116 protein-coding genes, 1 tRNA gene, 3 pseudogenes and 1 riboswitch are annotated in these 115,343 nt (G+C 34.6%); of the genes and pseudogenes, 98 read left to right on the forward strand and 22 right to left on the reverse strand.

Going from position 1 to position 115,343, the window contains the following annotated elements; genetic code table 11:
• Window positions 1-117 precede the first annotated feature (117 nt).
• Window positions 118-1,236, forward strand: a complete 1,119-nt coding sequence (locus JR050_RS06010; protein ID WP_204201818.1) for an IS110 family RNA-guided transposase — start codon at window positions 118-120, stop codon at window positions 1,234-1,236.
• Window positions 1,237-1,879: 643 nt separating this feature from the next.
• On the opposite strand, the gene JR050_RS06015 is transcribed toward JR050_RS06010, so the two are convergent.
• On the reverse strand, window positions 1,880-2,449 hold the full coding sequence (locus tag JR050_RS06015) for a hypothetical protein (protein WP_204202611.1): 570 nt from the start codon (window positions 2,447-2,449) through the stop codon (window positions 1,880-1,882).
• A gap of 392 nt (window positions 2,450-2,841) precedes the next feature.
• Here JR050_RS06015 and JR050_RS20790 point away from each other — a divergent pair, with 392 nt between their 5' ends.
• Entirely contained in the window at window positions 2,842-3,273 is a 432-nt protein-coding gene (locus tag JR050_RS20790; RefSeq protein WP_430392865.1) for a DUF308 domain-containing protein, read from the forward strand.
• A 27-nt stretch (window positions 3,274-3,300) separates the two neighbouring features.
• Here the strand turns inward: JR050_RS20790 and ispG are convergent, their stop codons facing one another.
• Both ispG and JR050_RS06030 read right to left on the reverse strand, forming a co-directional pair.
• The gene (ispG, locus tag JR050_RS06025) at window positions 3,301-4,383 is read right to left on the reverse strand and encodes a flavodoxin-dependent (E)-4-hydroxy-3-methylbut-2-enyl-diphosphate synthase (RefSeq protein ID WP_204202798.1); all 1,083 of its coding nucleotides are present in this window, start codon (window positions 4,381-4,383) and stop codon (window positions 3,301-3,303) included.
• Window positions 4,384-4,578: 195 nt separating this feature from the next.
• Window positions 4,579-4,908, reverse strand: a complete 330-nt coding sequence (locus JR050_RS06030) for a LysM peptidoglycan-binding domain-containing protein (RefSeq protein WP_204202612.1) — start codon at window positions 4,906-4,908, stop codon at window positions 4,579-4,581.
• Between the two features lie 143 nt (window positions 4,909-5,051).
• On the opposite strand from JR050_RS06030, the gene JR050_RS06035 reads away from it, so the two are divergent.
• The gene (locus JR050_RS06035; protein ID WP_204202613.1) at window positions 5,052-5,684 is read left to right on the forward strand and encodes an NfeD family protein; all 633 of its coding nucleotides are present in this window, start codon (window positions 5,052-5,054) and stop codon (window positions 5,682-5,684) included.
• Window positions 5,685-5,705: 21 nt separating this feature from the next.
• On the opposite strand, the gene JR050_RS06040 is transcribed toward JR050_RS06035, so the two are convergent.
• A complete protein-coding gene (locus JR050_RS06040) occupies window positions 5,706-6,470 on the reverse strand; it encodes a DUF1189 domain-containing protein (protein ID WP_204202614.1) in 765 nt (254 codons plus the stop codon).
• A gap of 77 nt (window positions 6,471-6,547) precedes the next feature.
• Between JR050_RS06040 and JR050_RS06045 the strand changes: the two genes are divergently transcribed.
• From JR050_RS06045 to phoU, 11 genes are all read left to right on the forward strand, one after another.
• Window positions 6,548-7,030: a DUF456 domain-containing protein gene (locus tag JR050_RS06045; RefSeq protein WP_204202615.1), complete on the forward strand. Its 483-nt coding sequence runs from the start codon at window positions 6,548-6,550 to the stop codon at window positions 7,028-7,030.
• Between the two features lie 196 nt (window positions 7,031-7,226).
• Window positions 7,227-8,006, forward strand: coding sequence for an SGNH/GDSL hydrolase family protein (locus tag JR050_RS06050; RefSeq protein WP_204202616.1), 780 nt, complete (start codon window positions 7,227-7,229; stop codon window positions 8,004-8,006).
• A gap of 13 nt (window positions 8,007-8,019) precedes the next feature.
• Window positions 8,020-8,931 carry an ATP-binding cassette domain-containing protein gene (locus tag JR050_RS06055; RefSeq protein ID WP_204202617.1) on the forward strand — a complete coding sequence of 304 codons (912 nt, stop codon included), beginning with the start codon at window positions 8,020-8,022 and terminating at the stop codon, window positions 8,929-8,931.
• Window positions 8,924-9,904 carry an ABC transporter permease gene (locus JR050_RS06060; protein WP_204202618.1) on the forward strand — a complete coding sequence of 327 codons (981 nt, stop codon included), beginning with the start codon at window positions 8,924-8,926 and terminating at the stop codon, window positions 9,902-9,904. Before JR050_RS06055 ends, JR050_RS06060 begins: the two co-directional genes overlap by 8 nt.
• A gap of 128 nt (window positions 9,905-10,032) precedes the next feature.
• Window positions 10,033-10,644, forward strand: a complete 612-nt coding sequence (gene sodA, locus JR050_RS06065; RefSeq protein WP_204202619.1) for a superoxide dismutase SodA — start codon at window positions 10,033-10,035, stop codon at window positions 10,642-10,644.
• 121 nt (window positions 10,645-10,765) lie between these two features.
• Window positions 10,766-12,055, forward strand: a complete 1,290-nt coding sequence (locus JR050_RS06070; protein WP_204202620.1) for an MFS transporter — start codon at window positions 10,766-10,768, stop codon at window positions 12,053-12,055.
• Window positions 12,056-12,271: 216 nt separating this feature from the next.
• Window positions 12,272-13,219 (forward strand): PstS family phosphate ABC transporter substrate-binding protein, encoded by a 948-nt coding sequence (locus JR050_RS06075; RefSeq protein WP_204202621.1) that lies wholly within the window; start codon window positions 12,272-12,274, stop codon window positions 13,217-13,219.
• Window positions 13,220-13,357: 138 nt separating this feature from the next.
• Entirely contained in the window at window positions 13,358-14,314 is a 957-nt protein-coding gene (gene pstC, locus JR050_RS06080) for a phosphate ABC transporter permease subunit PstC (protein WP_204202622.1), read from the forward strand.
• 2 nt (window positions 14,315-14,316) lie between these two features.
• Window positions 14,317-15,201: a phosphate ABC transporter permease PstA gene (pstA, locus tag JR050_RS06085; protein ID WP_204202623.1), complete on the forward strand. Its 885-nt coding sequence runs from the start codon at window positions 14,317-14,319 to the stop codon at window positions 15,199-15,201.
• Between the two features lie 22 nt (window positions 15,202-15,223).
• Complete coding sequence (pstB, locus tag JR050_RS06090) at window positions 15,224-16,057, forward strand: phosphate ABC transporter ATP-binding protein PstB (RefSeq protein WP_204202624.1); 834 nt, start codon at window positions 15,224-15,226, stop codon at window positions 16,055-16,057.
• Between the two features lie 33 nt (window positions 16,058-16,090).
• Window positions 16,091-16,750 carry a phosphate signaling complex protein PhoU gene (phoU, locus tag JR050_RS06095; protein WP_204202625.1) on the forward strand — a complete coding sequence of 220 codons (660 nt, stop codon included), beginning with the start codon at window positions 16,091-16,093 and terminating at the stop codon, window positions 16,748-16,750.
• Window positions 16,751-16,974: 224 nt separating this feature from the next.
• Here phoU and JR050_RS06100 read toward each other — a convergent pair whose 3' ends face one another.
• Window positions 16,975-17,475 (reverse strand): hypothetical protein, encoded by a 501-nt coding sequence (locus JR050_RS06100; protein WP_204202626.1) that lies wholly within the window; start codon window positions 17,473-17,475, stop codon window positions 16,975-16,977.
• A 19-nt stretch (window positions 17,476-17,494) separates the two neighbouring features.
• Complete coding sequence (locus JR050_RS06105; protein WP_204202627.1) at window positions 17,495-17,710, reverse strand: hypothetical protein; 216 nt, start codon at window positions 17,708-17,710, stop codon at window positions 17,495-17,497.
• A 184-nt stretch (window positions 17,711-17,894) separates the two neighbouring features.
• Between JR050_RS06105 and JR050_RS06110 the strand changes: the two genes are divergently transcribed.
• From JR050_RS06110 to rpmG, 4 genes are all read left to right on the forward strand, one after another.
• Window positions 17,895-18,101, forward strand: coding sequence for a hypothetical protein (locus JR050_RS06110; protein WP_204202628.1), 207 nt, complete (start codon window positions 17,895-17,897; stop codon window positions 18,099-18,101).
• Window positions 18,102-18,376: 275 nt separating this feature from the next.
• Window positions 18,377-19,027 (forward strand): DUF4912 domain-containing protein, encoded by a 651-nt coding sequence (locus JR050_RS06115; RefSeq protein WP_204202629.1) that lies wholly within the window; start codon window positions 18,377-18,379, stop codon window positions 19,025-19,027.
• Between the two features lie 21 nt (window positions 19,028-19,048).
• On the forward strand, window positions 19,049-21,829 hold the full coding sequence (locus JR050_RS06120; protein ID WP_204202630.1) for a 1,4-alpha-glucan branching protein domain-containing protein: 2,781 nt from the start codon (window positions 19,049-19,051) through the stop codon (window positions 21,827-21,829).
• A gap of 108 nt (window positions 21,830-21,937) precedes the next feature.
• Window positions 21,938-22,087 (forward strand): 50S ribosomal protein L33, encoded by a 150-nt coding sequence (gene rpmG / locus JR050_RS06125; protein ID WP_149218494.1) that lies wholly within the window; start codon window positions 21,938-21,940, stop codon window positions 22,085-22,087.
• A 54-nt stretch (window positions 22,088-22,141) separates the two neighbouring features.
• Here the strand turns inward: rpmG and JR050_RS06130 are convergent, their stop codons facing one another.
• A complete protein-coding gene (locus tag JR050_RS06130) occupies window positions 22,142-23,332 on the reverse strand; it encodes a chromate transporter (RefSeq protein ID WP_204202631.1) in 1,191 nt (396 codons plus the stop codon).
• A 147-nt stretch (window positions 23,333-23,479) separates the two neighbouring features.
• Between JR050_RS06130 and JR050_RS06135 the strand changes: the two genes are divergently transcribed.
• Genes JR050_RS06135 through JR050_RS06155 form a run of 5 tightly spaced genes read left to right on the forward strand, consistent with a single transcriptional unit; the run spans window position 23,480 to window position 26,241 of the window.
• Window positions 23,480-23,905 (forward strand): hypothetical protein, encoded by a 426-nt coding sequence (locus JR050_RS06135; RefSeq protein ID WP_204202632.1) that lies wholly within the window; start codon window positions 23,480-23,482, stop codon window positions 23,903-23,905.
• Window positions 23,906-23,924: 19 nt separating this feature from the next.
• A complete protein-coding gene (locus JR050_RS06140; RefSeq protein WP_204202633.1) occupies window positions 23,925-24,494 on the forward strand; it encodes a 5-formyltetrahydrofolate cyclo-ligase in 570 nt (189 codons plus the stop codon).
• Window positions 24,487-25,263, forward strand: coding sequence for a DUF92 domain-containing protein (locus JR050_RS06145; protein WP_204202634.1), 777 nt, complete (start codon window positions 24,487-24,489; stop codon window positions 25,261-25,263). Before JR050_RS06140 ends, JR050_RS06145 begins: the two co-directional genes overlap by 8 nt.
• 49 nt (window positions 25,264-25,312) lie before the next feature.
• On the forward strand, window positions 25,313-25,489 hold the full coding sequence (locus JR050_RS06150) for a hypothetical protein (RefSeq protein WP_204202635.1): 177 nt from the start codon (window positions 25,313-25,315) through the stop codon (window positions 25,487-25,489).
• A 59-nt stretch (window positions 25,490-25,548) separates the two neighbouring features.
• Complete coding sequence (locus JR050_RS06155; protein WP_204202636.1) at window positions 25,549-26,241, forward strand: HAD family hydrolase; 693 nt, start codon at window positions 25,549-25,551, stop codon at window positions 26,239-26,241.
• Window position 26,242: 1 nt separating this feature from the next.
• Here JR050_RS06155 and JR050_RS06160 read toward each other — a convergent pair whose 3' ends face one another.
• Window positions 26,243-27,112 carry a hypothetical protein gene (locus JR050_RS06160; protein ID WP_204202637.1) on the reverse strand — a complete coding sequence of 290 codons (870 nt, stop codon included), beginning with the start codon at window positions 27,110-27,112 and terminating at the stop codon, window positions 26,243-26,245.
• A 274-nt stretch (window positions 27,113-27,386) separates the two neighbouring features.
• On the opposite strand from JR050_RS06160, the gene JR050_RS06165 reads away from it, so the two are divergent.
• The 7 genes from JR050_RS06165 (at window position 27,387) to JR050_RS06195 (ending at window position 35,571) form a co-directional block, all read left to right on the forward strand.
• Window positions 27,387-28,844, forward strand: a complete 1,458-nt coding sequence (locus JR050_RS06165) for a spore germination protein (protein ID WP_204202638.1) — start codon at window positions 27,387-27,389, stop codon at window positions 28,842-28,844.
• Between the two features lie 130 nt (window positions 28,845-28,974).
• Window positions 28,975-29,187: a YqgQ family protein gene (locus JR050_RS06170; RefSeq protein ID WP_204202639.1), complete on the forward strand. Its 213-nt coding sequence runs from the start codon at window positions 28,975-28,977 to the stop codon at window positions 29,185-29,187.
• A gap of 1 nt (window position 29,188) precedes the next feature.
• Entirely contained in the window at window positions 29,189-30,154 is a 966-nt protein-coding gene (locus JR050_RS06175; protein WP_204202640.1) for an ROK family glucokinase, read from the forward strand.
• Window positions 30,155-30,618: 464 nt separating this feature from the next.
• The gene (locus JR050_RS06180; protein ID WP_204202641.1) at window positions 30,619-32,517 is read left to right on the forward strand and encodes an LTA synthase family protein; all 1,899 of its coding nucleotides are present in this window, start codon (window positions 30,619-30,621) and stop codon (window positions 32,515-32,517) included.
• Window positions 32,518-32,812: 295 nt separating this feature from the next.
• On the forward strand, window positions 32,813-34,006 hold the full coding sequence (locus JR050_RS06185; RefSeq protein WP_204202642.1) for a M14 family metallopeptidase: 1,194 nt from the start codon (window positions 32,813-32,815) through the stop codon (window positions 34,004-34,006).
• 132 nt (window positions 34,007-34,138) lie between these two features.
• Window positions 34,139-35,242: a YqgU-like beta propeller domain-containing protein gene (locus JR050_RS06190; RefSeq protein ID WP_204202643.1), complete on the forward strand. Its 1,104-nt coding sequence runs from the start codon at window positions 34,139-34,141 to the stop codon at window positions 35,240-35,242.
• A 14-nt stretch (window positions 35,243-35,256) separates the two neighbouring features.
• On the forward strand, window positions 35,257-35,571 hold the full coding sequence (locus tag JR050_RS06195; RefSeq protein WP_204202644.1) for an MTH1187 family thiamine-binding protein: 315 nt from the start codon (window positions 35,257-35,259) through the stop codon (window positions 35,569-35,571).
• Window positions 35,572-35,633: 62 nt separating this feature from the next.
• Here JR050_RS06195 and JR050_RS06200 read toward each other — a convergent pair whose 3' ends face one another.
• Entirely contained in the window at window positions 35,634-35,807 is a 174-nt protein-coding gene (locus tag JR050_RS06200; protein ID WP_204202645.1) for a DUF2759 domain-containing protein, read from the reverse strand.
• Window positions 35,808-36,008: 201 nt separating this feature from the next.
• Entirely contained in the window at window positions 36,009-36,473 is a 465-nt protein-coding gene (locus JR050_RS06205) for a hypothetical protein (protein WP_204202646.1), read from the reverse strand.
• Between the two features lie 87 nt (window positions 36,474-36,560).
• Here JR050_RS06205 and JR050_RS06210 point away from each other — a divergent pair, with 87 nt between their 5' ends.
• Both JR050_RS06210 and JR050_RS06215 read left to right on the forward strand, forming a co-directional pair.
• Complete coding sequence (locus tag JR050_RS06210; RefSeq protein WP_204202647.1) at window positions 36,561-37,196, forward strand: MBL fold metallo-hydrolase; 636 nt, start codon at window positions 36,561-36,563, stop codon at window positions 37,194-37,196.
• A gap of 6 nt (window positions 37,197-37,202) precedes the next feature.
• Window positions 37,203-38,318 carry a class I SAM-dependent methyltransferase gene (locus JR050_RS06215; protein ID WP_204202648.1) on the forward strand — a complete coding sequence of 372 codons (1,116 nt, stop codon included), beginning with the start codon at window positions 37,203-37,205 and terminating at the stop codon, window positions 38,316-38,318.
• 36 nt (window positions 38,319-38,354) lie between these two features.
• Here JR050_RS06215 and JR050_RS06220 read toward each other — a convergent pair whose 3' ends face one another.
• Window positions 38,355-38,600, reverse strand: a complete 246-nt coding sequence (locus JR050_RS06220) for a DUF2626 domain-containing protein (RefSeq protein WP_204202649.1) — start codon at window positions 38,598-38,600, stop codon at window positions 38,355-38,357.
• 287 nt (window positions 38,601-38,887) lie between these two features.
• Between JR050_RS06220 and JR050_RS06225 the strand changes: the two genes are divergently transcribed.
• Window positions 38,888-39,265 carry a Spx/MgsR family RNA polymerase-binding regulatory protein gene (locus tag JR050_RS06225; protein WP_204202650.1) on the forward strand — a complete coding sequence of 126 codons (378 nt, stop codon included), beginning with the start codon at window positions 38,888-38,890 and terminating at the stop codon, window positions 39,263-39,265.
• Window positions 39,266-39,466: 201 nt separating this feature from the next.
• Here JR050_RS06225 and JR050_RS06230 read toward each other — a convergent pair.
• Window positions 39,467-39,538: transfer RNA gene (locus tag JR050_RS06230), tRNA-Gln, on the reverse strand.
• 135 nt (window positions 39,539-39,673) lie between these two features.
• Between JR050_RS06230 and JR050_RS06235 the strand changes: the two genes are divergently transcribed.
• The 8 genes and pseudogenes from JR050_RS06235 (at window position 39,674) to JR050_RS06270 (ending at window position 47,297) form a co-directional block, all read left to right on the forward strand.
• Window positions 39,674-41,224: a hypothetical protein gene (locus tag JR050_RS06235; RefSeq protein ID WP_204202651.1), complete on the forward strand. Its 1,551-nt coding sequence runs from the start codon at window positions 39,674-39,676 to the stop codon at window positions 41,222-41,224.
• A gap of 170 nt (window positions 41,225-41,394) precedes the next feature.
• Window positions 41,395-42,153: pseudogene (comGA, locus tag JR050_RS06240) on the forward strand (competence type IV pilus ATPase ComGA); the annotation flags it as partial.
• A 337-nt stretch (window positions 42,154-42,490) separates the two neighbouring features.
• Complete coding sequence (locus JR050_RS06245; protein WP_204202653.1) at window positions 42,491-42,865, forward strand: hypothetical protein; 375 nt, start codon at window positions 42,491-42,493, stop codon at window positions 42,863-42,865.
• Window positions 42,866-43,052: 187 nt separating this feature from the next.
• Window positions 43,053-43,646 (forward strand): deaminase domain-containing protein, encoded by a 594-nt coding sequence (locus JR050_RS06250; protein ID WP_204202654.1) that lies wholly within the window; start codon window positions 43,053-43,055, stop codon window positions 43,644-43,646.
• Between the two features lie 11 nt (window positions 43,647-43,657).
• Window positions 43,658-44,068: a hypothetical protein gene (locus tag JR050_RS06255; RefSeq protein WP_204202655.1), complete on the forward strand. Its 411-nt coding sequence runs from the start codon at window positions 43,658-43,660 to the stop codon at window positions 44,066-44,068.
• Window positions 44,069-44,245: 177 nt separating this feature from the next.
• Window positions 44,246-44,500 (forward strand): hypothetical protein, encoded by a 255-nt coding sequence (locus tag JR050_RS06260; RefSeq protein WP_204202656.1) that lies wholly within the window; start codon window positions 44,246-44,248, stop codon window positions 44,498-44,500.
• Between the two features lie 92 nt (window positions 44,501-44,592).
• Window positions 44,593-45,645: a nucleoid-associated protein gene (locus JR050_RS06265; protein WP_204202657.1), complete on the forward strand. Its 1,053-nt coding sequence runs from the start codon at window positions 44,593-44,595 to the stop codon at window positions 45,643-45,645.
• Between the two features lie 11 nt (window positions 45,646-45,656).
• On the forward strand, window positions 45,657-47,297 hold the full coding sequence (locus JR050_RS06270; RefSeq protein WP_204202658.1) for a hypothetical protein: 1,641 nt from the start codon (window positions 45,657-45,659) through the stop codon (window positions 47,295-47,297).
• Window positions 47,298-47,412: 115 nt separating this feature from the next.
• Here the strand turns inward: JR050_RS06270 and JR050_RS06275 are convergent, their stop codons facing one another.
• Complete coding sequence (locus JR050_RS06275; protein WP_204202659.1) at window positions 47,413-47,925, reverse strand: hypothetical protein; 513 nt, start codon at window positions 47,923-47,925, stop codon at window positions 47,413-47,415.
• A 194-nt stretch (window positions 47,926-48,119) separates the two neighbouring features.
• Between JR050_RS06275 and JR050_RS06280 the strand changes: the two genes are divergently transcribed.
• Window positions 48,120-48,578, forward strand: coding sequence for a hypothetical protein (locus JR050_RS06280; protein ID WP_204202660.1), 459 nt, complete (start codon window positions 48,120-48,122; stop codon window positions 48,576-48,578).
• 371 nt (window positions 48,579-48,949) lie between these two features.
• Window positions 48,950-49,465: a putative periplasmic lipoprotein gene (locus JR050_RS06285; RefSeq protein ID WP_204202661.1), complete on the forward strand. Its 516-nt coding sequence runs from the start codon at window positions 48,950-48,952 to the stop codon at window positions 49,463-49,465.
• 288 nt (window positions 49,466-49,753) lie between these two features.
• On the opposite strand, the gene JR050_RS06290 is transcribed toward JR050_RS06285, so the two are convergent.
• Complete coding sequence (locus JR050_RS06290) at window positions 49,754-50,269, reverse strand: hypothetical protein (protein WP_204202662.1); 516 nt, start codon at window positions 50,267-50,269, stop codon at window positions 49,754-49,756.
• Window positions 50,270-50,650: 381 nt separating this feature from the next.
• Window positions 50,651-51,634 (reverse strand): hypothetical protein, encoded by a 984-nt coding sequence (locus JR050_RS06295; protein WP_204202663.1) that lies wholly within the window; start codon window positions 51,632-51,634, stop codon window positions 50,651-50,653.
• A 242-nt stretch (window positions 51,635-51,876) separates the two neighbouring features.
• Here JR050_RS06295 and JR050_RS06300 point away from each other — a divergent pair, with 242 nt between their 5' ends.
• A complete protein-coding gene (locus JR050_RS06300; protein WP_204202664.1) occupies window positions 51,877-52,254 on the forward strand; it encodes a hypothetical protein in 378 nt (125 codons plus the stop codon).
• Window positions 52,255-53,275: 1,021 nt separating this feature from the next.
• Here the strand turns inward: JR050_RS06300 and JR050_RS06305 are convergent.
• Complete coding sequence (locus tag JR050_RS06305) at window positions 53,276-53,629, reverse strand: helix-turn-helix domain-containing protein (protein ID WP_204202665.1); 354 nt, start codon at window positions 53,627-53,629, stop codon at window positions 53,276-53,278.
• Window positions 53,630-53,753: 124 nt separating this feature from the next.
• Here JR050_RS06305 and recJ point away from each other — a divergent pair, with 124 nt between their 5' ends.
• From recJ to JR050_RS06410, 21 genes are all read left to right on the forward strand, one after another.
• The gene (gene recJ / locus JR050_RS06310; protein ID WP_204202666.1) at window positions 53,754-55,415 is read left to right on the forward strand and encodes a single-stranded-DNA-specific exonuclease RecJ; all 1,662 of its coding nucleotides are present in this window, start codon (window positions 53,754-53,756) and stop codon (window positions 55,413-55,415) included.
• 30 nt (window positions 55,416-55,445) lie between these two features.
• On the forward strand, window positions 55,446-57,326 hold the full coding sequence (locus JR050_RS06315; protein WP_204202667.1) for a TniQ family protein: 1,881 nt from the start codon (window positions 55,446-55,448) through the stop codon (window positions 57,324-57,326).
• Between the two features lie 134 nt (window positions 57,327-57,460).
• Complete coding sequence (locus tag JR050_RS06320; RefSeq protein WP_204202668.1) at window positions 57,461-58,426, forward strand: TniB family NTP-binding protein; 966 nt, start codon at window positions 57,461-57,463, stop codon at window positions 58,424-58,426.
• A gap of 282 nt (window positions 58,427-58,708) precedes the next feature.
• Window positions 58,709-59,965 (forward strand): Mu transposase C-terminal domain-containing protein, encoded by a 1,257-nt coding sequence (locus tag JR050_RS06325; RefSeq protein WP_204202669.1) that lies wholly within the window; start codon window positions 58,709-58,711, stop codon window positions 59,963-59,965.
• A gap of 110 nt (window positions 59,966-60,075) precedes the next feature.
• The gene (locus JR050_RS06330; protein ID WP_204202799.1) at window positions 60,076-60,471 is read left to right on the forward strand and encodes an AAA family ATPase; all 396 of its coding nucleotides are present in this window, start codon (window positions 60,076-60,078) and stop codon (window positions 60,469-60,471) included.
• A gap of 190 nt (window positions 60,472-60,661) precedes the next feature.
• Window positions 60,662-62,704: a Mu transposase C-terminal domain-containing protein gene (locus JR050_RS06335; RefSeq protein WP_346726718.1), complete on the forward strand. Its 2,043-nt coding sequence runs from the start codon at window positions 60,662-60,664 to the stop codon at window positions 62,702-62,704.
• Window positions 62,705-62,786: 82 nt separating this feature from the next.
• Window positions 62,787-64,625, forward strand: coding sequence for a TniQ family protein (locus tag JR050_RS06340; protein WP_204202671.1), 1,839 nt, complete (start codon window positions 62,787-62,789; stop codon window positions 64,623-64,625).
• Window positions 64,626-64,866: 241 nt separating this feature from the next.
• Complete coding sequence (locus tag JR050_RS06345) at window positions 64,867-67,647, forward strand: KAP family P-loop NTPase fold protein (RefSeq protein ID WP_204202672.1); 2,781 nt, start codon at window positions 64,867-64,869, stop codon at window positions 67,645-67,647.
• A 249-nt stretch (window positions 67,648-67,896) separates the two neighbouring features.
• Window positions 67,897-69,897, forward strand: coding sequence for an ATP-dependent nuclease (locus tag JR050_RS06350; RefSeq protein WP_204202673.1), 2,001 nt, complete (start codon window positions 67,897-67,899; stop codon window positions 69,895-69,897).
• 1 nt (window position 69,898) lies between these two features.
• Window positions 69,899-71,719, forward strand: a complete 1,821-nt coding sequence (locus tag JR050_RS06355) for an ATP-dependent helicase (RefSeq protein ID WP_204202674.1) — start codon at window positions 69,899-69,901, stop codon at window positions 71,717-71,719.
• 117 nt (window positions 71,720-71,836) lie between these two features.
• Window positions 71,837-72,811, forward strand: a complete 975-nt coding sequence (locus JR050_RS06360) for a hypothetical protein (protein ID WP_204202675.1) — start codon at window positions 71,837-71,839, stop codon at window positions 72,809-72,811.
• Between the two features lie 62 nt (window positions 72,812-72,873).
• On the forward strand, window positions 72,874-73,479 hold the full coding sequence (locus JR050_RS06365; RefSeq protein WP_204202676.1) for a zinc metallopeptidase: 606 nt from the start codon (window positions 72,874-72,876) through the stop codon (window positions 73,477-73,479).
• 1,031 nt (window positions 73,480-74,510) lie between these two features.
• The gene (locus tag JR050_RS06370) at window positions 74,511-74,795 is read left to right on the forward strand and encodes a hypothetical protein (protein ID WP_204202677.1); all 285 of its coding nucleotides are present in this window, start codon (window positions 74,511-74,513) and stop codon (window positions 74,793-74,795) included.
• Window positions 74,783-75,826 carry a competence type IV pilus assembly protein ComGB gene (gene comGB, locus JR050_RS06375; protein WP_346726714.1) on the forward strand — a complete coding sequence of 348 codons (1,044 nt, stop codon included), beginning with the start codon at window positions 74,783-74,785 and terminating at the stop codon, window positions 75,824-75,826. The genes JR050_RS06370 and comGB overlap by 13 nt, the downstream gene beginning before the upstream one ends.
• Before the next feature lie 12 nt (window positions 75,827-75,838).
• Entirely contained in the window at window positions 75,839-76,138 is a 300-nt protein-coding gene (gene comGC / locus JR050_RS06380) for a competence type IV pilus major pilin ComGC (protein WP_204202679.1), read from the forward strand.
• Entirely contained in the window at window positions 76,128-76,568 is a 441-nt protein-coding gene (gene comGD, locus JR050_RS06385) for a competence type IV pilus minor pilin ComGD (protein WP_204202680.1), read from the forward strand. The genes comGC and comGD overlap by 11 nt, the downstream gene beginning before the upstream one ends.
• Window positions 76,552-76,893 (forward strand): prepilin-type N-terminal cleavage/methylation domain-containing protein, encoded by a 342-nt coding sequence (locus JR050_RS06390; RefSeq protein ID WP_204202681.1) that lies wholly within the window; start codon window positions 76,552-76,554, stop codon window positions 76,891-76,893. Before comGD ends, JR050_RS06390 begins: the two co-directional genes overlap by 17 nt.
• Window positions 76,842-77,312: a competence type IV pilus minor pilin ComGF gene (comGF, locus tag JR050_RS06395; RefSeq protein WP_204202682.1), complete on the forward strand. Its 471-nt coding sequence runs from the start codon at window positions 76,842-76,844 to the stop codon at window positions 77,310-77,312. The genes JR050_RS06390 and comGF overlap by 52 nt, the downstream gene beginning before the upstream one ends.
• Complete coding sequence (comGG, locus tag JR050_RS06400; protein ID WP_204202683.1) at window positions 77,272-77,679, forward strand: competence type IV pilus minor pilin ComGG; 408 nt, start codon at window positions 77,272-77,274, stop codon at window positions 77,677-77,679. Before comGF ends, comGG begins: the two co-directional genes overlap by 41 nt.
• Window positions 77,680-77,728: 49 nt before the next feature.
• Window positions 77,729-78,229 carry a shikimate kinase gene (locus JR050_RS06405; protein ID WP_204202684.1) on the forward strand — a complete coding sequence of 167 codons (501 nt, stop codon included), beginning with the start codon at window positions 77,729-77,731 and terminating at the stop codon, window positions 78,227-78,229.
• Window positions 78,230-78,270: 41 nt separating this feature from the next.
• Window positions 78,271-78,480, forward strand: a complete 210-nt coding sequence (locus JR050_RS06410) for a YqzE family protein (protein ID WP_204202685.1) — start codon at window positions 78,271-78,273, stop codon at window positions 78,478-78,480.
• A 13-nt stretch (window positions 78,481-78,493) separates the two neighbouring features.
• Here the strand turns inward: JR050_RS06410 and JR050_RS06415 are convergent, their stop codons facing one another.
• Complete coding sequence (locus tag JR050_RS06415; protein ID WP_204202686.1) at window positions 78,494-79,303, reverse strand: YqhG family protein; 810 nt, start codon at window positions 79,301-79,303, stop codon at window positions 78,494-78,496.
• Window positions 79,290-80,969: a DEAD/DEAH box helicase gene (locus tag JR050_RS06420; protein ID WP_204202687.1), complete on the reverse strand. Its 1,680-nt coding sequence runs from the start codon at window positions 80,967-80,969 to the stop codon at window positions 79,290-79,292. The genes JR050_RS06415 and JR050_RS06420 overlap by 14 nt, the downstream gene beginning before the upstream one ends.
• A gap of 209 nt (window positions 80,970-81,178) precedes the next feature.
• Window positions 81,179-81,280, forward strand: a riboswitch (glycine riboswitch).
• 189 nt (window positions 81,281-81,469) lie between these two features.
• Between JR050_RS06420 and gcvT the strand changes: the two genes are divergently transcribed.
• The 3 genes from gcvT to gcvPB are packed head-to-tail and all read left to right on the forward strand — an operon-like array spanning window position 81,470 to window position 85,389.
• The gene (gene gcvT, locus JR050_RS06425) at window positions 81,470-82,573 is read left to right on the forward strand and encodes a glycine cleavage system aminomethyltransferase GcvT (RefSeq protein WP_204202688.1); all 1,104 of its coding nucleotides are present in this window, start codon (window positions 81,470-81,472) and stop codon (window positions 82,571-82,573) included.
• Between the two features lie 16 nt (window positions 82,574-82,589).
• Window positions 82,590-83,936: an aminomethyl-transferring glycine dehydrogenase subunit GcvPA gene (gene gcvPA, locus JR050_RS06430; RefSeq protein ID WP_204202689.1), complete on the forward strand. Its 1,347-nt coding sequence runs from the start codon at window positions 82,590-82,592 to the stop codon at window positions 83,934-83,936.
• Window positions 83,929-85,389, forward strand: a complete 1,461-nt coding sequence (gene gcvPB, locus JR050_RS06435; RefSeq protein ID WP_204202690.1) for an aminomethyl-transferring glycine dehydrogenase subunit GcvPB — start codon at window positions 83,929-83,931, stop codon at window positions 85,387-85,389. Before gcvPA ends, gcvPB begins: the two co-directional genes overlap by 8 nt.
• Before the next feature lie 142 nt (window positions 85,390-85,531).
• Here gcvPB and JR050_RS06440 read toward each other — a convergent pair whose 3' ends face one another.
• Window positions 85,532-85,909: a rhodanese-like domain-containing protein gene (locus JR050_RS06440; protein ID WP_239454164.1), complete on the reverse strand. Its 378-nt coding sequence runs from the start codon at window positions 85,907-85,909 to the stop codon at window positions 85,532-85,534.
• Between the two features lie 149 nt (window positions 85,910-86,058).
• Between JR050_RS06440 and JR050_RS06445 the strand changes: the two genes are divergently transcribed.
• From JR050_RS06445 to JR050_RS06475, 7 genes and pseudogenes are all read left to right on the forward strand, one after another.
• Window positions 86,059-86,895: a lipoate--protein ligase family protein gene (locus JR050_RS06445; RefSeq protein WP_204202691.1), complete on the forward strand. Its 837-nt coding sequence runs from the start codon at window positions 86,059-86,061 to the stop codon at window positions 86,893-86,895.
• Between the two features lie 144 nt (window positions 86,896-87,039).
• Complete coding sequence (locus tag JR050_RS06450) at window positions 87,040-88,311, forward strand: M24 family metallopeptidase (protein WP_204202692.1); 1,272 nt, start codon at window positions 87,040-87,042, stop codon at window positions 88,309-88,311.
• 607 nt (window positions 88,312-88,918) lie between these two features.
• A pseudogene (locus JR050_RS06455) lies at window positions 88,919-89,713 on the forward strand (ribonucleotide reductase N-terminal alpha domain-containing protein); the annotation flags it as partial.
• Window positions 89,714-90,035: 322 nt separating this feature from the next.
• Window positions 90,036-91,802 (forward strand): annotated as a pseudogene (locus JR050_RS06460) (vitamin B12-dependent ribonucleotide reductase); the annotation flags it as partial.
• Window positions 91,803-91,897: 95 nt separating this feature from the next.
• The gene (gene splB / locus JR050_RS06465; protein ID WP_204202695.1) at window positions 91,898-92,923 is read left to right on the forward strand and encodes a spore photoproduct lyase; all 1,026 of its coding nucleotides are present in this window, start codon (window positions 91,898-91,900) and stop codon (window positions 92,921-92,923) included.
• Window positions 92,924-93,005: 82 nt separating this feature from the next.
• Window positions 93,006-93,428, forward strand: coding sequence for a transcriptional regulator MntR (gene mntR / locus JR050_RS06470; RefSeq protein ID WP_204202696.1), 423 nt, complete (start codon window positions 93,006-93,008; stop codon window positions 93,426-93,428).
• A 96-nt stretch (window positions 93,429-93,524) separates the two neighbouring features.
• Window positions 93,525-94,409 (forward strand): patatin-like phospholipase family protein, encoded by an 885-nt coding sequence (locus tag JR050_RS06475; protein WP_204202697.1) that lies wholly within the window; start codon window positions 93,525-93,527, stop codon window positions 94,407-94,409.
• Window positions 94,410-94,429: 20 nt separating this feature from the next.
• On the opposite strand, the gene JR050_RS20795 is transcribed toward JR050_RS06475, so the two are convergent.
• Window positions 94,430-94,780: an SA1362 family protein gene (locus tag JR050_RS20795; RefSeq protein WP_204202807.1), complete on the reverse strand. Its 351-nt coding sequence runs from the start codon at window positions 94,778-94,780 to the stop codon at window positions 94,430-94,432.
• A 78-nt stretch (window positions 94,781-94,858) separates the two neighbouring features.
• On the reverse strand, window positions 94,859-95,794 hold the full coding sequence (locus tag JR050_RS06485) for a DUF1385 domain-containing protein (RefSeq protein WP_204202698.1): 936 nt from the start codon (window positions 95,792-95,794) through the stop codon (window positions 94,859-94,861).
• 194 nt (window positions 95,795-95,988) lie between these two features.
• Here JR050_RS06485 and JR050_RS06490 point away from each other — a divergent pair, with 194 nt between their 5' ends.
• The 13 genes from JR050_RS06490 to JR050_RS06550 all read left to right on the forward strand — a co-directional run bounded on the left by JR050_RS06490 (window position 95,989) and on the right by JR050_RS06550 (window position 104,474).
• Window positions 95,989-96,513 (forward strand): YqhR family membrane protein, encoded by a 525-nt coding sequence (locus JR050_RS06490; protein WP_204202699.1) that lies wholly within the window; start codon window positions 95,989-95,991, stop codon window positions 96,511-96,513.
• A gap of 90 nt (window positions 96,514-96,603) precedes the next feature.
• Complete coding sequence (aroQ, locus tag JR050_RS06495) at window positions 96,604-97,062, forward strand: type II 3-dehydroquinate dehydratase (protein WP_204202700.1); 459 nt, start codon at window positions 96,604-96,606, stop codon at window positions 97,060-97,062.
• Window positions 97,049-98,110 (forward strand): M24 family metallopeptidase, encoded by a 1,062-nt coding sequence (locus JR050_RS06500; RefSeq protein ID WP_204202701.1) that lies wholly within the window; start codon window positions 97,049-97,051, stop codon window positions 98,108-98,110. Before aroQ ends, JR050_RS06500 begins: the two co-directional genes overlap by 14 nt.
• A 63-nt stretch (window positions 98,111-98,173) precedes the next feature.
• Window positions 98,174-98,731 carry an elongation factor P gene (gene efp / locus JR050_RS06505; protein ID WP_204202702.1) on the forward strand — a complete coding sequence of 186 codons (558 nt, stop codon included), beginning with the start codon at window positions 98,174-98,176 and terminating at the stop codon, window positions 98,729-98,731.
• A gap of 210 nt (window positions 98,732-98,941) precedes the next feature.
• Window positions 98,942-99,223, forward strand: coding sequence for a YqhV family protein (locus tag JR050_RS06510; protein ID WP_204202703.1), 282 nt, complete (start codon window positions 98,942-98,944; stop codon window positions 99,221-99,223).
• Between the two features lie 73 nt (window positions 99,224-99,296).
• A complete protein-coding gene (gene spoIIIAA, locus JR050_RS06515) occupies window positions 99,297-100,220 on the forward strand; it encodes a stage III sporulation protein AA (RefSeq protein WP_204202704.1) in 924 nt (307 codons plus the stop codon).
• Between the two features lie 15 nt (window positions 100,221-100,235).
• Window positions 100,236-100,751, forward strand: coding sequence for a stage III sporulation protein SpoIIIAB (spoIIIAB, locus tag JR050_RS06520; RefSeq protein WP_204202705.1), 516 nt, complete (start codon window positions 100,236-100,238; stop codon window positions 100,749-100,751).
• Between the two features lie 21 nt (window positions 100,752-100,772).
• A complete protein-coding gene (gene spoIIIAC / locus JR050_RS06525) occupies window positions 100,773-100,979 on the forward strand; it encodes a stage III sporulation protein AC (protein ID WP_204202706.1) in 207 nt (68 codons plus the stop codon).
• Window positions 100,980-100,991: 12 nt separating this feature from the next.
• On the forward strand, window positions 100,992-101,381 hold the full coding sequence (gene spoIIIAD, locus JR050_RS06530; RefSeq protein ID WP_346726719.1) for a stage III sporulation protein AD: 390 nt from the start codon (window positions 100,992-100,994) through the stop codon (window positions 101,379-101,381).
• A gap of 21 nt (window positions 101,382-101,402) precedes the next feature.
• Window positions 101,403-102,575: a stage III sporulation protein AE gene (spoIIIAE, locus tag JR050_RS06535; RefSeq protein ID WP_204202707.1), complete on the forward strand. Its 1,173-nt coding sequence runs from the start codon at window positions 101,403-101,405 to the stop codon at window positions 102,573-102,575.
• A gap of 12 nt (window positions 102,576-102,587) precedes the next feature.
• Window positions 102,588-103,217, forward strand: a complete 630-nt coding sequence (gene spoIIIAF / locus JR050_RS06540; protein ID WP_204202708.1) for a stage III sporulation protein AF — start codon at window positions 102,588-102,590, stop codon at window positions 103,215-103,217.
• The gene (spoIIIAG, locus tag JR050_RS06545) at window positions 103,218-103,895 is read left to right on the forward strand and encodes a stage III sporulation protein AG (protein WP_204202709.1); all 678 of its coding nucleotides are present in this window, start codon (window positions 103,218-103,220) and stop codon (window positions 103,893-103,895) included.
• Between the two features lie 3 nt (window positions 103,896-103,898).
• The gene (locus JR050_RS06550) at window positions 103,899-104,474 is read left to right on the forward strand and encodes a SpoIIIAH-like family protein (RefSeq protein ID WP_204202710.1); all 576 of its coding nucleotides are present in this window, start codon (window positions 103,899-103,901) and stop codon (window positions 104,472-104,474) included.
• Between the two features lie 33 nt (window positions 104,475-104,507).
• On the opposite strand, the gene JR050_RS06555 is transcribed toward JR050_RS06550, so the two are convergent.
• Window positions 104,508-105,734 carry a methyl-accepting chemotaxis protein gene (locus tag JR050_RS06555; protein ID WP_430392866.1) on the reverse strand — a complete coding sequence of 409 codons (1,227 nt, stop codon included), beginning with the start codon at window positions 105,732-105,734 and terminating at the stop codon, window positions 104,508-104,510.
• A gap of 693 nt (window positions 105,735-106,427) precedes the next feature.
• Between JR050_RS06555 and accB the strand changes: the two genes are divergently transcribed.
• The 10 genes from accB to ahrC all read left to right on the forward strand — a co-directional run bounded on the left by accB (window position 106,428) and on the right by ahrC (window position 115,343).
• Window positions 106,428-106,928, forward strand: a complete 501-nt coding sequence (gene accB / locus JR050_RS06560; protein WP_204202712.1) for an acetyl-CoA carboxylase biotin carboxyl carrier protein — start codon at window positions 106,428-106,430, stop codon at window positions 106,926-106,928.
• Between the two features lie 12 nt (window positions 106,929-106,940).
• A complete protein-coding gene (gene accC, locus JR050_RS06565) occupies window positions 106,941-108,290 on the forward strand; it encodes an acetyl-CoA carboxylase biotin carboxylase subunit (protein WP_204202713.1) in 1,350 nt (449 codons plus the stop codon).
• A 25-nt stretch (window positions 108,291-108,315) separates the two neighbouring features.
• On the forward strand, window positions 108,316-108,723 hold the full coding sequence (locus tag JR050_RS06570) for an Asp23/Gls24 family envelope stress response protein (protein ID WP_204202714.1): 408 nt from the start codon (window positions 108,316-108,318) through the stop codon (window positions 108,721-108,723).
• Between the two features lie 257 nt (window positions 108,724-108,980).
• Complete coding sequence (nusB, locus tag JR050_RS06575) at window positions 108,981-109,370, forward strand: transcription antitermination factor NusB (RefSeq protein WP_204202715.1); 390 nt, start codon at window positions 108,981-108,983, stop codon at window positions 109,368-109,370.
• Between the two features lie 30 nt (window positions 109,371-109,400).
• Window positions 109,401-110,750, forward strand: a complete 1,350-nt coding sequence (xseA, locus tag JR050_RS06580; RefSeq protein WP_204202716.1) for an exodeoxyribonuclease VII large subunit — start codon at window positions 109,401-109,403, stop codon at window positions 110,748-110,750.
• Window position 110,751: 1 nt separating this feature from the next.
• The gene (locus tag JR050_RS06585; RefSeq protein ID WP_346726715.1) at window positions 110,752-110,985 is read left to right on the forward strand and encodes an exodeoxyribonuclease VII small subunit; all 234 of its coding nucleotides are present in this window, start codon (window positions 110,752-110,754) and stop codon (window positions 110,983-110,985) included.
• 3 nt (window positions 110,986-110,988) lie between these two features.
• Complete coding sequence (locus JR050_RS06590) at window positions 110,989-111,882, forward strand: polyprenyl synthetase family protein (protein WP_346726716.1); 894 nt, start codon at window positions 110,989-110,991, stop codon at window positions 111,880-111,882.
• Window positions 111,883-111,977: 95 nt separating this feature from the next.
• Window positions 111,978-113,870 carry a 1-deoxy-D-xylulose-5-phosphate synthase gene (gene dxs, locus JR050_RS06595; protein ID WP_204202718.1) on the forward strand — a complete coding sequence of 631 codons (1,893 nt, stop codon included), beginning with the start codon at window positions 111,978-111,980 and terminating at the stop codon, window positions 113,868-113,870.
• Between the two features lie 6 nt (window positions 113,871-113,876).
• Window positions 113,877-114,716, forward strand: coding sequence for a TlyA family RNA methyltransferase (locus JR050_RS06600; RefSeq protein ID WP_204202719.1), 840 nt, complete (start codon window positions 113,877-113,879; stop codon window positions 114,714-114,716).
• 177 nt (window positions 114,717-114,893) lie between these two features.
• Window positions 114,894-115,343, forward strand: coding sequence for a transcriptional regulator AhrC/ArgR (ahrC, locus tag JR050_RS06605; RefSeq protein WP_204202720.1), 450 nt, complete (start codon window positions 114,894-114,896; stop codon window positions 115,341-115,343).

Here is a 115,343-nt window from a genome sequence, read left to right on the forward strand (position 1 = left end):
GAGTTATCATGAACGAAACTAGCTCCTTACTCGTAACATCGTAGGTTAATTTGGTTAGAATGTTTACTGGTAAAAACAAACCAAATCAGAGCTACATTACGGAAGGAGCTAGTTATTATGAAGGATACCATAAAATATGTAGGTTTAGACGTATCAAAAGAAAAAATTGCAGTTGCGATCGCGGATGAGGGGCGAGAAGAGCCGAGATACTGGGGAGTAATTCCTCACACACCAGAAGCAGTTAGGAAATTAATAAATAAACTTGGAAACACCGAGACTCTTCGAGTCTGTTATGAAGCCGGTCCAACTGGATACCCACTATATAGATTATTACTTTCCCTAGGTGTTCATTGTGATGTGATAGCCCCATCTCTCATACCTAAAAGACCAGGTGAACGTATTAAGACAGATCGTAGAGACTCTATTCGACTGGCTCAGTTATATCGAGCAGGAGAATTAACTAACATCTATGTTCCAAACGAAGAGGATGAAGCTCTCCGTGATCTTGTAAGATGTCGTGAAGATGCAAAAGAAGATGAACTTAGGGCAAGGCACCGTTTGAGTAAATTTTTGCTTCGTAATAACATTAAGCCACCGTCAGGTGTGAACAAATGGACGGTCAAATATCGTAGATGGCTGGATGCATTAAAATTTGAAAGCTCCAAACTACGTGTGGTCTTTCAAGAATATTATCATCAATTGAAAGAGCTAGAACAACGAATTTTAAGACTAGAGGAAGAAATTAGAGTTCAGGCAACGGAGGGCGTACACGCCCCAACCATTCAAGCCTTACAATCACTAAGAGGTGTAGCTCTTATTACTGCGACTAGTCTTGTAGCGGAGATAGGTTCTTTCAAACGTTTCTCATCACCAACACAATTAATGGCCTATATTGGTTTAATACCAAGTGAATACTCAAGTGGTGAAAGAAGAATACAAGGGAGCATCACAAAAACAGGGAATCGTCATGTACGACGCTTATTAGTAGAAGCTGCATGGAGTTATCGTTATCAACCGTCAGTTAAAGGAGAATTGATGAGACGACAAAATGGACAGTCCCCCACTATTCAAGCGATATCCTGGAAAGCACAAAACCGACTTCATAAAAAGTATTACCGATTATTATCAAGAGGAAAAGAAAGTGGAAAAGCAATTACTGCAGTTGCCAGAGAATTAGCTGGTTTTATTTGGGCTATTACACAAGAGGTAGAAGAAGTAAAAAACGCTAGTTTTTGATCTTACAAGTTGTCATGTTACGGTGATATAGGTATTATTGATCCATTTTTTATGTATGGCTTTAATTTCACACGAATAATTTACGAAGAAAGATAGATGATTGAGAACAGGGCTCGAAGGCAAAGAAAAAAACCGGAAAGGAAAACCCACGTGGCCTCCTCTGTGCTATATCTAAATAGATTAACGCACGTGCCGAGTTAGTGGATTAGTCCTTTATACGGAAAGATAAAATGTGAAAACCCACGGATATCAGAGCGTAAACCGCAGTAGAGATTTTTGCCTTCGTGCCGTGTTCTTAACTTCTATTCAAGTCAAAAAAAGGAGAAAGGAACAGATTCCTTCTATAGCTTAATGGAGTCTCTCACTTCTTTGTATGACAGTCAAGGAGACCACTTGACAGACATACAAAGAAGTGAGAAGTGGTCAGTAAGCTAAAGAAGGAGCTATTCTAGCCAGAATGGCTTGCTAACTAACAAAATCAAGAAAAGAAGCCGTAAATAGCTTCTCTTCTTAGAGTTGGTCAAAAGACAATCCAAACCTGGTGAAGAGTGGGAGCCTTGACAGTTTCGTTCATATCAGGAGGCTCACCGCCCCCCGCGGAAAGGGAGTGCTTCACGCGGAAATCAACATATTGTTAACAAAGTCATTTTATAAAATAATTATCCACCCATTTTCTAGCTTCCTTCCAGTCATTTACACGAATGACCTTTGAAGGCACAGGGTCTTGGTTATATGGAGTATTAAATAACAAAACAGGAATATCACATTCTTCACTAATATCACATGCATTGTCATGCTTATCTTCAAAGAACACTTCTACACCGTGATGTTTTACGGCATCTAGCTTATCGTGTTTTCCAATTAACTCAATGTGATGGTAAGGAACATTATTCTTTTTGAACCATTCATTTGTTACTTCTAGGTAGTCGATAGGTCTTGCACTTATATAAATTAACTGATGCTGCTTTTCCCAATCAGAGAGAGTTGAAATCGCATGACTCACTAATGGAGCATCTTTATAAATCGTTGGTTCATGCTCCTTCATCCATGTATAAAACTCTTCATTTGTTATTCCAAGAACGGTTGCAAGGTTATATACCTTAATATCATCCATCGTTAAATTTTTATTAAAGGTTTTGTTTAGATAGGGAATAAAGGTATTGGGATTCGTTATCGTCCCGTCGATATCAATGCCAAGTTTTCTATTTGTCATAGCTGAATTTACTCCTTATTTTGCATAATAATTAAATTGTAACATATTTGAGTACTACCTATAGATGAAATAAATAGTATGAAAATATTAACACCTATAATTTAGTGAAACAGTCCCATACTAATAAATGCTCCTTAACCAAAGGAAAGCGAGGGATTCTTATGCCAAATCAATTTGATAACAATGATTCATCCAAGAATAAGTATGAACTCAATAAAAATGCCACGTCTTCATATTCAAATAATGAATATGAGACGGAATTTGCATCCGAAAATGCTGACTTCAGTTCTAGCAATGGTGTGAATATCGCAAGTGGAGCATCTATTTCAAAAAGTAATTCTTCATCTTCATCATTGTCGAATGAAGAGTATGCTTCTGAAATTGCACCACAGATTGTTGATTTCAATCGAAAAGAGAAAACCGCCTCAAATAATGTAAATTCAACGGTAGCAAATAGTAGTACTCAAAGTACTTCGGATTTCGCTAATGAAGAATATGCAGCAGAGGTAGCACCAAAAATCATTGATTTCAATCGACGCGATAATGGTAATGCAGATGCAGAGAACACTAATGCAAACTCAACTAATACTATGAGTAACAACGATGGTATGGTTGATAATGTAACAAGTGGTAAAGGAATTGGTGGACTAGCCTTAGCCTTGTCAATCCTTTCATTATTTGTACTGCCTATTGTATTAGGAGCTGCTGGGATTATCATTGGTTTCATTGCAAGAAGACGAGGAGCAACAAGATTAGGTGCTTGGGCAATTGGTATAGGAGCAATTTCAATCATTGTTGGTATGTTTGTGTTACCGTTCTTTTAGAGGATAGTACAAAAAAAAGCATGGCACTTATTGTGCCATGCTTTTTAACTTTTCTTCTGCAATTTTGTCAATTTCTTTCTTTAACTCTTCAACCATTGTTTCTTCAGGAACTTTACGAACAATCTCTCCGTGACGGAATAACAATCCTTCGCCTCTAGCACCTGCAATTCCAATATCAGCTTCTCTAGCTTCTCCAGGACCATTTACAGCACATCCAAGAACAGCAACCTTTATTGGTGCTTTAATGGAAGAAATATATTCTTCTACCTCATTTGCAATTTTGATTAAATCGATTTCGATACGCCCACAAGTCGGACATGAAATGAGTGTTGCTGCATTTGAAATTAATCCAAATGATTTCAAAAGCTCTCTTGCAACTTTTATTTCTTCAACTGGATCTGCACTTAAGCTTACACGTAAAGTGTTTCCAATCCCTTTGCTAATGATAGCACCGAGACCCGCTGCACTTTTTACTGTTCCTGCAAAGAGTGTCCCAGATTCTGTTATTCCTAAGTGAAGAGGATAATCAAAAGCTTTAGCTGCTTTTTCATAAGCTTCAATGGCAAGATTTACATCAGATGCTTTCATCGATACAATAATGTCATAGAAGTCAAGATCTTCTAGAATTTTAATGTGATGAAGAGCACTTTCTACCATCCCGTCAGCAGTAGGATAGCCATACTTCTCGATAATTTTTCTTTCAAGAGAACCAGCGTTAACACCAATACGAATCGGAATTCCCTTTGCTTTAGCAGCATTTACAACTGCCTCCACTTTTTCGCGACGTCCAATATTACCAGGATTTATTCTGATCTTATCAGCTCCACCCTCAATTGCTTTTAACGCAAGCTTATAGTCGAAATGAATATCTACTACAAGAGGGATATTTATTCTCTTCTTAATTTCACTGATTGCATTTGCTGCACGTTCATCAGGACAAGCAACACGAACAACTTGACACCCTGCTTCTTCAAGTCGTTTAATTTCAGCAACTGTTGCTTCAACATCATGTGTCTTTGTTGTTGTCATACTTTGTATAATTAACTGATCACTGCCGCCTATCGTTAGGTTACCAACTTTGACAGGACGTGTTTTCGTACGGTGTACAATTTCGCCCACTAACTATTCGCTCCTTTTGATTATGTAGTTCATAATCATTTTTAGACTACAAAAATTATAAAAGTCCTTCTTATTGTATCAATGGATATGAAATCATGACAAGTAGTTTGACCACTTACACATATTTGTACGTCGAAGTCTTTGGCCATGATAAAGTAATGTATTAATTATACTAATTGTCGATTGTTATTGGTACATAGGAATCTTATATTTCTTTCCTATTTGTATTTTCTCAGGCTCAACCTTATTCAAGTCTACGAAATCTTTTACGACTGTTGTAATGGATACAGGCAAATCTCCCTTCAGATTTTTTTCAAGAATGGACAGGACAGTATCTCCTGGCTTAACTGTCACTTCTATATATGTAGTATTATTCTTTTTCTCTTGTTTATCACTTTTTATTTCCTTCTCCTGAGCAGAAGCTACTTGTGATAACGGTAATGTTCCGGATTGTAAATCAACGTAAATACAATATATGACAAGTACTGAGATTAGTAGAATAAGTAATTTTTTCATAAAGCACCTGCTTTCATAAAAGTTACATTTTATACACAGTATGCTTGTCCTATGAAAATATTCCATAAAAATTTTTACCTGAATGAAACTTTTATTGTTGTGATTCGTAAAAATTAATAATGAACATAAAGGAGAGTGACGTGATGGATTTATTAATGATACCATCTGTAGGTTTTTTCGTTTTACTTCTTGCAACTCTTTTTTTAGTCGGTGAAATGCTAGTGAAGACAAGAGGTCTATTTGGAGTATTAGGCTTAGCACTCATTACTTCATATTTTATTTTTCATAATACTGGAGAGCATCTAATTTGGATTGTTGGGTTATATGTAGGCGGATTACTACTCGTCTTTTTAGATGGGAAATTCATCAATGATGGAACAGTTGCTATCATTGGTGTCATTATGATGGTAGCAGCAGTTGTGATTCCAGCTCCTTCTATCGTTTACGGCATTTTATCAGGTGCAGGTTTAATAATCGGTGGTTTACTGTCACCATTGTTCTTAAAGGTGTTTCGTAGTAGGGAGATGTGGTCAAAAGTTGCCTTAAAGGACCGGTTAACATCTGAGGAAGGGTACAATTCTATAAATTCTTCTTATGATTCATTAGTAGGTAGAACGGGAAAGACTATAACACCCTTTAGACCTGTTGGAACGATTGAAATTGATGGCAAGCTTTATAGTGCAGTAAGTGATGGAGAGTGGATTGAAACTGGTGTGGAGGTAGTTGTAGATAAAGTCGACGGAACAAAAATACTAATAAAAAGGGTTGAGGAATAAATCTCAACCCTAAAAAATTTATTATTGTTTTGCAGGTATTTCTCGAAGTGAAAGATAGAGCATCGTTAACGATACAAACCAATAAACGAAGTATGAATACACGACTGTAATATTGAGAAGGTGCATCAGCGTCAGGAATGTTACAGAAAGTGTAATTGCATATGCACTTAATAACCAAAGTTTTCTATACGGTAAATTTTTATTTAATAATCGTGTAAATGTAAGTCCAAACAATGCGATGATCGATATTTCGATAAACTTAATCCCAGCAGAGAAAATGTAAGATGCAATAATAATTAGTGCAATTAATAAAGGCAATATCGATATCATCTTATCAACGAAGTTTACGAAATCATCTTTGGATGAGATCATGCCATTTAACGTCGTGTATGGTAGCGTTTGTATAGTACCACCAATATTATAGGCGAATTCTTTCTGAAGTAGTCCTATGCTTTGGTCATATTGATTTAATTCAGAAGCATCCCATTCACCAGTCGAATCAATTAAAATATACGTATTATTATGTACAACCGTTGTTGGCGTTGAAATGTCTGTATTTAGTTTTCCATCTACAATTTCAAATTCTGGAATGCTAGTCTTTACAATTTCATCAAACTCATTGGCTACTTCAACTACATCTTGGCTAGAATAGATTGAAGCTGGAATAATTGAGAACAGTGAAAGAAGAAATACATATAGAATAGTCTTACCTATTTTATCAAATCGTTTTATCGCAATATCTTTCGGAGAATATAAGCTCTTCCACCAACTTTGAATAATTGTCAAATTGTTTTACCTCCTTATACATACGTCTATATTTTATCTTAACAGAGTGAAGCATAACAAGAGAAAAGGAGCACTATATGGAAATACTTTATTGGTTAGTCATTATTATTTTATTTGCACTTTCTTTTATTGGATTAGTATATCCAATTATCCCAGGTCTTTTATTTTTAGTACTTGGTTATATTGCATACGGGATATTCTTTACATTCGATTCCTTATCTATTTTCTTTTGGGTTATCCAAGGATTGTTTATCGTATTGCTATTAGTCGCGGACTACTTAGGAAATATATTAGGAGTAAAAAAGTTCGGTGGCTCGAAAGTAGCAGAGTGGGGTAGCACGATTGGTCTAATCATAGGTCCATTTGTCATCCCATTCGCTGGTATCATTCTTGGTCCATTTTTAGGAGCGATATTGGCTGAATTAATCATTAAAAGGAAACCAATAAAAGAAGCTTTTAAAGTAGGCGTTGGATCAGTATTAGGTTTTTTAAGTAGTACAATTGTGAAATTAATTATTCAAATTATCATGATTATACATTTCTTTATAATAATCTTCTAAAAGCTGCACTTGCAGCTTTTTTTTTCACTGAACAACACTTTACCACTTTAAAGGAATGGGGGCCTGTCCCCCATTCCTTTAAAGTGGTAAAGTGTTTATGGGTTTTATCGTCAAGTTATCTTGGTTGTTGGTATTTGGTAATACTTTCTTATAAAATAAAGAAATATACTTACAGCTTGGCCAGAGGAGTGATGAAATGAAAAATTATATTCTTCCAGTATCGATTGTTATTTCTATATTTTCCTTTTTCTTTTTACTTATTGGATTTGGGTGGACACTTAATACCCATTTCTTCGGACAAAAACAAGAGATTGCTGTAAATACACCTGATCGAGTAGAAACAGAGAATGAGAATGAAGAGAAAGACATTGTAGCACTTGGCGACTCATTAACGAGAGGTACTGGGGACGCTGATGGAAAAGGCTATATTGGATATTTAGTTGAACAATTACAGGAAAAGACAAACGAAGAAATCACAATTCATAACCTTGGTATAACGGGTTATCGTTCGAATCAACTTTTAGATTTAGTTAAAAAGCAAGAAGTCCAAAGACAAGTTGGACAAGCTGATATTGTCGTCATTACGATCGGTGGAAATGACCTTTTCCAAAGTGGTCAAACTTTGTTGAGCTTAGATTTGGAGAAGGTAGACCAAATTCGAATAGAGTATCTTCAAAACCTTGAACAAATAATCACTAATCTTCGTGAAACAAATGAAAACGCGACAATTTACTTAGTCGGACTTTACAATCCATTTATTGATTTAGCTGATGCAGAAGTTACGACAGATGTGGTAAGGCAATGGAATTTTGATACGAGCAAACTTCTAGATCAATATCCAAACACAGTGTTCGTACCGACGTTTGATTTATTTCAACTAAAAGTGAATGACTATTTATATTCAGATAAGTTTCATCCTAATACTGAGGGATACAGACTAATAGCTGAACGCGTTGCGTCTTTAATTACGTGGTAAGGGAGTGAGTGAAGTGGAACAGACGACTCTTTCTGTAAAGGGCTTGAAAAAGATAATTGGTAAGAAGGAAATCATTAAGGGTTTAGATTTTGAGTTAAAAAAAGGAGAAGTATTTGGTTTTCTCGGTCCAAATGGCGCGGGAAAAACAACAACCATTCGTATGCTTGTTGGACTTATAAAACCGACCTCGGGAACGATTGAGATAGGTGGGAAAAATGTAAAGACTCATTTTTCGGAAGCGATGAGTCAATTAGGATGCATCGTTGAAAATCCGGAGCTTTATTCCTATTTAACTGGTTATGAAAATCTTATGCATTTTGCAAGAATGTTACCAAATGTAGACCAACAATACATTCAGAAGATCATTGAATTGGTTAGGCTTGAAGAAAGAATTCATGAACCTGTTAAAAACTACTCACTTGGTATGAGACAACGACTTGGAATTGCACAAGCGTTATTAGGTAAGCCTAAATTATTGATTTTAGATGAACCAACAAATGGGCTTGATCCAATGGGAATCCGAGAAATGAGAAGCTTCATTCGTTATTTAGCAGAAGAAGAAGGATTAACAGTATTAGTTTCAAGTCATCTTTTAAGTGAGATCCAATTAATGTGTGACCGGGTTGCCATCATTTTAAAGGGAGAAATTATTAAGGTAGATTCCGTCTCCAATCTGTTAACATTGCAAGAACAATTAGTTTGGAAGGTAGAACCTCATGAAAAAGCAAAAGAAATACTGAAGAGCTTTACCTCTGTTGTGGAAGGGGAAGATAAAGAACTCATTACTACATATGATAAGGTTCAAGCTTCTTTAATGAGCAAAAAGCTAGTGGAAAGTGGGATTAATATATATGAAATGAAACGGAAAATGCCAACACTAGAAGACTTATTTCTTGAATTTACAGGTGGTGAGTCTCATGATTAGCTTAATTCAAAATGAAATGTTAAAGATTGTTAGGCGCAAAAAGATAGTAATTGTTGCGCTAATTATCGCGGTACTCGTTTCATTATTTACATATGCTCAATATAAGGAACAAAAAAGGTTATTAGAGCAATTTGGGAGCGATGACTGGAGAACTACACTTCAACAACAAATCATTGATATCCAAAATCGTTTAGCAAGTAGTCGAATTTCCGATGAATGGCGAAGTCAGTTACAGCTAAGAGTTCAGCAACAACAGTATTATCTAGATCAAAACATTAATCCGTTAGAGCCAGGAGCACCCTCGTTTATGAGGTTATTCGGAGAAAACTCAATAAATTTGTTAATTCCACTCTTAGTCATGATTATTGCGGCAGACCTAGTCTCGTCTGAACGTAGCGCAGGAACGATAAAGCTGCTGTTAACACGGCCGGTAAAAAGGTGGAAGGTTTTATTAAGTAAATATTTTGCTTTACTTATTACCGTATCATTTGTGATTGTAATTTTCGCTCTTTTATCCTACATAATTTCGGGTGCTGTTTTCGGTTATAAAGGGTGGAATGCACCGGTAATTATCGGATTTTCTGCAGAGGAAGGTGCGTTAAATACGAATGCAGCCCAAATGATTCCCCAATGGCACTATTTATTTATGGAATATAGTCTCATCTGGTTTGTTGCCATTGTGATTTCAACGCTAATGTTTATGTTATCGACGTTAATCAAAAATACACCAACTGGAATGGGAGTCATGCTAGCAGCCTTAATTTCGGGGATGATTTTAAGTAATATGGTAACATCATGGGAATCGGCGAAATATTTATTCATGATTAATTTAAATTTAACGAGTTATCTATCTGGCAATGCACCGCCTATAGAAGGTATGACATTAGGGTTTTCTTTAATTATACTAACTGTGTGGGCATTAATAGGTTTATTCATTTCATTTATTACTTTTATGAGACAGGATATTTATTAAGGAAATTCCAAACGTGTATAAAGCTAATTAATTGAAAGTGTAGCTATAATTTGGTAATGTTAAATTAATTATTGGATATTATAACAATGTCCATAAAATACTTTTATACATATTAGGAGGAATTCCACATGGCTAAGTATCAATTACCTGAATTACCATACGCATACGATGCGTTAGAACCACACATTGACAAAGAAACAATGAACATCCATCACACAAAGCACCATAACACGTACATTACAAATGTAAATAACGCGTTAGAAGGTCACGATGAGCTTGCTAGCAAGTCTGTTGAAGAACTTGTAGCTAACTTAGATGCTGTCCCTGAAAACATCCGCACTGCTGTAAGAAACAACGGTGGTGGTCATGCAAACCACAGCTTATTCTGGACAATTCTTTCTCCAAACGGTGGCGGTGAGCCAACTGGTGACCTTGCTTCAGCAATCAACGCTAAGTTTGGTAGTCTTGATGCATTTAAGGAGCAATTTGCTGCTGCTGCAACAACTCGTTTTGGTTCTGGTTGGGCTTGGTTAGTTGTGAATAACGGTGAACTTGAAGTGACAAGCACACCAAACCAAGATTCTCCTTTAATGGAAGGTAAGACTCCAGTTCTTGGTTTAGACGTTTGGGAGCATGCTTACTACTTAAACTACCAAAACCGTCGTCCTGACTACATCTCTTCTTTCTGGAATGTAGTTAACTGGGATGAAGTATCAAAGAGATACACTGCTGCAAAGTAATATATAAGTTGAACGAAAGCGACGATAATTAATCGTCGCTTTTTTTATGTGGTAAAATTTTGTTTTTTTACATATCTCCCCTCTTTACGGAGAAAATAGTCAAGACAAAGGGGAGACAGTCATGCAACTAAAAAAAATAATTGGTGATGTTGAAATTAACAAAAATTTAATTTTGTTATTGTCCATCGGTGCACTTTACTCATTAAGTATTGCCCTATCCAATACTTTTGTGAACGTGTATTTATGGAAACAATCCGGACAATTTATGGACATCGGCTTGTATAATCTTGCAATTGTCGTATTGCAGCCCTTGGCCTTTATCTTAGCCGGTAGGTGGGCTAAGAAAATAGACCGGGTTATGGTACTGAGATTAGGTGTTATCTTCTTAGCGATCTTCTTTGTTTCGGTTTTAATGATCGGAGACAAAGCTTCCCAATATTTACTTCTACTAGGTTCTATTCTAGGAATCGGATACGGATTTTATTGGTTAGCCTTTAATGTTTTAACCTTTGAAATAACTGAGCCTGAAACAAGAGACTTTTTTAACGGATTTCTAGGATTATTAAGTTCGTTCTCCGGTATGGTAGGACCTATACTCTCTGGTTTCATCATTTCTAACATGGAGAGGTTTACAGGGTATAAGGTGATCTTTACAATCTCGTTAATTCTGTTTTCAGGTGCCGTCATCTTAAGTATGTTCCTTCACCGCAGGCCATGTGACGGTAGCTTTGATTTCGTTCGAATTGTTAAGGAACGAAAGAATAATTTTAATTGGAAAATGATAACAAGTGCTCATTTCTTTCAAGGGTTAAGAGAAGGTACGTTTATTTTTATCATTTCAGTGTTCGTCTTTATTACGACAAATAGTGAATTAGCATTAGGGAAGTATAGCCTTGTTAATTCACTTGTTTCTTTTATTGCGTATTACACCGTTACAAGGTTTATAAAAGAAAAGCATCGGAAAAAGGCGATCTTAATAGGTGGATTGATCTTGTACTTAGCGATTTTTTTAATTGTTATTGACTTAACATACATGAGATTGATTATGTATGCCGTCATTATTGCCATTGCATATCCTTTATTGCTGGTTCCATATATGTCAATGACCTATGATGTAATTGGACAGGGGTGGAACGCAGCCGAAATGAGAATTGAGTATATCGTCGTAAGAGAACTGTACTTGAATCTTGGGAGAGTCGTTTCAATTATATTATTTCTCGGTACTATCTTTTTCTTTGACGAGAAGACTGGTATTCCAATTCTCTTATGTATAGTAGGAGCTGGACACTCTCTTATTTACTTCTTTATTCGAAAAGTGGAAGTTAATAAAAATGATCGTGATAAAAAAGCATATAAGTCGACGATTTCTCAACGTAAACCAGCTGATGGTGAAGGTGGTTCTACTGTATAAAAGGAATATGACTATGTCATTTATTTTTTTGGATTGATAAATTAATTAGTAAATACTCATACTAAAGTTAAGGATTGAAAAAAATAGAAAGTAAGTTATACAAGCTTTTTTATGAATTTACAAAAGCTTTACAATTCATTAAAACGGAATTAACACTAAAGCTTTATTGTATTACTTGTAGGACAACACATAAATGCTCTTAGGGGGAATTAAGGAATGAAAAGCTTAAAAAGCCTACTATTACTTTTAGTAATGGGAACACTAGTTGCAGTATTTGCTGCATGTGGAAATGATGAAAAAGCTGGTTCAGAAGGATTAGAAGGTAGTGTTGTAATTGATGGATCTGGTACTGTTTATCCATTAATGGCTAGATTAGCTGATGATTATATGACTAACGAGCAAGAAAATGTTTCAGTAGAAGTAAGTCGTGCAGGTACAAGTGCTGGTTTTAAAAAATTCTTAGTTGAAGACGGAACAGATTTCAATGATGCATCTCGTCAAATTAAAGAAGAAGAATTAGCAACTGCAGAAGAACTTGGCTTAGACGTTAAAGAAATTAAAGTAGCACTAGATGGTTTAACATTTGTTATCAATAAAGATAATGACTGGGCTACTGAATTAACTGCTGAAGAAATTAAAAGCATTTTCTTAGCTAGTGGAAACATGAAGAAATGGTCAGATGTCCGTTCCGATTTCCCAGATGAAGAAATTAAAACTTACGGTCCTAACGAAAATCACGGAACTTATGAATTCTTCTTTGAAAACATTCTTGAAGAAAAAGATTTAGTTGAGGGAGTTAACTTACAACAAGATTACTCTACTTTAGTAGATTTAGTTTCTAAGGATAAAAATGCAATTGGTTTCTTCGGATATGGTTATTATGAAAATAACACTGATAAATTAACTGCTGTAAAAGTTGACTTCGGTAATGGTGGTGTTGAGCCAACGCTTGACACAATTAAAGAGGACGGAGACTACGCTCCATTTACTCGCCCAGTATTCACATATTTAAATGTTGGTATGGCAAAAGAAAAGCCACAAGTATTAGACTTTGCTAAATATGTATTAAAAGAGGCAGGTAATGTTGCTGGAGAGACTGGTTTTGCTCCGCTTCCTGAAGAAGAATTAAAGAACACACTTAGCGAATTAGAAGAAATTAAATAACAATAAGCATTTTATTGGCTTAAAGATGAGAGGGTACTCAGCTTCTCATCTTTTTGGCTATTTTCTTGATGTTTATAAGTAATGATAGATAGTATTTTTCTCCTTAGAAGATAAGGTGAAAGGGGTATTTCAAAGACAATGGTAAAGAAAAACTCAAACGAGACAAATAATGCTTCAAATATTAGAGAAATGATTAAGGAAAACAAAAGCAAAAACAATATTAATTCTGTGATGGAAAAATTCATTCCGAAGTTTTTACTTGGAATTGCGATTATATCAATCCTCACAACTGTCGGAATTATATTTACACTTTTATTTGAGACAATTGAATTCTTTAAACAAGTATCATTTATTGAGTTTTTCACAGGTACCGTATTAAAACCACTTGGTGAAAATGCTCAATTTGGAGTTCTTCCGTTATTAATGGGAACGTTAATGTCGTCTGCTATAGCAATGCTTGTTGCAATTCCTATCGGTTTAATGACCGCTATATTCTTAAGTGAGTATGCTTCTGATAAGGTGAGAAGAACACTTAAACCAATTCTAGAAATACTAGCCGGTATTCCGACAATTGTTTATGGTTTCTTCGCCTTCACATTTGTAACTCCTATTCTTATGGCAATTGTTCCAGGATTAGAACCAACCAATATATTAAGCCCAGGTATCGTAATGGGTATTATGATCATTCCTATGGTTGCTTCATTATCTGAGGATGCAATGAGTTCGGTACCGAATTCAATGAGAGAAGGTGCATTAGCACTAGGTTCAACTAAGTTAGAAGTAACATGGAAAGTAGTTGTACCAGCTGCCATCTCCGGTATTATTGCTTCGTTCGTACTTGGTATTTCTCGTGCGATCGGTGAAACAATGATTGTTACGATTGCAAGTGGAAGTTCCAAAAACTTTACATTCGACATTACCCAATCTATGCAAACGATGACAGCATATATAGTCGAAGTTACAGGTGGAGATGCACCAGCAGGATCAACACTCTACTATAGTTTGTATGCTGTTGCTATGACGTTATTTGTGTTCACACTTATCATGAACTTTATAGCTGGATACGTCTCTCGCAAGTATAGGGAGGAATATTAAAAATGAAATATGTAGATCAAGAACTCGTAGAAAAGAAGATGAATTCAAGGTTGTTCACAAACCAACTAGCTAAGATTTTATTCCTATTGGCAACACTGTTTGGAATTGTGGTATTAGTCATATTATTTTATCGCGTCATAATACAAGGTGCTGGATGGATTGACTTTCAGTTTCTAACAAATAAACTTTCAACCAATCCTGAAAGAGCAGGGATTTTAGGAGCTATCTTCGGTACACTATGGCTAATGGTAGTTGTTGCACCTGTAACCATGTTTTTAGGTATCGGTACAGCTATATATTTAGAAGAATATGCAAAAAAAGGACGCTTACAGTCTTTTATACAGACAAACATTTCTAATCTTGCAGGTGTACCATCGATTGTGTTCGGTATTCTAGGTTTAACAGTCTTCGTTAGAACATTGGACTTAGATGCAGTTATTTTAGCCGGTGGATTAACGATGTCTTTACTTGTTCTTCCAGTAGTTGTTGTGGCTAGCCAAGAAGCAATCAGGGCAGTACCACAGTTTTTGCGAGAAGCGTCGTATGGAATGGGTGCGACCAAATGGCAAACAATTAAGAATGTTGTATTACCAGCAGCACTTCCTGGTATCTTAACAGGATTAATTTTAGCTCTTTCAAGAGCCATTGGAGAGACGGCACCACTTGTTGTATTAGGTATACCAGCTTTATTAATTCCTTTACCTGATGGTATTTTAGATAAGTTTACTGTATTACCTATGCAAATCTATTATTGGACGTTAGATTCTCCACTTAATGAAGAGTATGCAAATTTAGCTGCTGCTACGATATTGGTCCTGCTAGTCGTGCTTTTTGTGATGAATTCAATTGCAGTAGCAATCAGAAACAAATTTCAGAAGAGATATTAATAATGGTCGGGGGTAATGAGTAATGGCTGTAATAACAAGTACTGAAAATCAAGTAAATAAAGGACTGAAGGAAGACGATACAGTGAATTCCGGTAGTCAGACAACCATTGTATATGATACAAAAGACTTAAACTTATGGTATGGAAATGATCAAGCGTTAAAAAATATTAATCTTTCTGTTTATGAGAATGAAGTTACGGCAATTATTGGTCCCTCAGGTTGCGGTAAATCTACTTACATTAAGACGTTAAATAGAATGGTCGAATTAGTGCCAACTGTTCGTGTATCGGGTGAGATCCTGTATAGAGGTCGAAATATTTTAGACAGATCATATAAAGTAGAAGAGCTTAGAACAAATGTAGGAATGGTGTTTCAAAAGCCTAATCCTTTTCCAAAATCCATTTATGAGAATATCGTATATGGTCCTAAGATTCATGGAATTCGTGATAAAAAAGTACTAGATGAAATCGTAGAGAAAAGTCTTCGCGGTGCAGCGATTTGGGATGATATAAAGGACCGTCTTCACGAGAATGCATACGGATTATCGGGTGGACAGCAACAACGTTTATGTATTGCACGCTGTTTAGCAATAGAGCCTGATGTTATTCTAATGGATGAGCCAACTTCTGCATTAGACCCAATTTCAACCTTGAAAATTGAAGAATTAATGCAAGAACTTAAGAAAAACTATAGTATTATTATTGTGACACACAATATGCAGCAAGCAGCTCGTATTTCAGATAAAACTGCATTCTTTTTAAATGGAGAAGTTGTTGAATTCGGCAAAACAGATGACATCTTCTCAAATCCTAGAGATAAGAGAACAGAGGATTATATTACTGGTCGATTTGGATGATGTGCCGAAAATAATAGAAGCGGGTGATAATATATGGTGGTTCGTGAGAAGTTCGAAATAGAATTAAACAAACTAAGAGAAATGCTGTTAGAATTAGGGAGAATGACAAAAGATTCTTTAGTTATTGCTATGGAATCTCTTGTTGAGCAAGATATAGAAAAAGCATTATCAGTTATTGAAGATGATTCCAAAATTGATAAACTTGAATTAGAGCTTAATGACTTTGCCATTCTTTTAATTGCTAAGCAATCACCTGTTGCGGTTGATCTTAGAAGAATTATCGTTTCATTGAAGATCGCGGCTGATATTGAGCGCATGGCAGACCATGCAGTAAATATTGCTAAATCAACAATCCGTATTGGATCTGAATCATTAATTAAACCATTGGATGATCTTCCGAAGATGCACAAACTCTCAATAGAAATGCTTGAAGAGTCATTAAGAGCTTATAATGAGGAAGACTTAGTACTTGCAAAGAGAATTTCAGAAATCGATGATCGAGTTGACGAAATGTACGGTGTCATTACGAAAGAGTTACTTTCAATGATGCCAAAGTATCCAGACCATATCGCTCAAATTACACAATTGGCTTTTGTTGCCAGATATATTGAACGAACGGCAGATCATGCAACAAATATTGGGGAAAACATCTTCTACCAAGTAAAAGGCCAACACTATGATTTAAATGCATAGGTAAAGAGACGGTTTTTAAATGAAGACTTTTAGAGTCAACTCTGAATAAAATGGATATGTTGTTGAGGAGAATTAATTATATTTTAAGGTAATCTACTATCTACTACTTAGTGTAATAGAACGGACGTTATTTTAAAATTAACAATTCATTAATATTAGAAAATAAAACAAGGCTGCCCAAAAGTCATCTTTTAATTACTTTTGGGTAGCCTCATTTTTATCATTTATTGTTTTGTAATAATTCGAGCAATCTCATCTAGCGACATTTTACTGTTTACCTCAAATGTTCCGATTTGGATTTTACCTTCCCAATCCTTTTCTTGGAGGTAGTTGTCTAAATCAGCAGCATTATTTATAACTTTTACTTCAGCTAACTTTTTGCTGATTTCCGTACTGGCCATACCTGATTGAATTTCTAATACATAAGTTATCGGAGCATCCTGTTCTGTTGAACTCTCGTCTTGTGCTGGCGTAGCTTCCTCAGCTTCTTCAGCTGGTTTGGTAGCCAGTTGCTGTTCAATTTGTTTTAACCGATTAATCTCCTCAGTACTTATGGCTACTTGCCCTTTTTCTTTTAGTGCAGCACTGATTGATTGTTCAGTTAAGGGAGTTTCCTTTGTTACTAACGATTCATTATCTTTACGAAAAGGATTATCTATGAAAAAGACAAGTAAACAAGTTAAAATAATTCCAAGTGAAAATCCTCGCATAAAACCTTTGGTCATAACCTACCTCACATTGTTCTTATTTCTTTAACGTTTTGTGCAGATCATCGTCATGAAAGAGAAGTTCTTCTTCTAGAATTTTTAATCTCTTCTTCATTTGGTAGTTCTCCTGCATCACCGTTAATGATAATTGCTCTAGTTGATCTTCTATATCGTTTACCTTATCACGTTTAAAGAACGATAAGACAAGAAGAAGAACGGCAAAGGAGAGCAATCCAATTAAGATATATTCCATTGTTTCACCTCAAACATTCTTTTACATAATTCGCTATGTTTATTTATACCATAGTTAGTTATAAAACTAAACATGTGTAGTTTCACCGTTTTCTTTATTTTTTACAAAAATATGTATAGTTATCCAATTGACGAATAGAATGTCTCAATCCTCCTAAAGATAAAGAGATAAAGGAGGAATTCAGTTGAATGACATAAACAAAGTTACAGAAACAAATAATAAAATTACACAAAAAGGAAAAGTTCATTCAGAGAGCAATAATTTTGATAGTGAGGCGAACGCAGCAAATTCAAAAATTAATGATGCTTTCTATCATAATGAAAGGGAGAATCCTGGAATTTCCCCTGCCTTGATCTTGAATAATGTTCCTTTAATTGAAACTGATAAATAACCAAAAGTATGAAAAGTAGAGTCGACTTTTAGCAATACATAAAAAGTCGACTTTTTTTATGTAATACTTTGTCACTTTATTTTCATTTTTTTGTCGTAAACCATATTGAAATCGCTTTCTGAAATTTAATAATCATCTGTAGGCTAGACTCCATCTATATTCGCATAATACGACAATTTGCGTTTATTGTAGGGGAAACAATAGGGTGTTAAGATGGTGAGAAGATGCATAATTACTGTTCGTATTACATAAATTAATAAGTTGGGGTGAATAGAGTGATACAGGATATTTTGAGATTTAGAGATCAGGGTTTGAGCTTTCGCGAGATTGCTAGAGAGCTAAACTCGACAGTTGGGAAAGTGCATTATAGTTGGTCTAAGTACACGAAGGACCATGAAGTTAAGGAACATGAGCCCAAATCACAAATTATATTACAATTACCTCAATCATTACCTACTGAATATAACTTGGAACGTTTATGCTTAATGGTGCAAAATTCGACTTCTATTTATTTATATTGGGACTTGTCCAAAACAAAGGTTCAATGGGTAGAAACGAACTTTCAAAGAAGCTTCAGCTCAATGACAAAGTATTTAAAAATCTATCATATTACTTCAATTATGTTTAATGGGCATAATGCACACGGAGAATTTGAACTTCCATTACCTGAAATGACGAATAATTGGTTTATACGTGACTTGGAGCCAAATCAAACATATATTGCGGAACTTGGTGTAAAAACAGATCAAGGTCATTTCTTTACATTATTAAGGTCAAATCCAATTGATACACCTAGAAATGATGTAAACCAAGCAGGGCTCTTTACAGAAAGTGTTCATGAGTGGAAGCAGGGTCAGTCGTCTAGTCCTGCATGGCTAGAAAACTTTTCGACCTACTCTTATTATGAAAAACTACTTCGAAAATAAAAGGAATAGAGGGTGAAGGTAATGGGCTTTATGTATGTAAATTTTGTTCTCCATGCACATTTACCATATGTAAGACACCGCGAGGCAAATAGATTAGAAGAACGTTGGTTATATGAGGCAATGACTGAATGTTATATTCCGTTATTATGGCAGCTGGAAAAAGATGATCATTTACAAAAGTGGACAATCTCTTTTTCTCCGCCGTTAATGGAAATGCTGGCAGATCCATTAGTGCAACGAAGATATTTACTATATCTAGAACAAACAGAATCATTGCTGCGAAAAGAAAAAGAACTGGCAACCTCATTAGAGGAACAAAGTGTTGTCAGCTTTTACGAAGCGCGATACGAAAAAATTCGTACTACGTTCTTAAAATGGAATCAAAATATATTAGAAGGATTTAAGTATCATTATAATGGGGGGAAGATAGAGTGTATCACTTCCTCTGCTACTCATACGTTCCTGCCATACCTCCAAACAAAGCAAGGAGTACATATGCAAGTTAAACATGGCATTACTTGCTTTGAGAAACATTTTGGAAAGAGACCGAATGGAATGTGGTTACCAGAATGTGCGTATACCCCTGGTATAGATGCCATTTTACATCGTGAAGGAATTCGCTTTGCATTTGTCGATGAACATGCAATGAACTTTGCAGATCCCACACCTTCAAAAGGAGCAGGTGCTCCGGTGTATTCTCCGCATGGAGTTGCATTATTTGCCAGAAATCATGATATTTCAAATCGTATTTGGAGTTCATCCTACGGTTATCCCGGAGATCACCATTATCGTGAGTTTTATCGAGACATTGCCTATGATCGTGATTGGGACTATATCGCGCCTTACGTTCATCCTGATGGAATTAGAATCGATACAGGAATTAAAATGCACCGTATTACAGGTAATACGGAATATAAAGAAATCTATAATCATGAAGTAGCCCGTCAAAAAGTAAAAGAACATGCAAATCATTTTGCTTCAGTTTTACAAGAGCACCGAACTAAATATGGGGACCAAAGCTTTCCACCTCACATCGTTACATTGCCTTTTGACGCAGAATTATTTGGACATTGGTGGTTTGAAGGACCAGAATTCTTCCATGAAGTTATTTCCAATCAACTAGATGATATTGAGTATATTACTCCGACTGATTACATTAACCGTCATTATCGTGATTTAGAGACGAGTCACTTTACATTCTCAACATGGGGAAGAGAAGGGTATGGAGATGTATGGCTAAACGAAAAGAACGAGTGGATGTACAGACATTTACATACAATGGAAACAAACCTTGTGGAAGCAGTATCTAGTATGGATTTGTCTCAACCACTTATCGTAATGGCAATGAAGCAGCTATGCAGAGAATGGATGCTAGCAACGAGCAGTGATTGGGCATTTATTGTTGATAATGAGAGTGCAAGCCAATATGCAACCAATCGATGCAAGGAACATATAAAAAGGTTCCATACTATTATGAAAGAACTGGAGCATGGAAGGCTATCAGAACAATTCATCAACTCACTAGAAGCTGATTATCCATTTATGAAAGAGATTGATCTGTCAATCCTGCAATCCCCACATGATGAATTTGTAAAAAATGAGCAAACACCTTCAGCTGCAAAAAAGGTATTACTATTGTCTTGGGAGTTTCCGCCGAGAATGATCGGAGGACTTGCGAGGCACGTATATGAATTATCGAAATCTCTCGTACAATTAGGTCAAGAGGTTTATGTGATTACAGCCAAAGAGGGAGATAGTCCTGAATATGAACTAGTTGATGGCATTCATGTATATCGTGTAAAAGGATATCAGCCGCATTCAGAAGATTTCCTCCATTGGATTGGCGGCCTCAATTTAAGTATGGTTGAGCGAGTGTTGGAATTGAGCAAGAGGATTAACTTTGATGTGATTCATGCACACGATTGGTTAGTCGAAAGCTCTGCTATTACATTAAAAAAGGCTCTTAACATTCCGTTAGTGGCAACTATTCACGCGACAGAACATGGACGTAATGGAGGAATTCACACACCACTGCAGACCGCCATTTCAGAAAAAGAACGTCTTCTCATTCAAAAGGCAGATACGATTATTGTATGCAGTGATTATATGAAGCAAGAGGTTAGCAGCATCGAACGTGAAGCACTCGCAAAAATTGAAGTTATTCCAAACGGAGTAGACAGATCCTTTTTTACGGAAAAACCTGTGGAAGGCAAAAACTACATATGGGAAAATTTTATTCATGATCAGCTTGTTGTGTTTTCGATGGGTAGATTAGTTCCAGAGAAGGGTTTTCAGACGATTATTGATGCAGCACCTCAAATCATTGATAAAGTACCGAATGTTACGTTCATTATAGCTGGGACTGGTCCTTTAGAGAAAAGGTATCATGACGAAATCGTAGAGAAGAATCTACAAGACTATGTACATATGATTGGGTTTGTTGAGGATGATGAAAGAAATGCATTACTCCGTACGTGTGATGTTTCGGTATTCCCGAGTTTATATGAGCCATTTGGCATTGCTGCACTAGAAGCAATGATTGCAAAGAAGCCGGTCGTTGTGTCTAGAACAGGAGGACTTATTAGCTTTGTGAAAAATGGTGTAACGGGCATATCTGTTACTCCTGGTTCAAGTGAAGAATTAACGAAGGCGATTCACGTTCTATTAACGAATAAGAAGCTTTCTGAAAAGCTTGCTGAAAATGGACAAAAAACGGCTTATCTACAATATAACTGGGATCGCATTGGAGAAAGAACGGTTACGCAATATCAAAATTTAATCGGAATATATGAGACTGTTTAGAATGGAAGTTATAGTTATTTATGTTTTGTTAAATTGGACTGGCATTTATTCGCGAACAATGGTATCATAGTGAAGTCTGATTTAATTGTAATGTTTGGAGGGATATACATGCGCGTTACTGTTACTCTAGCTTGTACAGAAACTGGCGATCGTAACTATATTACGAAGAAAAATAAGCGTAACAATCCAGAACGTATTGAGCTTAAAAAATACAGCCCAAGACTAAAGAGAGTTACTCTACACAGAGAAACAAAATAATGAAACAAAAAATAGTCGTAGACCTTTTATAGGTTTACGACTATTTTGCTTTCATTATAGTAAATATGCGAGGAATCCTAGAACTGAGCCTGTAACTACAACGACCCACGGCGATAGTTTCCAATAAGACAACATACTGAACAAAATGGCTGCAATGACAAAATCAATTTCGTTCATTATTGAACTTATCCAAATTGGTTGGTAAAAAGCTGAAATCAATATTCCGACTACAGCTGCATTTACACCCATCCAAGCACCATAAATGCTACGATTGTTTCGTAAAGTATTCCAAAAAGGTAAAAAGCCAAACACAAGTAAAAATGCAGGTAAGAAGATCGCAATAGTAGCGAGCAATCCCCCCTGCCATCCGCTAATAACTGTTCCTAAATAAGCAGCAAATGTAAATAATGGGCCAGGAACAGCTTGTGTCATGCCGTATCCAGTTAGAAACGCCTCACTACTAATAAAACCTTGAGGCACTAATTCACGTTCCAGTAACGGTAGGACAACATGTCCGCCACCAAAAACTAATGCACCAGATCGATAAAAGCTATCAAATAGAGCGATTGAAGAATGATCAATGACATTTCTTAGGATTGGTAAAAGTACGAGTAACCCGAAGAATAAACTAATACAAATGATGGCGAATGATTTTGAAATGGGAATATGTAAGGGTACGTGTTCTTCTTCTTTATTGTTTTTATAAAGAAAATAGCCTATTAAAGCCGCAATAAGGATGACAGTTACTTGAGAAAAAGCAGTTTGCCATAATAATGTGATAAGTAAGGCAAACAAAGCTATAGTCTTCCGTTTTGTATCTGGTGTAAGCTTTTGAGCCATTCCAACAATCGCATGTGCAACGATCGCTACTGCCACGATCTTTAAACCATGAATCCATCCAGAAGTACTAATATCGAAAGATGCAAGTATATATGCAAAAATCATAAGAACCAAAACAGATGGGAACGTGAAGCCAATAAACGAAACAATTCCGCCTAATACACCACCTCTCGTGACACCTATTCCAATTCCTACTTGACTACTAGCTGGGCCAGGTAAGAACTGACACAGAGCAACTAAATCTGCATAGCTTTTTTCATCGATCCATTTTCTTCTTCTAACATATTCATCATGAAAATAACCTAAATGGGCAATGGGACCACCAAATGATGTAAGTCCTAGCTTAGAGGAAGTTAGAAAGATTTCCCATAAAATACTCATAGAAGATTGATTTCTAGTTTTCATGTTAAAATCCTTTCTCTCATTATTTCTTCACTATATTATAACATTTATATATTAATATTAACGCATCTGCATGAAACAACCTTTGATTAAGTAATCACATTGTCTATATAATGAAATCATACAGATACAAGATAAGGGGGAAAGAGAATGAAGTTTGTAAAATGGATTGGGATTCCTCTCGTAATGATTGTGATCATCGCACTAATTGCTTACAAAGTAGGTACAGCCTATGTTTCCGATCAAGTAGCAAAACAAGTTTATGATAGTTTAGAGGAAAATGGGGAGCTTCATTCAATTATGGATGAAGTAAAAAGAAACCCAAAACTTGAAGAATTACTATCAGAAGTGGAAACCGTGGATGATTCCACACTACCTTTTTCTACAAAAGAAGAAGCGACGAAAGTGTTAATGAAGCGATTCACAGTGGACGAAATCTTGAATATACAATCAAGAGTTTCGGATGGAATAAGTATTGAAGATGAGGAAGAATTAGTAAGGACTTTTGAAGAAAAGCTTACTGAAGAAGAATTATTAGCCTTAAAAGTGATTGCACTTAAGGAATATCAAAAATGATGAAACTGAGGTGCACAAGATGAACGAAGAAAAAAAAGAGCTTCGAAAACTTGTAAAGCAACATTTAAATCATTTGAACAAAGAACAATTTACGATATATTCAAGTCAAATTCAACATACTCTTTTCGGGCAAAAGAAATGGACAGAAGCAAATGTAATTGGAATTACCATTTCAAGAGGAACAGAAATTGAAACAAAAGGAATCATTGAGAAAGCATGGGAACAAGGTAAGAAAGTCGCTATACCGAAATGTTTTCCAGAAGATAAAAGTATGACTTTCTATATCTTCTCAGATTTTTCTCAGTTAGAGGAAGTATATTTTGGGTTGCAGGAACCTATACCTAGTGAAACGATAGCAGTTAACTCAACTGATATTGATTTATTAATTGTACCTGGTGTCGCATTTACTGAAAATGGCTACCGTATCGGATATGGTGGTGGCTATTATGATCGCTTTTTGAGTCACTATGGAGGAACCACTTTTTCTTTATTACTTGAGTGTCAGCTTGTTCCTGCGCTACCTATAGAGGATCATGATATTCCTGTTCAGCAATTAATTACTGAAAGAAGGATTTTACATTGTGAGTAGTTTGTTGTTTATTCTTTTTGTAATAGCAGTGGCTAAAGTGGGTTATATGTTAAAAGCGTTATCGCTGAGTGGTGCCATTGCAGCGAGCTTTGTAGGAAGCTGTATTGTAATCGGACTAAATGGTGAAGGACTCGTTCTATTAGGATTATTCTTTGGGACGTCGAGCCTATTGAGTAAGAATAAGTCGAGATTAAAGACATCAACCCTGCAAATCGTAGAAAAGGGAGACACTCGTGACTTTGGTCAAGTATTAGCGAACGGTCTCATTCCTGCATTAAGTTGCCTGCTTTTTGCATACACAGATAATGATTTATGGATCTATACATATGCTGTTTCACTTGCAGCAGCAAACGCAGATACGTGGGCATCAGAAATTGGTACGTTGTCTAAAAGAAAACCTGTTCATATCTTAACATTCAAACGAGTGGCTCATGGTACATCAGGTGCAGTTTCATTACTTGGCCTCATTGCTACGTTAGTAGGAGCATTTATCATAGGTGCTGGTTCTTATCTATTATTTGACTCGGTAACAATTACACATTGTCTTTACATTGTTCTTTTTGGAGCATTTGGTTCAATTGTTGATACAATTCTTGGTGCAACCATTCAAGCGAAATTCCAGTGTGAGCATTGCGAGATCCTAACTGAGAAAAGGGTACACTGTTGCGATAGAACGAACCTGAAATCGGGTATTGCTTGGATGAACAATGATGCCATCAACTTTTCTTCTATTATAATTACCGTAATACTTGCTGTGATTTTTGTATAATTGGATAAAATTAACCTTCCTGTGCAAATTAGTAGTAGGAGGGATGATGATGAGAAATTCAATTATAGCTGCTGCTCTTCTATTTGTGGTATATACGCTATTTAAAGGACGATATCGCATGTTAAATACAATACTAGGTAACGCCTTTATAAGAAAGTTACTAGTGCAGGTTGCGATGCAAATGCCATTTATTAGAGAGCAATTCATGAGGAAAGCATTTAGGTAGTAAACCTGTTGAGACGTTCAACAGGTTTTTCTATTTTAATACATAAAGGGTGATAAATAATGAGATGGGAAGCGATATGTTTTGATATTGATAATACGTTATTCGATTATGAAGTGGCATTTCAAAAGGGAATGATCGCTTCTTGTGAGAATCTTATGAGTGGTATTAACTCTATTGAGTGGTTCAAACTTTTTAAAAAGTATTGCGATGAGTTTTGGGGATTTTATGAAAAGAAGGAATGGACACAGCAAGAATATCGATTTAAACGTTTGTATCATTCGTTAATGCCTTTTAACATTTTTATTTCCCAAGAATTTTCAGAGCATTTCCATTATGAATTTGAACATACTGTGCATTTATATGCAAAGCCTTACCCAGATGTCCTTCAGACACTTTCTGCCCTCAAAGAACTTGGTTTTACTCTTGGAATTATCTCAAATGGTAAAAAGGATACGCAAATCCTTAAGCTTAAAAGCCTAGGAGTTCTTTCACTATTTGGAGGAAATATTTTTATCTCGGAAGAAATTCAATATGAAAAACCTAATCAACAAATTTTTCATTATGCAAGAGAAGAATTAGGATGTGTGCAGAAACCGATTTATGTAGGAGATAGTTTTAAACAAGACGTAGTAGGGGCAATGGAGGCGAACTGGGATGTCATTTATTTTCAAATAGAGAAACGGAAAAAAATTAGAGAAAACATCCCAGTTTGTTCTACCTTTCAAGAGATATATGAATTTGTTACAAAGTAGCTCACAGTTGTTGAAGAAGCTTTACTTTTTCACCGTCTTTTCCTTCGGTAATGATCTGTAAGTGAGTACGATCTTTACTAATTAAAATTAGTGGCATTTTACTTCCGATAGGGGAGATACTTTCACTTTCAGAAAGTCGGATACCTAGTACATAATTTTTATACAAGCCTTCCCATAATCGACCAATCACAGTTTGGGTTTCTTCTAATGATAGGCCAGGAATAGCCTTCGAATTAAATGCCTCTAATTCCATTAATGTATACGTGTCATAGTTATTCGGATTTATTGAAAAATGCTGAATTACATTTTGCCAGCTAGTTCGTAAATCTTGTGTTCGAACGTGGTCAATTATCTTTTTCCACTCTTCTTGTTCTTTATTCGAAGGTGAATGAAAAGCATGTAAAGGACTAAAGGAAGAGTCAATAACGTACAATTTATCCTTTGTCATCTTTTGAGAACTCTTTATGTTGTTTTCATTTTCGTGTATTTCTGCATGATGGAAGGAAATTGATTCATACAAAGTACTATCCTGTCCTTGTATTTCCTTTTCCTGCTCTAGAGTTGCTTTATTCTGTTTCCATTCAAAAGTCGTGTCTACTAGTAATCCATCTCTATATAATAAGGAAACATCTTGTCTTAAATAAACTTCTTTATCGGTTTCAGATTTGACATTCCATTTTACGTTATAGGGGTCATTGCTATCACCCTCTATCTCAAGATTAGTTTCCGAAGTTAAAAACGTTAAATTTGGATCGATTGGGAAATATGTTATGCTTTCCTTCACAAAGTTGGGTAAAACAGTGCTCACCAAAATATAAGAAATAGCAATGATAAAGGATAAAACGATCGTTATTTTTGTACGCTTTCTCATATAAAACCTCCTATATTGTTGGTGAATAGTTAAGCATAGTTTGAGAAATCATCCATTAGCGAAAGCACTACACCCTCTAACTTCTAACAGATAGAACCTCATTTAGTTGGACAGACACCTTCTACTACCTTATGAAGCAGAAATCTATATCATTCCAGTATTAAACAAGCTAAATAAAAACTTATGAAATTCGTAAGTATGTTTCATGTTTTATAAGTTAATGATGGAAAGTGAAGTTTACTTTTTTGTTTTGACATGAAGTGAGGGAAGGATAGTGGATAAGATTAAGAAACAAGTTTCAACAAATATACAGGAAAATATAGAGTATTTAGAGAGAGAGCTAGGAGTCAAAAAAAGCTTTGATGTCATTCATCTTGCTCAAGAATATGCGGGTAAGAAGATGTCATTCTTTTTAATAGATGGATTCGCCAAGGATGATATTCTCCATTATTTAATGAAATTACTTTCATCCCTTGATCCTTCTCAGCTCGAACCGGATCCGCTTGAAAAACTCTTAAAAACTCATATTCCTTATATCGAGCTTGATAAAGTTGAAGATTTAGATGCAGTAGTAGATACTGTCTTAGCTGGGCCAACTGCATTAATTGTGGAAGGGCTTCAATATGCTATCATCATTGATGCGAGAACCTATCCAGTAAGAGGACCTCAAGAACCTGATATTGAAAGGGTCGTTAGAGGAGCTAGAGATGGTTATGTTGAGACAATCGTTTTTAATACAGCATTAACGAGACGTCGTGTTAGAGATCGTACATTACGAATGGAATATATGCAGATTGGTAGAAGAAGTAAAACCGATATTTGTCTATGCTACATAGAAGATATTGCAGAGGAAAAGCAAGTTCAAGCAGTGAAGGATTCGATAAGTAAAATTGATACAGATGGATTACCTATGGGGGAAAAAACGATTGAGGAGTTCATATCGGGTAGACATTTTAACCCATACCCTGTTGTGCGTTACACAGAAAGACCAGATACAGCAGCTGCCCATTTGTATGAAGGTCACGTACTCATCATCGTAGACGGTAGTCCTAGTGTAATGATTACACCTTCTACATTTTGGCACCACTTGCAGCATGCTGAAGAATATCGAAATAAACCTGTAGTCGGTGCTTATCTTCGTTTAGTTCGATATTTAGCTGTGTTTGCTTCTATTTTTCTATTACCGTTATGGTACTTGTTTGCGGCAGAGCCTCAGTTATTACCTAGTGCGTTAGATTATATAGGTCCGAACAAGGAAGGGCAAATTCCACTCATTGCTCAGTTTCTAATGATTGAAGTCGGGCTGGATATGCTGCGCATGGCCGCCATCCATACTCCAAGTTCGTTGGCCACTGCACTAGGTTTAGTAGCTGCATTAATGATTGGACAAGTATCGGTTGAAGTCGGTTTGTTCTCGAATGAAGTCATTCTTTACTTTGCTATAGCTGCAATAGGAAGCTTTGCGACACCAAGCTATGAATTAAGCTTAGCAAACCGTTTAGTCCGGATTGTTTTACTCATTCTCACAGCCATTGGAGGGGTAGTGGGATTAGTCATTGGAGTAACATTATGGATTGTCATGTTAGCTCGGATGAGATCCTTTAACTTACCTTATTTATGGCCGTTTATTCCTTTCTCATTTAGAGGTATGAAAGAAGTATTACTTCGTTCACCAATTCCAATGAAAAGCAGAAGACCAACTGCTCTACATCCGAAAGATCCAGACCGTTAATAACTAGGTGATTGAAGAGTGTCAATTTTATGGCACTCTTTTTTTTGCTGTTGACCTTGACCAGGCTAGAAAATATCTATACTCTTATAATGGATTATTTCAATAGATAATATGTGTAGTAGGTGGGAAATTGAAGAATTTATACGATGTACAAAAACTTTTATTAAAATACGGTACAGTCATATACATAGGTGACAGATTATCGGATTTAGAATTGATGGAAGAAGAAATTAGAGAACTCTTCCATTCACATTTATTAGATGCACAAGATTTTAAAATGGCACAATTAATTGTGAGACAAGCGATGCAACTAGAAATAGAAAAAAGGAAAAGGAATGAGTAACATGGAACAAAAATGGTTCGTAGGAATTGATTTAGGTGGTACAACGATCAAAATGGCCTTTGTTACGACAGAAGGTGAAATACAGCATAAATGGGAAATTCCAACAGATATTAGTCAAAATGGGGAATTAATCACACCACATATCGCAAGTTCACTTAAGCAAAAACTTCAACAATTAGGTGTATCAAAAGATAAATTAATAGGTATTGGGATGGGGGCACCAGGACCTGTTGATATGGAAAACGGGATCATTTATGAAGCAATCAATTTAGGATGGAAAGACTATCCGCTGAAAGACAAGTTAGAAAAGGCAACTGGTTTAAAAGCAGTGATTGATAATGATGCGAATTTAGCTGCTATTGGTGAAATGTGGAAGGGTGCAGGAGAAGGAGCAAAAAACCTCATCGCAATAACTTTAGGTACAGGTGTTGGTGGTGGAATTATTGCAAATGGCGATATTATACATGGTGTAAATGGTGCAGCGGGAGAAATCGGTCATTATACCTCTATTCCTGAAGGTGGTTCACCGTGTAACTGTGGGAAAAGTGGCTGTCTAGAAACAATTGCCTCTGCAACTGGAATTGTTCGTCAAGCAATGGAACAGTTAAAAGAAACATCAAATTCTAGTTTAGATGGTTTAGTAAAGCAGAAAAATAAACTTACTGCAAAAGACGTATTAGATGCTGCAAGAGTTGGTGATAAATTAGCTTCTACTGTTATTGATCAAACTTGTTTCCATCTAGGACTAGCTGTAGCTAATTTATCTAATGGAGTAAATCCTGAGAAAATCGTTATAGGTGGAGGAGTGTCTAGAGCTGGTGATATTCTCCTACCTCGTGTGAAGGAATACTTCCAAAAGTATGCGTTCCCTCGTGTAGCAATGGGGGCAGATATTGCAATAGCTACATTAGGAAATGATGCAGGTGTTATTGGCGCTGCTTGGTTAGTAAAAACAAAGATAGGATAAAAGTTGTGTTTTTTTATTTTAATATAATAAAAATAAGGCCATTTCTAGGAAATGTGGCCTTTTTTTAATGTCCAAAATAACAATTTATAAATATTATGAAACTTTTTATAGTCTTCATTCGTCTTAATAGACGAGTCTAAAAAAATCAATAAGCACGTATTATTTTATTATAAAAATCTGATGTAAAATAATCATTGATTTTTTGTAAAAAAGACATTAAGATAGACTATGTTTACTCTATTAAAAAACCAATAAATGTAAAAAAAACCTTTATTTTCTGACAGATTACTAGAAAATGACACTTCTATCTTGGGGGACTTCTTCTCCATTGATTTAGAAGGTCTCACTGGCACTTATTTCAAACATAAACCTTTCTGATTCTCTTGCGTTTTGGAGTGGGAATATTAGCGCCAGTTGGAACATGTTAAATATAAACGATTGTTGATTGAAGGAGGTTCTTCATTATGAAAAAACCCACATGGTTTAAAATGTGGCCACTGTTTTTAACTATATTCATGCTTTGGATAAAAACATATATTGTCTATAAAACTAGCTTTGATATAAAAATTGAAAACTGGAAACAGGAGTTAATCCTGTTTATCAATCCTTTAAGTTTCTTATTGTTCTTCTTTGGTGTCACACTTAGTGTGAAGGAAAAGAGAAGAATTCCTTTAATGTATACACTTACCTTTATTGCAAGCTTTATTCTATTCGCCAACGTTGTATATTACCGTTTCTTCAATGATTTTTTAACTATCCCAGTATTGTTTCAAACAAGTAATATGGGTGATTTAGGAAACAGTATTACTGAATTAATTACATTCGGTGATCTTTTGATTTTTAGCGACTTGCTTATTCTTTGGATAGCTTTAAAGATTGCTAGAAGGAAAGAGGTTATTCCAACTGGGATAACGATTTTAAAAAGAGATAAAATGGCTTATATTTTATTAGCTGTTACGATTACAATTGTTAATTTAGGACTTGCAGAATCAGAACGTCCAGAATTATTAACAAGAACATTTGACCGTGAAATTTTAGTGAAGAATATTGGAACATATAATTTCCATATTTATGATGCAGTCTTACAATCTAAGTCTTCCGCTCAAAGAGCATTAGCAGATGGAAGTGAATTAATTGAAATCGAGAACTACCTAAAAGCAAATCATCGTAATCCGAGTGAAGAACTTTTTGGAGTGGCGACAGGAAAAAACGTAATTGTCGTTTCAATGGAATCACTACAAAACTTTGTAATTGGTGAAACGATTGATGGTCAAGAAATTACCCCATTTCTTAATGACTTTATCGGGGAAAGCTACTACTTTGATAACTTCTATCACCAAACAGGGCAAGGTAAAACATCAGATTCTGAATTTTTATTAGATAACTCATTATATCCATTAGGTAGAGGTGCAGTATTCTTTACTCACGGAACAAACGAATATAAATCAACACCCGAAATAATTAAAGAGCATGGCTATTACTCATCCGTACTACATGCCAACAATAAGAGCTTCTGGAATCGCGATATTATGTATCAATCTCTAGGCTATGATCATTTCTTCGAAGTGAATGATTACATTGTAAATGATGAAAACTCTGTTGGGTGGGGATTAAAGGATAAAGACTTCTTTCAACAATCTGTATCCCATTTAAAAGCATTACCTGAGCCGTACTATGCTAAATTCATTACCTTAACGAACCATTTTCCATTTGAACTTGGTGAAGAGGATAAAATGATTAATGAATATACGTCAAATAGTAGAACGTTAAATCGCTATTTTCCTACAGTTCGTTATATGGATGATGCGATAAAGGATTTTGTACAACGTCTCAAGGATGAAGGAATGTACGATAACTCGATCATCATTTTATATGGAGATCATTATGGGATTTCTGAAAATCACAATAAGGCAATGGCTCAGTTTTTAGGAAAAGACGAGATTACACCTTTTGATAGTGTTCAACTGCAGCGCGTACCATTAATTATTCATATCCCAGGACACGAAGGGAAAACAATCTCTACAACGTCTGCGCAAATTGACTTGAAGCCAACAATCCTTCACTTAATGGGAATTGATACGCACAATGATGTACATTTCGGTGCTGATTTATTTTCAAAAGATAAACTTCCATTCACTGTTCTTCGTGACGGTAGCTTCATCACGGACAAATATGTCTACACAAATAATGAGTGTTACGATAAGTCAACAGGTGAAGTAATTGATGGGAGTGCTTGTGAGCCTTATATGGATAAGGCAAAGCGAGAACTAGAGTACTCGGATAAAATTGTTTACGGAGATTTACTTCGTTTCTATAACGGCAATAACTTTCAAAATGATATAAAAGGTGTTAATAATCCATAAAGTCCTGAATTTTCAGGGCTTTTTTTCTGTTGGTTAAATATTGAGCAATAGTTGATTGGAATGGAAGGTGCAAGACATCAGGAGAGCGGCGGGACAAGTGAGAAACGACAGGCACAAGTTCGATGTACCTCACCTTACGTCACGTAAAAAGTAAACATCCTGTAGAAGAATTCCAATATGATTTAACAAATCATTCTTTAAAATGTTTTATTTACACAACGGACAACATATCTCGACTACTATTTCCACTTCTTCACTCATACATTAAATCAGTATGGTGTAAGGAGGGGAATACATGGAGGTAAGTGTTAGATTAGGTGATTCACTCTGGTATTACAGTCAATTGTTTGAGTTACCACTACCTTTAATCATGGACTCAAATCCAATTGAATTTCAGTCAAACTTACGGGTTGCGGAGACCGTTAATATTCCTGGGTATGAATTAGAATCATATGTAATTCAACAAGGAGATACGTTCTGGAAATTATCAAATGAATATAACATACCTATTGATGCAATAACATTAGTTAATCCTTCCTATAATCCTTTAAATTTACCGATAGGAGGAGAAATAGCTTTACCTAGACGGATTAAAACAAGGCTCGTAAACGGTAAAAAGGAATATCACTACGAACATCTTATTGAAGATCTTTGTAAGCTCAAGAAAACATATCCTTTTATTAAATTATTTAAGGTAGGAGAATCTGTTTTAGGTCAAGATTTGTATGAAATCAAAATAGGTAATGGGCCAAAGCGTGTACACATCAATGGTTCTTTCCATGCAAATGAATGGATAACAAGTGGGATAATCATGCATTTTCTAAATGATTATCTACATGCTTTAGCGACAAACACACCTCTTCGTGGTTTTTATATGTATCCGTTTTATCATGAAGTTACATTATCTATCGTACCTATGGTTAATCCCGATGGTGTTGATCTTGTGTTAAAGGGACCACCAGAGTCAGAACCTTATCGATCCAATGTTTTAACTATAAATAACGGGAGTTTAGATTTTTCAAACTGGAAAGCGAATATTCGTGGTGTAGATTTAAATAACCAATATCCTGCATATTGGGAAATTGAAAAGGAAAGAAAGGAACCGAAAGAGCCATCTCCAAGAGATTATCCTGGTGATTTGCCTTTATCTGAACCAGAGGCAATTGCAATGGCAGGGTTGACGGAAAGAAGTGACTTTTCAAGAATACTAGCTTTTCATACTCAGGGTAAAGAAATGTACTGGGGATACATGAATTTAGAACCGCCAGAGGCAGCACGTATCGCAAGTGAGTTTGAACGAGTAAGCGGTTATAAAGCAATTCAAGTTATTGATAGTCATGCTGGATTTAGAGATTGGTATATTTATAAGTGGAAACGACCAGGTTTTACAATCGAGCTAGGAGAAGGCGTTAATCCATTACCATTATCACAATTTGAAGAGATATATGATAATAGCTTAGGAATCTTCCTTGCTAGTCTATATATGTAAAAAGCAGTCATTTTAGTGGCTGCTTTTTTGAAACCTTTTTATTGTTAACAGTTAAATATTTGCAAAATTAGTGAAACTTTTTTGTAGTTTAAATCGTATTAATTATATAGTCATTTTTATGAGGTGAATTCTTTGGATCGAATTGCGATGCTATTTGTACTGGTTAGTGTTCTCCTGTGTGGCTGCAGTTCTTTCCAAGCTGAAGGAATGAAGCCTGCTAGTAGTAGAGAAAGTTTTTTGGCTAATAAGATGCAACCTGATGTGGTAAATGAACGGAATAATCTCATTGTTCCAATACAAAGTGAAAGTGTCAAATTTCAGTCGGTTGTAGATTGGTATAATTATGATCATTTGCTATATATTGTAAATGATGAGTTAGGGGCAAAAGTATTTAAACATCATATTTATACTGGAAATCATGAGTTATTCTTCGAAATAACTGATCCTATTATTACTCTTCAGAGTAGCCCATCTAATGATCATTTTCTCATCCATACTTCTAATTCTAGTAATGAAGCGAAATTGATTATTGTAGATGACAAGGGGGAAGTTTTGCTTGATTGGGAAGTTGAATCAGCAGAACTACAATATGTTTGGAATCCCTTTGATGAAAATAAGATTTTTATTACAAGTTTTTTAGAGGATTGGACTTTTAAAAATTATATTCTTAATATGGAACAGAAGAAGGTTGACGAAAATAACCTTCCACATCCATTCATTCAATGGATGAGTTCAACAACTATTGCCTATTTAAAGTGGGAAGATGCATTTACCGAAGCCCCATTATTTTTAGCAAACATTAACGGAGATGAAGAGGAAAAACTTGGTGAACAAATCTTTGCTTTTCATTCGTACAAGGACATATTCCTTACCATTTCCGCTAAGAATGAATCAATCAACTTTCAGTTTTCTAAATCTTCAACAATGGAGAAGCTTCATGAATTTACGTTACCTGTTATTAATACATATTCTGATAACTGGTGGATTCCGAACTATGATTATGATCCAATCAAAAAGAAATTTTATTATTTCAAACCAATTACAGAAAATAATGAAGTGCAGTCATTAGATTTAATTTCTTTCTCAATTGAAACAGGTGAAGAAGAGACAATCCTTCCAAATATGGAAGACCAGCCTATTAAAATTTCAAGTGATGGAGAAAAGTTGTTACTTGGATATCAATATAATACAATAATTGAGTTGAAGTCTAAAAATACAAGTACACTTATTAACTAATTTGAGGTGATTTTGTGGCAATCGTTGATGTAACAGTAATACCAATCGGAACAGAAACCCCAAGTGTTAGCCAATACGTTGCAGAAATTCAAGGTATCTTAAAGGATTACGAAGAACAAGGAAAAATTTCTTATCAATTAACTCCAATGAACACACTCATTGAAGGAGAATTATCGGTGTTATTTGAAGTCATTGAAGCTATTCATGAATCTCCATTTCAAAATGGAATTCAAAGGGTAGCCACAAATATTCGAATTGATGACAGACGAGATAAAAAAGTAAAAATGAATGACAAACTAGAAAGTGTCAAGAAGAGACTAAACGAATAGATAATAAAAAAACAGGTTAGAGGCAAAGGTGCCAAGCTAACCTGTTTTTTATTTTATTACTATTAGTGTGCTGTTGGAAATCCGTGATGGATTAACGTCATGATTGTAAACCAACCAAAAACAACAAGCGTACCTACAGCAAAAACTACTGCAAGAATATTTTTTTCACGAAGGGAACGAATTGTTCCAAATAAAGCTAGTAACGTAACGAGTGCAAAAATGATAATTAGACCCATGATATAATACCCCCTTCTATTAGTTTTTACATGAGAGGTTAATACTTATCCTTTATCACAATATGTTAGTGATGTTGACCTCTAGCATATGTACCTTCAACCATTGGATTTTCCCTGTCCTTGTTATTTTTTCATATACATGAACCATTATACAGATAAACAGGAAATTACCATAACAATCTTATTTTAATCGTTTTCTATTTATTTGTCGAGTTCAAAAAAGGCAATAGAGACTTCATAGGCATTTGCTATTTTCTCAATTAATGCTTGATGGTGGACGTCTACAAAATAAGTGGTATGTTCTTGTGCAATCAAATGTTCATCAAATTGTAACAAAGCCATCTTTATATTATCTTCGGTACCTCCAATTATTTGAAACGATTTTACCATAGAATTTAATAAATACGCCTTCCCTGTATTTGTTTTTAAACCATAATCCTCGAAGGTGTCCCAATATTTTCCTTCAGATAGACCAATTATTGTATGTGTCATCTCAATTATCGAATATATACTAAGCTCTTCCTCAATATAGTGGACATCCTTTAGTGATGAAAAGATATAAAACGTTGAATAGTGTTCAACAAATGACGGAACAACCTCTAAAAAAGGCTCAACGATGTCATGATGATCTTTGTTCGTTAATTCAATTGCATAAAATGTATCCATCTCTAACCCCTTTAGTTTTTTAGAATGAGATATTCTGTTATTCTAGTGTAGAATACAAGTAGTTGAATTGTAAATGGAGGTTTTTTTATGAAGTGGAGAAGGATGCCGCTTGGTCCAATAGGCACGAATGCATACATTATTTCAAATGATATCAAGGAATGTTTAATCATTGATCCAGGTGCAGAGGCACAGAAAATTTTTGCTTATGTAAATGAGCATAGAATGCAGCCTTTAGCTATATTACTGACTCATGCTCACTATGATCATATTGGAGCTGTGGATGAGGTGAGAGAAAAATATACTATTCCTGTATATATACATAAAAAAGAAAAAAACTGGCTGCTTGATCCAGCGTTGAACTTATCGTTTCGAGTACCATATTTAGAACCACTTCGATTAAAAGAAGCTGAAGAGATTATTACTGGTGATGGTGAACTTTCAATTGGTGGTTTCCATTTTACAGTATTTGAAACTCCAGGTCATTCTCCCGGAAGTGTCTCATTCTATTTCAAAGAGCATGATGTTATTTTTTCAGGAGATGCTTTATTTGAGGGAAGTATTGGCAGAACAGACCTTCCTGGTGGAAATACCGATCAGTTACTAAGAAGTATACATGATAAACTTTTAACGCTGCCTGAAGAAACGTTAGTACTATCCGGACATGGGTTGGAAACGACGATTCAACAAGAGATGGATACAAATCCTTTCTTAAACGGGTATTGATAATAAATGGCAATGGAATATATTAAACAAGCTATACAAAAAGAGAAATCGAACTCTATATCATACTCTAGGTTTATGGAGTTAGCCTTATATCATCCAGTGCAGGGCTATTACATGAAAGATAACATTAAAATCGGAAAGTCTGGTGACTTTTATACAAGTAGTTCTGTATCCTCCGTTTTTGCTGAGATACTAGCAGATGTGTTTATTCGACTAATGGAAACTGGAGCAGTTAAGCCGAATGTTGTAGAATTCGGTTCTGGAAATGGAACGTTCGCCAAACAGGTTCTTCAATCATGGTATAAAAAGTCACCCGACACTTATATTCAAGGAAGTTACTATATCGTTGAAACAAGTCCACATCATAAACAGTTAATTCAAAAAGCAGTAGGCTCATTTCATAAAGTAACGATGATAGGAAGTTTAGAAGAACTAAAGCAGTTGCTGCCTAATTTTGATGGAATCGTATTTTCGAACGAGTTTTTTGATGCATTCCCTGTAGATATTATCCAAAAGAAAAACGGTAGGCTGTATGAAGTTAGAGTTACAGAGGGAAAGGTAAACGAGCTTGAAGAGTTGTTAGTTCCTCTTGAAAACGAGAGTATTAAGAAGTTCTTGATGGAATATCAAATTGAGGTAAATGAGGGATATCGCTATGAGATACCACTTTCAATGTGTTCTTTTATTCGAGAACTTGGTGATTGGGTCACAGAGGGAATGGTATTCACAATAGACTATGGGTACAAAGATGAGGAATGGCTACTTCCTTTTCATAAGGATGGAAGTTTGCGTGGTTATTATAAGCACCAGCTTATTCGTAATCCACTCGAAAATGTAGGGTCAATGGATTTAACAACTCATATTCATTTGGATAAGCTTGTTAAAGCGGGTAGTACATCAGGGCTTGAACATTATGCTACTTATAGGCAAGATGAATATCTATTGAAGACCGGAATACTTAGCTACCTGGAAGAACATCATGACACGAATCCTTTCTCGGATAAAAGTAAAAAAAACAGAGCAATCCGGTCGTTGGTGATGCAAGGTGGAATGAGCAGTAGTTTTCATGTTGTAATCCAAACGAAGAATATAAAAAAAGAGGATATAGAGAATGTAACGTAAAAAAAAGCGATGGGAAGCTCCCATCGCTTTTACTTTTTAGTGGCCACCTGTTCCTAACGGCATCATGAATGTAGTCCAGTACGTAAAACCTACAAAGAATATCGTTAAGTAAGCACCGAAAATATAAATATACATACGTTCAGAAAGGTTTAAGTAGCCTAATAGCACAAAAAATACTGTCTGTCCGAGAAATAGTAATGAGGTTGTATACATATCTCCTAAGAAGAACATAACTGAGAAAATACCAGTCCAAAACCCCATAACACGGTACATACGATCCATATGTATCCCTCCTTTTTGCCCTAGTCCATCACTTTTACTATTATAATGTACGTTTCTTGTGATGTAAATATTAGAAAAAAATACTTTATGACTTATTTTTGAAGATTATAGATTAAATATCAAAATAGGTTTAAAAACTGTAAATTCGGCTAATTAGGTAAGTAGATAAAGAAGTTGAAAATAATTATATACAAAAGTTATACAAAACATATACAATATAGAAAAAGATGTTATTTTGTTCGAACTTCGCGAAATTCATCACGAAAAACAGAACGGAGGCAAAAACAATGGAAAATTTACTTTTTTATACGTATCCAAGCTGTACCTCTTGCCGTAAAACAAAAGCATGGTTAAAAGCTCATAACGTGACATTCCAAGAGCGTCATTTATTCAGAGAAACCCCAACACTCGATGAGCTAAAACAAATTCTTTCTTTAACAACAGAGGGTATTGATGAAATTCTTGCGACGAGAAGCCAATCGTTTAAAAAGTTAAATATAGATGTAAATGAATTAACCGTCTCAGAAATTTTAACGCTATTAAATGAGCAGCCTAAATTACTAAGAAGGCCAATTATTACTGATGGTAATCGCCTTGTAGTGGGGTACAATAAATCAGCTTTACAAAACATGACAAAAAAATCAATTAAAACATCTGTTTCATAAAAGTAAAGGCTCTTCTTGTAAACATTTTACTGTAACGTCATCACTATTTCGAGAGGATGCCCCGAATTCTTATGTGTTTCTAATCTTGTTCGAAACAACATCAATCCATATAAAAGTCAAAGTAAAAGAGCAGCCATGGGTTATATTGTTAATATAACCATGTGACTGCTCTTTTATTTAAAGGAACTAACTAAAATTTAGCTGGGCTAGCTGGATTTGAACCAACGCATGTCGCAGTCAAAGTGCGATGCCTTACCGCTTGGCTATAGCCCAATGATAGTTTGTTACGACATTTAATATGTGCAAAGGTTGTACAAATTATTCAATAAAAATGAAGAAACCTCATTTATTTTACCAAAATTTGATATATAGTAGAAGAAAGAACCAAATATTTGAGGTGGAATAGTTTTGAAAAAACGTTTATTTAATAAATCAATATTTTTAAGTGTTACTTTTCTTAGTTTTTTATTAATCGTACCGTTATTTATACAAAATGTGATAGAAGAAAAAAACTTAAATACAGCTGGATGGAGCAGAAGTGTTGATATTGGCGAGGCAGCAATAAATAAATCGACCTTTCAGAGAATTAATAATGATTCTATCGATATATACTTATCAGATAGTAAATCGTCTATTAAGAAAGTGGAGATTGATCCACTAACTTTAAACGTGATCAATGAAAAAAAAATTAAAGTACCTAGCAATCCGTATTATACATATTGGGTGTCTGCTGACGATGAAAATATCATATATTTTTCAGGTGAGAACTTATATCGATTTGGTTCTGGAAAAAATGAAATAATTGCTGAGAAGGTTGACGAGCTTACTGTAAATAATGACACGATTATCTTTCGAAGTGGTGAAGTTGTATATACCTTGAATCCTACAGATTTTTCTAAGACCAAAGTCTTGAGTGATGACAATATTTTAAAGATTATCGTGGACCCGTATAGTCCCTCATTTATTTCATTACATCAATATGGTGAGATTGGCGGGGTGGAGTTTAACTATCATAAATGGAATGGACATAAGTATGATTCAACTTCAGTTTATGTAAAAGATTCATTTACTCAGCCTGTTACAAATATTGACTTCAAAGAATGGGATAAAAACTTATTGTTAATTTATGAAACAACGGCAATTAGTGGAGGTGCAAAAGATACCTCACATCATTACTTAGAACTACCGTTAAATATGACAAATCATGAACCTGTCGAAACAAAACTAAAAATATATGACGAGAATAATATAGAAATAAGCTCAGTTCTAGAGATTCAATTGCAAAATTCTAAAAAAGAGGCTAGTGTGATATTCAGAGGTAATGGAGAGTTGAAAAAATCAGTGCAAAATCGAAATCTCTATCTCGCTTCATTGAATAACGGAAAATGGAGCGCCGCTCGCATAAGTACAAATTATGACCCAGTTGTAGAACCTTTACTTACAGGTGATGACTATTTAACATGGTTGATACACGATGGGACTAATTATAAGTTAGTGGCTGCGAATACGTCACCACAAGTAATAATAGATAGTAAAAGTAGTACGATTGAGGATTGGATAAGGGCATTAGAAGATACTTTATTCGGTTTAACGAGTGCATTAGTAATGTTATTATTCTTTATTTTATTAGTTATACCAGCTATTATCGTCATCTTTTTAGCTAAATTTTTCGATGTGAAAAAAACAAAACTTGCTGAAATCACGGCAAATGTATTATTTGCATTGTGTTCATATGCATTATTGAATAAGCTTATGAATGAAAAGTTTCTTTTAATCGCACCAGAGTATATATCTTTTCAAGGATCAATATGGGTTATCTTAGTAGCAGTGATAGGTGTCTCCTACATCTTGACAAATTTGACGAAAAATCAGGATTGGGAATTTGAAATGAATGTGATTTATTTTGTTGGAGTCAGTATCTGGGCATTTTCGTTGTTGATTGGTCCGTATATTATTTAATTTGTCGTGAGAGGTATTTTTGCCTCTCCTTTTTCTATATAAAGATATATGACCCTCACCTAATCTAAACTGCTGAAAAAAATCTAAAAAATTTTTATAAATTGATAGAAGGATTTTTTATGATGACATCGAAATATCTTATTTGAATAATTATGAAAGAAGGTGATACCTTGAGCATGGTAGAAGAGCATGCTGAGAAGTTAGTTCAAGATGCGTACGAAAGAAGAGCGTCAGATATTCATTTTATCCCCCGGAAAGATGACGGCCACATTAAGTTACGGATCGGAAATGATTTAGTAGAAAAAGAGAAGGTCCCTAAAGAATTATTCACCAAACTTATCAATCACTTTAAATTTCTTGCTTCGATGGATATCGGAGAAAAGAGAAGACCACAAACAGGCTCTTTGGTTTTAACAGTTAAGGAAAAGCTCCTTAATCTTCGTCTATCAACCTTACCCACTCCTCATGAAGAAAGTTTAGTCATTCGCGTGCTTCCACAAGAAGAATCATTTCCACTGTCAGAGTTATCTCTATTTCCAAACTCAACAAAAACGTTATTGTCATTTATGATGCACTCTCATGGATTAATCATTTTTACCGGGCCGACCGGGTCAGGTAAAACAACCACAATGTATTCCTTGCTTCAAGCCTCCAATCAACAATTAAGCCGAAATGTTATCACATTAGAAGATCCAATTGAAAAGCATTCTGATGAACTTTTACAAGTTCAAGTTAATGAAAAAGCAGGAATTACCTACAGCACAGGATTAAAGGCAATTCTAAGACATGATCCAGACATTATTTTGGTTGGGGAGATTCGTGATGAAGAAACCGCCCAAATTGCAATCAAAGCTGCGATGACAGGACATTTAGTATTAAGTACGATGCACACAAAAGATGCAAAGGGAGCTATTTACAGACTGTTAGAATGTAATCGTTCACGAAGCATGAGATAAATTCAAAACCTATAAGACAGATTCAAAAGCTATGAGATAATGTTGGATTCGATTACTGATTTAATAGGTATTAGAATTCACTAACATGAGACAAATGTATTTGTAATCTTACAAAGCTTTTTCATATCACATTCTAATTTTTTTAAGCTGCATCTTTGTTTCATAGACCTTGAAACAAAAGGTGTAAATACTCACTGATGATGAGATAGGATAACATGATTCTAATGCTAAAACTCTTACATAATAGTTCCCCAATATATATAAAAATTATAATAATACCCTTATGACAAATTTAATAGGAGAGAAAATTATGATAGTACAAAGTGAAATAGAAACAATGCAAAAAGCCTACGGAGAACTGTATGAAGTAGAAAACTTGTTGAGGTTATACATAAAGGAGAAAATGCAACTAACCTACGGTGTTCATTGGTTTTATGTAGCTCCTAGAAAGGAATATAAACGTCCTCCCAAAAAAGAATTTGAAAAATTACTATTCCACGAATATGAACAAGTTTACCTTAGAGCATATCCCGAAGCTTTTAAAGACCTCAATTCGACATTCATTTATCAACTCCACTCCCTTTACCCACTCAGAAATACAATAGCTCATAATCATTATTTAGATAGGGAAGAACTTTCTGATTTATTACTTTTAAGTAGTAAACTCAAAGATGTGCTTAAATAATAAAATAAATGTATTAGTATTCGAAAAAGAGAATTATAATTGATATGAATTTAAAAAGATATGATGGCTTAATTTATATATTAAAGAACACGCAAAATTAACTTGTGCGTATTAAATGTGTTAAAGAATAAATAAAGATTAAGAAAAAAATACCACAATAAAAAAGAAAAAGTCGGTAGGTCGTAAAATGATGAAAAACATAATAAATTCAATTTTATCAAAAAATTTAACTGCCAAAGACCTTAAATATATCGAATTAATAATCAAGGCAGATATCCTAAATACAATAAATAAAAAACATAAGAAAAACGACATAAGGATAATAACACATTTGAATACCAGTGGTAATTTTGGATGTGCGATAATGGATTTTAATGGAGAAAAACAGTTATTTATTGCTCACAGTAAAGTTCAAAAAGAAAAGGATTGGGAACTAGTAAATGCAATGTTCTCGGAACCATACTTAAAAGGTGCCATTCGCTGCTATCGGGCGGAAGAGCTAAATCAAAGATATACGACTGAATGGCTAGATGATAATCTCGATAAAGACACATTAACTGCCTATGATCGAAACAGGGACACTGAATCTAAAATTTTAGAAGAGGTTGCATCTTATTTAGATAATCAAGGATATAATGAAAGTAAAGATGAAATTAGTTTATATCTATACACTGTTAAAGAACCCTGTCCAAGTTGTTCAAAGGTTATTAATACATTCAAAAGTGATTTTAGAGAGATAAATTTAGAGGTTTATTATCAAAATAATTTAATAAAAAAATAGGTGGTGAAATAATGAATACAAATGAGTATGATCGGGATTATATAGAAATCATTGAAATGGTACCTATTTTAATGGATGACTTTCTATCTGGTGGAGAAACTGTTGCGGAGGCTTCAGGAATGACATTAGTTGAATTAGAGGATTTATTTATAAAAGCAATGCCCTTAAAAATAATTGCTTATATTGAGTTATTAAACTATCCAAAGTTAAGAGGTAATGCAGAATTAACAACATATTATTTAAATAGGATAATTAATGAGATTGGATCATTTGATTTTTATAATAATTTAAATGAAGAAAATCGTAAAAGGTTTGGAAAAAGTCTTTTGGATTTATTAACCATGCCTCAAAAAAAAATAAAAATGAATGAACGAGCTATGGTAAACTTTGCACCTATGATTAATGAATCGCTTATTACATAAGCGATTTTTTTTGACAATTGTAAAATCAATATGATTCCCTTTGTAGTATTAGGTCCCAAATAGGATGAGAGTAATTTTATTTTCTACAAGAGTTCTTAATTAAAGAGATTAGACTGTATACATATTAAAAGGGGAATTACTGTCCTTAGACATTAAAACAAGAATAGGGTGAAAGAAATGACAGAAAGAAAAGTGCAAGCTACACTAACCATTTCATGCGATATAGTAATAGATGACACAATTAAGAAAAACATTGAGGAATCTTATTCAAGATCATTGAATGATAAGGAGATAGCTAATAAATTGTTATATGCTTTCTTAAATCCTAAAATCGACTTGTTTAATGAACCAGACCTAGTTGATGGACAATGGGACATGGTGTGTGAGTTTAAAGGGAGATTCAGTGATTTTAGCCTTGACATTGAAGAGTGAAAACTCAATTTACTAAAATTAGTTTTCTAAGTAAAATTCCCTAATTTTGTGTTATGCTGAAGCATATATAAATATTAAAGGGGAATAATGACTTGACTCAAATCGCTATAAAAAAATTGATTGCTCATGATATTGACTTAGATCAAAAAGCACCGACTCCAGCAACAAATGTTATTGACTTGACAACAACATCTCAAGAAGTACTTAACTTCTTTTCAGATCATGTGAAAACAGCTCATACAACTAAACAAATAAAAGTATGTCGTTTTTCATATGAAAATGCTCAAGTTCTTTTAGACTCAATAGATATAGCTAAAGATATCAATGACGATGATATGTTTGTATCTGCAACAGCTGATATGACGCATAGATTATTTAACATTATGAAAAGTTCTTCTACTAAAAGTTCAGGTGCAATGATTTATCTAGTATACGAAGATTTATCAGATTCTTCCCTTCATTTGGGGATTATGAAAATGGATCCGAATAAAGGAATTCAATACAACAAATCCACTAATTCATTTATCGTCCAATCAAATATGCTACCGAATGCAAAAGACCGTCTTCATAAGACTGCTTTTATCAAGTTAAAAGAAGATTTATGGGGTGAGGATGTTCATTTATTTGTGCTGGATAAGCAGCAAACCAATGAAACAGTATCGAAGTTCTTTTTAATCTCATTCTTAGAAGCAGAAGTAAAAATAAATGATACTCTTGTTACGGAATTGGTAGAGAAAAAATTAGTGGAGATGGCAAGAACTCAGAAAATCACCCAAACTCCTCTTGATTTGTTGGACTTTAGTACGAAAGTAGATCGGATGTTAACAAGTCACAAAGAAATTGACCTTGATTACGAATTGGACAGCCTATTAAAGTCATACATTTCTAGTGATGGAGATAGAGAGTCGAAGATAGAAGAAATTAAACTTGCTTTAAAAGAAGAGAACGAAGAGGTCTATTTCGAATTTAAAGCAACTAAAAAGCCGTCATATGCAGTATATTCAGACGTTCAAAATCAAATAAATTTTAAATTTCCATTGGCTCTAAAAGGGAAGAAGGTTTTTATTAAAACAGAAGAAGTAGATGGACAAACAGTGACGACAATTAGGCTTGAAGGAACAGATTTAGTCGAAAAATTTAAGTAATGGAGAATAGTATGAAACATTTAGTTGTCACATTTCAAAACTTAGTAACTGATTTAGACCAGGTGTCAAGTCGATTGGAATGGACTGAATCACTTCACCTTGTCTCTGTAACATATAGAGACAAGGTAGGATCATTTATTCATGTAATAAAAAATCCAACATACTTAGCTGAAATTAACAACACCCATATAAGTGTAGAAGTAAAAATTGGTACAAATATACTCTATGATCAGCAATTTATTGATAAGTATGAAATGAAGATACTTGAGGACGATCAGGTAGCTGAAGTTACCATTAGCTTCAACAAAGAAATTAGCTTACAGCTACATTCAAATGTAACGTTATTCTTTAACATAGACTCATTTCTCTCAGAGTGGAGTTTCAATAATTTAAGTATGGTTACATTCTTTAAGAATATAGATAAAGAAAAACAGGTATTCATTTACTTGCCTACTGACGAGAAAATAGAGAATCCCTTTTTGAAAGTAATCCCTTTTAAGGATTACAATGGATTTGAACCGAATGCCTTAGAACAAAATCAAAAGGATTTAATTGATGATAGTATAAAAATAAGGGAGGAACATACACGTATATCGACAAGTATGCCTGTTCCTTATTATTTTTATTTTGAATCAAGCAAATTAAAATTCCCTGAAAACCTTTACTTATCTTTTCAGCAAAGTCTATTTTTCTTATCATTACTCCATATAAGTAACAAATATGAAAATGAAGTTTTTATTGTTAGGGGTCAAAAAAGTGTGGAGTATAATTGGCAAAAAGATTTTAAACCGAACTTTGCAGATATTTTATATAGTATTTTCAATTTCTGTTATGGTAAGGAACAGGCACAAGATAAACTGGAAATCGGTAGGAATATACTAACTACTTATCATCTTGATGAATCAATAGATAAATTAGACGCTCAGTTAGATAAAATTGAGAAAACAATTAATCGACATTTCTCACTTTATGTGAATGATAAAATAAAGAAGTTTTTAGATGAATCAAAAAAGGCAATAGATGAAGCTCATAAATATGCAAAAGAAACCAGAGAAGCCGCAGATAAGGTAGTCTCTAATATTAACACTTCGATCATTGGATTAATTACAGCTGTTTTCTCAGGTATTGTTATTATGGCTAGAGGAAACAAGTGGTTTTTAATCGTAGCACTCTTACTACATATGTTTTATTTTGGATTAACATATTTTCTTAACCGTTATTTCGCTAAAAAGAAGCAAAAAGAAATTCTTGATGTGTATGACCAATCTATTGGATATATATCCAATGTCACTGAAGAAGAAAAGGTAGAAATAAAACAAATGTATATTGATTCTGCTTCAGAGAGTATCGATAACAATTTGAAAATCTATAAATGGCTCTCAAATTCATTGGTTGTCTTAATGCTATTGCTAAGTATTGTTGTTTTCTTTTTTATGCCTAATTTGGATAGTGCTAAAAAACAATCAGAGCAACAAAATATAAAACAAGAACAGATAAATAAAGGTACTTCACCGAGTAATAATGAAGACAAAGTTCAAAATACCTCAGAAAAATCGAAACAGTCACAGGACCAAGCTGAAAAAAATAACTCTAAGGTGAATCCCACTAATAGTAATACAGACTCGAACAAAAACTTGGATAATAAAAAGTAGGTCTATAATATGTTGTTTAACATTATAATCTACTACAACTAAAAACCAGAAAGGAATCATTCATTACTAATGATTCCTTTCTGGTTTTATATATTACTTGTAAACCGTCGACTATTTATTTCAAAATGGAATTGTATAGTGATCCCTTCCTCTTAGACCATTCGTAAATATAGTTTTTTAATTCCTCGACTCTTTGATCAGCATTAATCTTTCCATTTCTCTTACCAACTAATGAATCCATTTTTAAAAACTCATGTATTAAATTTTCAGAATCGGGATACTCATAGCTATCGTTATATCCTGGATTAAGCCAATGCAAGTAAATAAAGTAATTGTTCTTTTGAAAATATCTTAGGGTGTTTAATGCATCTTTCTTAAATTGTATAGAACATAAAACGATTTCTGGAAGGTAGTCAACTTGTATTATCTCTTCTACTGTTTTTCCCCGTTCTTGTGGAGAACCATTGATTAAAAATACGTCAGTGAACTCTCCATTAGGACCTACTTCTAATTTTCTTTCTGACCTTTGAGCTGTTCTTATATTCTTATCGTTAAAAAGTTTCTTCCATGTTTCCGACTTCCCAGAATTTCGATGACCAATTACTGCAATAAGTAATTTTTTTGTCATAGTTTTACCTCCATTATCTTACTGTTATGGTTAACATATTCTAAAAGAAGGTAAATAGAACTATTCTTTATATCAAGAATAATACTTGTACTGATCAAAGCCAGATAGTTTATTTTATGTGGGTACTATTCTAGAGTACATACTTTTTTACTTTTATTGGGAAAATAGTTTCATGTTTGAAAGGAGGATTTTTAATGAGAAATTTCACTTCGGCATTTACTCTTGCTGTATTACTAATATCAGCACCACATTTCACAAAGGCAAATTCAATGAAAGAACCCGTTGTACTTGAATCTGGTGAATGGACACTGACACTTGGTAATCCTGAAGTAACAGAGGAGGAACATTTGGCAAAAGGGAATAAAAATGCAGTTGTTTACTCATTAGGAATTACTAATAAATCTGGACAAAAATATAATGTGAGAGTCCATACATTTAGAAAGGAACAAGGGAAGTCCTATGATTTCGGAATGTCTTTACATGAGACTGAAGGAATAGATATGGGTACCGCTTCGGAACAAGGGAATGAAATTAAACATGTAAATTTCCCTGTGGGTAAAAAGACAAAAGAATTTGAAGTATTAATTACATGGCAGGATAAAGAAGAATTCGGCAGGTTCTATAAACAGGAATTTATTGTTCCAGTAAAATAATAACATTATTTATGGTTGTATATGAGATGTTGTGGAATTGAGGCAACTCTTTCTTTAAATAAATGGGAGTTTTTAGTATAAGAACAGAAGTTGTTGTTCAACTCCCTCCTTAATTGAAGTTAACAAGCAGGTAGTTTAGCTGAGTAGGAAGGATATATTGTTATTAATATTAGAAAAGTATTGAGAACGTCAAAGATGACGTTCTTTTTTATTGGCTGTTTTCGTAATGATTGTTGCTTTTTATTTATCCTGAAAGATTGTAGTATAAAAGAATAACAATTTATAATAGGAGATTTAAAAATCAAATTTTAAAGAAAGTTATGAAACCTTTTGATTTTATATCCGTAAAGTTATATAGGAGAGGTGATGTTTTGAAAAAGTTTTACGTACCGTTTATGTTAATCTTTATCTTGTTTGGTTGCTCAACCAAGACTACGGAACCAAGTAACACAGAAGGTTTATCATTAGAAAACCAAATCACCAATGTTATGTCAGAAAATAATTTAAGCAATAAAGAAATTATTGATTATGATATTAAGGATAACTTCATCTACGTAATTTTCGAAAATAGACAAGGAGATAACAGTTATCCAGATTTAGCTATTCTAAAGAATAACAATGGAAAATTAGTATGGGAAGCAGGTCCAGACGACCGAACTCAGTCAATAAGTGATGCTATGGTCTTTGGAAGGGATGAAGGTTCTACTGTAACATTACTTTTACCAAACCAAGAGAACATAAAAAGCATTAAAGTCTTAGGGGAATATGCAAAAGCTGTAACTTACGTTGAGGAAGTTACTGATGATTTTTATATGAAACATATGTATTGGATTGCATATACGAATGAAGAACCAACACACGAGGATATTGAAATCATAATGGAATAAATGATTAACGCTTGGGTATAAACCCAAACGTTTTTTTATGCACTTCTAAACATCTCGACAGTAGCATAATTTGACTTATGGTCAGCTTGAAATAAAAGTTACTTCACTCGCTCCTTGTGAGCCAACTCGTTTCGATTTTGTGCGACTCCACCACGTTTACGAACTTCTCGGTAATCTTCGATTAGTAATTTACTACATCTCCATCAGTATTCAATATTTTAATATCATATGTATCAATACTTGATACTGAATCTAATTCATTAGATTGTAAGATTTCAATAACTTCTTTCACAACCATCTTAGCTGCCTTAGTTGCTTCTTACCTGAATCTTTTATTGATGTTTGGATGGAAATAGTCTTTTGTGGATACTCGGTATGTATATCTCCAACACCTTCGTATTCTTTAAGTCCTTCCATTAAAGTTGATGTTAATAGTGAAAGTTCCTTGTTAATTTCTTCACTATTTTGCGAAGATAAATCTATTCCTTCAACAACAATATTATAATCTTTTATTGAGGATGAGTTAATAATTCTTGTTGTGGTTGTCTTTATATCATTTTTCACGGTGTTAATATAATCTGCATTCCCATTTATTTGTATCACTAACTCATTCTTATGTGTTGTTTTTACAAACACACCCTCATATTTGTCATCTAACCTATCAGTCAAAGATTCCAATAAAGATAAATCCTTCCCTATCTTCGAATCATTAGCTTTTTTGGCTTCAAAAGGATTAGTTAAGATGCTAAATGATAATGTTCCTACTACTATAATTCCAACAATGATTATAATCACTTTTTTCATAAGATCCCTCCTGATATGAGGGTATGTACTATTTTCTAAATAATGTCATAAAAGTCTTTACTGATTAGAAGAAAATAGACATTTGATCATAAAATGGACTTTCCCTTTTATAGGGATGTTATTAATGTGAAATTCGAAATTAGTCTGGATTAAGTTTTAATAAATATATGTTATATTGTGACAAACTCATCTTCTTATCAAACCTGAATACTAGTATGATTTTTCGACTTAATCTGGTTATAAAAAAGTATATATGATAGGCAAATAACGAGTGGGAAATTCAATTGTTTTCCTGCAACTAACAACTCGATTTTAAACATATGGGTTAGGAAAATTAACAGATGGTTCATAACTAAGCTAAGTGAGAAGGTATATATAAAGTTATTCATATTTTATCTCACCTCCTTTTAGCTCCTCGTCTAAGGACTGAAGTACAATAGGAAGAGCCATATGCAATGTTTCTTTGTCACCGATGTTCTCACTCAAACTAAGTAACTGGTTCAAAAATTTAACCAACAGTCGGTTCACTAGCAAGAGAATAATTAGGAATTTTAATAAATTTGGATCAACTAGAGGATTGCCCAGTCCAGCATTTTTAAACATTAATATAAAAGGAGTAATAAACTTGTCAATAAAAACTGAATTGACTTGATTTTCCTTAAAGTATTCGATATACCAGCCTATAAACTTAAATACTCTTTGAACTTCTGATAATTCTTCTTTGGTAATTCTATTAATTTGATAACCCCAGTTACTGACATCCATCCATTCTTGTGTAGAGTCTTTATTTGTTATTGATCCAGGTGATGTGTATCCTAACTGATCCAAAAAAATTTTGCTGGTCTCTTCATCTAGTTGTCCATTTGAAAAAATTTCATTAATCACATTTAGGACTGTAAATAATTTTTCCTGTTCTTGTCTCCTCAATTTCATTTTTCTTTCTAACTCTTTTTTACTTGGTCTTCCAGAATTCAGAACTGGAAGATTTTTCTCGGCTACTTCTCCGACAACCCATTCTTTTTTACTATTATCTTCAATCACTTCTAATAAATGATTAAAATTTACAATCATATCTTCTACATAATCAACCAATGATAACTTTAGTTTTTTAATATCTACTAAATACCCTTTTGAAAATAGGAACTGGATAAGATCTTTATCGTATATTCCATTACTTTTTAAATTCGTTATCTCTAATATTACGTCTAATGAATTTAAAGGATAGCACGCTTTAACACCTTTTCCTTTTCCTTCACTGCTTCTTTCAGAGGATAATAGTCCGTTTTGTACATATCTTCTAAATTGGCTATCTGTTAAATGAATATTATTCTTTTCCGCCTCAATAAATATTTCTTCCCTTTTCATAAAGTCACACTCCTTATAATCCAATTCTAAGTGAGATTAATAGATGAAAACAACATGATGAGAATGCGCAAATGAAAATAAATTATAATAGACCTAGAATTAATATCTTTATAATAAATAGAAGGAGTTAAGAAATGATTTCTAGAAGTAAGAGCTGTTAAAGTTTAAAGATGTGTGAAGTGGAAGAATGATAGCAATTAATCAGTAAGGTCATGCAAAGATAGTTAAGGGGAAATGGAACAATGTTAGATAATAAAATACAAAAAGATGATATAGTGCATTTTTTAGACCTAGTAAATTCAAGTTATAGTCCTAATTTTAAGTTAGGGCACTCAAAAATTGGAAAGCCGAAGCCATATTATAAAATATTAAAAGAAGAATACGTAGATAGTCTTGAATATCAAAGTTTTATAAAAGTCTATTTATTTTCAAGACATGTTTTAAATGAGCAAGAATTGTATGTATTAAATCATACATATGGGGTATCAGGTGAGTTCTACAAGGGGACTCAAATTGCAAAAATGTTAAACTTATCAAATACACGTATAAGAGCTGTGAGGGTTAAAGGTGAACAAAAAATAAGCACATTTTTAAGGAAGCAGCTTAATAAAGTTCATTGAATTGATGAATCTTTATCTTAAATGTTTAAAATGTTGAATGCACAAAAGTAAATCATAGAAAACAAAGGGACCACATTGTGGTCCTATTTCTTGTGATTCCACCAATAAAATTATGAATTCTTATAAAATTTTAAAAAACTTTACAAATTATTAAGCCAAATTAGAAACTTTATTGTCTAATGTATGGAAGCATAAATAGTGGATGGGGGAAATGACATTATTAAACTAGTTAAAAAAGCGCAAAAGGGTGATGACATAGCATTCTTGAAGCTTTTAGAAAAGTACGAGTTCGTAATAGATACAAAGTATTTGATTCCGACTTAAAAGTAAAGCTAATTAAATATGAACAACTTGGAAGGGAATAGGGTAGCTGACAAATCTCTTAGTATTATTTTCTTTATAAAGAGCCAATGAAGAATCGAGTATCTTCATTTAGTAGTAGCAGGTCACATTTATAAGTGAACTGCTTTTTCACTTTTTAGAGGAGATACTATTCTTCATTCATTCTGCTTACCAAGAGTGTGATTCTATCAGTTCGGCTAAACATATTAATAAAAATGAAGTTAACACATTCAATAGCTTTAATAAATTTAAAGTGGATCGGTGTATCATCAAAAATGCAGTTTCTCTGGAGACATAATCCATTGCACGAAACATTCATATCCCATAAAAAGTAGGCTGAATAATAACCCCTCTCAGACAGCATGACTCCTATTCCTTCCTTAAATTCAACTATCTTTGTCCCTCCAATACTAAGGGACTCGACCTCTCTCAAGTAATCTAAAAAACGTTCTTCTATATTACTCATGCTACAAATACCTCCTAAAAACCTGAGTATCTTCATATTAGTCCAGAAACGGTAAAAATATTCACCATTATTAAAAAAATATTTTATCAAAATGAATAATTAATAATAAAAAGAGACCCTCAAATTAAGATTGTAGGGTCCTTTCTTTCATTTCTATCAAAAAAACATTTTATTAAAATGAATAAGATATGAAAATCGCGTCTAAACAGTATATCAAGACTTCTGGTTATTTTTATCAAAGAGGTCAGCGCCTTTTTCCACAAGTGAAAGAAGATATTCGGATTGGTCGGGATTTTCTTTATTTATCTTTCTAAGGAGGTGGTTAATGTGAAGGAGTCTTAACTCAAACTCGTCATCATCTTTTATAACTTTCATTGTCTCTAGACTAAATAGAGCAAACTCATCTTGCAGTTGTTGTAACAATGAAAGTTGTATGGTTTCACTCTTTCCAGTTTCAAGGTTACTTAGATAACCAGCTGAGACTCCTAATTTATTTGCTAAATCGTGTAAACTGTATCCACATTTCTTTCGAAGAGTTCTAACTTTTTGTCCTATATCAGTTATCATGTCGTTCACCTCGTGGCTAGATTAGTATGATGTTTTATCTAGTTGTCTTTCTAATTTCATTATAACAAGAGGTAAAAAGATTTGGTGGAAAATTTTGAAAAAAATAAAGGGGTTATGTTTCTAGATGACAAGTACATGGGTTAAGAATTCATGTTTGGATTATATGAAAGAGAAAAACAAGATTATTTATTATGCAAAACAGTTTGATATGGATCCTCTTATGATGAAAATAATCTTCGACCGAGGGCATAAAGACTGGTACCAAATTAACAAATTTTTAAATGCTGAGCCTAGTGACCTAATAGGACCATTCTATTTAAATGACATGAAAAAAGCGATTGAAAGAATTAATCTTGCCCTTCAAAAGGAAGAAAAGATGATGATATTTGGGGACTATGATACGGATGGGATAACATCTACTTCTCTTTTATATAAAGCTCTTAGGCTTTTAAAAGGAAGTGTTGATTATTATATTCCTAAAAGGGTAGATGGATATGGTTTGTCAGTAGCGGCAGTTGAGAAATTTTTTGAGAAGGATATTTCATTAATAATCACAGTTGATAATGGATCATCAGCTCATGAAGCCATTAAACGAGCGAAAGAGTTGGGGATGGAGGTCATTGTTACTGATCATCATGAAATTTTAAGAGGGAATCCCATTTGTTCAGCTTTTGTCAATCCAAAACAGAGTGGCGAAAGATTTCCTTTTTCATATCTAGCAGGTGCAGGAGTTGCTTTTAAATTGGTTCATGCGCTTTTACTTGAAAGAGGGATGTGGGAAAAGAAATGTTGGGATTTTGTTGAACTTGCAGCAATTGGAACAATAGGCGATGTCATGCCTCTTCAAGATGAAAACAGAAGGATAGTACAACTTGGATTGGAGAAGATGAACAGGGCACCTTCTCCAGCGTTAAGAGTCTTATTCAAGCTATTAAGGAAAGAGGAAATCACATCAACAAATATAGCATTTTCAGTTGTACCCATTATTAACGCGGTCGGAAGATTAAGTGATCCCAATTTTATGGTAAGAGTGTTTACAGGTGAAGGTAAGGACGAACAGATTGAGGAATGTTGGAAGAAGCTAATTCGTCTAAATAATATGAGAAAAGATTTACTTCACCAACAAGTCATGCAAGCAGAATTGTTAATTCAATTGAATGCGTTGGATAAGCAGGAAGTCATTGTAGTTGCTGGAGACTTTCATGAAGGTTTAATAGGATTAATTGCTTCAAGAATCACTGACAAATATAAAAAACCAAGTATTGTGTTTAACTCTCGTGGAAAAGGTTCGGCAAGAAGTGTAAGTGGTTCAGCCTTTTCAATGGTAAATACCATTGAGCGCTGTTCAGAGTTTTTAAAGAGCTATGGAGGACATCAAGCAGCAGCAGGTCTATCAATTTATCTAGATCGGTTCCAACACTTTAGTAACAAAATACAAGAGTCAGCTAAAAAAGAACCCAAGTTGACACTTAGACATATGTACGAAACTGAGTTTTCACTAATGGATTTTCCTAGTCATTTTCATGATGACTTAAAACATCTTGAACCATTTGGAGAGGGAAATCGAACACCAGTGTTTCACAGTAACAAGATGATTGTTGATAGGGTTGAACACTTTGGTCCTAGTAACCAGCATGTAAAATTCAGAGTGGGTACTAAGGAAGCCTTACTATTCTTTAAAGGAAATCAATTTAAGCCAGTAAATGGTAAAACAAATTTAGAATGTTTGTATTTCCCACAAACTTCGTCCAATCGTACTTTTTTTATTCATGATTTTAAGCATTAAGTTTCTAGGTCCTCGAGGAGTGAAAATGTTATGAAGTTAGTGAATCGACCCAAAATGTTACAGGATGAGAGTTTATCCAGTTATATTTTTCGGTTGAGCAAGGAAAATTATTATTCCTCACCAGATGGAATAGCTAAAGAAATCGGAATAAGCTGGTTTGATTGTCACGCAAATAATTTTACTTTAGATAGTTGTGAACTATTATCGAAGCTATGTGATAACTCGTGTCAAGAATTATTCTATTCTTCTATAAACAGCCTCGGTTTATTTGAGGAAGAACCCTTAATTAAGATGAGCTTGCTCAAATCAAGAATTAAGTATTGTTCCGAATGCATCAAAGATAAAACACATCACCAAAAATTATGGGCACTGAATCCAATATGTATTTGCGTAAATCATGGTGGATACCTATTAGAAAAATGTCAGGGATGTCATAGGAAAATTACTATAAAAAATTTAATGGAAGGAAAGTGCTCTAATTGTAAATTTAAATTTAAAGAAGCAGAAATGAAATCAGTAGAAATGGAAGGGTTATTGTATAAATCTCAAAGTGAAATTCTAAGAATTTTTAAAGGTCAGCAAAGTGAGTTGTTTAAAGGCTTATCATTAATTAATTTCATGTATTTTATCAAAGCACATTTATATCTTCTGGAGGGTTTAGCTAGTAAAACCAGTCAAGAAAAAGTAGATATCGAGGTAATTACAAATGATCATAAATACTTTGATAATGCTAAATTCGCAGATGTATTAGCTAATATTTATTGGATACATTCGAACTTCCCTCAGAATTTTTATACTGTTTTAGATGAATTCTTTGAATTGCCTTTTGAAGTAAGAAGAAGGAGAAAAAGTGAGTTTGAAAAAATCCTTGATAGGTATGGAAATAGACTTGAAGTTATTAAAAAAGAATATCTCCGTTACCAAGAACAACTCATTTCTATCGGGAATGTTCCGAGAAATATTGAATGTTTTAATAAGGAAGCTTCAGAGAAAGTAAAGCAAGACTTTTTAACAAAAAAACAATTAAGAATAGAGTATAACCTTACAAGAGAAGAAGTAGAAGAATTATGTTCAACTATCAAACCAAATGTATTCAAAAGAGGAAATAATAAAGTCTTTCAGTTTAGTAAGAACGGAATCGAAAATACAGTTATTTCATTTAAAAAAAACATAGATAACCTAATTACCAAAAAAGAAGTTGCTTGTATCTTAGGTGTTCATATAGATCAAATAGCTCAACTTGCTGATAAACAATTAATAAGGGAAGTGACAAGTCATAAGAGAAATTGCGTTTGTAAAAAGTCAGTAAAAACCCTTCTCGAAAGTTTTGAGATTAGGGAGTTGGAAGTTGTGAGTGAGAGTCATATTTCCTTTAAAAGGATTCTTGAAAAATATGTGACAAGTGGCATTTCTATTGTTCATATTATCAAAGCCCTAAAGGAAAAAAAGTTAACAGGATATGTACATTCTAATAATTCAAAGATAGCCAATTATTATTTTCTAATAGATGAAATTAAAAAGTTTTTAGATGAATTTTGGAAAAAAAAGAAATGCCAAGTAGGATACCAGTTAGCAGATGTTTGTAAGAAGTTAAATATGGTGGAACGAACTATTCATAAGTTGGTAAAACATGGATTATTGTCGCCAATCAACGTAACCAAGAGTAAGAACGGCAGGATAGTGTATTTCTTTAATAATGAAGAAATTGATACTTTTGCAGAAAAATTTATCACCGTTAAGAAAGCATCCCTTCTCTATAATATTGATCAAAACAGGCTGAGGAGAATTGTATATAAAGAAAAGTTGGAAAATTACTTAAAAGATATTTGTCCTAAAAAGATACTGTTAGATAAGGAAGAAGTTGACCGAATCATGAGGGAAAGTTATCTGCAAATAAGTGTGGAAAAATAAATTTATATTAAAAAAAATAAAAACAGAAAAAAACATTTAGACCATTAATTCCCAATTTTTACATTTGAAATTAATCGAAAGTATGCTCCATAATGTATTCCGAGCAACGCTTGCTCAGAAAGGAGAAGTTAAAAATGACTCAGAGTAAAGAAGAGGTAAAACAAAAGGTAATGTCGATGGATGATAAGATGCGTAAAATAAAAAAATTACGGATTGAACATCCGAGATTCGTAAAAGCTTTAACGTTGATTAGAAAATGCCATAAATCATTAGAGAGTTCAACAGACCCACAATGTATGCTAATTACTGGACCATCAGGTGCGGGGAAGTCAACTTTGTTTGACACTTATGTCCAGTACTACGATAAGGTAATTTATCATAGCTCAAAGACAAAAAAAGTGATCTTATGGGGTGAGATTCCAAGTCCAACAAGGATTAATACATTTCTTGAAATGATGTTGGATATGCTAGGTGATCCTCTTCCTACCAAAGGGACAATCGGTAACAAAAAACATCGATTAGAAAATCTTATTAGGGATTGCGAAGTAGAGCTGATTATGTTGGATGAATTTCAACATTTTTATAATCAAGAAAATGACAAAATTAATTATGATGTAGCGGATTGCTTTAAATCAATAATTAATAAAACCAAAGTCCCAGTAGTATTGTTTGGGTTAAGTGATGCTGAGAAGGTTGTTGCAGCTAATCCTCAGTTAAAACGACGATTCTCTTTAAGAGAATCAATCGCACCTTTTTCGTATGATAGCCCTAACGAGGTAGTAGAGTTTCGAATGCTCTTAAAAGAAGTTGATAAAATGCTCCCTTTTGAGAACCTCTCTGGATTAGGTGAAGAGGACTTAGCAGATAGGTTCATGTTTGCTACAAATGGGGTAATGAATTCTGTTATGAAAATCATTAGAGATGCAGCAATACAAGTTGTAGAAGAAGGTCGCGAGAAAATTGAAAGAGAAGATTTAGCAAAAGCCTATCATTTACATTCATCCATATTAAGAGCTAAGAAGTTTAATCCTTTTACAAAAGAAGAATTTAATTATTCTGAGGCATTACAAGAGGTATTCATAGATACGCAAAAGAGATAATAGTTTTTCTTTTATGTTGAATGAAAATATATAAACCTCAAAAAATATAAAAAAAGTAAAATATATATTTTAACGGTTTATGATATCTAATGCAAATGGAATTAGTAAAATGGAAATCATTACATCTTGCGGATGAAGGACAAACGTTCCATAATGAGAACCTGTAAGCGAGAACAAACGCTCTTAGAAAATAGGAGGTGCGGCAAAGTGTTTTTTTAGAGGAGATCTTATGCTACACGAAGCCATTAATCAACTAAATAATGAATTGGGAGGGAAAAAGTAATGACACCTGAATCGAGGAATGGATCTGTTAAACCTTCTGGTTTAAAGAAAGAAGTTGAGGTTATCATTGAAAGAACAATTCAGAACCAATTTTGTCAAAGGAAGGTGGTGACAATTAAGGATATACACTATTTAATTACTACTCTTATTCTAGATATAAATAGAAATCGAGAGGTAGGTGAAAAGTTATTAATACCATCTTACTCAACTGTTTATCAAAGAGTAATAGCCTTTGGACAAAACAACATTGGGGAAGTGGCTACGAAAAAAGGCTATCGAATCAATTATTCTAAGTTGGATAGTCAATATCCGATGCAAAAAGCATTTGTTGTTCATGTAAAGCTAGACATAAAGGTTGTAGATGAAACAACAGACTTGCCACTAGGAAGCCCATGGCTGACATTGATTATTGATTGTTTCTCTATGTATCCTCTGGGTATGTACATTCATTTTGATGAACCATCTTATAAAACAGTCATGTTAGCTTTAAAACACGCGATTGTTCCGAAAGAGATTCAAAACTCATATCCTTCAATAAAAAATGAATGGCATGCCTACGGATTACCTGAAACTCTAGCCGTCACAAACGCTTGGGGATTTCGGAGTAATCTATTATCGCAAACATGCCTTCAGTTGAACGTTAATTTAGAGCATTGTCCGATGGTTCCCAAAATCAGAGGTAAAATGGAACAACCCTTCAAAACGTTCAATGAACTACTATCTCAAAAGACCCATCACATTACATTTAAGTCTCTGCAAAGACTAATTCATGTGTGGCTTTTGGATAATTACAGTGAAAATTATAACACCAACGTAAAAGGTGTACCAGCAGTAATTTGGCGGGAAAACATGAAGAATACGCCAAAAATAATGCCAAGTTCAATGAAAGATACACTATTGCTGTTTATGGAAGAGTGTAATGCGACCATAACCAACAATGGGATTCGACATCTTGGACTTACCTATGTTTCTCCAGAACTTTTAAAGTTATCAGTGAAGTTAGAAAGATGGGGACAAGACAAAAAGGTTATATTCAAATATGATCCAACCGACTTAGCGAAAATTCATGTATACGATGAATATGAGAAAAGGTTCCTAGAGGTACCTAGTACCAATCTTGAGTATACAAAGAATGTAACCTTACATTCGCATATTGTTTTCTTAAAAGATTTACAAAAGAAAAAGGTTGATCAGGTCTTTAAAAATACAAACAAAAAACTGACTGTAATTACAGGAAGGGGTTATAAACAGAAGTAATTGATGAATAAATTTTTAGGTATAGACGTGAAAGTAAAAGACGGAATATTCGATTAATTAGGAGGAACTATTATGCATTTAAATAAAATGTACAGGAAGCTTTAAATCTCATTCGAAATTGTCAGAATTCAAAAAATGCAGGTGGCTTGTTAATCACTGGCGAAACAGGTACAGGAAAGACATTGCTCGTGAAGCATTTTCTTGAAACACAAGAAAGTAAAGAGAAGATATTGGTCGTAAATGCACCGTTTGGACCAACTTTAAGAGCGTTACATGAAGAACTCTTAGTGCAAATCGGTGTTCCGTTTCCTACAAAGGGAACTGCGGGGACGAAACTGAGGAGACTTATCGAGCTTATCAAGTCAGCAAATATTGAATTAGTAGTTATCGATGACTTTCAACGTGTATGTGGTGGCAGTCGACAAAACACAATTGAAGTATTTGAGTTTCTTGTTCATCTTATGGAAAAATCGAATGTTCCATTCGTCTTTCTGGGGTCAAGCTAGTGCAAATTTAATCTTGGATTAAATGAACGACTTGCAAGAAGTGTTCCTATTCAAATTGACCTTAATTGTTTAGGAACAGGGGAAGAAGTGTTTTGTTGAGGGCTAACCACTAATTTAAAGGGGGGACACTCGTCTCCCTTTTTAAAATGAAATAATTATTCGATTCAAGGATGTGATTTCATTGTACAGAGTGCCAGTAGGTCGAGGAGCACGTTTTCTGCTCAACGGAAGATCTTATGAGATAACGAATCAACTTGAACGCAACTTATTTGAAGCAAACGATTTAGAATTTGACGTAAAAGAAACGTTTTCGAGAGACGATTTACTGAGACAGTTAGAAGAAGGAAACTTGGAATTTCATGTTGAAGGCAAAAATACATCAGGTGAAATAATTAGTAAGCCTGATTTCGAAGACATTGATATGTTATCTGAAAAGGTAAAAAATGATGCTGACTTCCGATTATATGTCATAAAACCTTTACTAAATCTAAATGTAAAATCACTGGATATGTACGTAAGGGAAAGGGTAAATAAAATTAACAAAGAGTTCAAAAAAGAGGGGAAAAGTGTTTCAAGGGCAACAGTCTATCGCTGGTTAAAGGATTACAAAGAAAGCGGAGGTTCATATCACTCTCTGATTTCTAGTAACCATAAGTTTGGAAGCAGAGAAAAAAGAGTTGAAAAAGAAGTTGAAATGATTATTGATCAGGTCATTGATCAGTATTATTTAAAGAGGGGTACAACTTCTCAAAAGACAATTTTTGAACTGGTCTATCACAAAATTGACGAGTTAAATGCACAACGAGAAGCAGAAGACAGATTGGAACACCCTTCACAATCCACTGTTAGAAGAAGAATTTTAGACCGCGATCAATATGATGTGACGAAAGCTAGAAAAGGGTCAAAGTTCGCAAATGACAAACATAAACAAGTTAACCATCATAAGGGTCCTGAATATCCGCTTCAACGAGTGGAAGTTGACCATACAAAATTGGATTTATTCGTGGTTGATGATGAAAATCGTTTGCCAATTGGTAGACCATGGGTAACTTCCGTTCTTGATGTTTACACAAGATACCCACTGGGCTTTTATATTGGATTTGAACCGCCTTCTTATACTTCTGTAATGCATGCACTTCATCATGGAATATCAACGAAATTTTTTATGAAAGAGAAATATCCTAAAGTGAAAAAACAATGGTTAGCTCATGGAATTCCTGAACTTTTAGTTGTAGATAACGGTAAGGAATTTCATAGTAAACATTTAAAGGACGCCTGTAACAGATTAGATATTGAAATCATGTATTGTCCAGTAAAGGTACCTTGGTATAAAGGGGCAGTTGAACGATACTTTAGAACAATCAATCAAGATTTAATTCATTCCACCCAAGGTACAACTTTTTCTAACGTGGTGGCAAAAGGGGATTATAATCCAAAGAAAAATGCCATTATTGGATTTAACAAGCTACTTGAGATTTTTTATAAATGGGTAGTTGATTATTATACTCAAAATCATCATAAAGGAGCACGTGGGATACCAGCAAAAATATGGAAGACTGCTTTTGAGTTTGCCCCTGAACCATTAGTTCCACCGTCGAAATTAGATTGGAAAATTATGTTGATGAAAATGGGAACAGGTTCTATTCAACGAACTGGTATTAGAGATCGCCACTTGTTTTATCAGTCACAAGATCTTAGAGATATACAGCATGAACTTTTCAAGAGAGGACTTCCGAACAGCATAAAATATAAATACGATCCAACAGATTTGTCTAGAATTTATGTTTATAACGAATTTAAAAGGAGTTATTTGGAAGTGCCATGCACTAATCAAGATTACTCCTATGGATTAAATGAGTATACACACAGAATTCTGATAAAAATGTTAAATGATGAAGAAAAGAAAGTTAACATGAGCGAATTAGCAGCAGCTAAAGCTGAACTTATGGAGATGGTTCAAGAGGAGAGAAATAAAACTCTAAAACCACAACAAAAAGAACGAGTGAAGGGAACAGGTTCAAATCAAGAGTGGTCAGAACAACCAAGTAAGAAAGTTCCAAATAAATCAAATACAATCGTGTCGGTTGAAACTAGCGAAAAAGAAACGAGTCAACCACAACACCCTTTGAACAATAAGGAAGAGAAACCTGAATTGAAAGGTCAAGAACTTGATATTATTAGTTCATTTGATAAAGTCGATTTATCTAACTGGGGTTATTCAAAAGCAAATTAAATTATCGCCTTCTAAATTCTAGTATTTTAGAAGGCGGTTTTCTTTTCATCTGAATTTTATCACCATAGAAAGGACTTACAACATGGAAAAATTTTTAATACGGACAAGACCTAAAGAATATGAAGGTTTAATATCTTATTTACACCGATTGGCTAAGGGGAATTATCGAGAAAGCTTTACATCTTTACTAGAAGGTTCTTCTTCTGTAATAACACATTATAACTGTAATTATTTAAAAGAAGCTAAATGGGAGTCTCAGGCGAAGAAGCTAGTGGAAATGAGTGAAAACAATATAGAAGAATTAGTATTAAATAAATTTAACGGGTTATTCTTTCCAACTAATGCTCCAACAACATTTGAGTATTTGAAGATTTACAATCATAAATTTGTTCGTTTTTGTCCTCAGTGTCTAATGGAGGATTATTTTTATCGCATTTTTTGGGATGTATCATTTTTAACCACTTGTAACAAACATAAGGTGTTTTTAATTGAAAAATGTCCAAATTGTAGGGAAAGAATAAATATGTTTCAACTGTTAAGAAAAAGTTGTAAATGTGGAATGATTATTGCCGATATGGGATCTGTTAAAGTTCCTCCAAGTGATAATGTCATTGACTCTCAAAATATTGTCCAAGAGCTATTATTGGGTAATAAGAATGAATTTGAGATTGGGAATAAAGAAAAAAAAACTATGATTAATCAGCAAGATTTCTTTCAACTCTTCATCCTCTTTGCGAATGTAATAGATAAATTGCCAACTGATCATGAATTGTTTAATGTTGTGGAAGATAAACCAAATAAATTATTATTTAATCTCCATTCGAAATCAAAGGATAGTAGAAATGTATTGATGTTAACTACTATTGTTCTTGTTGCCCTTAATCTTGTAAGAAATCCAGAAATATACTTGCCTTTATTGATTAATCATTTGGATAACCTCAAGTCCCAAAAGCTAATTGATCGTAAAGCATACGAGCGCAAGATGAAAATACTAAAGGACGTCTTTAATATGTCATATGGGAAGGTATATCACAAAGTATTTACACGTTATATCCACAGCTTAGGACTTGAACCTGAGAATAAACGGATCATTTTAAGACCATTGCATGTAGAGAAGGAATTCATCTCTTTCCATGCAGCGAGCCAGTTGCTAAATAAACTGGATTATAATACTGTGAGAAATTTATGTAAATATGGTCTATTAAAATCAGTAGAAAAAGAGAATAGTACTTTAATAGAAAAAAAGTCTATTGTTCGTTATATGAAAATGCGAAAAAGTTCTATTAACATGAACCAGGTATGTAGTGTACTCGGACTTAACTTATATGTAATTTCGGAGCTTACTAAAGAGGGTTTGTTGAAGGCAAATCATGGACCAGAGGTTGATGGTTATCCTAAATGGTTTTTTAAGAAAGAAAATATAGAAAAATTTCATGATAAAATAGTTATGAGATGTGAAACGATTGAGATTGATGACGAATGGCTCCCATTAAATAAAGTTATCTACAAAATCAGATTGTTTGACTTGTCAATAACTGATATTTTTAAATCAATTCTAAAACAACATTTAAGGGTTGGACTGAAAAAAGGTATTGAAAGCTTAGAAGGTTTAAATGTTTCAAAATCAGATTTTCATAAATTACTTGTTGATTCTAAGCTATTAAGGATAAATAAACTTGGATTCACTTTTAAAGAAGCCTCTAGGGTTCTTAAAATTGGAGAAAGTACATTAGAAAAATATATTAATCAAGGTGTTTTAAAGTTAAAACATACTGACTTAAATCCGACTCAAAACCTATCAAAATGTATTGATAAAAAACAAATAATAAAATTTTTAAAGAGGAAATATGATTGGAATCATAACGAAGTGAATCTTTATATTAATAACTATGTTGAAAGTTTAGTTAAGAAAGATGAATAATTATTGATATAAAAAGATATTTTTGATACCTCTTCTAGTACAAGAACACTATTAATAATTAGCATTATGTATTAGAATTTTAAATTAGTGTTCTTGTATAGAGAGCGCCAATTACAAGTTAAAACTCTAAGTAGTTAGGAGTAATTTCATGGATATACTGTTTTTCATTAACAACATAATTAACCAACCGCATTTATACTTAATTTTTAGTCTAGTCATTTTAGGAGTGGTATACCAGATAATGAAAAAAATAAAAATGACAAAACCGATATTCATAGAATTCTTATTTCATATATTTTTATCCATTGTCCTTGCATACACGATTAAGTTAACAGATAACAAAGGAATTCTGGATGCTATCAACCTATTTGGGAAAATTTCAATTGTGGTGTTTATTTTCCTAACAGGCTTATCAATAAAAGAAATACTAACCTATAAGAAACCCCATCAACCTATAAAGAGAAATTACTCCAATGCGGTTTATTTTCTTCTATTAACAGTATTATTTTATGCCGTTTCAATTGGGACGGAATATGTTTGGTATCTCATCTTATTTGCACTATTATATTTTTTCAGAGCGTTTGGTAAATATGAAGAACGTAGAGAGTTGGAAGAAAATACAGGGCACAATAATCAAGAACAAAGTGAAAACTCTGATGTACCGATTACATCATACAGAAGATTATTTCCAACGAGAAAGAAGGAATTTAATAGAATATATAAGTTCTTAAATGATTTGGGGACTGATGACCCTTATGCCATTGCTATCAGTGGTTCTTGGGGTGAGGGAAAAACAAGCTTTATGAATGCAATAATTAATAAATTTAAGCAAGATAATAATGAGGTTATATACATTCAGCCAATGGTTCTGGATACGAGAGAGAACTTATTAAAGTATGTTTTTGGAAGATTGGAAGCATTGTTAACTGAAAATGGAATATATACTGGGAAAGGTAGCCCATATAAAAAGTATTTTGATCTTTTGTTCAAGTTTATTAACCAAAAGACATTAATCAATTTCTCTGCATTTTTTGATATTTTTCCTGAAGAAAAGAAAGAAGATCTTAGAGAGTTAAAAGAAGATTTAGAGATAAATATCGAAAGATTGGTATCTGAGAATAAAAGGATTTATTTGATTGTTGATGATTTAGATAGAGTGGAAAAAGATACAGTATATAGTACGCTAACATTTATTAAAGAAATTGTGGATTTTAAGAAAATAACTGTAATATTCCTTGTAGATTATGAAAATTTAGTTTCTGAACAAATTACGATTGAGTATTTGGAGAAATTCATTAATACAAGATTTCAATTAAAGAAAATAAGTTCCAACGAATTAGCAACTCACTACTTAAACGTTTTAATACCATCTTATGAAACAAGTATTCTAAATGAACAAATAGAAATATTAAAAGTAAAATTCAAGGACTATATTGAGGAACTGAACAATAATTTGAATGAATTAATAAAAAGAAAAGAAGAAAAAATGCAAGAATTAAAAGAGAAGATCAAAAAAGGAGAGGAGGTAAAAGAAGGGATAGAAAGTGAAGAGAAAGCTATCGAGAATATTACAAAGTATTCTAACGATTTTAATAATAAAATAAGTAATGCCAGATATGTAAAAAAAATTATTATAAAAATTAAAGAGACCTTTGATTTTATAGAATCCAATCTCCAAAAAGATAAGAATGACATCATTGTAGAGAACAATGATATACAGGTAAACAAGTTAGTCCTAAAGTTAAACGTTTTTAAAGTACTATTTTTAGAAGACTTTGATGATTTAATGAGAGAAGGAAGTATAAAGAGATATTTAGAGGGTACCGATAATCTATTTTTAAAAACATATTTTGATGCTGATAAAATCGACTATGGTTATGGGAATAAGGCTATTCAAAAAACAGTGGAGTATAATTTTTATAATCAAATTATTTTTTCAGATGATATTGCTGATGATATATTTTTAAAGATAAAAAGTGCAAATGAAAAACTTTTGGAAGAAATTGATTCAAAAATTGTCCTATCTAAATCAGTTGACTTTATACATCTTGTAGAATATTTGGAAGCCATTAACTATTCATCTGATGACGTTAAACTTTACCAAAGAATCGAGACATTTACAGAACTTACAATTCAATCTTTGGAGAATGGCAACGTGAAGTTTGAGCAGCTATTTGAACTATTTAGTAACAGCCATCGTAATAAAATAATCGAAACAACAGTATTTTTTGCAGCAATAAAAAAGATATTGGATGATAATAAAGTAGAATTTAGTACTAAAAAAGCTCAAACAACAGCCCATATTCATCTTGATCATTTGAAGTCTTCAGTTCTAATGAAATTGTCTCAACCGATGTCAATGATTTTAGCACTTTATTTTATGGATGATAAGAAATTCTCCATTGGTTCTTTAAGAGACGCGTTTAACGGAGTGAATAAACTGAAAGAATTTAATGAAATATTATCTGAAACATTAGAAATAAGTTTAACTAATTTTGATATAGGGTCTATTAAATATCTTGAGGAAGTCTTTAAAATCATTAATAAAACCATTCTTACTAATATTAAAAACAATCAACTTGAAAAAAGGGGGTATGAATTTTTTAAAGAGCAGTTTACTACTTATATTTCAATATTTGTCCTTTTAGATGATATTTCTCAAAAGCTAAATCATACTCCTATTAATAAAAGTGCAAAATTCGAATATACCGACGGGAGTACAAATATTGATGAAGTTTTGTTGCAAATTCATTCTCTCTATCAACATGTTGTTGATAGTAAGGAAGAGATGAATTATCAGATCTTCCGCTTCTTCCATTTGTTGCTTAATAACATTGGATGGTTTATAACAGATCAGAATATTGGTGGAATTGGTAAAGACAATGTGGAAAAGTTAAAAGAGATATTTATTGAATTGGATAGTAATCTAGGTCAGAATCCAGATTTATACGAGCGAGATAGTTGGCATTATTGTATGCTGAAATTAGGAGAAATAGATAGAGAAGTTAGTAATATTAAATAAAAGTAATATTTAAGAACAAATTCCAAAGTTGTAAATAGGATTTGTTCTTTTTTTATAATCTCAATCACTCATAGAATTAAATCCATATTCTGAACTCTAAATTGTACTTTTATATAACAAGATATCCGTAAGTAAGCACTTCCAAATAGTGTATATAAAATATTACATATGATAAAATTATGTTGAATCTTCTATTTATTCAATATATTAATATTCTAGTAAAATACAAAAATATTGGGAGTAAGAGAAATGAAAAATTTAATGGGACCACACATATCAAATATTGTTATAAAAAATTTTAGAAACTTTAAAGAAGTGGATGTATCCTTTAGCCATAAACAAATGATAATAGGTGAAAATAATGTAGGTAAGACAAACCTAATAAAAGCAATCCAGTTAATCTTAGATCCTAAACTCTCAGATGAAGATCGCTTTCTTAGTGAATCTGACTTTCACGATAGTTTAGATAGACCAATGGAAACAGGAGAAGAAATTGAGATAATTATTGAAATAAAAGGCTTTGAACATAATCAAAATATTTTATCTATTTTAAGTGATGCAACAGTTTCAGACGAACCTCCAACTTTGAGGTTGACATATCGTTTCTACCCTATAACAAGAGCAGATGGAACATATGATTACCAATACACAATTTACCAAGGAGAAAATCAAGAAGTTGAGTTTACACACCTGCATAGAAAATATTTACAGTTAAAAGTGATAAATGCTATTCGAGATGTTGAAAGTGAGATAAAAAACACACGTCGCTCACCAGTAAATCAATTATTAAAACAGTATCAAATTGATAAGGAAGAGTTAAGGGAAATAGCAGAAAAACTAAAAGAAAAAAGTAACGAAGTATTAACGATTGGCGAGATTGAAGATTTAGAAAGAAATATAAATATGAGATTTTCAAAAGTATTAGGTGTACAACCCGACACAACCGTTTCACTTGAAACTGTCGACATAGATCCTAACCGTATATTAAATACTTTAAAACTTATGATCGGAGATACGAAGCAAAGACCAACTAGTGAGACAAGTCTTGGATTAAATAATATATTATATATTTCACTAATACTTCTCTCATTAGAGGATAAGACAATTCCAACATTTATCCGAAAAGAAAAGTATGATGAACTAAGGGAACACGATGCAGAGCAGATAATTTTGAAAGCTTATGATAAGTATGAGAATGGTAATTATTATTTGAAATACGGTTTAACTGATGAGATATTAACGAAGTTATATACTTTTATGGATGAATATAATCCAGTATCTGAAGGGTTTACTATTTTGGCTATTGAAGAACCAGAAGCGCATTTACATCCAACTTTACAGCGTATTATTTATAAGGACGTTATGAATAGTAACACATCCGTATTAATGACGACACATTCACCGTATATTACTTCCGTTGCTCCCCTTGAGTCAATCGTTCACTTGGGGGCTAGTAAAAATGGAACAAACGTAAATACAACGGCTAGTCTTGAACTCACAAACGGTGAGAAAAGAGATTTGGAAAGATTTATAGATGTAAAAAGAGGCGAAATTTACTTCGGTAAAGGAATATTATTAGTTGAAGGTATAGCAGAGGAGTATATGATTCCTAGTTTTGCTGATTTATTACAAAAACCTTTAGATCTTAAAGGAATCGTAACATGTAACGTGAACTCCACTAACTTTAAGCCGTTTGTAAAGTTTTTGGATCTACTAGGTATTCCATATGTCGTAATTACTGATGGTGATTATTATACAATTATTGATAAAAAGTCAGGAGAAAGAAAATACCATACCATGATTGATGAGTTAGATGATGATTATGGTTACTTAGGATTAGAGTTAATAGGTAAGTTACTAATAGAATTAGGCAAAATCGAATCCAATGATATACCTGAGGATCTCACAGATCAAGATTCCTTATTTAATCATCATGGATTTTATATAGGGGATTATACGATGGAAGTTGATATCTTCGAAACTTGTAAAAAGAAAAAAGTTGCTCAGGAGATTATTTGCAGTGTATTTGAAGAGCTAACTTCAGGTGGAACTCAGCAAAAGAAGAATTTTAAGATAGAACTAGGCAATGGTGATTATTTTAGTTGTTTACGAAAAATTGAGAGCAGTGGTAATGGGATTGGGAAAGGTCGTTTTGCTCAACGATTATCGAGTTTATGTACGATTGATCATATTCCTGATTACATAAAAAATGCAATAGTGGATATCTACAACAAGGTGGATGAGGTCTAGTATGGATCTTTTTTCTGAAAAACTAAATCAAATAAAAACTGATGATAAGCAGTTTGAGGCATATAACACTGAAATTAGTACAGTCGTAATTGCAGGTCCAGGAAGTGGTAAGACGACCGTATTAACTTTAAAGATTATTAATCTTTTAAGAAACAAAATAAATCAGCCTAGAGGATTAGCATGTATCACTTATAGTAAAGAAGCTGTAAAAGAATTTACAGAGAGACTGAATGAGTTGGGATATAAAAATAGAAAGAATGTATTTTTAGGAACTGTACATTCTTTTTGTATTGCAGAAGTTATTGCACCCTTTGCTAAGTTATATGACTTAGATATTTCTTTTCCTTTAAAAATAATATCTGAAAAAGAACGAGAAGAACTTTTTGAAGACATTGTTACTGAATTAAAATTAGGTGGTGCGAATTTAAGTATTGATGATGTAGACAAGGAAAGATCATTGAATATATCTGGTCTAAGCTTAGTCCAAGTTGAATCGTATGACATAGCATTAAAAGTTGCTCTAGAGTATGAAAAAAGATTGGTAGAAATGGATAAAGTGGACTTTGTTGGAATTGTAAAGTGTGCCACGATGCTGATTCAGACTAAACCCTATGTAAGAAAATGTTTAGCTGCGAAGTTCCCATGGATACTAATTGATGAATATCAAGATTTAGGGAAACCGTTACATGAGATGATTCTTTCACTATTTAACATGACCAATATAAAAATATTTGCAGTTGGCGATCCTGATCAGTCTATATATAGCTTTAATGGTGCTATACCACAATATTTAATAGAATTAAAAGAGAATCCTATTATTAAAGAAATAAAACTTAAAACGAACTATCGAAGCAACCAAGACATTATTAATGCTTCTATTCTAGCATTAGGGCAGCAGAATCGCTCTTATAGTGCTGGAACAAGAAAAAATGAAAATGCAAAATTTCATTTTGTTACATGTGAACAGGACATCGAACAGCAATATGATTATGTTATTAGTAATATCATCCCAAGTTGTTTAGCGGAAGGTATACCCCATAGTGAAATATGTGTTTTAGTTAGTGGAAATAAGCAAGCTAAAGAATTGGCAGCACTAATGGACGTTCAATCGATTCCATATTATATCTCCAAATTGGATTATAAAAGGACCGATTTAATTATATGGTTGGAAGATTGTGCAAAGTGGATTAATAAACAGTACTCCCAATCTTTTACAAACATATTTGAATTTTGGATTGATTTAATAAAAAAACATAATGTAGAAAAGAAATTGTCAATTAATATCCTAAATGAGAGAAGAGCGTTATATGGCGTCTTAAATAGTAGTAAAGAATATGCTGATAACTTATTTGAATGGGTTAAGTACTTGTTTAGACAATTAAATATTATACCGATACTAGAAACCTCACTCGTTTATCCTGATGAAATTGACAATATTAATAATTTTATTAAGACAGTAGTTAAAGGATCGTTAGCAGGAGCTACTGTCCAAAGATTTGGTTCAATTGGAAAACCAAATAATCAGGTGACAATTTCAACAAGACATAGTTCAAAAGGTTTGGAGTTTGAAGTGGTAATTTTACTTGGTATGGAGGAAGGTAACTTCCCATATTATTTAAATGTGAATAATAAAGAGAAATTAGCTGAGGAACATAGAGTGTTTTTTGTGTGTATATCTAGGGCGAAGCGTATTTGTTATTTGTTACGATCTAAGAAAATTACTGTTTACTCCAAACGATATGGTCGTACGTATATAATAAATAAAGAACCCTCAATGTTTTGGGATATACTCTATAATAAGTATGGGGGAGACGGTATCTAACGATTTTTTGATTTTTTTTATATCAGTGATACTGTAAAATTAATTATTATGTTGAGAGACCACATGGAGATGTGGTCTCTTACAATTTGAAAATAGAGAGAAATAAGGTGGCATAATATGAAGTTGAAAGTAGATGTTGTGAAGCAAGATATATTAATTGATAGAGGTGAGAATAGATTTTATCTAGTTAATTGTGCAGCCTTGTCGTTTCATAAATCACTTATTGGTATTTCTGAATTAAAGGCATTGGAATCATCCAATTCTTATGCTCCTTATACAGGTGGACTTAGGATTAGTCGAGCAATGAGTGCATATTATTCTGTTTATCACCTTTTCGTTAGTATGATTTTATTAGATGAGGAATACGACCTAAAAGTTAAAACAAATAAAAAAGAGAAAAAGGAAATAGTTGATGGATACCTAGACATAAGAGTATCAACATCAGATTTAAATAATGAACTTGAAACTCCAGAGGCTTGGAATAATGCAAGTAAGTTAGAGCAGGACATTGCAACTAGAATTACTCATACTCAAGTTAAAGATTATTGTGTTTATCTGAGAAAAAAGATTCAAGGAGAAATTCTAAATCCTCCGTTTGGTGTACTCTATGAATATTTTGTTAAAGTATTAGAAGATCCTAAAACTAGTGTTAAGGGATTATACGAAAAGATATGCTACATTCGAGATAGAGTTTTATATAGACCTTCTTACGTTATTGGTGAAGAAAGTAACTTTATTCATACTTCTGCATATATAAAATCCGAGATTGATAACCTACCAAGGGCAGATGAATTATATAATGTCGTAGTAGAAACATATAAACAAATGTTGTATTCAGTTGGAGATAGTAAAATATTTAGGGAATTCTTTAGATGTTTATGGATGGAGCGTATTAATGAATTAGAAGAGAATGTCAGAGTGCTCGGATATACAAATGAAGATATAGAAAAGTATCGCACTAAGTTCATTTCTCTGGAAGAACACCTGAGTTTTAGTACCTATATTACACACTTAATGGAAATAGTAGATAGGGAGAGGTTAAGTCATGATTATGATATGTTTTGGGAGCCACTACTTAAAATAACTCCATAATAATGTAGCTCTTAGTATAGTATTCTATTTAATGCTATTAAAAAAACAAAGGTGGAATAAGATTGTTAACAGGAAAACGGTTTGCAGAAGAACTACTGAGAATTCTTGATATTCAAAAAGAAGAATCCGAAGATGGTAAATTTAGTGAAACCTTTTTTAAGGTAAATGGTACTTCGAAAATCATTCTTCGTAGAGATAGTACAGAAACTTCTAGCATTGTTATCGCTGCTCATGAAGTTGGTCACTTTATCAATAACAGGAATAATTTTATGAAGTATCTTGCTTTTAAATGGTCTGGTTTGTTCTTAGGTGGGATTGTCATTTTTTCATTAATAATGGTTCTATTGAATCAATTTTTTTTTAGAATCCCACTTTCCATATTAATAACTTCCTTTAGTCTGAGTTTCCTTTGTTCTTTTTTGTTTAGTTATATAAAGTTAAGTGATGAGTTTGAAGCTAATAAAGAAGCTCTTAAACTTCTGAACACATTTGCCGATGAGATATTTTTAAATACTCAAGATTCAAGAAGTTGGTCTTCTATTAGTTCGGAAGCTAAAGATCAATTACAAAAGGGTACTCAGAAGTATAAGGAATCTAATTTCATCATTTTTATTTTAGGCTTACTACCTACCATACTTTATTTTTTTATTAAAATTTTTCCACTTTAATTGACATTCTCTTGAATTTCCTTAGTCTATAAAGAGGGTGTTAAAAGTGTATTTTATTCTGTTCGCATTTACACAGTTTGTCTTACATGCACTGGTATATTACAGTCTTTATATTGTGGCGATGTTAGAAAAATCCCGACTATCAAGTAAAATTGAAAAATTAATCAGCTTTAGTATTATTTTTTTTATCTTTATTTTTTACTCAATAGCATTGTTTAAATACCCAAATTCAACTTTCTTTCCGTATACTTTAATCGGAATGTGGATGTTAGCGACAAATATAATGGTTTTTATCTTTTTCAGAAAAATCTTAAGCTCGTAATTTGTTATTCATTTACTTCCTATTAATTCAAGTGTATTGAAGCAAAGTCATCAATAAGTTGAATAGGGTTTACATCAGAAGATACAATGTTTTTAAAAATGTCCTACTTTTGCAGAGGGATAACTCGACTATCATCGGAAATGAGAAACTTAACTTCCTGGTTCGGTATGGATCCAATTTATCTAAAGTTTCTTTATCCTTCTTGAACTAGCAAACTTGAAAAGTAAAATCAATTAAAGGGTAGGCATATACCCCGCGTTACTGGTTGTAAAACTGGTTATATCAAAAAGCACAAAAGAACTAAAATTAATAAAAAAATAATAAGATTTACAACGTTTTACTTATAATCATCAAGCTTTGATATAACTATCACAAAGAAACGTACATAATAAAATGATAACGGTTTTAGGATTGCAACTAAATATGATGAAATAAACAATTGCCTCTCGTACTTCATGTATAAAAAAAGACAATGGCTGGTTCTTTTGTCTTATCATCTATGAATTTTATCATTCCTATCTCATGTATCATGAACGTTGAGATAGGAATGACTACCTCGCATCTCGTCAAATAAGAATATCCACTCTTTTTGTCTCAAGTAAAGTAAATTATTGTCTTATGGCGAATGAATATTGACGTACTTATATCAGCGTTTTCGAAAGTTTCTGTCTTATGCTTCGTGAACGATTACATAGAATTTAATATCTCCATGCAGGAAATAGAACAAACACTAGTCGCGGTAGCGGCACAGAGATTACTTGATATGAGATGTCCATTTTGTGGGGATGAGTGTACTGTCATTTGTAGAAAACTGAGGGGAAACAGGAGAGTAAGTGTATACGAGCTTTTATATGGTCAAGCCCTGCATCATGTTGTCAATGAGGCAAAGGGGAGAGAAGAGACGTATTCGTATCCAACGATGCCAGATTTAATTAAAAAGGGGATTGCATTAGGCTACTTACCAATGAAAAGCTTAGAGGGGTGGAATATCTGAATATAAAATCACAATGGAGCTTAGAAGAACAGGCGCGAATTTTGAAATGGTTAAGTACCTTATTGGATCGAGGCTATCCGATTTTAGAAGCATTGACCTTTCTTAAAATGAACCTATCTGATAAACAAAAAGTACTGTTAGAACAGCAAATAAAGGTGATGAAAGAAGGGGGATCCTTTCATCAAGCATTAATGAATCTATCGTTTCATCGAGATGTGTTAGGCTACCTTTACTTTGCGGAGCAACATGGAAATCTAAGCTTTGCGCTTAGAGAAGGAAGTTCTTTGGTAGAGCAAAAGGTTCAATATAAGAAAAGACTAGTAAAAATTCTTCAATATCCACTATTTTTACTTGCCATTACGTTAATCATTTTTTCAGTGTTAAATTTTTGGTTATTGCCTGAGTTTGCGATGCTTTTTGAATCGATGAATACAGAAGGAAATATTTTGTTAAGCCTGATGTTATTAAGTGCTAAGTGGCTACCTCGCTTCATCCTTTTCCTCTTTTTATTTTTAGTGGTAATTCTCTTTTATCTTATTCATCTATATCGAAACATACCTCTTGTCAAAAGAATGGAGTGGATGAGTAAGCTTCCACTCTATGGTTATTACATTCAAAAGTTTTACTCTCAATTTTTTGCGATTCAGCTTAGCCAGCTCTTACGTGGTGGTTTATCGATTTATGAAGCAATTTCCCATTTTGAAAAGCAATCCCATTTTCCTCTATTTCAAGTAGAGGCAAAGGAAATGAAAAAAGAGCTTAAAAGTGGGGAATCTCTTTCTTCTATTGTTGAAACAAGGATGTACTTCGAAAAGGAGTTAACACAAGCAATCCTACTTGGATCAGCAAATGGCGATCTGGCTAGGGAACTTTATTTTTATAGTAAGCTATCAACCGAAAAGTTAGAGGAGACCTTAAATAAACGATTATCGGTTATACAACCAACCATATTTATTATGATTGGGCTCATGATTATGGGGATTTACCTTGCAATCATGCAACCAACTTTCCAAATGATAAATGGATTATAAGGAGTGAATGAAATGAATGAAAAAGGTTTTACGATGATAGAAATGATGATTGTTTTACTAGTGGTTTCAATTTTAATGATTATTACCATACCAAATATCACGAAAAATCAAGGAATGATAAGAAATAAAGGATGTAATGCCTACATAAATCTTGTACAGGCTCAAGTAGAAGCATACAAAATGGATAATGGGACATCGTCAAATCCATCGATGGATGACCTTTTAACAGAAAAGTATATTAAGAGTAAAACATGTCCTAATGGAGATCTGTTAGAGGTGAGTGCAAGTGGAGAGGTTGTCCTTGTTCCGTAAAGAGAATGGATTTACATTTTTAGAAATGCTTGTAGTTATGACAATTGTGTTAATCGTTTCATCTCTTTCGTTTGTTTATGTTAGAACAACTTACGAGAACAAAATCGTAAACCAGTTTTTTGAAGTGCTACAAGAAGATATTTGGTTAGCGCAACAACATGCAATTAGTCACTCACAAAGTGTAGAACTTACTTTTTATACGGAGCAAGCTTTCTATGACATTCGAGAAAGCGGCCTACGAAAACTCATTAATAAACGACCTGTTCATCCGAGCATCCGTATTAGACCGTTAACGATGGCAAATCCTATTAAATTCCAACCAAATGGCAATATTTCAGGGGCAGGTACGGTTTATGTTTACGATTATAATGACACATATAAACTCATCTTTCAGTTAGGAAGGGGGAGGTTTCGTGTGGAAAAGCAATAAAGGCTTTAGTTTACTAGAAACACTCATTGCAAGTATTATTTTCTTCTTTGTTATTACAGCCCTATTACCTCAAATTTACTTACTCACAATAGAGAGGAAAAACCTTGAAATGCAGCAATTTGCAAATCAGTGGTTAAACGAAAAGTTATTTCGTGTTTCGTTAACGAATGAAGACAAGAGTGATATCACCTTGTTCAATGAAATACCGTTTTACTTTGAGTTGGAGGTAGATGAGGAACCCCCCCTTAATCCACTATATAGAGGGTGTGTGAAATGGACCAATTTATTAGTAAGAGAGAGAGTCGTCTGTGGCACCGTAAGATAAACCAAAACGGCTATACTATATTAGAAATGCTTATCGTATTCTTCATTCTATTAACTATCACTTTTCTGTTTCCACAACTTTTTATTCAATTAACAAAGTGGATCGAAAAGCCAACTAGTTTACATCCGTTCGAATGGGAAGTTGCAATTTCTCAAATAACAATGGATATAAGAGAAGCAGAAGCAATTGAAATAGAGAATAATCGACTAAAATTAATTAATAGTGATGTAATATTGTATGAGCAATACGGTAAGTTAGTAAGAAGGCGGGTAAATAACCAAGGGCATGAAATAATACTTCAACAAATACAATCTATTCAGTTTTATTACACTACCGGTGGAATCGAAATTGAAGTAGAAGATTTAGAGGGGAAGATGTATGAGCGTAAAATCTACACATGGACAAACAACGCTATATAATCAACGAGGTTATGTACTTCCGCTAGTATTGATGGTTAGTACTCTTCTTCTCTTCATCCTTGCACATCAGCTTAGCTTATATGTTACAGAATCAAAGTTTTACAACGAAAGCTCAGAGATTTATAAGATGGATCTTATTTTACAAAAGGTAACAAAAGATTTAAAAGATGTAGTAGCAGATCCTTCTCTAAAATCGAAAGTTTATCAATTTAAAGAAGGAAGTGCACTTTTGTCAATGAATTATGATAATCCATCCATTATACAAGTGCAAATTAAGGTAGAGACAAAGAATAATAGAAAATCGAGTGTTTTAGTCCATTATGATCCTGTTAATAATAAAATTACTAAATGGATTGAAGGTAGATAATCCAACCGTTAATTGGTACGATGAATAAAAAAGACATAAGGTGACAAATATGAAGGCAATCTTTCTAACAGGTTTTATGGGAGCGGGTAAAACGACGATTGGTAAGGAATTATCGAAGCATTTTAACATTCCTGCCATTGATAGTGATGAAGAAATCGAAAAGCAGATGAACACTACAGTCCGTTCTATTTTCGAAACAAGGGGGGAAAACTATTTCAGAACTCTAGAAACTAATGTTCTTAGGTCTCTTCCAACAGAAGATGTAATTGTTACAACAGGTGGCGGAATTGTCAAACTTGAAGAAAACCGAAAGTGGATGAAGGAAAATGGAAATGTTATTTACCTTCATTGTGATTTTCCTATTCTTTGGGAAAGGTTAAGAAATGATGATACTCGGCCACTAATTGTTACAAAGGAGCATACAGAGAAACTTTATGAAACAAGAAGAGAACAATATATGGACCATCATTTGATGGTAGATACATCTGTCAAAACTGTCTTTGAAGTGGTATTGGAAATAGCTGAAAAGATTAAAAAAACAACGAACTGACCATACTGTTGTAGTAAACAAATTCTTAGCAGGTGGATACTATGACATTCAATGATTTAGTTAAGTATGTTACACAGCAGTTTGTGACGTACTTAGATCAACCGAAACAAGAACGAAAACAATTGAAGCAGGATCGTAAATTAACCGAGCCACCTGTCTTATCTAGATGGTTTGGTGTTCTGCCGTTAGGGTTCATGTTGATGATGAAAAAAGAAAAAAATAAAAAGGGAAAGCTCAAAAATAGAAAATAGAGCTTTCCTTTTTTTATTGAGCTTGGATAGATTGCTGCGTTAAGTAAAACAATCCTCCATTAATAATCGAAACCTTTACTTTCGGTTCATATTGATCTTGCAATGCTTGTTTCTCCGTTTCATAAGATTCTGGTTTCTCATCCATATCTGCATAAAAATGATCAAGTAACGTTAAGTCCTTATTCCATCTTTCTCTAGCAGCATCCGCCCACTCATGGTCATCATTATCAATAATTCCTTGTATCGTTTGCTTAATACGAGCAATTCCACTTTTCGGTTTGATAATAGGGGAGAGAGTGAAGCACATATCTGGAATTTTCGGTGTTAGAGATAAAGATTCTAACCTTTCTTGAAAATGATCAATGATCATTCCATTTATTAAGTTGAGTCCAATCGATAAGATCACATCTCGTGTTTGATCACATTGATACGTAATTTTCAGGTTCATGCCTAGCCAAGGATGTAGAGGTAGGTTACCATTTCGGATCATACTTGGCTTTACATGTTCATAGAGCCTGATATAACTAGCCAACTTGTTTGTTGATTGAAAAATCTGATGAAGTCTAGGAGAACCAAAGTGAATAACTTCTCCCTTTAAGTCATTCGTAACTTTATTTTGATCTGTAATGAGTGTTAGCTTCATTGGATTTGGTTGGCCACCGGTCTTCTCAAGATAATGCCAATAAAAAGGGCGGTTCATGAGTTCTTTATCAAGATCGACAGTTAATTGAACAGATAAGTACCCAGCAGCATTTTCTAAAATTTCACATTCATTAGCGATAAAATATCTCTCAAGAAATCGGTGTATTTCAGGTTGCTGCATAATCCTCATCCTCCATTACATCTTGACCAGCAAAATCAATAAATGATGCTAAGTTTTCCATCTTCACTTTTATTTCTCCATCTGTTCTCGAATGGTTTAAAATATCTTGAATATGGTCTTCGATATTACCAATATCTAATCGTGTTAAAATTTCATCTAGTTCACCAATTACACGTTCAAACAGATTAATTTTTTCATATAACAGCTTCAATATATGCTCTTCAACTGTATCTTTAATCGCAAAGTTATAAATATGAACGTCTGATTCTTGTCCTAGCCGGTGAATACGACCAATCCGCTGTTCCAGACGCATCGGATTCCATGGTAAATCGTAATTAATGATATGTTGACAAAATTGTAGGTTTATTCCTTCACCACCAGCTTCTGTAGCAATTAATACTTGTGCCTTGTTTTTAAATAATTCCTTCATCCAATCCTTTTTCCCACGTTTAAATCCTCCGCGAAATGGAACGGATGAAATTCCATGTTGTTGTAGAAACCACTGCAAATAAAGTTGTGTTGCTCGATATTCAGTAAACACAATTACTTTACTATCGATTTCCTTTACGAGCTCCACAACCTTTTCTGCCTTTGCGTTGGAGGAAATCGCATTAATCTTTTCCATTAGTCCATTTGTAATCATTTGTACGTGCTGGCTATCTTCATTACGACTAAGCATATTTTTTAATGTGTAAAAAACCGCTTCTCTACTACTACATGCTTCACGTTGTAAAGTAATCAGAGAGAATTGACTTCCGAGATTACCAGCAGACTTTTTATAATGCAGAATCGCATCATATAAATCACGTTCTTCGTTTGAAAAATCAATTGGGACTGTTTTAACAATTCGCTTTGGCCATTCAATTCCCGTATCACCACGGCGATTCCGAATCATTACTTTATTAATTAATTCTCGCAAATGTTCATCATTGTTTAATGAACGTTCCTTTGCATTAAATGATTCCTCAAAGTTTGTTTGGTTTCCTAAGTGACCTGGTTTTAACAATGAAACGAGGTTGAAAATTTCCTCTACACGATTTTGAACAGGTGTAGCAGTAAGTAATAAACAAAACTTCTTTTTAAGCATTTGGACAAATTCATAGTTTTTCGTTTTATTATTTTTAAGTTTATGTGCCTCATCGATAATGATTAAGTCATAATCCTGTTCAAAAATGATATCACGATGAGGCTGTCGTTTTGCAGTATCAATGGAAGATACTACTACATCACATTGCTCCCATACATAGCTTTTCTTCTGTCCGATAGCCGGGATGAAAAATTTCTGATTTAGTTCCATTACCCATTGGGAAACTAGAGAAGCAGGAACTAGGATTAATACCTTCTTTACTAAGCCACGAATCATATATTCTTTTAATATAAGACCAGCCTCAATCGTCTTTCCGAGTCCTACCTCATCAGCAAGAATTGCTTTTCCGTTCATTTTTTCCACAACATTTTTTGCTACCTCTAATTGGTGTGGTAACGGTTTTAAGTGAGGTAAATGCTTCGGAGCTTGAAGACCTTCAAATTCCGGGATGGCAAGATGACGTTCGACTTCATTTGCTAGTTTATAAAGATCCCAATGTGCCCAAGGACCATCGTCTTCGAACCTTTTATTAAATTCCTCTTCCCATGATTCATCAAATATGATGTCTACCCCATGCATCAAAACACATTCCTTTCTGTATACAACATTCAAGTTATGTAAAGAAGTTATTATTCTTAAAGAATTTTAAACATTATTTTTATTTTTCCTGTTGGAAGTGTATTGCCGAATTCTGCATATTAATGGTAGGATTAATATAGTTTTGAAAAGTAAGTTAATGATTTTATTTTTGTAGTATAGCCAAAATAAAACAAAATTATATATAGCGAATGAGAATAAGAGGAGAGACTACTAGACATCTTTCGTAAGTAGCGCCGAAGGAGCAAGCGTTTATACGTGAATCTCTCAGGCAAAAAGACTCTTATTTGACGCTACTCTGGAGAGAGTTTCATTGTTTACCGTGAAGCCACCAACGGGGAAATGCTTATATAGCAAAACTTTCAGGTGCCAGGACAGAGATAATCCGTATGTTTATATGGATTTCTCTGTCCTTTTTTCAGTAGCAGAGGTTTATGCGGCTATACCAAAAACATCCTATTATACATAACAGGAGGAGAAAAATGACTCAGCTTAAGCGCACACCTTTATTTGAGAGTTACAAGGAGTATGGCGCCAAAACAATCGATTTTGGTGGATGGGATTTACCTGTACAATTTTCAAGTATCAAAGAAGAGCATGAAGCAGTTCGAGAAAGAGCCGGACTTTTTGATGTCTCTCATATGGGAGAAATCGAAGTAAAGGGACCTGGAAGCCTTGACTATCTTCAAAAGATGATGACCAATGATGTTTCTAAGCTTGCCCCCGGCAAAGCGCAATACACAGCAATGTGCTATGAAAATGGTGGAGTTGTAGATGACCTTCTTGTATATAAAAAGGCAGACAACGATTACTTATTAGTAGTAAATGCCTCTAATATTGAAAAAGATTATGATTGGTTAGTATCGCACGTATTTGGTGATGTGGTACTTGAAAATGTTTCAGAGAATATTGCACAAGTAGCGATCCAAGGACCATTAGCTGAAAAAGTATTGCAAAAACTAACTTCACAAGACTTAAATGAAATTGGCTTCTTTAATTTTAAAGACAATGTTGATATAGACGGAGTTCCATCACTTGTTTCTCGTACGGGATACACAGGCGAAGATGGCTTTGAAATTTATTGCAAAAAAGAAGACGCAGCATTCCTTTGGAAGCGCATACTAGAAAGTGGCCAAGAAGAAGATATTTTACCTTGTGGACTTGGAGCTCGTGATACATTACGTTTTGAAGCGAATTTAGCCTTATACGGTCAAGAACTATCAAAGGATATTTCACCACTTGAAGCTGGGATCGGCTTTGCAGTAAAGCTACAAAAAGAAGCTGATTTTATTGGAAAAGATGCTCTTGCTAAACAAAAGGAAGAAGGACTTCCAAGAAAGTTGGTAGGACTTGAAATGGTTGACAAAGGAATTCCTCGTCACGGTTATGATGTATATGTAGGTGACGAACAAATTGGTTTTGTCACAACCGGCACACAATCTCCAACCTTAAAGAAGAACATTGGTCTAGCCTTGCTAAACAGTCAATACACTGAGCTTGGCCAAGAAGTAGAAGTTCAAATTCGTGCAAAACGATTAAAAGCAAAAGTAGTTGCTACACCATTTTATAAACGTCCTAAAAAGTAAGGGGAGGTCACAAGACATGAAGCATCGCTATTTACCAATGACAGAACAAGATAAGCAAGAAATGCTGCAAGCAATTGGTGTTGAATCTGTTGATGAATTATTTAAAGATATCCCTGAAAGTGTTCGCTTTCAAGGGGAATACAACATTAAACCGGCTAAATCAGAAACAGCTTTAATGCAAGAATTAGCAGGGTTAGCTAGCAAAAATAAAAATAGTAAAGAATACCCTTCATTTATTGGAGCAGGTGTATATGATCACTATGTTCCAGTAATTGTGGACCATGTCATCTCGCGTTCAGAATTTTATACAGCTTATACTCCTTATCAGCCAGAAATTTCTCAAGGGGAGCTTCAAGCGATCTTTGAATTCCAAACGATGATTTGTGAATTAACTGGAATGGATGTTGCCAACTCTTCTATGTATGACGGAGGAACAGCATTAGCTGAAGCAGCCGCATTAAGTGCAGGTCAAACAAGGAATAAGAAGATTTTAGTTTCAGGTGCTGTACATCCTGAATCTCGTGCAGTATTGAAAACTTATGCAACTGGTCAACGCTTAGAAGTAATTGAGATTCCAGTTGTAAATGGTGTAACAGATGTTGAAGCATTAAAATCTTATATGGACGATGAAGTAGCTTCTGTAGTTGTTCAATATCCAAACTTTTTTGGTCAAATTGAACCGTTAAAGGAAATCGAACAAATTGCACATCAAAACAAAGGTATGTTCATTGTGTCGAGTAATCCTCTAGCTTTAGGAGTTTTAACACCACCAGGAAAGCTAGGTGCTGATATCGTCGTAGGAGATGCACAACCGTTTGGGATTCCAGCACAATTTGGTGGACCACACTGTGGTTATTTTGCCGTTACAACAAAATTAATGAGAAAAGTACCAGGACGTCTAGTTGGTCAAACAACTGATGAGCAAGGTCGTAGAGGATTTGTTTTAACACTTCAGGCGCGTGAGCAACATATTCGTCGTGATAAAGCAACTTCGAACATCTGTTCAAACCAAGCATTAAATGCACTTGCTGCATCTGTAGCAATGACAGCTCTAGGTAAAAAAGGCATTAAAGAAATGGCTTCTCAAAATATTCAAAAGGCACACTATGCTAAGCGTGCGTTTGAACAAGCTGGTTTTGAAATTGTTTATGACGGTCCTTTCTTCAATGAATTTGTCGTAAAGCTTTCGATGCCAGTAAAGCAAGCGAACTTACAATTAGCTGGAAAAGGTTTTATCGGTGGATATGACTTAGGAAGAGATAGTGAAGCTCTTTCTAACCATATGTTAGTTGCGGTAACAGAGCTTCGTTCAAAGGACGAAATTGACCGATTTGTTAAGGAATTGGGGGATTGTCATGCATAACGAAAAACAAGCACTTATATTTGAAGTTAGTAAGCCCGGGCGAGTTGGATATAGTCTCCCTGAATTAGATGTGGATACAATTTCTATAGAGGAATTAATTCCATCAGATTACATTCGTACAGAGGAAGCAGAGCTGCCAGAAGTATCTGAATTAGATATTATGCGTCACTACACAGCTCTTTCTAGAAGAAACCATGGTGTTGATTCTGGTTTCTATCCATTAGGATCATGTACAATGAAGTACAATCCAAAAATTAATGAAAATGTAGCAAGATTTGCTGGATTCTCATATGTTCATCCACTGCAAGAGGAAGAAACAGCACAAGGTGCAATGGAGCTTATGTATGACCTGCAAGAGCACCTAAAAGAAATCACAGGTATGGATGAAGTAACTCTTCAACCTGCTGCAGGTGCACACGGAGAATGGACTGGATTAATGATGATCCGTGCGTATCATGAAGCGAACGGTGATTTCAACCGTACAAAAGTAATTGTTCCAGATTCTGCACACGGTACGAATCCAGCTTCAGCAACTGTTGCAGGACTCGAGACAATTACAGTGAAATCTGACGAAAAGGGCTTAGTCGATCTAGAAGATTTACGTCGTGTTGTAGATCAAGACGTAGCAGCTCTCATGTTAACTAACCCGAATACACTTGGATTGTTTGAAGAGCAAATTCTAGAAATGGCACAAATTATCCATGACGCTGGTGGAAAACTTTACTATGATGGTGCAAACTTAAACGCAGTATTAAGTAAAGCGAGACCAGGAGATATGGGATTTGACGTTGTTCACTTAAACTTGCATAAAACATTTACTGGGCCACATGGTGGTGGTGGACCGGGTTCTGGACCGGTTGGAGTTAAGAGTGACTTAATTCCTTACCTTCCTAAACCAGTATTAATTAAAACAGAAGAAGGCTTCAGTTTTGATTACAATCGTCCGCAATCTATTGGCCGTGTGAAGCCATACTACGGTAACTTTGGAATTAACGTGCGTGCATACACATACATCCGCTCAATGGGTCCAGATGGACTTAAGGCTGTAACAGAGTACGCAGTATTAAATGCAAACTATATGATGAGACGCTTAGAGCCATTCTATGATCTTCCATATAAGCAGCATTGTAAGCATGAATTTGTTCTTTCTGGTAAGCGTCAAAAGAAGTTAGGTGTTCGTACACTTGATATCGCAAAACGTTTGCTTGACTTTGGATATCATCCACCAACTATCTATTTCCCATTAAACGTGGAAGAAGCGATCATGATTGAACCAACAGAAACAGAATCTAAAGAAACTTTAGATGAGTTTATTGATAAAATGATTCAAATTGCGAAGGAAGCTGAAGAAAATCCTGAAATCGTCCAAGAAGCACCGCACCATACAGTGGTGAGCCGCTTAGACGAAACAACAGCAGCGAGAAAGCCAATCCTACGTTATGTAAAGGAATAGGTAGAAATAACCCTCACCGTTAAATGGTGAGGGCTATTTATTGTTAGGACAGATAAAAGTCGTTAGATAAACAGATGGCTACTAGTTCTATATCTATAAAAAAAACAGGCAAAGGTTTATTGAACCATCGCCTGCTTAAAGGTTACTTACCAGTCTTAATTTTTCCACCCCAAAGCTTATATCCACCTTTTAGTTGATATAACTCTGTAACACCTTTTCTTTTCAACATGGCAGCTGCACGGCCACTACGAATTCCGTTTTGGCAATATAAATATACCGGTTTATCTGGACGAATTTCTTTATGACGTGTTCTAAATTGTGATAATGGAATGTTTCTTGCTCCTAAAATATGTCCACCATTAAATTCATTTGGTTCACGAACATCTATTAATTGTGCTTTACGATATCCTTGAATAAACTCTTCTTCTGTTAGAGTTTTTACAATTTTACGTTGATATAAATAATTGAAAACTGAGTACGCTATTATTGCTCCTAGTAATATTAAAATGGCTTGTAACAAGATAAATGCCTCCCTTATTTCTCTACTATACTCTATTATAGTAGGGGAGAACGAAAGATTCAAAGAAATTATTTCAGGTTTATTTTTTGACAGAACTAAATTATTTGTTAGACTTAAATCTGCATAAGAAAAAGGAAAGAGGCAATAGGATGAAAAATGAGATTTGGCGTTTTATCGATTCAGGAAATTGTTCTCCTGCTTTTAATATGGCTTTAGATGAGGCATTGTTAGACTGGCATAGTAAAGGGCTTATTCCTCCAACTATTCGCTTTTATGGTTGGGATCCTGCTACTCTCTCAATTGGATATTTTCAAAAAGTAGAAAAGGAAATAGATCTAGATATCGTTAAGAAACATAATCTTGGATTTGTTCGCAGACCAACCGGTGGTAGAGGGGTCTTACATGATCAAGAACTTACATATAGCGTGATTGTATCTGAAGAGTATCCTGATATGCCAAAAACTGTAACAGAAGCGTATCGAGTCATTTCTGAAGGTATATTAGAAGGATTTAAGTTGTTAGGCTTAGATGCATACTTTGCGGTGCCGAAAACGGAAGAGGAACGTGAAAGCCTAAAAAATCCGAGATCTGCAGTGTGCTTTGATGCGCCTTCTTGGTATGAATTAGTTGTAGAAGGAAGAAAGGTCGCAGGAAGTGCACAAACCAGGCAAAAGGGTGTTATCTTACAGCACGGATCCATTCTACTAGATATTGATGAGGATTTATTATTTAACCTATTTAAATATCCCAATGACCGTGTGAAAGAGAGAATGCAGCGAAATTTTAAAAATAAAGCAGTTGCTACCAATGCATTACGAGAGAATCCTGTCAGCATTGATGAAGCAAAGGAAGCCTTTAGAAAAGGCTTCGAGAAGGGATTGTCCATCGAGCTTACTCCATATGAGTTAACAGCTGAAGAGTTAAATGAAGTTCATAAAATTGCAAAGGAAAAATACGAAAGTGACGAATGGAACTTCCGTAGATAACGATAGCCGCTAGGACATATTCTAGCGGCCATTTTATTTTTGACAAATTTCTAACTGTTTTTTTATTTTACAAAAAGGATTTAATGTAAGAATGCTTAATTTATTGAAGAAGGTACTTGAAATGTAAAAAAGGATGTGACACTTTTGTTTAATGTTCATGAGCATGATCGATCTAAAAGTATACTCCCGTTAAAGAAACAAGAAATAATTCGTGATAATTTCTTAAAGGAAAGACTGGACAGTGTATTAAAAGAAGCAATGGTGAAAGCGGATATTCCGATGTGGATTGTAATTAGCAAGGAATATAATGAAGACCCAGTAGTAGAAACCCTGACGCCTTGTGAACATGACAGCTCCCGTAGACTATCTATTTTCGTTTTTGTTTTACATCAAGAGATTCAACAGATCGAACGTTATGTAATCGGCTCACCACACCCTGCCTTAAAAAACTTATACACATTTATTTGGGATCGTAATAAAGAAACTCAATGGCAAAGGTTAAAGAAATTAGTAGAAGAAAAACAACCTAGTAAAATAGGTATCAATTATTCGAAACATATTGCAGTTGCAGATGGATTGACCTCCAGTCTTCATGATACTTTATCTGAAGAGCTCGGATCAAAATGGGTTGAAAGGTTTGTATCCGCAGAACACTTAGTCATTCACTGGTTTTTGAAACGAAGCAAAGAAGAAATGCTTATTTATCCTTTTCTGGCAGACTTAACAAGTAATCTCGCAAAAACAGCTTTATCAAACGAAGTAATCTACCCTGGACTAACAACTACAACTGAAGTTGTAGATTGGATTAGGCAGAGGGTAAATGATCTAGGAATAAAGACATCTTTTTATCCAACTATAGATATTCAAAGACAGCACGCCACTATTGATAGACTAACTGATACAATCATCATGCCTGGTGATATTGTTCATCTTGATTTTGGATTAGATTATCTAGGGTTGTGTACAGATACACAGCAACTAGCATATGTACTGAAAAGAGGAGAAACTAAACCACCCGAAGGATTAGAAGCTGCATTAAGACAAGCATTAGTGTTTGAAGATATTGTAATGGGGAATATGACAGCTGGTAGAAGAGGGAATCAAGTGTTTGAGAAAAGTATACAAGATGCGAATAAAAGTGGGATAAATGCTATGCTATACACTCATCCTGTTGGGCGTCATTGCCATGAAGCAGGTCCAATCATTGGTTTATTTGATCAACAAACGAAAATCCCATTTAAAGGAGAGTTAGAAATAGTAAGTGACTCTGCTTATGCTCTAGAGTTTAACGTTAAGGCATACATACCTGAGTGGGGACATGAGATATATTTGTATTTAGAACAACCTATCGCTGTTTACCAAAATGGCTCAAAATATTTGACACCCAGACAAGATTATTTCTATTTGATTAGGTAAGCTCATCTGAAAGGACAGAAATTCTCAGTTCAAACAATCTTGCTACTTATTTAATTAAGTAGCTTTTTCCGTTATAGACATTAATAATATACCAACTACTACATCTAGTAATACTCATACTTAATGTCTTGTTTTACACCACTATCATTTTTCTTCATTTATAACACCACCAGTTGCTAATCCCAAGGTATTATTACTCACAACTATGTTAAACTAGGCGATTTTTCATTGGTATTCCATCTGCTTGAACCCTTGTATGAAAGTGGATTCCTAACTAAAATTTTAGAAATGTAATAACACATTTTAACAGGTGGTGGACAGAAATTTACTTTTTTATGCAAGGAGTAAAAAAGGTTAAAATTCGTCAAAAACTCCGATATTTTTTAAATTATCTCTTTCATGCTCTATTATTTCATTTATTTTATGTTTGACAAAGTAAATTAATTTTGCCTCTGACACTATATGTAGTGTCGTCGAAAAATATATATATACTATATATTGATATTTTGTATTAGGGTGTGATATGGTAACAATATCAAATTTCGAGAATGCTAGATTTCAAATTAATAGATACTCGGAATTAATGAGTTAAGGGAGATGAGAAGAGTTGACTGTTGCTACTAAAAATCAATTAAAACTAAATGTAGAAAAACTAAATGATGATATCCGTGCTTTTCCTCAAGTACATCCAATAACAGAGGACATGAAACTAACACATAAAGGTGTATCTCGATTAGTTATGCTAGACCGTTATACCTTCAAAGATACAGAGAAAATCACATTAAGTGAAGGTGACTTTGTAGTACTTACCATTAAGGAAGATCCGAAATTCCCGGCAAGAGGATTAGGGTATATTGTGAGCATTGACTGGGAAGCCAAAACGGCTAACGTACTGGTAGATGAAGAATACCGTGGTGTGCTGGACAAGCACGAAGAAATAGAAACAGGTATTGTAAATCGATCACTAGATGTAATTGAAAAACCATTGGAAGTCTTTTATGAGCAAATTGCGAAACGCAATGCGACAGGGCTTGCTTCTGTAGAAAAGACAGAGGATAAGAGAAAAGAATGGTTTGAAAAGTTCTATCACGAGTTAGTAACGATGAATTTTGTTCCAGCTGGACGCGTACTCTACGGAGCAGGTGCTGACACTGACGTTACGTATTTTAACTGTTACGTAATGCCGTACGTTAAAGATTCTCGTGAAGGAATTTCTGAACATCGCAAACAAGTCATGGAAATCATGAGCCGCGGTGGTGGAGTTGGAACGAATGGTTCAACACTTAGACCAAGAAATACATTAGCTAAAGGGGTTAACGGAAAATCCTCCGGTTCTGTTTCTTGGTTAGATGACATTGCGAAGCTGACACATCTTGTAGAGCAAGGTGGGTCGAGACGCGGTAAATAAGATTAAAGTGCCGAGTCTATAAAATACCTCGTGAATTGCTGGAAAATCTTTTTATGACTTACTGGCTACAACAGAACTGGAAACAGTAGATGTGAATGCTTAAAAACAGTAAGTGGATAAAGACAATCAGCAGCCAAGCTCCTATAAATGGAGAAGGTTCAACGACCATCGAAAACACGCGAAGTAAGTAGCGGAAGTGAGTAGAGTAGGAATCAAGTGATTCCGAAGTGCGAGGGCACTCTAAATGAGTGTAAGATATGGTCTGAACTCTAAGGTGACTTAGAGAGTTGAAGTAGCGATTCAACGTAACAACTTGGCCCAAATGATCATGCTTGCGGACTGGCATCCGGACATTATTGAATTTATTATTTCAAAAATGCAAAATCCAAGAATCCTGCGTTTCTTAATTGAAAATATTGATAATGACTATATAAAGAAGGCAGCACAAGATAAGCTCAAGTTCACTCCATTAACAGAGCAAGAACAAAATATGTATCAAGGAATTATCAACTATAAACATATTCCTGGTCTAGGTGGATTTAACGAAAAGATTATTAAAGACGCTGAAGAAAAATTACGTATAGGCGGTAACTATACAGTACACAATTCAGAGTTTTTAACAGGTGCAAACATTTCTATCTGCCTAACAAAAGAATTTATGGAAGCAGTAGAAAATGACTCAGAATATGAACTCCGTTTCCCAGATGTAGAAAGCTATGATGCTGATGAGATGAAACTTTACAACGAAACATGGCATGAAGTTGGAGATGTTCGTGAATGGGAAAAGATGGGGCATAAGGTTCGTGTATACCGTAAAATTAAAGCAAAAGACCTTTGGAACTTAATCAACATTTGCGCAACATACTCAGCAGAACCAGGTATTTTCTTTATTGATAATGCAAACGACATGACAAATGCAAAAGCATATGGTCAGAAGGTTGTTGCGACTAATCCGTGTGGAGAGCAACCATTAGCACCTTACAGTGTTTGTAACCTAGCTGCTGTTAACTTAGCAGAAATGGCAAACAAAGAAACGAAAACAGTGAACTTTGAAAAATTAAAGCAAACTGTTGAAGTTGGAGTTAGGATGCAAGATAACGTTATTGATGCAACTCCATACTTCCTAGAAGCAAACAAAAAGCAAGCACTTGGCGAGCGTCGTGTTGGTTTAGGGGTAATGGGACTTCACGACCTTCTAATCTATTGTGAAACTGAATATGGTTCAGAAGAAGGTAACAAGCTGGTAGATGAAGTATTCGAAACAATCGCAACAACTGCCTACCGTGCGTCTGTTGAACTTGCAAAAGAAAAAGGAAGCTTCCCATTCTTAACTGGTGATAAAGAGGCCGAGTTGCGACAAGCATTTACAGAGACAGGTTTTATGCAAAAAATGCCAGAAGATATTCGCAATGACATTAAAGAATACGGAATTCGTAATTCTCACTTACTCACTGTTGCTCCTACAGGTAGCACGGGGACCATGGTTGGAGTTTCCACCGGATTAGAACCATACTTCTCATTCTCTTACTTCCGAAGTGGACGATTAGGAAAGTTTATTGAAGTAAAAGCAGATATCGTGCAGGAGTACTTGGACAAGCATCCTGAAGCAGATTCAAACAACCTTCCAAAATGGTTTATTTCTGCGATGGAGTTATCTCCAGAAGCACATGCGGATACACAATGTATCATCCAGCGTTGGATTGATAGCTCAATCAGTAAGACGGTTAACGCACCTAAAGGTTATACTGTTGAACAGGTTGAAAAGGTATACGAGCGTTTATATAATGGTGGAGCAAAGGGCGGAACCGTGTATGTAGATGGTAGCCGTGATGCTCAAGTATTAACACTAAAGGCTGAAGAAAACACATTTGAAGAAGAACAAACAGAGCTATTCCCAGCTGAAGAAGCCAAAAAGAAGCCGGTTGTTTTAGTGGATATCATTCCTGATGTTCGCTCTACAACGGTAACATTCGGTTCTGAAGTTGGAGATACATGTCCAGTCTGCCGACAAGGTAAAGTTCAAGATATTGGCGGATGTAACACATGCACAGATTGTGGCGCACAATTAAAATGTGGTTTATAAAATAAACAAATTAAGGGATGGAATCCATGAATTGGTTCCATCCCTTGTTCTATCTTTCGTTCATACTAAGCGTAAATGAAAAAAGAGGTGAAAGGATGAAACCGTTTGTTCCTCAGTTAGTTTACTTTGAACCTAAGGCACTTGAATATCCACTAGGAAAAGAGCTAAAAGAGAAATTCGAGAAGATGGGTTTAGAAATAAGAGAAACGACTTCACATAATCAAGTAAGAAATATACCAGGAGATAACGAACTCCAACAATATCGAAATGCAAAGTCTACATTAGTTGTTGGACTTCGTAAAACCTTAAAATTTGATACGTCAAAACCTTCAGCTGAGTATGCGATCCCATTAGCAACAGGGTGTATGGGGCATTGTCATTATTGTTATTTACAAACAACACTTGGAAGTAAGCCGTACATACGAACGTATGTCAATCTTGATGATATCTTTGAACAAGCTCAAAAATATATGGATGAACGGGCACCCGAAATTACACGTTTTGAGGCAGCGTGTACATCGGATATCGTTGGACTAGATCATTTAACTCATTCATTAAAAAAGACAATTGAATTTATTGGTCAATCAGATTATGGACAATTACGCTTCGTAACTAAATACCATCATGTAGATCACCTTTTAGATGCAAATCATAACGGTAAAACGCGTTTTCGCTTTAGTGTAAATTCCAGGTATGTAATTAAAAACTTTGAACCTGGTACATCAACTTTCGAAGAGAGAATCGAAGCAGCGCGAAAAGTAGCAAATGCAAATTATCCACTTGGATTCATTGTTGCACCTATTTATTTGCATGAGGGATGGAAAGAGGGCTATTTAGAGTTGTTTCAACGATTGTCTACTTCCTTGGAAGGGATTAATTTAGAGAACCTTTCGTTTGAGCTTATTCAACATCGTTTCACAAAGCCAGCTAAAAATGTAATCCAAAAAAGATACCCGAAAACCAAATTAGAAATGGATGAAACGAAACGCAAATACAAGTGGGGCCGCTATGGCATTGGGAAGTACGTATACCAAACAGAGGAACAAGAGGATATACAAGAAACTCTACGTGGTTATATTCATGAGTTTTTCCCTCAAGCCGAAATTCAGTATTTCACGTAAGACAAAAGGCTTGTGACACTTTTCAAACTATTGTAATATGATAAAAGACATCTGTTCGGAGAAAAAGTGAGGTTGATGAATCGTGCCAACGCCAAGTATGGAAGATTATATTGAACAAATTTATATGCTAATAGAAGATAAAGGCTATGCAAGAGTATCTGATATAGCAGAAGCGTTGGCTGTTCATCCGTCATCAGTTACTAAAATGGTACAAAAGCTAGATAAAGATGATTATTTAGTTTATGAAAAGTATCGTGGACTTATCTTAACCAACAAGGGAAAGAAAATAGGGAAACGACTTGTAGACAGACATGAACTGCTTGAGCAATTTCTTTCAATTATTGGCGTTGATGATGACAAAATTTACAATGATGTAGAAGGTATAGAACACCATTTAAGCTGGAATGCAATTGACCGGATTGGTGACCTTGTTCAATATTTTGAAGAAGATGAAACAAGAATAAAACAATTAAAAGCTATTCAAAAACTAAATAACGATAAGTAGGCTTAGCTAAATAGCTAAGTCTTTTTTATTTTTACGTACTATTTATGCCACTATCGTATTACTTATGTAACAAATGCGGGTAAGTGAGGTGGGACGTTGAAAGTAGACTGTGTCTTTTCGGGTGGTGGGATAAAAGGCTTTGCTTTAATAGGTGCTATTCAAGCTTTAGAGAAAAATGGATTAACTCCAGTTCGATTGGCGGGTACAAGCGCAGGTGCAATAATTGCTGCTTTTGTTGCTGCTGGCTACTCCGGAAAAGAGCTTGAGCAAATTATGGATGAGTCCAACTTGATAGACTTTTTAGATGCTAGAAAATCAATATTTCCTATTTCAATTATGAAATGGCTATCCTTGTACCGAAGACTTGGTCTTTACCGTGGAAAAGTTCTTGAAAGTTGGCTTGAAGAAAAATTACAAGCAAAGGGAGTCAAGGTGTTTGGTGATTTGCCAAATGAAACACTCCGGATCGTAGCCTCTGATTTAACGAACGGCAGAATAATGGTGTTCCCCGATGATTTAGAGAGATATGGTTACGACCCACGAACATTCCCGATTGCAAAAGCCATCAGGATGAGTGCCGGAATTCCTTATTTTTTTGAACCGGTAAAGCTTACAAAAGTAAAACCTCAACCAGTGATTGTAGACGGAGCCTTACTTAGTAATTTTCCTGTTTGGTTATTCGAACAAAGAAAAAAAGAGAACATTCGCCCGCTCATCGGATTTCAACTTAGCCCTAGCCTAGAGAACCGACCGACTCATCAAATAAATAACGCAATTGGTTTATTTAAAGCTTTATTCGATACGATGATGGATGCTCATGACATGAGATATATTTCAAGGGGGATTGAAAAAAACATTGTCTTTATTCCTGTAGATAGTGAATTATCGAGGGATTTTAAAATTACGAAGGAACTAAGAGATAAGATGATTGTTGAGGGATTTAATCGTACTATTCACTTCCTAAATAGATGGAACTATTAAAAAAGAACCGAGCACCAATATTAATGAAGTGCTCGGTTTTTTTTCTTGTGATTTTTTTTACCATCAATGACTGTAAGCTGTACATTGCTCTTTCGTTTTAACATAGTAGGGGATGCCGGTTTTTTTACCAATCCAGCTGCTTTTTGCTGTTTGTAACGTTTTTTTGATTTTATCGCTGCTTTACGATATCTTGAATAATCCTGCCAAGAACCATTTCTCTTCCTTTGAAGAAAACGAAAAGCAAAGTAAAAAACGACTGACATCAGCGCAATGATACCGATCATTTGTAATAAACTCCACGGATCTGTATTTACTAATCCAATGACTGCCAAAAATGCAATCACAATAAGGATAATTTGACGAGTTCTCATTTACAGCACCTCCTTATAAAAACGAAAAGCAAGGGTTATTACTTACAATATGTTTTAAAAGTCAGATGTTTCCACCAATTAAACAATTTTCGCAGAACCCTCTTCTTCTTCCTCTAATTTTAATAATTCCTTAAATGATGCAATGGCTACTTCTACTTGATCATCTTTTGGTTCTTTCGTTGTAAGTAACTGTAACCATAACCCTGGATAACCAAGATAACGTAGCACGGGGATGTCTCTTAATCTGTTTGTGAGTTGCAAAACCTCAAATGAAATTCCAAGGACAACTGGTAATAAGGCAATTCTGTTAACAAGTCTATACCATAGTGGTTCTGTTGGTACTAACATATAAACAAAAACACCTACAATAACTGTGAATAACATAAAGCTGCTTCCACATCGATAATGCAGTCTAGATTGTTCTTGAACATTTCTTACTGTTATTTCTTTACCCGATTCGAAGCAATTAATAACTTTATGCTCTGCTCCATGGTACTGAAATACACGTTTAATGATTGGTGTAAAAGAAATAACGTATATGTATCCTAATAGTAATAGCAATTTAAAAAATCCTTCAAGAAGTACTTGCTCAGTTTTCGTAGGGAACATAAATTCTAAAGCAGCTGCTAAAAATACTGGGACAAGAGTGAAAACAAACTTACCAAATAAAAATGAAATAATTCCAACAGCAGCAACACCTAAAATTAAGGTTAACTTTGATTCTTTTTTCTCTGCTAGCTTATAATCCTCAGCAGGATCAACATCATATCGCTCAGTTGAGAAGTTTAAGTGCTTCGTTCCATTTGCACTAGCTTCTAAAATGGCAACAATCCCGCGAAGGAAAGGAATTTTCTTTAGCTTCTGCAATATTGGTTTGCTTTCTCTTTTTAAGCGTAAGTATTCAATGGTCTGGTCTTTTCTACGAATAGCCGTAACATAGTTATACTTACCTCCGAACATAACACCTTCTACGACCGCTTGACCACCATAAACGCTTTTTTTATTTTCTGACATGTTTCACCAACCTATATCAAACTTTTCGTTCATTATTCCATTCTACTAGAAAACGAAGAAAACCTCTAGATTGATCTCTTCCGTCATAAAACTTTCACTAGTATAGTCAACAATTATTCACCTTAGACATAACTAGAAAAAGTTCTTCATAGAACTGGTCAAACTGGAAACAATAATAAAGGAGGTGAGTGAAAGTGGCGGATAAGAAAAAATTAGAACAAAACAATAAAGAAGAACCGATGTCTACAACAGCCAAAATAGCAATAACAGGATTGTTCGGTGGAATCTTTTGGAGTTTTTTAGGCTATTTATGTTATCTTTTTAGTTTTACTAAAGTTCCACCTAATATCATTTTTGATCCGATTGCAGTTGGTGATTGGAAAGAAGGGGTATTAAGTCAGTACATTGCTATCGTTATACTAGGGTTAATCTCTATTCTAGCAGCCTTTGCTTATTATGCTATGTTAAGGAAATTTGATAAAATATGGATCGGAATTCTGTTCGGTGGTGTGCTATGGGGAATTGTCTTTGTTGTATTGAATCCTGTCTTTGAAAATATCGAACCATTACGAAAAATGGACTTAAATACTTTCGTGACATCATTGTGCTTATTTATCCTTTACGGTACTTTTATTGGATACTCCATTTCCTTCGAAGAGTCAGAGCACCAAATGTTAAAGCAAAAGGAACAAAAACAGCCTAGCTATTCAAATGAATAGACGATATGATAGAATGTTCTTTGAGAACATTCTTTTTTTTGCCAAATAATGAAGCCAAAAAAAGATTAAAAAAGTGAGGGGAGTTTGCACATGAAACGCATACTCTTACTGAATGGTCCGAATCTTAACCGTCTTGGTCTACGGGAACCGCATATTTACGGTAGTGTTACACTAAACGAACTTGAACTTCAATTGAAAACCATCGCCAGTAGTAAAAATATTGAGCTAGTTTGTTATCAATCGAACCATGAAGGTGGATTAATTGATCAAATTCACGAGGCTGAAGTGAAGGCGGATGGAATTATTATAAATCCAGGTGCCTTTACTCATTATAGCTATGCCATTCGCGATGCGATAGCAAGTATAGCGAAGCCTGTAATTGAAGTACATATTTCAAATGTTCATGCTCGTGAGGAGTTTCGTCACACATCCGTAATTGCTCCGGTTACAGTAGGTCAAATTGTCGGCTTAGGATTGTATGGATATGAATTAGCATTATTAGCATTAGTAGAGAAATTGGGGGAGGAAGAAAAAGATGAACAAAATTGAAAATCTTCGAAATCGATTCTCAGAACAAAACGTTGATGGTCTATTAATTACAAGTAATTATAACCGTCGTTACATGACAGGTTTTACAGGATCTTCTGGAGTAGCGATTATTTCCGAAGATAAAGCAGTTTTCATAACAGACTTCCGCTATACAGAACAAGCAGCAAAACAAATAGAGGGCTTCGAAATTATCCAACACAAAGCATCTATCATTGAAGAAATTGCAAACCAAGTTGAACGTCTTGGAATTCAAAAGCTAGGTTTTGAAGAAGAGCACGTTGCTTTCAGTACATATCGTCTATATCGTGCCGGGATTAAAGCTGAGTTAATACCAGTGTCTGGTGAAATTGAAAAGTTACGCTTGATTAAGACTGATTCGGAGATTAAGATATTAAAGGAAGCAGCGGAGATTGCAGATAATGCCTTTCAGCATATCTTAACCTATATTCGTCCGGGTAAAACGGAACTAGAGGTTTCGAATGAGTTAGAGTTTTTCATGCGTAAGCAAGGAGCAACATCTTCATCATTTGATATTATTGTAGCTTCAGGTTTACGTTCTGCACTACCACATGGTGTTGCAACAGATAAAGTAATTGAATCTGGTGATTTTGTAACATTAGATTTTGGAGCATACTATAAAGGATATGTTTCAGATATTACTCGTACTGTAGCGGTAGGTAATCCAAGTGATGAGTTAAAGAACATTTATAATATTGTATTAGAAGCTCAATTACGTGGAATGGCTGGAATTAAGCCGGGCATTTCGGGTAAAGATGCAGATGCACTTACTCGTGACTATATCACTGAAAAGGGGTATGGAGAGTATTTCGGCCATTCAACAGGACATGGTATCGGTTTAGAGGTACACGAAGGACCAGGACTATCTGTGAAGTCTGATGTGACACTTGAGACAGGTATGGTTGTAACTGTTGAACCAGGTATCTATATTGCTGGTCTAGGCGGAGTTCGTATCGAAGATGATACAGTAATCACAAATGATGGGAACGAGTCACTAACTCACTCAACGAAGGAACTAATTATACTGTAAACTACACCATACTAATAAATAGGGTTTGGTATCTATTATTTAATTGATTTAGGAGGATTTTTCATGATTTCTGTAAACGATTTTCGAACAGGTTTAACAATTGAAGTAGACGGAGGAATCTGGCGCGTTCTTGATTTCCAACACGTTAAACCAGGTAAAGGCGCAGCATTCGTGCGTTCAAAGTTACGTAACCTACGTACTGGAGCAATCCAAGAAAAGACATTCCGTGGTGGAGAAAAAGTAGCGAAAGCTCAAATCGAAAACCGCACAATGCAATACTTATATGCAAATGGTGATCAACATGTATTTATGGATACTCAATCTTATGAGCAAACAGAATTACCTGCAAGTGCAATTGAGTATGAGTTAAAGTTCCTAAAGGAAAACATGAACGTTTCAATTCAAACTTACAACTTTGAAACAATCGGTGTAGAGCTTCCAAACACAGTTGAATTAAAGGTTGTTGAAACAGAACCAGGAATTAAAGGTGATACTGCTTCTGGTGGTACAAAGCCAGCAATTCTTGAAACAGGATTATCAGTTCAAGTTCCGTTTTTCATCAATGAAGGTGATGTTTTAATCGTAAATACTGAGGACGGTAAATACGTTTCTCGTGCATAATAAATTTGTAAAAAAGCACTTTCCTATCATAGGAAAGTGCTTTTTTACTTTAACGTACGATTGCATCCTAAGAAATAATTAACTGTTCATATCCTTTCTAGACACCTCTAGTCACTCTTCTAAAACTAACATATTTCCCTATTCTAAAGTCATTGTGTACATGCATAGGTTGTATAAGTAAAAAGTTTCAAATAATGAGGAGAATAAACAATGAAAAAATGGCTTTCAGGTATTGAGACAACGGTATTATCGATGGCAGGTCTTCGTTTTTTATCAGCGTTTATTGAGTTAACTGCTGCTATTACAATGCTTCTATTAAATGATGTAAAAAAAGCTGTAGCCGTGAATGCAGCGCTAGCAATGATTGGACCATTAATATTTATTGCAACGATGACGATCGGGCTGCTTAGTATAACCGATGAATTATCATTTTCAAAGCTAATTTTTATCGGTATAGGTGTTGGTTTTATATTAATTGGAATCTATAAATAACAAGGATATGAATAGTCATAATACTCCTAAGCTCGCATACTATTTAGAATAGTAGACTTTAGAGGTGAGGAACGTGGAAGAAATCTTAGATCTGTTATCTAGCAATGTACGAGAAATCATTGAAAACTATCCTCCACATATAGTAGAGAGAATTGAAGAAATTCGCCTCCGATTACATCGACCTCTTGAAGTAATAATTGGAGGTCAACCTCATTTTCCAACTAGATGTTCAACGATGTATGTCGTGTCTGCCGAGGACGCATCACAACTCTTAAATCGGTTAAGTCAGTATTCAATTTATACATTAGAAGAAGAACTGAAAAGAGGCTATATTACGATCCAAGGTGGACACCGTGTTGGACTAGCTGGAAAGGTCATTACCGAAAAAGGTGAAGTAAAAGCAATTCGTGATGTTACGTTTTTTAATATTCGTGTTGCCAAACAATGCATTGGCATTGCAAAGCCATATCTACCTTTTTTAACTTCTTCAGGAGAATGGGAAAACACAATATTAATTGGCCCCCCACAATCAGGAAAAACAACATTGCTGAGGGATATTGCACGATTAGTGAGTTACGGCGTAAAAGAATTGGACATCCCTTCCTACAAAGTAGGAATTGTCGATGAGCGTTCTGAAATCGCTGGATGTGTAAAGGGAGTCCCACAACATGATTTAGGATGGCGTGTAGATATATTAGATAGTTGTCCAAAAGCAGAAGGAATGATGATGCTCATTCGTTCAATGAGTCCAGAGGTCATCGTTGTCGATGAAATAGGTAGCAAAGCTGATAGCGAATCGATTATGGAGGCAGTTAATGCTGGTGTGAAACTGATTGTTACTGCACACGGTTATGATTGGTCTGATCTAGTAAAGAGGCCAAGTTTACAGCCTTTACTAGAACAAGGTATTTTCTCGAAGTTTGTTATTTTATCTAAAGAAAATGGACCAGGAACATGCTTGAAGATCGTAGACTCAAATGGTCAGAAGATTGGTTAGAATGGGGGAAATCTTATGATGAAGCTACTCGGAGCTATCATTATATTAATTGTCACAACATGGACAGGTTTCGAAGCGGCCAAGCATTTAAGTGAACGCCCGAGACAAATCCGGCAACTCAAGGTCGCCTTACAGTCACTAGAAGCTGAAATCATGTATGGCCATCTACCTTTATTTGATGCATGTATGAATATATCGAAGCAAATGAAGAAGCCCCTATCATGGTTTTTTGAAGACTTTGCGAAACGTTTAAAGAATGGAGAACAAAGTGTGAGAGAAGCGTGGAATGAAAGCTTGGAGGATGTAAAGCGTTTTACAGCCTTTAAGCAAGGTGAAATTGAAGTGCTTCAGCAATTTGGAGAAACACTAGGACAGCATGATCGAATATCCCAGCAAAAACATATTTTATTAACATTGACTCACTTAGAGCGGGAAGAACTTGATGCCCAGGATAAACAGACGAAATATGAAAAAATGATAAAAAGCTTAGGCTTTTTATCAGGGTTACTATTAATAGTTTTGTTGATGTAAAGGTAGAAAGGAGTAAAGGATATGGATATCGATGTTAGTACGATCTTTCAAATTGCTGGAGTTGGAATAGTAGTAGCCTTTCTTCATACCGTACTAAAGCAAATGGGTAAAGAGGATTACGCTCACTGGGTAACCTTAGTGGGCTTTGTATATATTATCTTCCGTGTTGTAACTATTATGGATGACTTGTTTAAGAAAATTAAGGCTGTTTTCCTCTTTCAAGGTTAGGAGGGGTTTGTTATCCAAATCTTACAAATTGTTGGTATTGGTTTAGTCGCAACATTTCTAGCTTTAATTGTAAAAGAACAAAAACCAACATTTGCTTTTATGCTTGTCGTTTTTGTTGGTTGCAGCCTATTCCTTTTCTTAATTGATCAAATCCAAGAGATTATAGGAATGCTTGAACGGATAGCGGTAAATGCGAATGTAAATCTGATGTATGTTGAAACGATATTAAAAATTATCGGAATTGCCTACATCGCCGAGTTTGGAGCACAAATAACGAGAGATGCAGGACAAGGTTCCATTGCTTCGAAGATTGAACTAGCTGGGAAAATCTTAATTATGGCGATGGCGATCCCCATTTTAACGGTTATTATCGAAACAATATTAGGACTATTACCATCGTAAGGGTACCTAAGGGGTGAGTGGATGAACATACGAATTTTAGTAGGAATTATTATATTTTTGTTAGTAGCCTTATCTCCAGAAATAGTACAAGCCTCTTCATCCATCCAAGACAAAGTCATTGACGAACAACTAGACCAATTAGGTATCGAAGAGATTCGGAAGTTTTGGGACGATATAGTACAAGAATACGGTGGATATCTACCAGAAAGTCAGAAAGGTAGTTTTATAGACTTTGTGAAGGGAGATAAGAAATTCTCCACTGAAGAGTGGTTAAAAGGAATTATAAAGTTCCTTTTTCATGAACTAATCGCCAATGGAAAATTGTTAGGAACATTAATTATGCTGACAATCTTCTCGATGGTTCTCCAATCACTCCAAAATGCATTTGAACAAAGTACAGTGAGTAAGGTTGCATACGCCTTAATTTATATGGTTTTAATTATTATCGCACTGAATAGCTTTCGAGTAGCAATTGCCTATACAGAAGAAGCAATTTCAACGATGATCAGCTTTATAATTGCGTTAATACCTTTGCTGTTAGCATTAATAGCCGTTTCTGGAGGAGTCATATCTGCAGCCTTTTTTCATCCTATTATTATTTTCTTAATGAATACAAGTGGTCTACTCATCCAATACGTTGTCTTACCACTCCTTTTTCTTGCAGCACTATTAAGTATCGTTAGTACATTATCGGATCATTACAAAGTTACTCAATTAGCGGATTTATTACGTAAAACAGCTATTGCACTTCTTGGGATCTTTTTAACGGTTTTTTTAGGTGTTATTTCTGTACAAGGTGCATCAAGTGCAGTTGCTGATGGGATTACGATTCGAACAGCAAAATTCATTACAGGAAACTTTATTCCGGTTGTCGGTAGAATGTTTACTGATGCAACAGACACCGTCTTAAGTGCTTCAGCTTTATTGAAAAATACAGTTGGGATTGTAGGGGTCGTGATACTTTTACTCATCGCCGCTTTTCCTGCGATAAAGGTGTTGTCTCTCGCACTAATTTTTAAGTTCGCAGCTGCGATCCTGCAACCATTAGGTGGCGGTCCGGTTATTAAATGCTTGGACATTATCGGGAAGAGTGTCATTTATATTTTTGCTGCATTAGCAATTGTTTCGTTAATGTTCTTTCTAAGTTTAACAGTCATCATCGCTGCTGGAAACATCACATTAATGATGAGGTGAGGGTGAGTTCTTATGGAATTTTTAACAGGCTGGGTTGCCAATATTATTCTCTTTATTTTACTAGCTACCATTTTGGACATGCTGTTGCCGAATTCCAATCTACAGAGGTACGTCAAAATGGTAATAGGTTTACTATTATTAGTAATTATCTTAAATCCGATCCTAAGTTTATTTCATTATGATGTTGAGGAAATCATTAGTGCAGCAGCACCTTTCGCCTCTTCAGAAGAAAAAAATATAGAAAATTTAATAGAAATGAAGAAAAAAGAAATACAAGCCTCATCTCGTGCATATATTTTAGAACAAACGGCTGTCCAAATGAAAGAAGAGGTAGAGGAAGAGGTGAAAAACAAGTTTAATCTTGAGGTTTCACACTTATCTATTGATGTCGATGAACATATTGATGTGTCATCAAGTGATTCAACCGAGCACTTCTCCGTACACGTTCAGCTGGTAGAAAAAAATGAAGCAAAGGATGAGGCTGTCCCGGCCATCGCTGAGGTGAAAATTGATACAAATTCTCCAATCAAGAAGAAAACTCTTCATGCAGACGAGAAGAAAATTATTTCTTACCTGGCGAGTGAATGGGAATTAAACACTGATCAAATCATTGTTGCAATGGAAGGGGGGAGAGCAAATTAGATGGATAAAAAGAAGAATGATTTCTTTCATTGGTTACAGTCATTATTAAAGCCATCTAGTGAAAAACAAGAAGCAGGTAAGAAACTAACAAAATACCATTACGCAATTGTCATTTTTGTAATTGGTGTTGCGTTTATGTTAGTGAGTAACACCCTTTCTAATTCTTCTTCATCTACCCAAAAGGAAGATTTAGCCGTTTTTAGTCAACAAAAAGCTGAAGGTGAACCAGCCTTCAGTCAAAAAGGTGATGAATTAACGGATCAGCTTCAGGAAGCGGAGGATTACTATGAGAATCAACTTAAGGAAATCCTTCAATCAGCAATGGGAATCGATGAAGTTGAAATAATGGTTAATTTAGATGCCACAGAATCAAAGGTATATGAAAAAAATACCACTACCCAAACCCAGTTTACAGATGAAACTGATCGGGAGGGGGGGAAAAGAAAAGTAGAAGATACTTCAAAAGACGAGCAGCTTGTTATTACTCGAAATGGTGATACAGAAACACCTGTTATTATCAAGACGAAAAAGGCTGAAGTTCGAGGAGTATTGGTTGTGGCAGCTGGTGCAGAAAACATAAAAGTAAAAACGTCAATTGTTGAAGCAGTAACAAGAGTATTGGATGTTCCAACTCACCGTGTATCCGTATTACCAAAGAAAAAACCTAAGGGGGAATAATAAATGTTATTAAAAAAGCAAACTGTATGGTTATTAACAATGTTAAGTTTAGTGGTTGTATTATCAGTGTATTATGTAACATCACCTGAGAACAAAACTGACAATCTAGCATTTGTGGAAAATGACAAGGAAACTGCAGCAGAAGAAACTAAAGCAGAAGAGTCTAAAGCAACTGAAACAGGTACTGAGGAAGCCGAAGATGGAACAGTAATCTCAAGCATTCAAAGCGATGAGCTATTCGCTACACTTCGTCTAGAAATGGATGAGCAACGAAGCAAGTTAATTGAGCAACTTCAAACTACAATGGCTGCAACTGATGTATCTGCAGAACAAAAGAGCAAAGCGTATGACCAAATGATCGAAGTTCAAGCTGCTTCTTCTAAGGAGAGAGTATTAGAAACTCTTATCCTAGCAGAATCTAAAGAGTATAAAGATGTATTAGTGAGAGCTGATGGAGACAAAGTGAAAATCGTAGTAAGATCTGAAAAGCATTCTGCTAAAGAAGCAAACAAGATCATTCAACTTGTTAGAGAAGAACTAGGTGCTAAGCAAGTCGCAGTTGAGTTCTCTAAGAAATAATCAAAAAAGAAGTGGGAGACTCCCACTTCTTTTTTAGTCTTCTTTATAAAGCTGTAAGAGCTGGTGTATAGCTTTGTCTGTAGTGGTAATTGAATCTACTAGATTTAGTTGACTTTCAGTTTGAAACTGAACACCAGACGATAGCTCTTGCAATGTTGCACTAGCTTCTTGTAAAACGGAAGCAAAGTCATTGACAGCTTCTCCAATTGTATTAGAAGAATCGTGAATGGTTGCAGTTAATGTATTGTATTGATTGATATGATCCTTCAGCTCGACCACTGAATTACGTATATGACGGAACGCGGTGCTAGTCGCTTGAACAGCCTCTACATTACCTTTCAGCTGGTGTGAAGTATCTTCAATTTCAACCTTCGTTTGCATTGTTTGACTTGTAACTTCCTCTAAATTTTTTGATATTTGCGAAGCAGAGGCACCTGCTAATTCTGCTAGCTTTCTTACTTCTTCTGCTACAACTGCAAATCCTTTTCCGGCCTCGCCTGCCCGTGCAGCTTCAATAGAGGCGTTTAAAGCTAGTAGGTTTGTTTGAGTAGCTATATCTTGTATGGATTTAGAAAAACTTGTTGTTTCATTTACCTTTACAGTTAGTTCATTCATTTTTTTAACAGTAACCAACATGCGCTCGTGGAAAGAAGTCATTTTTTCTAGAAGGTCCGTTACTCGATTTTCGCCTTCTTCAGAAATTTTACTTGTACCTTCTGAATGTTGCTTTAATTGCTCCACTGCTACAACTAATTGATGGACCATTTGATTTGTTTCTTCTAATGTAGAATTTATGTCATGGACCGTTTCATTTTGAGAGTGCATTGTAGATGCCATCTCTTCAATACTAGCCGACATATTAACCGAAGCTAGCTGACTTTGTTCACTTTCTTCTCTCACATTTTTAAAGTTATTTGATAAAATAGCTGTGCTTTCTTGTAATATATTCTTTCTCTCACTATTTTCAGCAACCAATTGTGCTGCTTTTTCTTGAGCAGAAACGATATTTTGAGAAAGGAGTTTGGATAGTTTTAATTGAAAGAATAATAGAATCGACACTAATGCATACATTAAAAAGATCGTTCCGTAGTTTTTCGTTTCTAATGGAAGCTGGGTTGAGAACAATGATGTATAAACAATTAATATCGCAAGCCCAAGGCTAGTTCCGTATAAAAGGATTCCAACGTGCATATAAAGGGCAGAAACTGCAACGATAAAAAACACAATGACGAAAGCGGAAGGTGAAACACTGGTTGCCATAATCGTATATAAAACAATAGCTACTAATGAGACTGCAAGATAAGGGATAAATCTAGTTGCCTTTTTGGTATAATGTAAAATTGAAACAAGTAGTACACCGAGACCACCACCGATTAATATCGATAAAATAAGAATAAGTTCTTTTTGTAATAAAAAATCAACGAGTGTTGCAAGTAACACAGAAACGAAGGTGGCTTTTACAATTAAACCATTTTTCCTGTGCAAGTCCTCCTCAAATAATGCTCGAACAGATTGCGTTTCCAATGAAATCCCCCTTTGTATATAATCTTTAGTTTGTTAAAGAGCTTTGTTGATATTCTTGTAATGGTACGTGCGAGCCTATTACAGAGGTCTGTTTTCAAGACAAACAAGTAAAGCATGTTTCATACGTAAATCAACAAACACGATTAACAAAGTGTAAAATGTGGAAAAGTGATACTGGCTTAAAAGAAAAATTCTTTCTAATTCGTCAAATTCCTCTTTTTTTATACATAATTTTATACAAGTTAAACAAACTTTTCTAAGCGCTTTCAAAAAAAAAAGAATTTAAGGTAGCAATTTACTACCATTTTCTTATAGAATACATAGTAGGACAAACTTTTAGTAGCAGACTATAATTTCTCGTCATAAAAGTTTGTCTATAATGAAAAGTTACTATCTGTAACTTGTTAATTAGGTAAAGGAGAGATCATTGTGTTAAAAATTCAAGAAATTCGTGAATTAATAAAGCTAATTAATAGTTCATCCATTGATGAATTTAGTTATGAACATGAAGGCTCAAAAATTAAATTAAAGAAGAATAAGGATGTTGTAACGACAGTCGTTCCTCAAGTTGAACAAAAACAAGCAGCAGTGGCTGTGGCCGAGCCAGCTCCAACAGTAGCAACACCTGCCCCTGTTCAAGTAACATCACCGGTACCAACAGAAGCAAAGGCAACTGAAGTAGATGCAAATTTACATAAGATTGTATCTCCAATGGTAGGTACGTTTTATGCCTCACCTAATCCTGATTCTCCTGCGTATGTAAAAGTGGGAGATAAAGTAGGGAAAGAGTCTGTTGTATGTATCGTAGAAGCAATGAAATTATTTAATGAAATTGAAGCAGAAGTATCTGGTCAAATTGTTGAAGTACTAGTGGAAAATGGACAATTAGTCGAGTACGGACAACCGTTGTTTCTTGTAAAGCCAGAATAAGGAGCGATTCCGATGATAAAGAAACTATTAATCGCAAATAGAGGAGAAATAGCTGTACGTATTATACGTGCATGTAAAGAGTTAGATATTGAAACAGTTGCAGTTTATTCAGAAGCTGACCGTGACGCATTACATGTGCAACTAGCAGACGAAGCTTACTGTATTGGACCTACTCCATCAAAGGACAGCTATTTAAATTTCACCAATATAATTAGTGTTGCGACACTTACTAGCTGTGATGCAATCCATCCAGGTTATGGGTTTCTAGCAGAAAATGCTGACTTTGCAGAGATATGTAGAGAATGTAATATTAAATTTGTTGGTCCATCTCCAGAGGCTATTACAAAAATGGGGACAAAGGACATCGCAAGAGAAACGATGCGTGAGGCTGGAGTTCCAATCGTTCCAGGATCTAAAGGGATTGTTGAGAACGTAGAAGAAGGCATTAAACTTGCAAATGAAATGGGTTACCCTGTTATAATAAAAGCAACTGCAGGTGGCGGTGGTAAAGGAATACGTGTCGCCAAAAGTGAAGAAGATCTTATTAAGGGTATTCGTACCACTCAGCAGGAAGCTGCTGCAGCATTCGGTAATCCAGGCGTATATATTGAAAAGTACATTGAAGATTTCAGACACGTTGAAATTCAAGTACTAGCCGATGAACACGGGAATGTCATTCATTTAGGTGAACGTGACTGTACAATCCAACGTCGCTTACAAAAGCTCGTAGAAGAAACTCCTTCTCCAGCTCTAACTTCAGAAATTAGGGAACAAATGGGTGAAGCAGCTGTAAAGGCAGCTCAAGCTGTAAACTATTCAGGTGCAGGGACGATTGAGTTTATTTACGACCATCATAAACAAACCTTTTATTTCATGGAAATGAATACTCGAATTCAGGTCGAACATCCAGTTACGGAAATGGTTACTGGAGTCGATTTAATTAAGGAAATGATTAAAGTAGCTTCAGGAGAAAAGCTTTCAATTAAACAAGAGGATGTCGTTTTTAATGGTTGGGCAATAGAATGTCGTATCAATGCTGAAAACCCACATAAAAATTTTATGCCATCAGCAGGTAAAATTGAAATGTATTTACCTCCAGGAGGATTTGGGGTTCGTGTTGATTCAGCAGCATATCCAGGATATGTAATTCCACCTTACTACGATTCCATGATTGCAAAGCTAATCACGTATGGTCCTACTAGAGAAGAAGCAATAGCTCGAATGAAGCGTGCTCTTGGAGAGTTTGTAATTGAAGGAATTCACACTACAATTCCATTCCACTTACAGCTAATGGATCATGAAAAATTTATTGATGGTGACTTTAATACGAAGTTTCTAGAAATATATGAGGTCTTAAAGTAGTAAACTATAATCAGGAGGTGTCAATATGACTGAGAACAGAACGTTAGAAATGGATCATGGACATACTAGTCTTGGCAAGGTGGAGATTGCTCCTGAAGTAATTGAAGTTATTGCAAGTATTGCGTCTAGCGAAGTAGAAGGTGTCGCTTCAATGCGAGGAAACTTTGCTTCTGGTGTTGTTGAAAGACTAGGGAAGAAGAACCATGGTAAAGGTGTAAAGGTTGAACTGAATGAAGAAGGCATTAGTGTTGATGTATATGTTGTCATGAACTTTGGAGTATCCATTCCAACAGTTGCAAAAAACATTCAAGATAACATTAGGCAAGCATTAATGACAATGACAGCCTTAGAAGTAGATGAAGTCAATATCCATGTTGTAGGGGTGCAATTTGAAACTCCGAAAGTGGAAGCTGAAATTGAGCAAGAATATTAATTCTAATAAATATTTGCTAAAACCAAAGGATTTCCTTTGGTTTTTTTATTTTCATTTAGGAATGATGTATAATCGAATCATAAAAATATCGTAGGTTTTGTACCAATTCACCAAATTTATGTTATGATTTCTTTTAGCGATTAAGGAAAGAATCATAATAAAGTAATTTTTATATGGAAGTATTGGTGGTAAACCTTAACTTACAGAATTTTGTCTTTTTTACATAACACCTTTACTGATTTAAGGAGTCGTAAATAATGAAACGTAGAACTGCTAGAGAAAAAGCGTTACAAGCTTTGTTTCAATTAGATTTAAATGAACAAGAGCCTACAGTTGCAATTGAACATGTATTAGAAGGAAAAGGATCAGATGAGTTTTTAGAAAAGCTTGTGTTAGGGGCAACAGAACACCAGCAGGAAATTGATGAATTGTTAAAAGGAAGCTTAGAAAATTGGTCATTAGATCGAATTGGCAATGTTGATAGGGCCATCCTTAGATTAGCTGTATATGAAATGAAATTTGAAGAATCGATACCAGAGAATGTAAGTATTAATGAAGCCATAGAGCTTGCGAAAATTTTTGGGGACGATGATTCAAGTAAGTTTATTAACAGTGTCTTATCCAAAGTAAAAGGACAATTAGCTTAAAGTTGTCTTACAAGGTTTGGGGAGAGGGAAATGTCAAAACCACGTTACTTAACAGTAACTGCATTAACTAAATATATAAAAAAGAAATTCGAGGTCGACCCACACATGCAGGATGTATTACTAAAAGGGGAACTCTCGAATTTTAAGCAGCATAGTCGTGGACATATGTATTTTACAATTAAAGATGAAAATGCACGTATTCAAGCAGTTATGTTTCAAATGAATAATCGTCATATAAAATTTCAACCAGAAAACGGAATGAAGGTGCTCATTCGAGGTGAAATTACCGTTTATGAGCCGAATGGTAACTATCAAATGTATGTGACCGAGATGGAGCCTGACGGAATTGGAAGTTTATTTTTAGCCTATGAAGAACTAAAGAAAAGATTAGAACAAGAAGGATTGTTTTTACCTAAATATAAAAAGACTATTCCAAAATTCCCTCGCAAAATCGGTGTAATCACTTCGCCAACTGGGGCGGCAGTTCGGGATGTCATCACAACCATTAAAAGAAGATTTCCAATCGGACAAGTCATCGTTATTCCAACCCTAGTTCAAGGTGAGTACGCAGCCCCGTCGATTGTGAAATCCATTGAAAGAGCGAATAGTATCGGGGATTTCGATGTTTTAATTGTTGGGCGTGGTGGAGGTTCAATCGAAGAGTTATGGGCGTTTAACGAAGAACCTGTAGCACGTGCGATTTTTAAGTCGAGTATTCCGATTATTTCAGCTGTTGGTCATGAAACAGATTTTACGATTGCAGATTTTGTAGCAGATTTACGTGCACCTACACCAACTGCAGCTGCTGAGCTTGCGGTGCCTCATATTGAAGAACTTTTAGAAAGAGTAACTCAAAGGAAAGCAAGGTTAATGAGGGCGATAAAGGAAAAGGTCGTATCTGAGAAAAACCGCCTTGGTCATTTACAACGATCGTATGCTTTCCGTTATCCGAAGCAATTGCACCAGCAAAAAGAGCAACAATTGGATCGGGCAGTAGACAGCCTTCAACGAGAAGCGAAGCGATTACTAGAACGTAAGCACCATCAACTTGTCACTCTGCATACAACGTTGAGTCATTTTCATCCAGCATCACAAATTAAGTTTCAAACTGAACGGTATGAACGAGCAACCAAACAAATGGCTAAAATAATGAAGGCGACACTAGAACGAAAAGAAACCCAATTTTCATCTGTCATTTCAAAACTAGAAGCGTTAAGTCCGTTGAAAATCATGGATCGCGGATATAGTCTAGTCTATCAAAAAGAACAGGAATCACTTGTAAAATCAATTGAACATGTAACAACAGGTGATGCCATTTCAGTTCAACTTCAAGATGGAATAATCGATTGTCATGTTGAAGGGGTTAGGAGGAAGGATTAAAGTGAGTAAAGAAAAGAAAATGTCCTTTGAAGAGGCAATGGATCAATTAGAACAAATTGTTGAAAAGCTTGAAGAAGGAGATGTTCCATTAGAAAAGGCGATTGCTTATTTTCAAGAGGGAATGTCGCTTTCTAAAATTTGTCATGACAAGTTAAAGACAATTGAAAAGCAAATGGATCAACTTTTGCTTGATAATGGGGAACTCCAGCCTTTTCAAATTCAGGAGGATGAATGATAGGTGAGTGGCATTAATTTTCAATCCTTTAGTCAATCGTATAAACAGAATATCGAGTCATCTTTAATAATGACGCTAAACACTCTATCTGCTCCTTCTAACTTGCTTGATGCGATGAACTATTCCCTGCAAGCTGGAGGGAAGCGTATAAGACCATTATTATTATTCGCAACCTTAAGTGCATTTAATAAAAATCCAAAGCTAGGCTTGCCTGTAGCTACTGCCATTGAAATGATTCATACCTATTCATTAATACATGATGACTTACCTAGTATGGATAACGATGATTTAAGGAGAGGTAAGCCGACAAATCATAAAGTTTACGGCGAAGCATTAGCCATTTTAGCAGGCGATGCTCTTCTGACCTATAGCTTTCAGTTATTAGCGGAGTTAAACGATTCAGCGATTACGGATATGATAAAACTTAAACTCATTCAACAATTAGCTATTGCAGCTGGACCTGAAGGAATGGTTGGTGGCCAGGTTGCAGATATGGAAGGGGAAAATAAATCTCTAACCATCCATGAATTAGAGTACATTCATGAGCGTAAAACGGGTAAATTGCTAGAGTATTCTATTATTGCCGGAGCCTTGCTCTCAGAGGCAACAGAAGAGCAATTGAAGATTCTTAGAGAGTTTTCCCGCCATTTAGGATTAGCATTCCAAATTCGTGACGATATTTTAGATATAGAAGGAACCGTTGAGGAAATTGGTAAACCTGTTGGTAGTGATATCACCAATCGGAAGAGTACGTATCCTTCAGTGCTAACACTAGATGGTGCAAAGGAAAAACTAAACTACCATATTACTCGGGGTAAAGAGCTTTTACATGAAGCAAATATTCAACATAATTACTTAGAACAAATTTGTGATCTTATTGCCCTTCGAAACAACTAAAGCTATGATAAAGGAAGGGTAGTACCATTTTGAGGGTGTGAAAAAAATTCAGGCATTCCTCAAAATCAATTTGACAGGAAAGTGAGTGATTTCGTTTGGATCTCACAACGATAAAGGACCCATCCTTCTTAGAGGATCTCACAATAGAAGAATTAGAAAATTTAAGTGAAGATATTAGAAATTTTCTTATAGATGTAACTTCAAAAACTGGTGGCCATATTGGGCCGAATCTTGGTGTAGTTGAATTAACGGTTGCCTTGCATAAGGTGTTTGATAGTCCAAAGGATAAATTTTTATGGGATGTTGGACATCAATCATACGTACATAAGATTCTAACTGGGCGTACCGGGCAGTTTGAAACGTTAAAAAAATATAAAGGTTTATCAGGTTTCCCGAAACGTAGTGAAAGTGAGCATGATGTTTGGGAGACAGGCCATAGCTCTACATCATTATCTGCAGCAATGGGAATGGTCATTGCAAGAGATATAAAAGGAACTGATGAGTACATTCTTCCAATTATCGGTGACGGTGCTCTTACTGGTGGAATGGCATTAGAAGCATTGAATCATATCGGACATGAAAAGAAAGATATGATCGTCATTTTAAATGATAATGAAATGTCGATTGCTCCTAATGTTGGAGCACTTCACAATATATTAGGACGTCTACGTACAGCAGGTAAGTATCACTGGGTGAAGGATGAGTTAGAATATATTCTTCGTAAAATCCCTGCAGTAGGCGGAAAGCTTGCAGATGCAGCAGAACGAATCAAAGATAGCATGAAATATTTACTCGTTTCAGGTGTGTTCTTTGAAGAGTTAGGCTACACCTACTTAGGTCCGGTTGACGGGCATAACTATGAGGCTTTATTAGAGAATTTACAATATGCAAAGAAAACAAAAGGTCCAGTGTTAGTCCACGTTATAACCAAAAAAGGAAAAGGCTATCACCCTGCAGAATCTGATAAGATCGGTACTTGGCATGGTCCTGGACCATATAAAATTGATTCTGGTGATTTTATTAAACCAGCGAGTAGCCCACCTGCTTGGAGTAAGGTTATTAGTGAAACAGTACGTAAAGTTGCAAGAAGTGATAAACGTGTCGTTGCCATTACCCCAGCGATGACTGTTGGGTCGAAGCTAGAAGGTTTCGGACAAGAATTCCCAGATCGACTATTTGATGTAGGAATTGCTGAACAACATGCTGTTACAATGGCAGCTGGTTTAGCGACACAAGGTATGAAGCCATACTTAGCAATCTACTCCACGTTCCTTCAACGAGGATATGATCAAGTAGTTCATGATGTTTGCAGACAAAATTTAAATGTATTCTTTGGAATTGACCGTTCAGGACTCGTTGGAGCAGATGGAGAAACGCATCAAGGTGTATTCGATATATCATTTTTAAGACATGTACCGAATCTTGTGTTAATGATGCCGAAGGATGAGAATGAAGGGCAGCATATGGTCAATACAGCTATACAATATGATGACGGACCAATTGCTTTAAGATATCCAAGAGGTAATGGCCTAGGCGTTGAAATGGAAGAAGAATTAAAAACAATTCCAATCGGCACATGGGAAGTACTACAGGATGGAACAGACTTTGCTATTTTGACGTTTGGTACAACAATTCCGATGGCTTTAGAGGCTGCTGAAAGACTTGCACAAGAAGGAATATCTGTAAAAGTTGTGAATGCAAGGTTTATTAAGCCTTTTGATGAGAAGATGTTAATGGATTTATTGGAAGAGGATATGCCGTTATTAACAATTGAAGAGTCAATGCTTCAAGGAGGTTTTGGTAGTGCGGTATTAGAATATGCACATGACCATGGCTTCCATCAAGCAAAAATTGATAGAATGGGCATCCCTGATGTTTTTGTGGAGCATGGAAGTGTAAATGAGTTGTTAGAAGAAATTGGCTTAACAGTGGAAGCGGCTGTAACAAAGATTCATGCAATTCATTCTAAACTTCAAAAAAGGGCTTAACGAGAAATGGCAAATAAGAAAGAACGCTTAGATGTATTATTAGTTGAACGAGGATTAATTGAAACGAGAGAAAAGGCTAAAAGATCCATAATGGCAGGATTAGTGTATTCCAATCAGCAAAGACTAGATAAGCCAGGTGAAAAAATTGATCGTGAACTGCCCTTAGAAGTTAAAGGAAAGCTCATGCCGTATGTAAGTAGAGGTGGTTTGAAGCTTGAAAAGGCTTTAAAAGATTTTGATTTATCAGTTTCTGATAAAATTATGATTGACATCGGTTCTTCTACTGGCGGATTTACCGACTGTGCACTTCAAAATGGTGCTGAACTATCGTATGCTGTTGACGTTGGGTATAACCAATTAGCCTGGAAACTTAGACAAGATGAACGTGTTGTTGTCATGGAACGAACGAACTTCCGATATGCGAAGCCTGTGGACTTTGTAAAAGGACTCCCTCACTTTGCTACAATCGATGTCTCGTTCATTTCTCTTCGCATTATCTTACCAGTCCTTAAGACAATACTAGTTCAAAATAGCGATATTATTGCATTAGTTAAGCCTCAATTTGAGGCTGGGAAAGAACAGGTTGGAAAAAAAGGGATAGTGCGTGATCCGAAAACACATATTGATGTACTAGACGATATGATTGAATTTGTTGTCCGTGAAGGCTACACAGTTAAAAATTTGACGTTCTCACCTATCACAGGTGGAGATGGGAATATTGAATTTTTAATGCATCTTCATTGGGCAGGAGAAGAGCAAGGAAGTAACCTTTTACAACAAACATCAGAACAGGTTGTAAAAGACGCTCATACTGAATTGAAGAAACAGAAATCTGAACAACAATAACGAAGAATAGCTCTATAATTGTAGGGGACACTCAAGATAAATATTGAGTGTCCCTTTTGCATTTTAAGAAATTTGTAGAATTTTGAAAGTGTTTTTCATATAAATACATGACAACTGCGCTTGCATCATTTAACATAAGGCTTAGAGAGAGTTCGTAGAAAAATTGAGGTGTTTTGGGTGAATAAAGGACAAAGGCATATAAAAATTAGAGAAATGATAACATCAAATGAAATTGAGACGCAGGACGAGCTTGTAGATTTACTAAGAGAAACTGGTTTTAATGTTACACAAGCAACGGTCTCTAGAGATATTAAGGAACTTCATCTCGTAAAAGTTCCTATGCTTGATGGTCGATATAAATACAGCCTGCCTGCAGACCAACGTTTCAATCCCCTACAAAAGCTAAAGCGGGCATTAATGGATGCTTTTGTAAAAATAGATTCTGCCGGACATATGCTCGTCATGAAAACATTACCGGGAAATGCAAATGCAATTGGAGCGCTAATAGACCATCTTGATTGGGGTGAGATATTAGGAACGATTTGTGGTGATGATACAATCTTAATCATTTGTAAAACACCAGAAGATACAGACGTAATAACCAATCGCTTCTTAGAAATGCTTTAA

The organism is Bacillus suaedaesalsae (genome assembly GCF_016890225.1).
Lineage (GTDB): Bacteria > Bacillota > Bacilli > Bacillales > SA4 > Bacillus_BS > Bacillus_BS suaedaesalsae.

Coding starts and splice junctions, on each gene's coding strand:
- JR050_RS06140 (WP_204202633.1), top strand. CDS start 23,925: ATGAACGAAGAAAAAAAAGAGCTTCGAAAACTTGTAAAGCAACATTTA.
- efp (WP_204202702.1), top strand. CDS start 98,174: ATGATTTCTGTAAACGATTTTCGAACAGGTTTAACAATTGAAGTAGAC.
- JR050_RS06345 (WP_204202672.1), top strand. CDS start 64,867: ATGAAAAAAATAAAAATGACAAAACCGATATTCATAGAATTCTTATTT.
- JR050_RS06410 (WP_204202685.1), top strand. CDS start 78,271: ATGACATTCAATGATTTAGTTAAGTATGTTACACAGCAGTTTGTGACG.
- accC (WP_204202713.1), top strand. CDS start 106,941: ATGATAAAGAAACTATTAATCGCAAATAGAGGAGAAATAGCTGTACGT.
- JR050_RS06045 (WP_204202615.1), top strand. CDS start 6,548: ATGGAAATACTTTATTGGTTAGTCATTATTATTTTATTTGCACTTTCT.
- JR050_RS06075 (WP_204202621.1), top strand. CDS start 12,272: ATGAAAAGCTTAAAAAGCCTACTATTACTTTTAGTAATGGGAACACTA.
- spoIIIAE (WP_204202707.1), top strand. CDS start 101,403: ATGAACATACGAATTTTAGTAGGAATTATTATATTTTTGTTAGTAGCC.
- JR050_RS06300 (WP_204202664.1), top strand. CDS start 51,877: ATGTTAGATAATAAAATACAAAAAGATGATATAGTGCATTTTTTAGAC.
- spoIIIAB (WP_204202705.1), top strand. CDS start 100,236: ATGATGAAGCTACTCGGAGCTATCATTATATTAATTGTCACAACATGG.
- JR050_RS06035 (WP_204202613.1), top strand. CDS start 5,052: ATGGATTTATTAATGATACCATCTGTAGGTTTTTTCGTTTTACTTCTT.
- JR050_RS06160 (WP_204202637.1), bottom strand. CDS start 27,112: ATGAGAAAGCGTACAAAAATAACGATCGTTTTATCCTTTATCATTGCT.
- JR050_RS06275 (WP_204202659.1), bottom strand. CDS start 47,925: ATGACAAAAAAATTACTTATTGCAGTAATTGGTCATCGAAATTCTGGG.
- spoIIIAG (WP_204202709.1), top strand. CDS start 103,218: ATGGATAAAAAGAAGAATGATTTCTTTCATTGGTTACAGTCATTATTA.
- JR050_RS06510 (WP_204202703.1), top strand. CDS start 98,942: ATGAAAAAATGGCTTTCAGGTATTGAGACAACGGTATTATCGATGGCA.
- JR050_RS06600 (WP_204202719.1), top strand. CDS start 113,877: ATGGCAAATAAGAAAGAACGCTTAGATGTATTATTAGTTGAACGAGGA.
- JR050_RS06100 (WP_204202626.1), bottom strand. CDS start 17,475: ATGACCAAAGGTTTTATGCGAGGATTTTCACTTGGAATTATTTTAACT.
- splB (WP_204202695.1), top strand. CDS start 91,898: ATGAAACCGTTTGTTCCTCAGTTAGTTTACTTTGAACCTAAGGCACTT.
- JR050_RS06130 (WP_204202631.1), bottom strand. CDS start 23,332: ATGAAAACTAGAAATCAATCTTCTATGAGTATTTTATGGGAAATCTTT.
- JR050_RS06340 (WP_204202671.1), top strand. CDS start 62,787: ATGGAAAAATTTTTAATACGGACAAGACCTAAAGAATATGAAGGTTTA.
- JR050_RS06215 (WP_204202648.1), top strand. CDS start 37,203: ATGGCAATGGAATATATTAAACAAGCTATACAAAAAGAGAAATCGAAC.
- JR050_RS06135 (WP_204202632.1), top strand. CDS start 23,480: ATGAAGTTTGTAAAATGGATTGGGATTCCTCTCGTAATGATTGTGATC.
- comGC (WP_204202679.1), top strand. CDS start 75,839: ATGAATGAAAAAGGTTTTACGATGATAGAAATGATGATTGTTTTACTA.
- gcvPB (WP_204202690.1), top strand. CDS start 83,929: ATGCATAACGAAAAACAAGCACTTATATTTGAAGTTAGTAAGCCCGGG.
- JR050_RS06225 (WP_204202650.1), top strand. CDS start 38,888: ATGGAAAATTTACTTTTTTATACGTATCCAAGCTGTACCTCTTGCCGT.
- JR050_RS06175 (WP_204202640.1), top strand. CDS start 29,189: ATGGAACAAAAATGGTTCGTAGGAATTGATTTAGGTGGTACAACGATC.
- JR050_RS06295 (WP_204202663.1), bottom strand. CDS start 51,634: ATGAAAAGGGAAGAAATATTTATTGAGGCGGAAAAGAATAATATTCAT.
- pstB (WP_204202624.1), top strand. CDS start 15,224: ATGGCTGTAATAACAAGTACTGAAAATCAAGTAAATAAAGGACTGAAG.
- gcvPA (WP_204202689.1), top strand. CDS start 82,590: ATGAAGCATCGCTATTTACCAATGACAGAACAAGATAAGCAAGAAATG.
- aroQ (WP_204202700.1), top strand. CDS start 96,604: ATGAAACGCATACTCTTACTGAATGGTCCGAATCTTAACCGTCTTGGT.
- JR050_RS06270 (WP_204202658.1), top strand. CDS start 45,657: ATGAAACATTTAGTTGTCACATTTCAAAACTTAGTAACTGATTTAGAC.
- JR050_RS06185 (WP_204202642.1), top strand. CDS start 32,813: ATGGAGGTAAGTGTTAGATTAGGTGATTCACTCTGGTATTACAGTCAA.
- JR050_RS06420 (WP_204202687.1), bottom strand. CDS start 80,969: ATGCATGGGGTAGACATCATATTTGATGAATCATGGGAAGAGGAATTT.
- JR050_RS06415 (WP_204202686.1), bottom strand. CDS start 79,303: ATGCAGCAACCTGAAATACACCGATTTCTTGAGAGATATTTTATCGCT.
- JR050_RS06315 (WP_204202667.1), top strand. CDS start 55,446: ATGAAGTTAGTGAATCGACCCAAAATGTTACAGGATGAGAGTTTATCC.
- JR050_RS06260 (WP_204202656.1), top strand. CDS start 44,246: ATGACAGAAAGAAAAGTGCAAGCTACACTAACCATTTCATGCGATATA.
- JR050_RS06355 (WP_204202674.1), top strand. CDS start 69,899: ATGGATCTTTTTTCTGAAAAACTAAATCAAATAAAAACTGATGATAAG.
- JR050_RS06070 (WP_204202620.1), top strand. CDS start 10,766: ATGCAACTAAAAAAAATAATTGGTGATGTTGAAATTAACAAAAATTTA.
- JR050_RS06280 (WP_204202660.1), top strand. CDS start 48,120: ATGAGAAATTTCACTTCGGCATTTACTCTTGCTGTATTACTAATATCA.
- JR050_RS06245 (WP_204202653.1), top strand. CDS start 42,491: ATGATAGTACAAAGTGAAATAGAAACAATGCAAAAAGCCTACGGAGAA.
- JR050_RS06010 (WP_204201818.1), top strand. CDS start 118: ATGAAGGATACCATAAAATATGTAGGTTTAGACGTATCAAAAGAAAAA.
- JR050_RS06030 (WP_204202612.1), bottom strand. CDS start 4,908: ATGAAAAAATTACTTATTCTACTAATCTCAGTACTTGTCATATATTGT.
- JR050_RS06485 (WP_204202698.1), bottom strand. CDS start 95,794: ATGTCAGAAAATAAAAAAAGCGTTTATGGTGGTCAAGCGGTCGTAGAA.
- JR050_RS06205 (WP_204202646.1), bottom strand. CDS start 36,473: ATGGATACATTTTATGCAATTGAATTAACGAACAAAGATCATCATGAC.
- JR050_RS06155 (WP_204202636.1), top strand. CDS start 25,549: ATGAGATGGGAAGCGATATGTTTTGATATTGATAATACGTTATTCGAT.
- JR050_RS06105 (WP_204202627.1), bottom strand. CDS start 17,710: ATGGAATATATCTTAATTGGATTGCTCTCCTTTGCCGTTCTTCTTCTT.
- JR050_RS06320 (WP_204202668.1), top strand. CDS start 57,461: ATGACTCAGAGTAAAGAAGAGGTAAAACAAAAGGTAATGTCGATGGAT.
- pstC (WP_204202622.1), top strand. CDS start 13,358: ATGGTAAAGAAAAACTCAAACGAGACAAATAATGCTTCAAATATTAGA.
- JR050_RS06180 (WP_204202641.1), top strand. CDS start 30,619: ATGAAAAAACCCACATGGTTTAAAATGTGGCCACTGTTTTTAACTATA.
- pstA (WP_204202623.1), top strand. CDS start 14,317: ATGAAATATGTAGATCAAGAACTCGTAGAAAAGAAGATGAATTCAAGG.
- JR050_RS06210 (WP_204202647.1), top strand. CDS start 36,561: ATGAAGTGGAGAAGGATGCCGCTTGGTCCAATAGGCACGAATGCATAC.
- JR050_RS06445 (WP_204202691.1), top strand. CDS start 86,059: ATGAAAAATGAGATTTGGCGTTTTATCGATTCAGGAAATTGTTCTCCT.
- nusB (WP_204202715.1), top strand. CDS start 108,981: ATGAAACGTAGAACTGCTAGAGAAAAAGCGTTACAAGCTTTGTTTCAA.
- JR050_RS06570 (WP_204202714.1), top strand. CDS start 108,316: ATGACTGAGAACAGAACGTTAGAAATGGATCATGGACATACTAGTCTT.
- JR050_RS06305 (WP_204202665.1), bottom strand. CDS start 53,629: ATGATAACTGATATAGGACAAAAAGTTAGAACTCTTCGAAAGAAATGT.
- rpmG (WP_149218494.1), top strand. CDS start 21,938: ATGCGCGTTACTGTTACTCTAGCTTGTACAGAAACTGGCGATCGTAAC.
- JR050_RS06350 (WP_204202673.1), top strand. CDS start 67,897: ATGAAAAATTTAATGGGACCACACATATCAAATATTGTTATAAAAAAT.
- JR050_RS20795 (WP_204202807.1), bottom strand. CDS start 94,780: ATGAGAACTCGTCAAATTATCCTTATTGTGATTGCATTTTTGGCAGTC.
- gcvT (WP_204202688.1), top strand. CDS start 81,470: ATGACTCAGCTTAAGCGCACACCTTTATTTGAGAGTTACAAGGAGTAT.
- JR050_RS06255 (WP_204202655.1), top strand. CDS start 43,658: ATGAATACAAATGAGTATGATCGGGATTATATAGAAATCATTGAAATG.
- sodA (WP_204202619.1), top strand. CDS start 10,033: ATGGCTAAGTATCAATTACCTGAATTACCATACGCATACGATGCGTTA.
- spoIIIAF (WP_204202708.1), top strand. CDS start 102,588: ATGGAATTTTTAACAGGCTGGGTTGCCAATATTATTCTCTTTATTTTA.
- JR050_RS06250 (WP_204202654.1), top strand. CDS start 43,053: ATGATGAAAAACATAATAAATTCAATTTTATCAAAAAATTTAACTGCC.
- JR050_RS06325 (WP_204202669.1), top strand. CDS start 58,709: ATGACACCTGAATCGAGGAATGGATCTGTTAAACCTTCTGGTTTAAAG.
- JR050_RS06015 (WP_204202611.1), bottom strand. CDS start 2,449: ATGACAAATAGAAAACTTGGCATTGATATCGACGGGACGATAACGAAT.
- recJ (WP_204202666.1), top strand. CDS start 53,754: ATGACAAGTACATGGGTTAAGAATTCATGTTTGGATTATATGAAAGAG.
- JR050_RS06360 (WP_204202675.1), top strand. CDS start 71,837: ATGAAGTTGAAAGTAGATGTTGTGAAGCAAGATATATTAATTGATAGA.
- spoIIIAC (WP_204202706.1), top strand. CDS start 100,773: ATGGATATCGATGTTAGTACGATCTTTCAAATTGCTGGAGTTGGAATA.
- JR050_RS06220 (WP_204202649.1), bottom strand. CDS start 38,600: ATGGATCGTATGTACCGTGTTATGGGGTTTTGGACTGGTATTTTCTCA.
- JR050_RS06555 (WP_430392866.1), bottom strand. CDS start 105,734: ATGGCAACCAGTGTTTCACCTTCCGCTTTCGTCATTGTGTTTTTTATC.
- phoU (WP_204202625.1), top strand. CDS start 16,091: ATGGTGGTTCGTGAGAAGTTCGAAATAGAATTAAACAAACTAAGAGAA.
- JR050_RS06500 (WP_204202701.1), top strand. CDS start 97,049: ATGAACAAAATTGAAAATCTTCGAAATCGATTCTCAGAACAAAACGTT.
- JR050_RS06050 (WP_204202616.1), top strand. CDS start 7,227: ATGAAAAATTATATTCTTCCAGTATCGATTGTTATTTCTATATTTTCC.
- JR050_RS06290 (WP_204202662.1), bottom strand. CDS start 50,269: ATGAAAAAAGTGATTATAATCATTGTTGGAATTATAGTAGTAGGAACA.
- JR050_RS06060 (WP_204202618.1), top strand. CDS start 8,924: ATGATTAGCTTAATTCAAAATGAAATGTTAAAGATTGTTAGGCGCAAA.
- xseA (WP_204202716.1), top strand. CDS start 109,401: ATGTCAAAACCACGTTACTTAACAGTAACTGCATTAACTAAATATATA.
- comGG (WP_204202683.1), top strand. CDS start 77,272: ATGAGCGTAAAATCTACACATGGACAAACAACGCTATATAATCAACGA.
- JR050_RS06150 (WP_204202635.1), top strand. CDS start 25,313: ATGAGAAATTCAATTATAGCTGCTGCTCTTCTATTTGTGGTATATACG.
- JR050_RS06200 (WP_204202645.1), bottom strand. CDS start 35,807: ATGGGTCTAATTATCATTTTTGCACTCGTTACGTTACTAGCTTTATTT.
- JR050_RS06405 (WP_204202684.1), top strand. CDS start 77,729: ATGAAGGCAATCTTTCTAACAGGTTTTATGGGAGCGGGTAAAACGACG.
- JR050_RS06550 (WP_204202710.1), top strand. CDS start 103,899: ATGTTATTAAAAAAGCAAACTGTATGGTTATTAACAATGTTAAGTTTA.
- JR050_RS06120 (WP_204202630.1), top strand. CDS start 19,049: ATGGGCTTTATGTATGTAAATTTTGTTCTCCATGCACATTTACCATAT.
- JR050_RS06370 (WP_204202677.1), top strand. CDS start 74,511: ATGCAGGAAATAGAACAAACACTAGTCGCGGTAGCGGCACAGAGATTA.
- comGF (WP_204202682.1), top strand. CDS start 76,842: ATGGACCAATTTATTAGTAAGAGAGAGAGTCGTCTGTGGCACCGTAAG.